We start from the raw sequence: 115,343 nt of genomic DNA, 5'->3' as shown, positions 1-115,343 counted from the left end.
CTTTGGCGCTTTTGTGTAAGTTGGGGATGTAAACTTTAACTAAACTCCTGTTGCCGTTAAACGTTTTTTAACAAGTCTAATACATTATTAAAATGAATTTCACTCAAATGTTCGATGACCTCTTCAACTACCAAATGCTCTGATTCTGAAATCCACATACAAATCACGCCTACTAACCCTGAAATAATGTACTCTAATCCAACTTTCATTTTCTGATTTTGATTATAATCACCAATACCGGAAAGAATAAAATCTTTTAATGCTTCTTTTAAATGGGTTGAGAAGTTAGGTTGACCATTCTGACTAAGCATCGTTCTCATGAAAACAATGTTGTCTTCTATGGCTTTTAACATTTCCTTTAAGCTTGAGACAAACATTTCCTTATCTATAGCATGGATTTCTCGATCTTTTATATCCAAGTTAAAGCAAACATTTATTCTTTCCATGCTTTCCTGACATAAATACTCCATCAAATCAGGCTTGTCCATATAGTGTAAATAAAAAGTATTCCGATTTATCATGGCTTCGTCGGCAATGTCCTGTACGGTTATCCGTTCGTAGCCTTTCGTTTGAATAAGCTTCAAGAAGGCCTCTTTAATGGCTTTCCTTGTTTTTAGAATACGTAGGTCTACCTTGTCTTTACCCATTTGCAAACGCTCCATCCAATAAAGATAATGGTCACAATAAGAAAATGTGACTATTAATTATCATTTAGTTAAATATCGACCATTGAATGGTTTAATTCTACGTTCTACAATTAAAAACGTCAAACGCTTTCAAATTGCATTATTGGACTATCCGCCATTCCAATCTTCATGCTGAATTGCCACCAAAAGAAATTTCGTTGGTCATTAAAGGAGGAAAAAATGATGTCGTTAGAGGTTTTACAAGCAAAAATAGAATTAAGAGAATTAGTTGATGCTTATGCAAATTTGACAGATGAAAAAAACATTACAGATCAGATGCTTTTATTTACGCCAGATACTAGGTTTAAGGTTTATATGGGCAGCCAATTGGTGTCTGATGTTATAGGAACAAAACAATTAGAAGAGGAATTTACAGGTCACGCTTCTATTGTGAAACGTTATTTTTCCATTAACGGACAACACGTTGTGAAAGTGGATGGCGATACTGCAAGAGGTGTTGTACATTCTCAAATAAAAATGGTGAGAGAAGAAGATGGTAAAGAAGTTATCACTGATTATAGCGTTAAATATGATGACACATATGTGTGTCAAAACGGAACTTGGTTAATAAAGGAACGTGCTTCTCATTATATAATTATAGAGGCAAGAAAATTACATGGCTAATACTTGGAATCGCGCCTGTAATAAAAATCGTATTGCCTGTACGCTTCATTTTGTAAAACCACTACCTTCGGGCCGATCTTTATGTTCTAATTCGTTTATGGAGCATTTGAAGTCCATAGACGAAAGTAGCGCTCCATTCCTAGCAGCAAAAATGTTTCGAAGTAACCGGGACCAATCATCCACATAATGCTGAGTGAAGGCTACCGAAACAGTCGGTAGCCTTTGTCATAAACTAAACTATATATTGAAACTAACTAGCCCCGACTAATTTCTTATCGTCCCTATAAGCGTGCTTACGCCTTGTGATTGACTCGGCGCGCAAGCCAAATGTACTGGCCGAGGGGAGTCGCGGGGATTCCAACCAACGCCAGCTTAACTACATCGCTTGGCCTTGATTCACAGGAGGCATCTCCGAATAGGTCTTTTGGCAAACCATGTTCGAAATGCGAGGCACATATACCATTTCCCCCGCTTTTAATTGGCTCGGGTTGGAAAGATGCGAATTGGCCTCCTCCAGAATCTGATGGGGAATGTTATATTTGTGACCTATTGCGGCTAGCGTGTCTCCCGGTTGCACTTGGTGCTGCGCGAATAACATGTCATCCGACTTTCCGTCTCTAAAGAAAGGAAAGAAAAACGGGGAAAAGAAGAAGAACGGAAACAAGAAACGGTTTGGGAAAAAGGGATGTGGGAAAGGTCGAAAAAAGGGCCGCCCGAAACCTCCACCAAATCCACCGCCAGGGAAAAAACCACGATCCATAAAATAACCTCCATGTAAATAGTCATTTGACTAATAGGATATTGCTTAAGGCATGGACGCGTTACAATTCGATTCAAAATGAAAACAAATTCCTTTGCTCGCGGCGGTGACGACGATATTGTACAAAATAAGAACTTGATCCCATAACGCCAAAGAGCCGCGATTTTCGCGGCTTTTAATGAAATGATGATCTTGTCTCAATTATATGAGAATGCTGAACGACATCGCCTTCTTCGCGTGGTCGACTCCTTCATGGGACGTCAACTGCCCGCCAGCGCTTGAGGTCGTTACAACATTGCAGTTATGGAAAGAGCTGTTTATTCGGCTTCCTCGCGAAGCGATGTCAACGGCTTTTTGGCAGGGCCTTCGACAACTTCGCCCGTGTACGAGAACCGAGACCCGTGACATGGGCAATCCCACGTGCGGTCGCCGTCGTTCCAGTACGTTTCACAGCCCATATGCGTGCAGGTCGTATCCACGAGGTGCAGCGTTCCGTCCGCCTCTCTGTAAGCCCCTGCGCGTTTACCCCGTACGCGGACGACAGCCCCCTCCCCTGCGGCGACGTCCCCAGGATGACGATGCACTAATTCCAGCTTGCCGGCGATCAGGTGCTTCGCGACATCGGCGTTTTCCTTAACAAACGTCTTGATGTCCGGGTCGGCATGCAGCCGCGACGGATCAAATAGCTCCTGGTAAGGGTCCTTCTCGCCCAGGATCCTGTTCGTCAGCAAGATCGCCGCCGCTGTTCCGTTCGTCATCCCCCATTTCCGGTACCCGGTCGCAACCCAGATCCGGTCCGACGCACCGTTGATACGGCCGATATACGGCAGCTTGTCCAAGGTGACCAAGTCTTGGGTCGACCACCGGTAGGCGATTTCCTTCACCGGGTACAACGATTCGGCAAAGTCGCGCAAAGCCTCGTAGTGCTCGAATGTGCAGGCGCTCTGCCCCGCCTTGTGGCCATCGCCGCCGATCAGGACGAGCGGTTCCTGCTCGTCGTGAACAACCCGGATAGACCGCGATGGCTGGTCGACCCCCAAGTACATGCCGCCCTCGTATTTCCGTCCGATGCGTACGCCTAGCACGTACGAGCGTTCGGCATGCAAGCGGGCGAAATAAAAACCTTTCCAATCCGCGAACGGAAAATGGGACGCCGACACAACGTGCCGGCAACGGACGCGGTGGCCGCGGTCGGTCAACACGACGGGCTCGTCCCCGTCTTCGACCTTCATGACGGTCGTTTCCTCGAACAACTGGGAACCCGAGGCGACGATCCGATCGATTAACGCCATTAAATAAGGCAAGGGATGAAACCGGGCTTGACGCTCCATCGCCAGCGCAGCCTTCACCTCAAGCGGCAATGCTATGCGGTCGGACAGTGCTCCCGGGATGTCGAGCTTCCGGTACGCTTCCAGCTCCCGCTCCAGCTTGGTTGCACCCGCATCAGACTGCGCATACAAATAAGCTGTCTCGTCTGCCAAGTCACACGACACGTTCAATTCCGATACGGTCTTCCGCACGAACGCCAGCGCGTCCCGGTTCGCTTCGTAGTACTGCCTAGCCTTGTCTTCGCCGAAATGCTGAATCAATTCATCGTAAATCAAATCGTGTTGCGCGGTGATCTTGGCCGTTGTGTGGCCGGTCGTCCCGTTCAGTACGCGTCCCGCTTCCAGGACGATGACCCGCTTGCCAGCCTTGGACAGCAGATAGGCCACGGTAATGCCCGTGATGCCTCCGCCTACGACGACGACATCGGCTTCATCGTCTGCGCCAAGCTTCGGAAAATCCGTTTCCGGGACGGAAGCGATCCAATAGGACGCCGGAAACTCAGGAAGTTGTTTCATTCGTAATCACTCCTTCTTCGTTGCAAGAACTTCTGCGTCTAGCATCCCTCGGGATGCGCGATTCCATTCCTTTCCTTTCCACGTCTTGCACGATTGCTGACAATGACCCGTGATCGGCGCTCATTCTACCGTCAAGCGAATCAGCCGGCTCGCGCCCCATCTCACCAACAAGAAAAGCGCGTTTCCCTGTGCCTCGGAAACACGCCTATCTTTAAAAATGATATTCGATTGTTCGCACAGCCCGTTACAGCATATAAGCTGTCGTCGAACCGTGTAAACGACTCGCCTTACTGGCAGGCTACTGTGAGGTCCTACCCGTCAAGCTATTCTCAAAGACGTCTATAATAAAGAGAAAATGTTCAGCCTCACGGAATACATGATCAGCTAATAGCGGATGGATGATACTTTTTATTCGGCAAGCAGCGATTAAATCCCGAGCGGTTTTTTTAAAGTCACGTAACGATTTGACTGAAACCCTATTTTGATCAAGAAATTGGTCAAGAAGCGGTACCGTTTGCGATTGGGGTCGCATCGATTCCAAATCTCTGGCTTGAAACAATAATTGGTCGAACTCTTCGCTAAAATTATTCGCCTGATCGATTAATTTTCTTTCTGATGGATCCAACAAATGGCTGATAAATTTGGCATGGTCGGCCATGATCCTCAAAAAGAATACATTTTCGTCAATGATCGCATCGGGAAGAGGTTCCAATCTCCCTGTATTCAATTCGGTTAACCGATTTCTAAAGTAATTAGCCTCCCTGCTCACGTGGTCGACCAACAAAGGAAAATTGTTCGCCCCAGGCAGTTTGCATGTAAGGATGAGACCAAGTACTTTTCGTTTGAATAACCAGATATGAGAAACAGCGTTGTGGACTTCGGCATTGAACCGTTTTATGGTATTCGGATCTGTTCCCAGTGTAAAATGGTTTGCGCGAGACTCAATGTTTTCAAAAATCGTATAAAATTGATTGGCCTCATTGATAAGCAAGGTATCTTCACATCGAAATCCGAGTCTCAAGAATAAGGAATGTTCCTTCATAATGCGCGACCAGAACCTTACCTCTTCAAGTGAACGTGCCACAAACGCATCCGACAATCCAATCCCTCCCTGACCTGTGGGGCTTCAGAACAATAATATGTCGCAATGCGCACGATATGCTGAAAATCAATAGATCTGTGGCTTTGTTGCTGCTGGTCTCTTTTTGTTTTTAACATTTACTCTATATTTATATTAGAATTTTTAGACTATTTCGATTTTGGAAAAGGATTTTAAGGAATGTTAGCGAAATATTTAAAGAAATTGCCATGTCCATTTTTTTCAAGGAATGGTCACTTCTACTAATAGAAAGAAGGTATCCGATTGCAGAAATTTCTTAACAAAGCCATTCTCTCTGCAACAATGTCCACGGTTCTTCTGTTCCAGCCTTTCGCTGCGTATGCAGCTGGAAGCCAGCATTCAACGATTTCACCCCAACTGATCAGTAAGCTGCTCCAAAGTAAGCCGTCTGCAGCAGAGCTTCAATCCAATACGGGCCCGCTCATCTCTCCTCGTTTAAACACGACATCCGCCGATAAGGTGAAGGTCATCGTTCAAATGAAAGGAGCCACCATCTCCGAAGGGAATTATGCCACCAGGATGGGAGTCAATTCTTTTCATGCAGAAGCGACAGTAAGTGCCATTCAGAGTCAGCATACTAGTTTCATAGCCAGCGCTATGAATAGCGGTATTCCGATTCAAGTCACCTATCAGTACGACACGGTGCTTAACGGGATGGAAGTCGAATTGCCGGCCAATCAGATTCCGAAGCTGGCTAAGCTGCCTGGGGTAAAATCCATCTATGAGAACCGTACCTATTACTCGATCCCAGATGCGAAAGTGACACCGTCTGCCATCTCCCCCGACTGCAAATGCGATATCGACCCGCTCAATCAAATCGGCGTCCCAGCGGCTTGGGGCAAGGGACTTACCGGTAAGGGCATTAAAATTGGCGTCATTGATACTGGCGTGGATTACGTTCACCCGGATCTGAAGGATGCATACAAGGGTGGTCATGATTCGTTCTTCAATACGGACGATCCTTACGAAGAGATTCCTAATAAAGTTACAAAAAATGAAGGTACTCAGCATGGTACTCACGTATCCGGAACCATCGCCGGCCGAGGCGTGAACCCCTCATCCGACATCGTACAAAAAGGCGTGGCATACGAATCCGAGCTGCATGTGTATAAAGTACTTGGCTTTAACGCTGAAACCGGCAGATCCTCTGGTTCCACTGCACAGGTCATCGACGGGATTGAACATGCTGTTAAAGACCACATGGATGTGATCAACCTGTCGCTAGGCTCCGATGATGCCAAGGATAACTTCTCTCCGGATGCAATTGCGATAAATAATGCTGTGCTAGCTGGAGTCACTGCAGTTGTAGCTAGCGGTAACGCAGCCGATAGTGCCGAGTCTTATTATTATTCGATGGGTTCTCCGGCATCGAGCCAACTGGCGATTACGGTCGGCGCGGTGGACAGCGCGAGCACGGAATATACAGCTACCGTAACTGGTGCAGTGTACCAAGATGATGGGACGGCTATCGGCACTGTCTATCAAGATCAAGGCCTGAATGTAATGGGCTGGCGGACAGGCGAGGAGGATTTCCCTTCCATTTTAGGAACCGAAAAACAGGAAGCCGTATATGTCGGACTTGGCGCCGATAAAGATTATGCGAGCAAAGACGTCACAGGCAAAATCGCTTTCATCTCGCGCGGCTTACTTGCTTTCGTGGATAAGATTGCGATAGCAAAAGAGCACGGTGCCAAAGCCGTTGTTATCTTCAATGGCAATGCAACTACTACTGACCCAAAAACCGCAGAAGCCATTTTAAGCGAATCGATTGACGGTCGTGATTCATGGATTAACACCCCCTCCTTGGGAGACAGCTTAGGTTTCCTCCCTACCTTCGATATGGAAGGCAAGACAGGCCGAGCGATTGCCAAATTGGCGCAGTCAAACCCGGGCTCGACGATCAAACTTGCTTTTGGCACCGACTATCCTTCTGAATCCTTCACGGGTGATCACATGGCGACGTTCAGCTCGCGTGGACCAAACACGGATGGCAAACTTGGCATTAAGCCGGATTTGGCTGCACCAGGCGTTAATATTATGTCCACGTGGCCGGCTTATGGTAAGAACGATCCTACGATCTCTTATGCTGAAGCGTATGAGCGCATAAGCGGTACAAGTATGGCTACGCCTCATGTAGCTGGTCTGGCTCTTCTGCTGAAGCAAGAGCATCCGGAGTGGACGCCGTTCGAGATCCGTGCTGCTCTCGCGAATACAGCCGATGAAATCAGCGATGAGGACGGCATTCAATATGATGTCTACTCACAGGGTGCAGGACGCGTAAATATTGCAAAAGCGATCAATACACCTGCTGTTCTGGAGACAGTCGAAAGTTTGAAAATGCTCGATATCAACATGAACCCGCATGATGTTACGAACTATGGCGACAATGCCAGCTTCGGAATCATGAAGGCGGGTGATCCTGCCAAATCGATTACCCTGCAGGTTAACAATACATCTGCAGAAGAGGTAACGTATACGGCTGAGGTCGTGTTGCACGACGAAGTAACCTCAGATCCGTATCATCCAATCGGAACTCCTGAAGTAAGTAAAATCAGCGCGAGCTTGACTGGTCTGACGGACGGAACAGTAACCGCCGCTGCCTCAGAGAAAAAGACTTTCGCACTGGAAGTCGCACCCGCTGCAGATGCAGTTGATGGCGTGTATGAAGGGGATGTCGTCCTCAAGGCCGAAGGCAAGCCAACCCTCCACATTCCATTTGTCGTCCACGTCGGAACAGAGGTTCCGGACACCGGATTCACTGTTCAAGATATTCAGCTGTCAAGCCGGATTGTCTCTCCTGACGGTGACGGATTGAACGATACGATCGACGTGTCATTCAAGTTGGCTGCAGATGACATCAACCTTTATCTAATTGAAATCGACGATATGAATGATCAAGCCGTAGGATTCCTGCAGGCTGAGGGACCGTATGGCAAACCGCTCAAGCCTGGACGCTATTCGTATAAAGGCTTCGACGGCACCTACTCGTTAGATGCCGATCTTAATGAAAATCCAGGTACACTTAAAGATGGCACGTACTCCTTGGCTGTAGTAGCCTATAATTATGATCTTTCTAAAGATGCCGTCGTTCGCGGGGCTGTAGCCATCGAAACCTTCTCGGTTCAGCACAAGACAATATCTACCCCGCCGACATCTACGCCGCCAATCGTAACGCCGCCGCCAGCGCCGACTCCTACTTACGCGCTGACTGCTATTACGGGTCAAGGGCTTCAGTCCGTCACAGCGAAGTCAACAACGACAGCCGATGTGGCGACTGTCACAGATGAAGACCTGAAATCTGCTATTGGCAGCGGTACTGCACCGCTTGCGATCGTCGTTAACGTGGATGCTAAGGAAGGCAAGGCTTCCAAGCTGAGTCTGACAGCTGCACAACTTGCCCTATTGGCTGCAGCACCGCAAGGCAGCACGTTGTACCTGAACACGGGTGCTTCTGCTGTTGAGCTTCCACTCTCCCTACTGAAATCAGTACCAGCCGGCAGCGGCATTGAGCTTGTCATTAGCTCCGCTGCTGACCAAGCAGGCAAATTCGAAGCTGAAGGAAAAGGAACCTCCATCGTTGGCGTTCCGGTCTCATTCGAAGTCAATGTGGTGAACGGTACGTCCGTGAAACCTCTTGCCGTACCTGCAAACGTGTTCGTTAAGCGCTCGTTCACGCTCGACAAAGGGTTCCAGACTGATAAATCAGGTGTCTTGTTCATCGAGAATGGGAAGGTTGCTCCCGCTCCAGCTGTATTCACTTCGAATGCAGACGGCACGACCACGGTTGTTGTGAACCGTCCTGGATTCTCGGTATATGCCGCTGTTAAGCACGAGGCTGCATATAGCGACATTTCAACTTCTTGGGCACAATCTCGAATTCAAGCTCTCGCTGAGAAATTCCTGATTAATGGCACAACCAGCACGACCTTCTCACCGAAGAAATCCGTAACGCGTGCTGAATTCGCAGCCATGCTTACCCGCGGTTTGGGTCTAAGCGCAGCTGCACCATTGCCGTTCACGGACGTAGAATCCTCCGCTTGGTACTATAATTCGATCGGCTCTGCTTATGCCGCAGGACTGATCACCGGCTACGCGGACGATACATTCCGCCCGGATGGCATTATTAGCCGCCAAGAGCTCGCCGTTATGCTGACGAAGGCAAGTAAGCTACTGAGCCTTAAAGCCGACAATGGCGGTTCGCGTAATGCTTACAACGATGAAAGCAGTTTTGGTTCTTTCGCCAAAGACAGTATCGAATTCGTTACATCAGCTGGTCTGATGGAAGGTACTGAAATTGGCGGTTCCAAGCTGTTCAATCCATCCGCTCCAACAACGCGGGAAGCTGCTGCTACCGTTCTCTACAAGCTGCTGCAAGCCGGCAAGCTGATCTAACATAATCGGACGTTCTTTTTAAACAGCCCAAGAATGAAACGTTGACCCACAAGCTGGACACTTTTTCAAAAGTGTCCTTGCTTGTGGGTCTTTGATTTATCAGCTATTTAGTTCCGACTTACAGCCAATTGCTCCGAATTCCGAAATCGCTTCAGAAATCAGCTTGTTATCGAATTCACTGCGAGCGTACAAAACTAGTGCCGCTATACGTTCCGTAGTTGTTTCGATTGGCCTTGAAAAACAAATATCGTCATGCTCCCACGTTACTTTACCTAGCGCAGGATGAATAAGGAAAAATAATGGCTCCTTCGCTGCAGACATACACATGCAGACAACGAAGGAGCCTCCCCTATAATAGCGCTGTGATTTAATTGACCGTCACAAGTGCTTCCGCCTGCTGACCCAGCTTACGGTCGCCGATCGTGATATCGGCCGCGATCCGAGCTCGCTTCACGAGGCTGCCTTCGGGAGCCGTAAACGCAAACCGTACTGTTTCCACACTGCGAGGATTGATATACAGTTGGAGCTCCTTCGTGTCCGCGTTCCAGCCTGACGGTATAATTAGCCGAACGGTCACCTTCTCCTTGCTTGGAAACGGGTTTAGAACCTCCACCGTTACTTCGGTCGTCTTCCCGCCGCTTGTTTCAATCTGATAGGGTTTTATCCAGGCGCAGAAGCCTTCCGCTTGCAGATCAATCGTCTCGAGGGGCAATAACTCCTCGTGCAGCTGCTTTAAGCGTTCCCCGTCCCGCATCAGCTTATCGAAGTAACCTTCCTCCACCCATAGCGGATCCCAATGGCCGGAAATTATCGCATCCGGCTTCAGCTTTCCATACAACTCCGCGCTCCGTACATAATCATGCGTGCGGAACCGGTTTTGATAAACGTAATTGTTCAACTGCCCCTCGTTATTCTGCTGATCTCCGATTGCCAACACGCGTTTACCGTCGACTTCGAACGAGATGGCGACCGCATAGAGCGTATGCCCGGGTTGTTCGTAGACGCGAATGTCGTATTCCTCCCACGCAATCGACGTATCGAGCGGCAATCTGCGGTCTACCGGAATCGGATCATACCATAGGCAAGGTACGTTATAATGGGATGGATTTTCGAATAAAACAGCAAAATTATCGGCCACCCACGTCTCCGTCCCTTCCACATCGCGGAGAAGGTTACAACCGGCCACATGATCGTCATGATAATGCGTCGGTATGACCACATCGATCTTGGTGACGCCATATTGTTGTTTCAACCGTTCGATCGGCATAAGGGATGGCCGGCGCGATGCGCGATCCGCTCCTGCCGTGAAAATCTGATAGATGTTGGAATACCCATAATCAATGAGGAGCGCTTTGCCGCTCTTGGACAGGAGTACATAGGAATTGGCAAAGCTGCGGGCATTCCACAATAGATGAGGCGTGATTTCCCGGTATTCCGGTTCCTTGAAGTTCTCGTAATCCGAATATTGGCCGCGCAGCCGGAGCAGCTGCTCAAGCTTCTCTGTCAACGGGTCGATGGCGGAAGAGGGATGCACCATCCTTTCGCCGTGCGACGGAAGCAGCATGTCCAAGTCCATATTGCGCAGAATTGCCAAAGAACAGAGTGTGTGGATGACCCCTTCACAGCCGTTATACGACCATTGCGTCGCGGACATGGACCAGACCTTGCCCGGGCCGGCGATCAAATCCCCCGTAAATGCCATCAGCTTACCGTCGATCACGGCCGTTAGCGTAATCGATCCGGACGTATGCCCAGGCGTAGGAACAACGTTAAACGAATAACCGCCGAAATGGTGGTTAGCGTAATCCTTCAGCGTCCCGGCAATCGGAATGGGTTCGAGCACGGAGAATTTGTCCTGGCGTACATTGTAATTGACATAGATTTCACGGCCGTGCCAGTGAAGGTCGATATTCGCGAACAAATCCTGCTCGTGGTGAGGAACCCAGACGCGCGAGCCGGCCGCGACCGCTTTGTCGAGACCCTGGCCTTGATCCCGATGATGGTGCGTCATCAGCACATCCGATACCTTCTTGATGCCGATCGACGCCAGTAACTCGAGCACGGCTCCCGATCCGAAATCGATCAAGACCGCCTCGCTGCCGTTCTTAATGACATAGACGTGGCAAGTATCTTCGTAGCGGTATAGATGCTGAGAAATCTGCTCGAGCATGAGTTCTCCTCCTAGTCTATTCGTTTTTTTTGATTGGGGGCTGATGCTTCACCGTTCACGTCATGCCACTTCTGTGCCCATTCCATAAAATGTTAGCAGTATTTATTAAATACAGCAATGCGAATAAAGGCTTAAACGGTGAATTGCGCCAAAAAGCAATCCGAAGCTAAATGACAGTCAGTGTGCGATAGCTAGAAGGAGCGGTCTTCCGGATTCCTCCCCTGTATGTAACTGTAAATTCCGGGAATAGTGAAATGTAGATTTAAAGCAGTCCACGGTGTTATGTCTTCTGACCCGTTTCTCTGGAAAAGGCAAGAGCCGCTGCAACGGGGGGTTTCATCCATTTGCCCTCAAAAGCAGCCAACCGATGCTCCCCGTAGCTTTGAAGGTACGACCGCATCCCGGGTATATACCTTGTGAGATCGGTCGTTTTGTTTCCAACGGTTTACAGGATGCTGTCGTAACTACATCGCTTGGCCTTGATTCACTGGAGCCATCTCCGAATAGGTCTTTTGGCAAACCATGTTCGAAATGCGAGGCACATATACCATCTCCCCGGCTTTTAATTGGCTCGGGTTGGAAAGATGCGAATTAGCCTCCTCCAGAATCTGATGGGGAATGTTATATTTGTGACCTATTGCGGCTAGCGTGTCTCCCGGTTGCACTTGGTGCTGCGCGAATAACATGTCATCCGACTTTCCGTCTCTAAAGAAGGGAAAGAAAAACGGGGATAGTCATTTGGCTATATAGGATATCGCTTAAGGCATGGACGCGTTACAATTCGATTCAAAATGAAAACAAAAAACGGCGGGTTCTATACGGTTAGCCCAAAGGAGGCAGTGCGCAAACATGTCCTCACCAATACATGGTCATGTATTCCCTAAGCTTTTACTGGTCGGTTTCATTGCCGTTACGATTTGGTCGGTGATTCGGCCGGCTGATTACCCCATTTGGTTCGCCGAGGTTACTCCCGCAATCGTTATCGTCCTTGTTTTGACCGCAACTTTTCATAAATTCAGGTTCACCGGGTTATTTTACGGGTTGTTGCTTGTAAGCTTAGTCTGCATGTTGATTGGGGGCCACTACACCTATGAAAATGTACCTCTATTCAACTGGATTCGGACGTGGCTTCACTTAAAACGAAATGATTTCGACCGGATTGGCCATGTATTTCAAGGGATTATTTCGGCAATCGCTGCCAGAGAACTATTGCTTCGACTGTACATAATAAAGAGAGGTAAATGTCTGGCAGCAGTTTCCATTTCCTGCACACTTGCGGCAAGCAGCTTGTACGAAATTGCCGAATTCACGGCATATAAAACAATTGGCGGTGACGCCGACAAGTTTCTGGGCATGCAAGGCGACATATGGGATGCGCAATGGGATATGCTGTCCGCCCTATGCGGCGCCGTTTCCGGCCTTCTGCTTCTCAGTAAGCTTCATGACAAGAAGATAGGTGAGATCGATGAAGGCGGCATTTCGGAAGCAACGATCCGATAAGCAAAAGCAGCTATTCACACAAAAAACAGCCTACAAAAGCAGCAATCTGCTCTGCAGGCTGTTATGATTTATGCCTTTACCGCTCTTGCCTGTTCCCGATAATCGATCGGGGCAAGACCCGTAACGCTTTTGAATACGCGGTTGAAATGGCGGATATTTCCGAAGCCGGTGTTCTCGGCAATAATCGTCACCTTCTCATTAGATGCGACAAGACGCTTCTTCGCCTCAGAGACTCTAAGCTCTGTCCAGTATTCGACAAGCGAACGACCAGTCCGTTGCTTGAACAACGTCGACAGATAAGCAGGATTTAGATAGACCTGCTCCGCTACTTGCGTCAGTGACAGCGGCTCCTGATAGTGCTGGTTCACATAACGAATGACCTTCTCGATGGGATCATGATCGGATTTCCGCTGTCTGTTCGCAATACATTCGGCCAGCTTCTCCAGATGAGAGCTGCAGCAGTCGATTAGCTCCGTTCGGGAGTTCAACGAGCAAATCTCGAGCAGTACCGATTGGATCGTACGCTCGCCAAGCCAGCTTTGCGTAAGCTCCAGCTTCTCTGCTTCCTCATACCCATGAATAAGCACCTTGCAGATCTGCTGATGAATGACTTCTGGGCTTTTGGCTTGAGAGCAGAGAGCCGTAATGAAGGATGCCGTGTATTCTCTTGTCAGCTTCAGCTTCCCTTCCTGAATGGAGGACTCAAGCATTCCCAGCGGGAGCTCCAGCAGAGAACTCCAAGCTATCTCTTCCCCGCCTTCCTTAATCCTTGCATAGCTGATAATCCGGTCTCCTCCAACAATTAAGCGGTGGAGCTGGGCAATCTTCGCCTCCTGGAAGGACTGCGGAATTTCCTTCATCCCGTTAACGATTCTCCCAAGCCCAATCGTTACCGTTAATCTCGATAAGGAGATCATCCGCCTGCGGATCGTCTCCGACAGCTCGAGCAACGGGTCTCCTGCCTCTGGCTGGCCGGACAGATTAACAAGAGCGACAACCTCCGTCTCGGATAAAATAAACGAAAAGCCCTTTGCCCTCTGATCCAGAAGCTCCTGGATGATCTGTTGAATATACAGCTGGAATAAGCTTGGATCAGCTTTCTCGTACCGCTCCTTATCAAGCAGATCCTTATCCAGCTTAATGATCATGCAGGCAAAATACGGCTCTTGGAAGGTCACTCCTATTCTCGCAAGAAGTGCGAGATCGCCTTCGTTGACGTAGCCCTTAAGCAGTCCTGCCACCAGATGCTCGCTTACATGCTGGCGGATGACCCTCGCATCGGTCGGCTCCGATGTGTACAGCTCTGGGACCTGTTGGGACTTGGCAAGCTCCGTCTCCAGCTTGTTAAGCGTCTTGAACAGCTCCTCCCGCTCCACAGGCTTCATTAGATAATCCCGGACTCCGTGCCGAAGCGATTGCTGCAAATACGTAAATTCATCAAAGCCGCTAAGCACGATAACAAGCAGCTTCGGAAAACGCTCCTTCGCAATATGAATCAGCTGCAGTCCATCCATCCGAGGCATCCGGATATCCGTCAGAAGCAAATCGGGCTTTAGACTTTCCACCATTTCCAGCGCTTCATACCCGTCCTTTGCTTCGCCTGCAACCTGCCAGCTGCCGGAAGAGGACTCGATGATTTTGCGCAGCCCCTTGCGGAATATCGCTTCATCATCAACAATCAGAATGTTTGGCATTCGCCAGTCTCCTCACTATCCAGTCATAGAATAAGCGATAGGCATCGTCAAGATAACCTTCAATCCCTGAAACGGCATGCTCTCCAGCTGCAGACCGTATTGCTCGCCATAATGCAGCCGGATTCGTCGGTGCACGTTCATGAGGCCGTTACCGGAAGTACCTCCAAGATCATGAATTTTATCCAAGCGCTGACGCATAGCGTTAAGCTGATCACTCGTCATCCCGACTCCGTCATCCTCTATAACAACAAGCAGCATCCCATGCTCCTGATAGCAGGATAGTTGAATCCGGCCTCCGCCGATTCCTTTATCAAGCCCATGATTAATCGCATTCTCTACAATCGGCTGGATCATAAGCGGAATAACGGGACAGCTGTACAGCGATTCATCCACCTGGAGACGAAAATCTATCCGGTCGTCGTAACGCATTTTCTGGATGGTCATGTATCCCTTTACATGATCCAGCTCATCACGGAGCGTAACAATTTCCTTACGACCGCTTAATGAGTAACGGAGCAGGCGGCTTAAATTATTCGTTATCGTCACAATTTCCCGGTTCCCCTCCACTTCGGCATACATAGAGATGGAACCAAGCGTATTGTATAGAAAGTGCGGATTAATCTTGCTTTGCAGAGCAGCGATTTCGGCATTTTTTTCTCTAATTTCCGTTTCGTAAAGACGGTAGCCCAGCTCACTCAGATGGGACACCATCATGTTAAAGGCATTGCCCAGTTGGCCAACCTCATCCCATTGCTTGACAGGAAATGATACCTTTAGATCGCCGCGCTCCACCTTGCGCATGAGAGAACGCAGCATCCGGAGAGGACTTGTTATTCGAAACGCTATAAAGACCGACAGCAACACAGCCAGTCCAATACAAATGCCGCCGATCAGAGTAATGGAATTGCGGACGACCAGACTATCCTGCATTAATATCGAGACCGGCACCACACCAACCGTTGTCCAGCCCGTTACCTCGGAGTTCACATGAGCAACAAGCAGGCTTTTCCCGTCTACCTTGTGATGTGAGACGCCTTCCTGCGACAAGCCTTCAATGGCAGGATAAATGGCTGTCTTCTCCTTCCTCAGTACCAGATCTCCGGCACTGTCTGTCATATATAACGATTCCTTGCTGCCAAGACTGACCTGGGAGAGCAGCTTGCGCACAGCGGCAGGATCGATATCGATGACGATATACCCCAGCGTCTCCCCGCTGTCGAAGCTGCGCAGCTCCCGTGCGATCGAGAATACCTGATAGACCGTCCCGCTAGTTGACTTTACGTCATGGGTTGTAATAAAAGTCGGCTGCCCGAAACGTCCCTTTGCCTTCTCCAGCCATTCTGTATTGCCCCCAAGCTGATAAGTCGTCATATATTGGCTTTCCGGCAGCACGACATAAGAAGCGCCATGCTCGCCTAACAACGAAATGCCCATAATATCCACGCGACCGTTCAGAAACACCTTGGAGACGAAGCTGTTCAAATCATCGATCTCCTGGAGCGACAAAGCCTCCCCGGGCTGTCTCGTCGTTGCGAGAAAATCCAATATCTCCTGGTACTGATAAGGCATAAGCGATAGCCGGTTAAGCTCATTCATGTAGGTATCGATATTCAGCGTTACCTGCTTCAGCATCTGAAGCTGATACTTGCCGACCTGCTCCTCCATCTTGGAGGCAAAAATCGAAAACGACCATGCCCCGATCACACCGAGCGGGACAACAATCAGAAGCACGTTAACGAGAATAAGCTTGCGGGCGAGCGCCAGGTTTTTGAACCATTGCTGCAAGCGTCTTAATGTAGTCATCATCGCTCACCCCGCCTATTTCGATAGCTCAAGATTGATCTGCTTATCCGCTGCCTCAAGCACCTGCTCCGGTGTCTGCTGACCGTAAATCATCCGCTCAAACTGCCGGATAATGATTTCAATAAAGCTATGCTGTTTCGTCTGCTTTGGCCAGAACGCCACTGAATTGGCAGCTGCTGCATACTCGCTGCGATAATTAAGCGACTTGAACGCTTCCGTATCCATTACCGCGAGTACGCTTGGAACATGACCTGCTTCCGCCCATTTGGCGCCATGCTCGGCTAACCATTTCATAAAGACGATCGCCGCTTCCCGTTTCTTCTTCGGCATATCATGCTGCGACGGAATGGCCAGCGTATGGGAATCCGCCCATGCGGCAGGCTTGTCATAGATCGTGGGCAGCGGGACTACGCCGAAATGAAGCGAAGCATTCTTCTCCAGTGCGCCGGTTGCCCATACCCCCGAAATGAGAACAGCTGCTTTTCCTTCATTAAAAAGCTTAAAGGCATCCGGTATATTCGGCGGAATCAACTTGCTCTTGTACAGTCCTTCTATATAATTCAAAGCCTTGCGCGCAGCCGGATTGTTAAGAACGGCCTTCGTACCGTCTGCGTTATAGAACTTTCCACCGCCTTGAAGCTGGTTGTACAGACTCCACCACAGCCAGACCGCGTCAATACGGGTGCTTGGCTGGGCAAGCGGAGCGATACCACTTGGAACAGCCTGCCGGATTTGCTGCAGAAAATGGGTAAAGCCCGCTTCTCCGCCCTGAAGCACCGGCTTGCCCTCCGCGTCAAGAACTCCCGCCTGCTGCAGAAACGTCTTGTTGTAATACATGACAAGCATATGGGTATCAAGCGGCACTGCATACGGCTTGCCCTGGAAGGACACCGCCTTCACCCCTGCTTGGTTATATACCTTCCAATCCAGGCCCGCAATCTTCGCCGGACCGGATAAATCTTCAATGTAACCGTTCTGTACGAATTGGGGCAAAGAGCTTGCATGAATGATAGCAACATCAGGCGCATTACCGGACAGAATTGCCGTCCTTAACCTGGAATAATAGTCGTCCAGCCTCGAATTCATCTGGACGACCTGAATATCCTCGTGCTCTTGATTAAACTGATCAACCATTTCGGTCATAAATAAATTGTCTCCTCCGCTGAAGGGGGTCCAATAATTAAGCTGAATCGCGGATGCTTTGGGCTCAGCGGACACCGCTGTATCGGTATTGTTGCGGCTGCAGCCAGTCAAGGCAAGACTTGCCCCAATCATAGAAATTAAGCTTGATGTAATGAAGAAACGAAAGGACAAGCCTCTCATGACCAGCGCCCCCTATTGTGTAGAACTTCGCAAGATATCCATATAGTCGACATGCACCTCTGAAGTCGCATTCTCCAGTATAATGGCGTTCTTGCCCGCCTTCAATTGCAAGGTAACCGAATGAGTTTGGTAATTGTTGCGTTTTCCGTTTGGAAAAACAATACTACTCCCTTTGCTTCCAATTCCGTCTGCGCGAATTTGCAGCTCTGCATCGCTGCCCGAAAAATTTGCCGCAGCCAATCTGATCTCGTAGGCCCCGCTTACCGGCACCTGAATATTGGCAAACCGCAGGGCTTCGCCTTCTCCCGTCGCAATGACAACCTTACCTCCAGCTGACGAGAACAGATTCTCCTCGGCTTCGCCTTGCGTCCCTGCCGCAGCATACTCCGCTTCGTATCTAGGAAGCTCAATCGCTTCGATGCGGCCTTGCCCGCCATCCATAGTGATATGAATCTCGTTCATTCCTGCTGCAAGCGCGATGTCGGTATAAGCGTATCCGGCTCCTAGCACCTTAGGGAGCTCAGCATCTGCAGTTTGTTCACCGTTAACACTCACTTTGGCTCGAACCTTATCTTCCGTACCATTCTGATAATGAATAAGCAGAGGTGCCGTTGTTTGAATTGTAGAAGGAATCAGATCAAAGCTTACATCCGCTGATGCAGCGTCCGCCTTGAATACGCCTGTACCCGCAGGAACCTCAATTGCTGTATCCAGGCTTAACGGCTTGCCGATTTGCAGATTGCCGGCTTTGTCCCATACCAGCTTCTGCGCGCGTGCCTTGCGATTGCCCCAGCCATCCGTTGGAGCTGTTGTAGCATGATAGACGATCCACTGCTCTGTGCCGTCAGGTGAAGTAACGAAGGAATTATGGCCCGGACCATAAACGCCAGCGACTTCGTCCATCTTCAGAATCGGCTCTTGTGCCTTCGTCCAGTTCAAAGCGACGAGAGGATCTGCGCATTCCTTGAGCGTCAGCATGCCAAGCGCATAAAACGGCGTCCAACTGCCCGCTCCCGAATATACGATATGAACCTGGCCATTATGATGGAGAATCGAGTGTCCTTCATTAATAAATGGAGGACCTCCGGCTCTCTCCCATTCCAGATCAGGCTCGGAAAGCAGAACACGTGGACCGCTGATTGTCAGCGGATCGCTCATCGGTGCGATATACGTATTTTGCTGTATGTTGATATCGCTTTCCCAGCCGGACCATACAAAATAAAGCTTGTCGTTCAGTTCCATGGCAAGGCCGTCAATCGCCCATTTATTCGTGTCGTCGGTGATCTGACCTTTAAACGTATAGCTGCCCATCGGATCATCGGTATCCGCTTCTAGGACAAACATCCGGTGATTCTCGTTAAGACCGTCGTCAGCGGCGAAATAGATGTACCATTTGCCTTGCAGGAACTGCATTTCCGGCGCCCACAGCTCAGCCGAATAACGGGTTCCGATATCGGGATACCAGACCACCTTTCTTTCTGCCTGCTTGAAGTCCATGGTACGGGATTTCATCACCATGATATCCGCGCCGTTATGCGTAAAGGTCATATAATAGTAGCCGTCTTTGTAGATCACGCTTGGATCCGGCGTATCGATCTCGGCTAGCGTATTTTTGAACGTACCGCCATGCCCGTTGTAATGGGCTGTAATTTCCTTTTCGTCCTTCGCGGAATCTTTCAATACCCACACTCCTATAACAGCCGCCCCAACAAGCAGCACTGCTGCTGCCAGAACAGCCCAATGTTTCGGATTCAACTTCCGATGACCTCCTAAAAAAGAATGGCCGCACATAGGGCTAGTCTTCTGCCATACGCTGCCATTCTTAAATCTCTATTTCACGCCAGCTTGCGTAATGGCTTTCACGAAGGAACGCTGGCCTACGATAAAGATGATAAATACCGGAAGCGTCGCGATAACCGTCATCGACATCAGCTTGCCGTATGCCTGCGTGTAGCTGCCCTGCGCCATCATCGCAATGCCGGCTGTAATCGTACGCATCTCCGGCGAAGTTGTTGAATAAAGCGGCCAGACGAAATCATTGTATATGCCCATAAACGTAAAGATTGCAAGCGTCACCATAATGGATACCGAAGCGGGCAGCAGAATACGGGAATAAATCTGCCATTTGTTTGCGCCGTCGATCCGCGCAGCCTCTTCGATCTCTTTCGGAAATGCGGAGAAAAATTGAAACAGCAGAAATACGCCAAACGCGCCGGACGAGTAAGGAAGAATGAGGGCCGCATACGTATTGATCCAGCCAAGCGTATTAAATTCCATGTACATCGGCAGGAAGGTCAGAATGCCCGGGATCATCATCGAACCGATAAACATCGGGAACATCAGCTTCTTCAGCGGCAAGTCCTGCAACCTGGCCAGCGCAAATGCAGCCATGGAAGAGAACAACAGGACGATCGCCGTGCCTGCAGCACCTACGAACAAGGAGTTCGAGATCCAGCGTGTAATCGGAACGTTCATGAGGTTGCCTTTTAACCCGTTCAGGTAGTTCTCGAACGTTGGCTTTTTCGGAATCAGATTCATTTGCCCGGCAAGTGCCTCAAAATCATTCTTGAAGGAAGTGGACAACATCCAAATCAGCGGGAGCAGGAAAACAGCTGCAAGGATGACAGCAACGAGAATAAGTAATGTTTTTTTCATGCTTCCTACTCCTTCCTTCCATAAGCAAACCGGTATTGGACGACCGAGATAATAATGATAATAACCGCCATCAGAATCGCCATCGCCGAAGCCGAGCCGACCTGCTTGCCTTTAAACGCTTCATCCAGGACGTTCATCAGAAGCACGCGTGTGCTGTTGCCGGGTCCCCCGCGTGTCAGCAAGAAAGGCTGTGCATACACGTTAAAGGAAGCGATGGTAGAAGTAATAATGATGAACAGCATAACGGGACGGATCGACGGCAGCGTGATGCTGACGAATCTTCTCCACGCATTCGCTCCGTCAATGGAAGCGGCCTCATAATAATCCTCAGGCACTTCATTCAGCGCATTTGTGAATATAATCATATTAAAGCCAATCGTCCACCACAGCGTTGTAAGAACAAGCGATACCCATACCCATGGCAGATCGGTCAGCCAAGCTACCGGATCGATATGCATTTTGGCCAGCAGGCCGTTCAGGAAGCCCGCATTGGTGTCAAACATCATAAGCCATATTACCGCCATGACGGAGCCGGAGATTGCGTACGGCATGAAGTAAAACGTACGGAACAGCCCGCGGATCCGCTTCGGCAGCTGATTCAGCAGCAGCGCAAGGGCTAGACCAAGGACAACAAGCAGCGGAACCGAGTACAGCACGAACTGCATGGTATTCCAAAGACCGGTCGTGAACTGCTCAAACAAATAAGAGCCCGGCGTGAAGATTTTCATATAATTATCGAAACCTACGAACGCATGCTTTTCCGACAGAAGCTCGAAATTATGGAATGAAATATAGACGCCGTACAAAATCGGAATCAGCAGAAACGCGCAAAAGCAAAGCAAATAAGGAAGTACAAACAAGGTTGACGTTAAGCGGGATTGCAAGGTGCTCTTAACCAATCGCAGCTCCTCCATTTCGTATGTCTCTAAAAGGTGAAAACAGAGAAGAAAGAGGCGAGCTCATACGCCTCCTCCTTCTCCGCGAGGGAAGTAATCCGGATTATTTTTTCATCGCTTGTCTGGACTTCGCTACAGCATCGTCCATCGCTTTCTGCGGGTCCTTCTTGCCCAGCAGCGCATTGCTCAGTTCGCCCCAGATCGGATCGGAGATCGTTGCCCAGTTCAGTACGTTTGGCGCGAATTGGACATGGTCGAACGATTTCGCTACGTTGCTTTGCATGTCGAGCGCCTTGAATTCCGCGCTTTCCAGCATGGGCTTGGAAGCCAGCGCCTGGCCGGAAGCCGCCCAATCCATCGAGTTGGTCGATACATATTTCAGGAAGTCGCCGATGCCTTTAATCACGTTTGCATCCGTTACACCTTTAGGAAGTACGAAGTTATGGGAACCCGCGAATACCGCTTGTTTCGCTTTGCCGATTTGCGGCACCGGCGCTACGCCGTAGTTAATGCCTGCTTCATCGAATTGGCCTTTCATCCAAGGACCGTTAAATTGGATTGCGTTCTTGCCTTGCAGGAACAGGGTATTCTCGCCATCCTGCTGTACGTTGCCCGGGGATACGCCTTTATCTACGAGGCCGCGCATCCATTTCACCATTTCAACGGCTTCAGGCGAGTTGTAAGCTACGTCCGTACCGTTCCATAGGTCGCCGCCATTTTGCCATACCAGCGTCGGGAAAATAAATTGCTGCGGCCAGAGCGTTGGAAGAACATAGCCGTATACGCCTTTCGACTTGTCTGTCAGCTTCTCGACATCCGCCTCGAATTCGGCACGGTTTGTTGGCGGAGCCGCGATGCCGGCTTTCTCGAAGAGGTCTTTGTTGTAGTACATAACGAGCGGGTGAATGTCGAGCGGAATGCCGTACCATTTACCGTCGATTGTCTCGTAGTTCACCGGCGCTTCTACATAATCAGCTTTATTGATTGCTGCTGCTGACGCCAGATCGTCCATCGGCTGAAGCTGGCCTTTGTTCACGTAAGTCGGGATTTGGTCCACGTGCATGATCGCCAGATCTGGACGGTCTTTGCCCGCGCTCATCGCTACGTCAAGCAGCTTGTAGTATTCGCCGTTCGGCTGAATAACGAGCTTCACTTTGTAGGTGTCTTGCGAAGAGTTGTATTTCTCAACAATCTTCTTCATAAACTCGCCGTCAGCGCCGGAGAACGGTGTCCAGAACAGGATGTCTGCTTTCTCTGCTTTGGCATCTCCGCTATTTCCTGCTGCAGCATTCGTGCCGCTGTTTGTCTGGTTGCTGCTTCCAGCGTCCTTGCCGCCGCTATTGCCGTCGTTATTGCTGTTGCTGCCACAGCCTGCTGCCGCAACAAGGCTAAGTGCGACTAATGAGGTACCTAAAAGCTTCATCGATTTCTTCATGTTCGCTTCCCCCTAGAATGTGAGTGTCGTTCTTTCTGATACTCATTCTAGCTTGCCGAGGATGGCGCGCCCATGTCACTTTTTTAGAAGGAATGGACATATTTTTGGCGAAGTTTTTCGGTAATAATCTTCAATTGCATCATCTATTTGGGTGTGTAAACACGTCCACGACCAAGTAGGCCAGAGAAAGTCATCTTCTGACGGCTGCAAAAACACCTCCAAAGATTATCCTCATATCTTACGACATGACGCATTCTCTTGAAGGTGTTTTAAAAGTTTCTATAGGATAGAATCCGCCGATCGCAGCGCAAAGGTCGAGGAGTCGTTCCCCATCCGGCATTCCCCCATTATATAGGCGGTATCCGGAACAAGGAATGGGTCACCCGTCTTCACCCGGCAACCAATCTATTACTCTGTACGGTTGTAAACGATATCTCCATTAACCATTGTCCATAAGACCTCGAATTGCTCATTTATCAGCACCAGATCCGCATCCATTCCCGGCGCGATTCGCCCTTTCCGGGATAAGCCCAGCACGGCTGCCGGCGTCTCCGTTGCCATACGGACGGCGTCCTCCAACGGGATACCGGCTTTAACGGCTTTCGCTAATGCCGCATTCATCGTTACCGTGCTTGAAGCGAGCGTACCGTCCTCCAGCGTGGCGACACCTTGCGACACCGTCACCTTGTGACCGCCGAATAGATAGCTGCCATCCCCCATCCCCATCGCTTGGAGCGCATCTGTAATGAGAACCATCTTATCGGCTCCCTTCTCTCGATAAAGCAAACGAACGATGGCGGGATGAAGATGGACATCGTCGACGATGGCTTGCACGCTCACATCGGTTTCTTCGAAGGCGGCGACGACGACCCCCGGCTCCCGATGATGGATCGGGCGCATGCCGTTGAAACAATGGGTAACATGGCTTGCGCCGCATCGAAACGCTTGTTTGGCTTCCTCGTACGTCGCATCGGAATGCGCCACGGACACCACGATGCCGCGCTCTTTCAGAAACGCAACCATCTCCAAGCCCCCGGGAAGTTCAGGCGCCAGGGTCACCATTCGGATCAACGAACCCGCCCTCTCCAGAATCGCCTTCATTTCATCCCGATCCGGATGGCGCAAGTACCGTTCATTCTGCATGCCTTTACGCTTCGTATTCAGATACGGCCCTTCAATATGCACGCCGGCAATTCGCGCTCCTTGTTCCTTCCCTTCGTATTGAGAGACACTAGCCAGCATGCCGAACAGGTCTTCCAACGACGAGGATACGGAAGTCGCCAGGAATGTCGTGCAGCCTGTTCTAGCGCATGCAACGGATACCGCCTCCAGGCTGCGGAGCGTACCGTCCATCATATCAAAGCCATCGGCACCGTGTATATGGACATCGATCATGCCCGGGATGAGCAGATGGCCGCTGCCGTCGATTTCCATGTCCGTCTCGTATTCCGCAGGGGCAATTGCTTTGTCTCGATGAACTTCCGTTATTTGGCCATCCCGAACACGGACATCGCATTGAACCGGCTCAGCTCCGCCCAGTAAACGCACATTCCGGATCAAACAAACCGTCATTCCACTAACACCCCAATTCCGTACTCGCGTTGATCAGCTATCTTATCCAATTGTCCCGCCCACGGGAACGACGATCACCTTCACGCCCTGCGCCTCGATCGCTTGTAGGATGGCCGGTTCTACCAGATCGCTGGTAATGAGCATATCCACCTTGTCGAAGCTGCTGAACGAGAGAAGGGCTTGACGGTTAAACTTGCTATGATCGGCAACGATAACCACTTGCTGCGCGGTTTCGATCATGACCCGTTTGATTTCGGCCTCGTAAGGGTCGGAACTGGTGCAGCCCTTTTTGAGGGAAATGCCTGAAGTCCCGAGAAATACGTAATCCGCATTGTATTTGTGCATGTCCGCTTCCGCTTGAGGGCCGACGATGCTCATGGATTTCTTAATCAGCTTCCCGCCGAGCAAGAAGATCTCCGTGCCTTCCGAATTTGCGCATTCATCCGCGATATTGACGCCGTTGGTAACGATCGTCAATTCCTTCAACGTATTTAAATGCCGGGCAACACACCATGTCGTCGAACCGGAATCCAGTATGACGATCTGCTTGTCTTCGACAAGCGACGCGGCGGCCGCGCCAATGGCGTCCTTCTCCTCGAACAACTCGAATTTCCGCTGCTGTACCGGCGGAATTTGATTGAAGGCGACCTGCAAATCGTCCGAGAGGACGGCGCCTCCGTAATTTTTGACGATCAGGCCCTCTTTCTCCAATTGATTTAGATCTCGCCGGACCGTTTCTTCGGATACGTTGAACTCGCGGACCAGGTCGGCCACTTTTACGCTTCTTTCTTTCAAGAGTAACTCTTTGATCCGGTGACGTCTCTCAATGACGATCATGCTAACTCCTCCTAGCCGATAAATCGCATGACGGAACGGCAATTCCGAATACCGAATCTCTTGGCAATTAAGCCAATTATACCCGATTCTTGCCGCGCTTCCTATATGAAAGGCCGAAATGTCCTAGGATTCAAGCTCCCATTCGATCAGATTCGTCTCCGTAACCGGCAAGCTTGCATCCTTCGGAATCCGGAAGGTCTTAATTTCGCAAGGGCCGAAATCCGCCTCGATCCTCCGATTCCATTTCGGCAGCGCAATGACAGCCCGCGTGCTCGTTTTCGCCGTTTCATAGGCACGAAGTATGAGATCGTCATTGTCCTCGGACTTCTTCAAGACACTGACCAGCACGTTGTCGACGTCGACCGACAGGTACGAATCCCGCTGCGGGAGCTCGCCCTTATGATAGGTTTCGATCACGGTAATCGGACGCTGGTTCAGTTCCGCCGCCCGCTTCACGGTTCCGGCCGTTTCCCAAGTTCCTTCATGCGGCAGGATTGCGTAGTGCAAGGTCTGAATGCCCTGGTCGATAAAGGAATAATGCCCGGTATCCGAAGGGACGAGCGGATCATGATGCGCATAAATCGGACTGCGAAGCAGCGTAATCGCCATCTCTTTGTTATGGATGCTGTAGCTGTATTTGGAGTCGTTGATCAAGCTCACGCCATAAACCTTGCTCGTGTCTCTCGTGATGCCCGAGTAATCGATCCACGATTGACCCGGCTCCTCCTCGCCGTTATGCGCCCGTTCGATGTAGCCGTAAGGCTGTTCATAAGACTGGCGGGTGAAGATCAAATTAACCGGGAAGACAAGCTTGAGCATCTTGAACTGCTCGCGCCAATCGATCGTTGCCTTCACGTCGATATGGTCAAGCTCGGCATACATTGTAAAATCCTGCACGAGCGAAGAACGCCCGTAATCGCTAGTGACGCGGATCACGGATTTAACGGGACCATGCTCGACGAGCTGCACGCGACTGGCGGTAAACGCACCGATCACATTATTGAAATGAAACACGTTATGGCTCCATGTATCCGACTTGTCCTCGATGACGACCGGCCTTGCCGCCGCATTCCGGAACACTTCGACATCATGGTGCTTATCGCGAAGCGAAACGATATATCCGGTGTTCGGGTCGAATTCGATTCGGAAACGCCCGTTCTCCATCGAATAATCGTTCGCTTTGACGGGCGACGCCATTGCTTTGAGCGCTGAAGGATTCGAGGTCAATCTATAGACGCGGTAGCCAAGTGACGGCAGACCCGCAATAAAGCTCAGCCGGTACCGTCCATTGCTGGTAGCGGACGGCTGGATCCGTTGGAAGGCGACAGGACGACCCTCGTCATCGATTAGCACATGTTCGTCCTTGAGGCTGCCGACTTCGACTTCGACGTTCACGCGGCTCTCCCAAGCATGAGGATTGAACACCACGATCGGTTTCATGTTCTCCTCTTCCTCGATATGAATATTCCATGACAAGGATTGCACGGCAAAGTTCAATCCGCGCGAAGCAATGGCAAGCGCCTCGCCGTATTCGTTCCTTGCATCGTCATACGCCGTTTCGATGCTCGTACCCGCCAGAATGTCGTGGAACTGATTGAACAAGATATTTTTCCATGCGCGGTCATAATCCTTCGGGTAAGGCTGTCCGGTCGTCCATGCGGCAATCGAAGATATCTTCTCCGCCGTCGCCATCAGATTCTCCGCTCTACGGTTCCACTGCTTCACGCCCGAATGCGCCGCGTAGCAGCCGCTTGCATGATGCTGCAGATCATCATGGACGACTGGCAATGGAAGATTCTGTCTTTCCATATCTTCGAAGAATGCGTTCGGCGAGCTGAAGACCAATTCGACATCGTCCTGCTCCTTCTGAAGCCGCTTTATGCTGTCGATGTTCTCCCGAGTCGGCCCGCCTCCGTGGTTGCCTACGCCGTAGAAGCTCATCAACTGGTCGAACGGTGCTCTGAGCTCCGTCTCGCAGCGGCGGATATGGTTCTCCAGATCTTTGCCCCACGAGCAATATTCGAACAGAATGCGGAAAGCGAGCACCTGGGAACCGTCATCCGACTCCCACTTGAACAGCCGGCCCGGGAGACCTTTCTCATTGGGCATCGGACGCATCATGACGTAATAATCCATGCCGCTCTTCTTCAAAATTTGCGGCATCATGCCGAAATGACCAAAACTGTCCACGTTGTAGCCGACTTTGGCGGTAACGCCGAACTTCTTCTTGAAATACCGCTGGCCGTACAACCCCTGCCGCACGAACGATTCGCCGCTCGGGATATTGCAGTCCGGCTGAATCCACCAGCCGCCGACAATCACCCATCGGCCTTCGGCGACGCGGACTTGAATCTCGCGGAACATCGCAGGGTCGTTTTGTTCCACCCACTCGTAATTTTGCGCGGAGCTGGACGTGAAGATGAAATCGTCATATTCCTTCATCCGGTCCAGTGCCGAACGAAACGTCGCTTTCGTCTCTTGAAAGCCTTCCTGCCAAGGCCAGAGCCAGACGGGGTCCAAATGGGCGTTGCCGATCATGTACAGCTTCTTCTTCTCGTTCTGATGCATAGCATTCATCACGCTCCTGGAAGGAAAATAGTAGGCCGTTGATTGAAAAAGGCTTATACCGCTGAATATTCGAATTGGCCCGCTTTGCCCGCGCAGCCAAGAAAATGCGTCATTTTATCCGCGACGGCCGCTTCGACGGCTGCCCTTCCTCGTTCAAGGTCAGCAGGCGATAGATTTCGGCATTCTTCATTCGTCATCCGCTCTTCCCGGCCGAGCGCGCCAAGGAACGCCAGCTCCAGATCGGTGGCGATATTCACCTTGCTTACGCCGCCGCCCGGAAGCAGGATGGCTTGCTTCATCATCTCCGCCGGTACGCCCGAACCGCCGTGAAGCACGAGATGAACCGGCGTCAACGCGCGAATTGCCTGCAACCGCTTGTAGTCGATACTCGGAAGCTTCACCATGTAGACGCCGTGCGCGGTGCCGCATGAGACGGCGAGCGCATCCACGTTCGATTCCGTGACGAATCGCAGCGCTTCCTGAGGGTCCGTAAACAGCTCTTCGTCCTTATCCGTCTCGACGAAATCCGTAGTTCCGATCATTCCGAGCTCCGCTTCGACAGAAACGCCATGCCGATGCGCGTATTCGGCCGCTTCCTTGGAGTCCGCGATATTGTCCTCGAGCGGCTTCTCGGAGGCATCCATCATGACGGACGTGAAGCCAGCGGCGATCGCTTCGCGGATAACGGCCATATCCTTCGTATGATCCAGATGAAGCACGACCGGAACGGTAATGCGTTCCGACTCGATGCAAGCGTAAAATTCATCCGCGAACGCCTTCGGCGTAATGCCGTAGCGAACGAGCTCCTTGCTGGAGATTTGCACGATCAGCGGCGACTGCGTCTTTTGGCCTGCTCGAAGAACGGCTGCAATCATCGGGGTATAGCGCGGCGAGAATGAGCCCAGCGCGTAACTGCCCTTCTCTGCTTGTTCCATTCCCTTTTTCAGCACAACGACGTTAGATGGTTTCACTCTTGTCATCTTGATCCAGCTCCTTCTGCGATTCGAATGTCGTATAGGTTGAGGCGGGTTACCCTTTGGTCCCCGACGAAATATTCATGCCTTCAATGAAATACCGTTGGAAAAAGAAGAATAGCGCGATCACCGGCAGCATCGCCATAAGCGAGCCCGCCATCAGATAATGCCACTGCGTGGTTTCCTGGCCTTTGAACGATTGCAGTCCGATCTGCAGGTTGAACATCGATTCCTTGTTAATGTAGATGAGCGGCCCGAGGAAATCGTTCCACGCGCCCTGAAAGGTCATGATCGCAATGACGACAACCGCGGGTTTGGCGAGCGGTATCATAATTTTCCACCAAATATAATAGTGGCTTGCTCCGTCGATCTTCCCGGCTTCAATCAATTCGTTCGGTATCGACATGAAGAACTGGCGGATCAGAAAGATCTGATAAGCCGCCCCGAAAAATCCGGGAACCGTCAAAGGCAAATAAGAGCCCACCCAATGAAACTTGGAAAACATGATATACTGCGGAATCAATGTCACGAAGCTCGGGATCATCATCGTTCCGAGCATGATCGAGAACAAATAGTTTCTTCCCGGAAACTTGATCTTAGCAAAACCATAGGCAATGAACGTGTTGGACAGTACGTGCGAAATAACGCCGACGGCTGCAAGCAGCAGCGTATTGAGCGTATAACGAGCAAAATGACCTTTGCTCCAAGCCAGCTCGTAGTTCTCCCAATGAATTGCCTTGGGAAACCAGGTCGGCGGGAAAGACATGATCTCCGTCAGCGATTTCAGCGAAGTCGCGATCATCCACCACAACGGCAGAAGAAGGATAATCGAAATCCCGATTAACGCGAGCAGCAGAATCGTCTTTCCTAAGCGCTGCTTCGTCTTGCGGTTTTGAAAGTACCGTCCCGAGGCGGTTCTGGTGCTCATCGGTTATCCCCTCCTTCGTAATGAACCCAAAATTTCGAGAGCAGCATATTCGCAATCGTCAATACGATGACGACCACAAACAAGAACCAGGCCAGAGCCATTGCATAGCCCATGTCGTATACCTTGAATGCCTTCAGGAACATATGGAGATTAAAGAACAACAGCGAATCCATAGGAGAACCCGGTGCGTTCATGTCGTTTGACATCACGTAACCTTCCTGGAATATTTGAAAGGCGCCGATCAGATGCGTGATCAATTCAAATAAGAGAACGGGCGTGATCATCGGAACCGTGATATGCCAGAAACGCCGGATCGGGCCTGCCCCGTCGATTTCCGAAGCCTCGTACAGCTGCTCCGGGACATTCTGAAGACTGGCTAAATACAGCAGCATTCCCCCGCCGACGCTCCACAGCTTCATGAGTACAATCGCCGGCTTCGTCCATACGGGATCCACCAGCCAGGCGGGACCGTCGACGCCGAACCAGCCAATCATGACGTTGATCAGCCCGCTCCCTGGCGTTAAGAGCATTTGCCATAAAATATACAGCGCGACTCCTGAGAGAATCGAAGGCAGATAGAATACCGTCCGGAACACCTTCATGCCTGGTATCTTCTGATTCAGCATGACGGCCAGCAGCAAGGAACCGAGCGTTGTCAGCGGCACGCTGAGAACGACGTAATACAAGGTATTATGGAGCGACTTCCAGAACAGAGGGTCATGGAAGAACATCGTGGCGTAATTCTGCGTTCCGATCCATTCCTGCCTGGACGTAATATCGTAATTCGTGAAGCTCGCATAGAGCGAGAACAGCAGCGGACCTGCGGTAAACACCAGAAAGCCGATGATCCACGGCGAGACAAATACGAAGCCTTGCCTTGCTTCCTTCCGCTGCTGCAACCCCATCCTTCTTTTCTTGGCGGCTGAGTCCATGATCATACCCCTTTCGGTCTTGGCGAACGGCAATGAAAGAGAGGAGCGACGGTAAGATCCACTCCCCTCCAAGGGCGCTACTATTTATTTGGTATTTTGCTTCAGCAAATTCTCGACGTCCTGCTGCGCCTTGTCGAGCGCTTCCTGCGGAGATGCTTTGCCCAGAATCGCCGCGTCCCGATTGGGATTGATTAAATTCAAGAAATCCGGCGCATTGACTGGCGTAGGGAATATTTTGGTTACCGCCATGTTGTCGACAGCAGCTTTATATACAGGATTCTTCAGGAGCTCCGGGTCGTTGGCCGCTTCTTTGTTCGCGACGCTGTCGAAGTTCTTCTCCGCCCAATAGGTTTGCGCCGATTTATCCGTCAGATACTTCATGAACTCCCACGCTTCGTCCGGGTGCTTAGCGCCCTTCGGAATCTCGACGACAAAGCCTCCGCCGACGCTGTAGTGGCCGGAACCGTTTTCGATCTCCGGTATCGGCGCAATGCCGAAGTTCACGTTTTGACCGTAGTCGCGAAGCTGCGTATAGAACGTCGTAGCATCTGGCCAGATCGAAACTTGGCCCGCGATGAATGGATTCGCCTGCTTGCTGCCGAAAGACGCTTTGAAATTATCCAGGTTTTTTTGCCCGATCCGTTCCGCGTTGGCAAGCACGTAATTCATGGCATCTAGATGGGCTTTGTCGTTGATGACGGGCTTGCCGTCCTGGCCGAACCAGTTCGTGCCTTTGTCGAAGTTCATTGCGATGCTGCCCCAATCGAAGCCGGCGTACTGCGGGGAATAACCGATCCGCGTGTACTTGTCTCCGTCCTTCTTATCCAGCTTCTTGGCCGCTTCTTCGAGCTCTGCCCAGGTGTTCGGAAAATTCTCGGGGTCAAGTCCCGCTTCTTTGAAATGGTCTTTGTTATAGAACATCATTCTCGTATCCGTCGTGAACGGCAGCGCATAAGCTTCGTCTTTGTAGATCACGGTATCCCACAACTGCGGGAAGAAACGGTCTTTGATGTCTTCCTTCTCCAAGTACTTCGATAGATTCGTATTCTGATTCTTGTCCGCGCGCTGGGCGGTGGCATTGATATCGTTCACGATCACATCAGGCGGATTGCCTGCCGCGACCGCCGCAAGCTCCTTCGTCCAGATATCGCCGAAAGGATAATACGTATGTTTGACCGTGATGCGATCCTGCGACTTGTTGAAATCGTCAATGATTTTCTCGATGATCGGCCGGCGCGTTTCCGACCCCCAGAACGTCCAGAAATCGATGGTGACCTTCTCCTTCGAGGTTTCGGTTGGTTCGGTCGAATTGTTTGCCGCAGTGTTGTTGGCCGCAGCGTTGTTTGCTGCGTTGTTTGCTTTGTCATCGCTGCCGCTGCCGCATGCAGACAATAACACGCTGGCGCCAAGCAAGGTCGTAAGAGAAACGGATAGTGCTTTATTCCTTTTCATAGACAACTTCCTCCCCGTTTTACAAGCCTCCGGTATGCAGATGACGGATTATGACTGTTTTTATTAAATGATAACGCTTACCGTGGCTTTGACCCAATATTAAACACATTCAGTCATATTGTCAACGCTTTCATTGCAGAAAGATTCATATTCTTTGACTATTGTTGACGGGTTAGTCCTTCGGTACTCCAACTTCCAATAGTCCTCGCAGCAAATCATTCATAGCTTTCTAATAACGACTTTGGTCATTTCCTGTCCTTCCTCGCCCACAATTTTATTCAGCGCAAGGATCCTCTGTATCTGGAGAACCTACGTAGATTTTTATTACTACAAAAAAACCAGCGGCATTCTTGGACTGATAAAAAAGTCCTAGACTGTCGCTGGTTCGCTGGTTCATTCAACAATCGTACCCGTTCCTCGGTATTAAGGGATTTTCTTTCGTATGCTCACTCATTCGCAGGATTTCATCTCCCCAAAAGACTATGAACGGAAGGAGAATAAAGGTCGGACCCTGAGGTCGCTGTTTTGGGCATGCAGGAATAGAAGAAACAGCTATAATTATTTCTTCAGGTGTCCTTCTACCGCATCCGAAAAGTGATCGGGATGACACGATCTGAAACAAAGAGAACTCTCAAGATTCCAATGGTAGCAAGAGAAGTTTTCTGCAATCTGTAATCCCAATACGAGAGATTTAAGTTACTAATCTAATTTTTTGATTAGGATAGAAGCATTAACGTTTGTTTGTGTGCCTCCGGCTAATGTTTGCAGGGTAACTGCGGCAGCAGAAGTATGATTTCGAAGAGTAAGAACATCGCCGGCAGCTATGGCGATAATAACCTGACCGTTATTTTGCTGAGTGCCTGCGCCTGAACCATAGACTGTACCCGCAACCGGTGCGCCATTAAGAAATAACGAGAATTGGTTGGGTTCCACACCGGACACGGAGAAAGTAACTTCGTAGTCTCCCGGAGTGGTAATTAGAATTTGAGAGGTTCCGGGAGCGTGCGTAATTCCAGTTGTCATTATTCCATTTGAATCAAAAATGACATCGGCCTCAATCGGTACAACTTGAGCACCCAGGTTGTAAATATACCCGTATTCGGCTAATCCGGCACCTGTTGCTCCCGTTGCACCTGTTGCTCCTGTTGCTCCTGTTGCACCTGTTGCTCCCGTGTCACCCGTTGCTCCTGTTGCACCTGTTGCTCCCGTTGCTCCCGTGTCACCCGTTGCTCCTGTTGCACCTGTTGCTCCCGTTGCTCCCGTTGCGCCCGTGTCACCCGTTGCACCTGTTGCTCCTGTTGCACCTGTTGCTCCCGTTGCTCCCGTTGCTCCCGTGTCACCCGTTGCTCCCGTTGCTCCTGTTGCACCTGTTGCTCCCGTTGCGCCCGTGTCACCCGTTGCACCTGTTGCACCTGTTGCTCCCGTTGCTCCCGTGTCACCCGTTGCACCTGTTGCTCCTGTTGCACCTGTTGCACCTGGTGCTCCCGGAGTCCCCGGTGCTCCCGTTGCACCTGTTGCTCCTGTTGCACCTGTTGCGCCCGTTGCGCCCGTGTCGCCCGTTGCGCCCGTTGCTCCTGTTGCACCTGGTGCTCCCGGAGTCCCCGGTGCTCCTGTAGCACCTGTTGCACCTGTTGCTCCCGGAGTCCCCGGTGCACCCGTTGCTCCTGTGTCACCCGTTGCGCCGGTTGCACCTGTTGCTCCTGGAGTCCCCGGTGCACCCGTTGCTCCCGTTGTACCTGTTGCACCTGGTGCTCCCGGAGTCCCCGGTGCTCCTGTTGCACCGGTTGCACCTGTTGCTCCCGGAGTCCCCGGTGCACCCGTTGCTCCCGTTGTACCTGTTGCACCTGTTGCTCCTGTTGCTCCTCGTTCTCCTGGTGCTCCCGGAGTCCCCGTTGCCCCCGTTGCCCCTGTTGCACCTCGTTCTCCTGGTGATCCCGGAGTCCCCGTTGCTCCTGTAGCACCTGGTGCACCTGGTGCTCCTCGTGCTCCTGTTGCTCCCGGAATCCCCGTTGCTCCCGTTGCTCCTGTCTCTCCTCGGCGCCCTCGAGGCCCTTCTGGTCCTGGGGGACCTGGAGGACAATTATATTTTCCCATAGATTCAACTCCTTTCACAGATGTGATTCATCTTATTCAAATTTTTAATAAAAAAAATGGAAAAATACCTATTTAACAAAATAATAGGTTGATAGAGCAGTATATTCGCTGAATTTGCGCTCTGCCGTGATATTGTCCCATACCATATGTCTACGTCTGCATTAGATAATACAAAGAGATTGAGCCGGGGGGAGTGATCTTATTGGGGAGTTGTCCATTACTAGGTATTCTCGTTACCAGAAGGAACAGCAAAAAAACAATATTAAAGCTATATCAACGGTATCACAATGTAAACCTAAAGCTTTACACTTTTACTCCCGCTGATATCCTTTGGGAGGAACAACGTATCATTGGGCTCAGCCTTATGAAGGGCATCTGGAAGCAAAGTTCGTTCCCTTTTCCTCATGTCGTATATAACCGGTGCTTCAACAAAAGATCAATAATCATTCAACGCCTTGAGAAGGCGATCGGCAGGAATAGATGCTTTAATATAATTAATTTTTTTAATAAATGGGATATCTACAATATATTGAAGCAGTCAAAGCTTAAGCCTTATCTGCCAGACACATTTATATATAACGAAGTCAACGTATTAGAGCTACTGGAGAAATATAGAGTAGTATACATTAAGCCTTCTTACGGGGCTAAAGGGGAGTCCGTGTACCGAGTTGAGCTAAAGGATAATCGAGATATTCACATCTCTTTGCACAGCTTGGCCCCAAGATATATTTGGAGACAAAGTGAAGGCATTCAGAGAAAATTAGATGAACTATTCGGACTGAAAAAATACTTGGTTCAGCAAGGAATTCATATAAGTCAACTTGTTCATCAGTATTTTGACATCCGGGTCCTGGTTCAAAAAGATATTCTTGGAGAATGGACTGTTTCCGCCATAACGTGTAGAGCAGCCTATGAACATTACTATAATACGAGTATATGTGAAACCATTTATGATGCTGAAGAAATTCTTCCGCGATTATTTTCGCAGGATAAAGTGAATGAAATACACCGTTCTCTGTATGAGGTAAGTGTAACGGCCGCACAAGAAGCAGAGACTTACTTGGGTTTATTGGGAGAATTGAGTGTCGACTTTGTGTTAGACGAACAGAGAAAACTATGGATTATCGAACTTAACGGACAACCCCAAAAAAATATATACAAAGATCTGACGTGTTATAAACGAAAAATTTATAGTAGACCCTTAGAGTATGCCTATTATCTTTCCAATCTTGAGGATTAGTAAGATCTGAAGAGAAACTCACGTAGGCATTTTTTTGAATAAAGCTATTGTGAGGTGAGTGTTATGATTTCTATTAGCCTATGTATGATTGTAAAGAACGAAGAGGATGTCATCGAAAGGTGCCTGAGTTCCGTTTGTGATCTTGTTGATGAGATTATTATTGTAGATACAGGATCGACCGATCAAACGAAAGCAATTGCTCGCAAATACACGGAGCGAATTTATGATTTTGTTTGGATTGATGATTTTGCAAAAGCCCGGAATTTTGCATTTAATCAAGCAAGTAAGGACTACATTTTCTGGTTGGATGCTGATGACATTTTGAAGGAAAAGGGTCGCGCTAAACTCGCTGCTTTAAAAGAGACGCTTGACCCAAACATTGATTCTGTCACAATGAATTATCATCTTGCATTCGATGAATTTGGCGAAGTTACATCCAGTTTAAGACGCAATCGACTAGTGAAAAGAAGCAATCAGTTTCAATGGGTTGGCGCTGTGCATGAGTATCTGGCAGTGTGTGGATCCATCTTAAATAGTGATATAGCTGTCACGCACAGTAGCCTTCATCATGAAAATGAACGAAATCTCCGTATTTATGAAAAACGATTAGCCTTGGGTGAGGAATTTTCGCCGCGGGATTTGTATTATTATGCTAATGAATTATTGGATCATCGGAGGTTTGAAGAGGCAATTCACTATTATGAAAAATTTCTAGCGACAGGCAAAGGTTGGGTGGAAGACAATATCTCAGCTTGTGGAAAACTAGCGGATGCCTTTCATCATCTCGGAGATCAGCAAAACGAACTTCGCTCTTCATTAAGATCGTTACAATTTGGTCCCCCTCGCGCTGAATATTGTTGTCGTTTAGGTTATCACTTTTTACAACAAAATGACATTCAAGCATCCATATTTTGGTACACAGTAGCTACACAATTAGAACATCCTAAAGATACCTGGGGATTGGCAAACCCAATGTGCTCCACTTGGTTACCTCACTTGCAGTTGTGCGTATGCTATGATCGCCTTGGGAAATATGAGTTGGCTTATAAGCATAATGAAGCCGCCAGACTTTATCGGCCAAATGATGAGCGTATCCTGCAGAACAAGCGTTATTTTCTCACCCGAGGAGTAATGGATCATGGGTGCCAAGACGAGGCGGTTATTTAGCTGAATTCCGCTTTTGCACACACCGGACTCCACATCTGTTCCGCACGCTGATATTCCAATAACAGAAGACCGTTAGAGATTGAACTGTGATCCTGTTTAAGGACACTGTTTGAAAAAGGTCCGGTATGGCTACGCCGTCAATAGATGACTTCTGAATTCATCAGGAGTCATCATTTTTAATGTCCATTGGTAACGTTCCGAATTGTAGTAGGTGATGTATTCATTCACGCGTACGCGTAATTCCTGTAACGTCTGGCAGTCTCTGTATCGTTTTCGCCCTCAAGAAGCTGATACAGGCTTCAGCTCGCTGTAGTTTCACTTCAACGGACAGATCTCTAGAAGTCCTACTGCCCGTACTGTCTTTATCTCGCATCTCCTCAAGCAGCCCTGCTCCACCACGGGCCGTTATTTCTCCCAAAGCTCGACCAATCGACCATCTGGATCTTCAATCCAAATAAACTTTCCATATTCACTACTCTCTTGTTTCTTTGCAAGAGGTACACCAATATGTTCAAGATGTTTAATAGTCTCGTCTAAATTATCGACTTGGAAATTTAACATCACTTGTTGTTCTGTTGGAAAATAATTGTCATTCTCTGTAAAGAAAGAAAAGATGGTCTCATTTCCCAATTGGGGTTTTATCACAGTCCCGTTCCAATTGTCTATTTCAATCTTCAACACTTCACTGTACCATTTTTTTATTAGCTCAAGGTCCTTCGTTCTCCAAAATACTCCTCCGAAACCTTTTATCATCGTATCTAACTCCTGTCTGTCATTAATTTTTCATGAAGCTATTGTACCATCGTATTATGAGCTCAGACAATTTTTACTGGACGACAACAAAGAAGCGTGAACGCCCCATGGAATGGTGCAATCTCTTTCATGCGTCTATGAAAAGCTAAGCAGCCTTAGTCCGGTTCAATACCGAACTAAGGCTGCTTAGGGTTGCTTCACGAATGCCCATTCTCATGAATCGCTTCCACCTCTGAATTGACGGTCTTCATGATATTGACCATATCCGTATAGGGCTGATCCTGCTGGTTTACCAAGCCTGTATTATAATTCTCGCCGTCTCTACGCCCGGTAACCGCCTGATCAAAATACCCAAACCAACCCGAGCCGACGAACAGCGGATGTGCCGTTTGACCTTCGATGAAAGCTTTGAAGGCCGCTCCTCTGTCCGCTATACTAGCCGTACTAGTGGCTGCATTGGCGGGCGATAGACCGCGCTCGCTAGTGCTAAAGGTATATTCCAGATTCAACAGCGGTTTACCGAAAGCCTCATACCTGGAAAGCCAACCCGCATCTTTCGAATAATTATCTACAGAGAAAGCATCCACAAATCCCATGGCTGCCGAATCCCAATCCAGACTGGTCCGCCAGGTGGCGACGATAGAGGAACCTAAGAACAAATGGTTCGAATCATATTTTTCAATAATCGTACGGATCGTCGAGAAGTACGTTTTGGATGCTAATTTGATATAGTCCGATACATCAACAGCCGGAACGTGAGCGATAGCGATCGACGTATTCTTTAAGGTGTCAAATGATTCGGCGTTCGTGCCAAGAAGCTGATTAACAGCATCAATGTCATTGTTATATCTTGGCGCAAGAAAATCCACAAAAGCTCTTTTCGCCGCAGATGTCGAGTCATACGTCAAAATTTCTTTGACAATGTCGGTCGTCCATCCGGCCTCATTATCGTAAGTGTAGCCGATCAGCCACCGGTCATTCCTCGCCTTATGAAGCTGTGCGCACAAAGCGTTGTCGATAATGGATTCAGCTTGCGAATCGAACACATCGTACGTCCATTGAATCCTTTTCAAATTCATCGGATCTTGCAGAACCTGTATATAGGGAAACGTGACATTATTAGGTCTGGTCCACTTGCTAAAGGCATTAAAGCCCCAATTGATCAACCTCTTCTTGGTGATTTCCTCCCACTTCGACTCATAATCGCTGCCGTATTTCTTCATGACGTTGGCGATGACGAAGCTGACTCTTTCGCCATTTAAGTCATTTGTGTAAGCGGGCGTATAAACGCTCGGATCAGGAAGCTCCTCGAACACCTTCCGGGGCGTGCCGTCCGCCCTCTTATACGGCGTTCCGTACCCCCACTCCCATATGCTTGTCGCATCCACGCCCTTTAAAATGAATTTATGGCCGTCCGGTGTAATAAACCACCATTTTTTATCGATTTGTTCAAGTCGGAAAAATCCGGTTCCTGTGTACTGCCCTCCGCTTTTGATCCCGCCGTACTGATCGTATTTTCTTCGGTCCAGCGAAACCTTCGCCAGCGCTTCCGCCTCATTCGCATATTCCTCCTGCAATTGTGTGTCAGTTACAACCTTTCCCGTCCACGTTTCATAAATCCATTGTCCGAATTTATCCACCATCAAAGCGTCTTTCTTAAGTTCAGCCTGCATCTGCTCTACAGTAAAAGCAGGAGCCGGATTCTGTCCTTCATCGCCCACGCCCTTATAAATTTGCACTTCAGTAAGCGGGATATGCTGATAGGCGTTTGACCGCTTAATATCGATGACAATAAACCTGGCTGTCTTGTTGTTCACCTTGATGTTAACCGAATCGTTCAAGGCGGTTCCCGATTTAACATGCTTGCCGGCAATATAGTAATAATCCGTTGCAGCCTCGGGGCGGTATTTGACCGTAAATTGTTTATACCCCCAATAGCTGTTAGGCGAATTCAATACGATGTTTATGCTATCAAGCGGGTAGTCCTTCAGCAGGTCAAACACCACCTGCACCGTTCCTTTGGATGTGGCGCTTCCCATCCAACCGGCATAGGTCGTCGTTAAGTTGTCTAGAAGCTTGCCACCCTCTGACGATACCAAGCCAATCGCCCCATTGTCGGGAGAATTTCCTGCATCCGGGGCAGGGCTGTAATAATAGTTTCCGGTTTTAAGCTGCATCCCTTCCGCGAGCGTTCCTCCTCCGGAAGGGATGCACGAGAATACGAGCAGGAATGAGAGAATTAGTCTTAGAGCATCACCTCGATACCATCTATACCATTTGCTCATAATTTACCTCCGCCTTCATAGTCATCGACATGGTTGTGACGGTAAATTAATGCTGTAAAGCGTAACTACTAAATGAAGCGCTCTTCCTTCTTATTTACCGTAACCGAGCTCCTCCAGCTGCTTGGTTGATGCATCCATGTACGTTTTGAAGTTCATGCTCGATTCAAGCGTTTTAAGGAAGCTGTCGTATTTGGTAAGCGGGCTTTTTCCATAGATAAATTTCACGAATTCTTCTTCTATGAAACGAATGGTATCCGCCGGATTATACCCTTCAGGATTGGTCAGGAATCCGTTCAGGATTTGAATTCTCGGCTGGCTGTTGGCAAATTGGATATATTTGGATTGCGGCGCGAATTTCGTCTGTAGGTAGGTCATTTCCGGCCGGCCGGTAAACTGGTACAGCCAAGTAAAGCCCGCTTCTTTGCCCATCAGCTCGGTCGGCGTGACCTTGTCGCCTTCCAGATTGTAGTGTGTTCCGTTAATACCGAACTGCACCAGCATCGATCCTTCCTTGCCGGAGACGTAGTTCAGCAGATCGAATACTTTCTGAAGTTTATCCTTGTTGTTTTCCAGTGCTTTCGGGATCGCATAGATTCCCGTGGTTCCGCCCAAATCGTACGGACCGTCATGTTGTCCGCCTGGCCCTAACGGAGGTGCGAGTTGAATCCAATTGGCGTTCGGGTTTACTTTCTTGATTTGCTCGGTGAATTGATCCTTGCTCAGGTTCGGCCAATCGACCCAGATTATGCCCGCTTGCCCCTTAATCGCCTTCTCCTGATGCTGAAGACCGGTATTGGCCATAATCTCCGGGTCGACCGCACCGGTATCGACCAGCTTCTTGATAAAACCGAGTGCGTCTTTCATTGCCGGGTCATACAGAGAATTGGTCAGCTTCCCGTCCTTGATGTAGAACGTGTTCGGGTCCCCTACACCGAATGCGCCGAAGATCGGAGCGAACGTGGAAAGCTTGCTGCCGGTAAGTCCGAGCGTATCTTTCTTCCCGTTTCCGTCCGGATCCTGCTCGGCGAACGCCTTAACCACCTTCAGAAACTCGTCGATTGTAGAAGGCGGCTGAAGACCGAGCTTTTCGAGCCAATCCTTGCGGATCCAATAGGTGTTGTAAGGGATACTGGGCGCTTTCGGAACGGCGTACACTTTACCGTCAATCGTCGTCTTCTTCAAGCTCTCGTCGCCGATGAAATCCTTAACCGGCTGCAGCTTATCCGTATACGGGGTCAAATCGAGCACAAGCCCCTGCTCCACTAATTGTTTCAGCGCTGCGCGGTCCGATACTTGGAATAAATCGGGAAAATTGCCGGATGCCAGCCGCACGTTCAACTGGTTTTTATAATCATCACCCGACGCGTATACGGTTAAATTCAAATCCGACTGAATCGCTTTATCAATGGCCTGCTTAATAAAGTCCTTGTCCGGAGTCGGCAAATTGTTACCGGTCTCAATGATATCGAGTTTGACTGGGCCGCTCGATTCACCGGAACCCGCGATGCTTTCACCAAGTGCGCCTGCAGTCTTCTTGTTCATGGAATTCGATGAATTGCCGGACGAGCAGCCTGCAACCACGCTGCAAATAAGCACAATGCTGCTTAACATGACGGCAACAGCTTTCATTCTCTTCATTTTTTGGATCCCCTTTCTTTTAAAAACCTTTTATTGTTAAACCGGCCCTTCCCGTTCCTGCAGTAACGGGGTGCCGAGCTTCAACCTTTGACGGAGCCGAGCAGCATGCCTTTAGTAAAGTGCTTCTGCAAAAACGGATATACCATAATTATGGGCAGACTGGCCAGAATAACGGAAGCCATTTGCAGTGTTTCGCTCGGTGTCATATTGTCGGCATTTTCGAGCGGCTGCTGCGTTTGGATCAAAATTTCCCGCACGACCACCTGAAGAGGGAACAGTGTCCGATCGGTCACATACATAATCGCTTGAAAAAATTCGTTCCAGTGGCCCACCATATAGAACAATCCGATGGTCAGCGTTACCGGTACGGAAAGCGGTGCGACGATCTGGAGCAAGATGCGGAATTCTTTGGCCCCGTCGATTCTTGCGGATTCGAACAGTTCCTCAGGGAGCGACTCGTAGAAGCTTTTCATGATGAGCACGTTGAAGCTCCACACGAGGTTCGGTAAAATCATGGCCCAAATGGAATCCAGAAGCCCGATCGACTTGACGACCAGATAAGTCGGTATGATCCCGCCGCTGAACAGTAGGGTAAAGACCACCATCATAAGAAAAAGGTTGCGTCCCGGGAGCTGTTTGCGGCTGAGCGGATACGCCATTAACGCCGTAATCACCATATTGAGAATCGTGCCGATGACGGTTACCAGTACAGTAACCCCGAAGGCGCGGGGAATATTCGATTCCATGAGCAGCTTATGGTAAGCGTCAAACGTGATCGATCTCGGCACGAGAATGAAGCCTCCGTTTTTGAGCACTTCGCTGAACGGAGTGAGCGAAACGGACAGGACGTACAGTAGAGGGAACACCGCGACAAGCCCGCACACAAGCAGGATGATAAAGACAACGGCGTTTGCGATGCGGTCATTCGTGCTTTTTACCATATGCCCTCCCCCCACCGCCTGGCGAGTTTGTTCGACCCCAGCACCAGAACCAATCCGATTGCAGCTTTGAATAATCCTACCGCCGAAGCCAGACTGAAGTTAAGCTGCTGCAGACCGGTTCGGAACACCCAGGTATCGAGAATGTCGGCGACGGCATAGACTTGAATGTTGTACATGATATAAATTTGCTCGAAGCCCGCATCAAGGATATGGCCCAGGTTCAAAATCAACAGCATGATGACAACGGTCCGGATGCCGGGAAGCGTAATGTGCCAGATCATTCGCAGTCTTCCCGCGCCGTCCACCCGTGCCGCCTCGTAAAGCGTAGGATCGATGCCGGCAATAGCCGCCAAATAAATGATTGCTCCCCAGCCGAGATTTTGCCATATTTCCGATCCGACCAGAATGGACCGGAAATAAGACGTCGAGGTCAAGAAGGGAACAGCTGTTCCGCCTGCATCCTTCAGCCATTGGTTCAACAATCCGGAGCTTTGGGACAGCAGCGCAAGCAGAATGCCGTATATGATCACCCACGACAGGAAATGCGGCATGTACGTTAAGGTTTGGATCAGCGATCGAAACCATCTGATCCGACATTCGTTAAGCAGCAGCGCCATGGCAATGGGAGGTATCATGCCGAAGAGCAGCTTGTATACGCTGATCAGAAAGGTGTTTGTAAGCAGCTGTGAGAAATATGGTGAATGAAAAAAGGTTAAAAAATGTTTGTTCCATGGGCTTGCCCATGGGCTCGACCAGATCCCATCCATCATGTTGAAGTCTTTGAAAGCGATAATGACGCCGTACATCGGGATATATTTGAAGACGATATAATAAATGAGTCCCGGCAAGAGCATCAAATAGAAAGCTTTGAAGCGCCAAATGTTTCTGCCGAATACGGAGATAACGCCCGGTTTCGGCGCCGATCTTTGTACGGAATGGGCTGCATTCCGCTGGTTCATAGGTTTCACCTCGCATCTTTGTAAGCGCATACAATTGCGCAAACCAAGTATAGCAAGGCGAACAAGGTTTCAACTATACAGTGAACTTGCGAAATGAAGAACAAAACCGACAATTTTTCATCGTGGATGAATGCTGATCGACCAAAGGTCTCCTCAAACCAATCATCCGTGGATGAATGCTGAGTCGACCAAAGGTCTCCTCAAACCAATCATCCGTGCACGACGGGAATCGTAATGCAGACGACCGTCCCCGCATTCGGCAGGCTTCCGATCCTTAGTCCGTAAGGAGCGCCATAGTGAAGCCGCAGACGGTGGTGGACATTCGCCATTCCGATGCCGGAGGAGCGCTCTCTAGGTTCCGCCGTCTGCTCGTCAAGTGCCTCCCGGAGCTTCGACTTATCCATCCCAGCCCCGTTGTCGCGGATAAAGAACCGCAGTTTCCCTTTGCGTATGGATCCCCGGACGTGAATGTGACCGTCGCCGCAGCGGCTTGGGGCGATCCCGTGGAAGACAGCATTCTCCAATATCGGCTGCAGCGTCAGCTTCAGTATGCTGCAGGATAACGCTTCAGTATCGATTTCCTGAACGAATTTGAATTTGTCTCCATACCGTATTTTCTGGATTTGCATATACATGTTCAGCCCTTCCAGCTCTTCTTTCACCGTTAAGAATTCCGATGTTTTATCGAAGCTGAGCGATAATACGCCGACTAGGGCTCTGATCGTTTCCTTGACCTCTTGCGTCCTGTGCTGCTTGGCCAAACTTCCGATGCATGCCAGCGTGTTGTACAGGAAATGAGGGGCGATCTGGCTTTGCAGCACCTTCAGCTCCAGCTGTTTCTTCCGCTCTTCCATTTGCTTCGTTTCCTGCAGCAGATTGCGGATCCGTTCCATCATGGCATTAAAGCTTTGGGTAAGCCGCCCGATCTCGTCTTCCCTTTTCACGACAAGGCTCGGGATTACGCCCATATCATGTACCCGGTCCATCTTGACTGCGAGCATCCGGATCGATTTGGTCATATAACGGGACATGGCAAACGCCATGAACAGCAGGACCACGAACCAAATGCTGGCGGCCGCCTTATAATTATCGAACAAACGGATGACGTTCTGATAAAAGTAACGGTCTTTGATCAGCACGAGCAGCGTCCAACCAAGTCGATTCTGTCCGGATTTTACGACAACGAGCTTGCCGTTCGGCCCGTTCACTTCGCTTGCCGTTACCGGTAGCTCAGCGAGCTTGCCGATGAACGATTCGGGGAGGTCATCGTGATATGTACCCGGTTTTTGCGGGAGTATGCCGTTATCCCGATCGAACGTAACTACCCTATCCTTATCGGACATGATCACGAAGGTCTGATAGGAGCCTGAGGTCAATTCGCTTATTTTCCGGTTCAGGTTATCCAGATTGAGCTCGATGACCGCGACCCCTAAAATGTCACCATTGCCTTCGCTTACCGGACGGGATATGGCTACCGTCTCGCCGGAGAGCGGAGATACATAGGGCTGGCTCACGACCGCCGCACCATAGGTTTGCAGCGACTTGTCATAAATTGAGCTCAGTTTCGGATTGCCGATAATATCGTAATTGACCTGGGAGCTGGCATACACTTTACCATCCTTGCGGATGATATACAGCGTTTTCACGAGCGAGCTGTTGTTCTCGGCAATGAACCGGAGCGATTCGGATATTTTGTTGCCGTCTCCTTCCCGAAGCAGTTTGGCGTCCGTCGATAATAGCAGCAGTACATTCCGACTATTGTCCAGATACGTATCAAGAAACTGGTTCGTGCGCGCGATCAATGTCACTGAATCCGATACCATTTGATTTTTAAACAAATCGGCCGCTTTGTAGTAGTTGTTCCAAGCTAGAAGAATAAAAAACGCGAACGTTATGATAAATAAAAACAGAAACTGTCTGGTCGCGAGGCTCCAACTCCTGTACCAGCGATAGATCCGGTTCAATCGCCATCATCCTTTGCCATCTTGGTCAGCCATTCTTAGCTCGGTTGGAGCCGCTCCCGTCCATTCGCGAAATAGGGCGGAGAAATAACGGTAGCTCGGAATGCCTACCTGCTGCGCAATCTCATATACCCTGAGCGATGTATGCTGCAGCAGATCAGTCGCCTTCTCGATTCTTTTCCCAGTCACGAAATCGTTGAACGGAACTCCCGTTTCTTCCCGAAACAACCGGCTCAAATAATGCGGGCTCAGCCCGACCTCCCGGGAAACGATATTAAGCGTGATCGTCTTCTCGAGGTTCGCTTCGACAAATGCCTTTGCTTCCGTGATTTCTTTGCGGCACTTCTTGACCTTGCCCGTCGATTCGATTTCATGAACGAAAGCTTCCACCAATTCATTTATGGTAGCAGCATCGAGGATCTGGCACGATACTTTCCACCCTTTGCCGCCTTGAGCCGCTTGTTCTCGGTGCCAGCCGCGAAGCCAATCGGCAACGAACGTCCGCAGCTCCTCCGGCACGATGCGTCTGTTTATCGCCCATTGCACGAAATCCCCCCGAATGACCTCCGCCAGCTGTTCCCGGTTCCATTGCGCTTTGTGCAGCTTGACCGACATTTCAGTCGCCGTTTGTTCGTCAAGTGATGCCGGTCCGGTGGGCGAAGTCGCAAACACCCTGCCTGCACCATCATAGAAAACCGCATCCGGCCTCTCGCAAACGCTGCGGTACATATCCGCAAAATCCGCACTTCTCCAAATAGGATCGCTTAGGACGCCATAAAGCCTGTATGCATCGCAAAGGAAGGGCAGTCTGCCGTCGAGTGATTGATACAGCTCCTCCATTATCTCCTCCAGTTCGCGGCGTATTTCTGGCGAATTGCCGTTCTCCGCGCGGAATACCAGCACATAAATGCCGCTGTCGCTGTCGGCCGGAACCCAGGTGAACGGCTTCAGCTGCTCCAGCAAAGTTAGCGATTCTTCGCATGCATGATGAACGAATAGACGACCTGCCTTTCTCGTCTCCACATGAAACGCAGCAAGCTGTAACGGAAGCTTGGCCTGGAAAGAATCTTGCAGCCAGGCTGGAAACTCCCCGTCATCGGCAGTCTGCCGAGTCATTTCCATCAGTTGTTCGAACGCCTTCCATCGTTGACGTTCCGCCTCGCTGCGCTGAAGCGATTTCTCGTGATAAACGCCCCCCTTCGCCCGATGCATCGCCTGCGCGAGATCACTGTCATCCATCGTCACTTTCACAAGGTACTCTACCGCACCGAGCTTGATCGCTTCCTTTGCATAGGCGAAATCCGAATGACAGGTAAGCAGGATCACTTGGATATGGGGAAACTCCGACTTCAAGCTTCGAAGCAGCTCGAGTCCGTTCATGACTGGCATCGTAATGTCCGTTATGACGATATCCGGCGTGCGGCAACGGCAAAACCTTAGCGCCTCCTCGCCGTTCTCCGCTTCTCCAATCCACTCGGCATGATGCTTCTCCCAGGAAAACAAACGAAGCTCCTGACGAATTGGCAGTTCGTCATCGACAACCAATACAGTTAATAGATCGTCATTCATTCGGCACCCCTCCCGAAAGAAAGTTTCAAACCTATTCGAACAACAAAAAGATGGCTTGCACAAAAGCTGCATAACCATCTTATTTTTCGCGCCTATAAACTATTCGTACACCCTGACCTCGACAATTTCGGCGCACAGGCTGCCGTTAGTCGAGAAAACTGCGATCCGGATCCTGTCAGCGGCGACCGCCGCATCCAGCGTATGGATGCGTTTGCGTTTATGATTGTTTTGTCCTTCCGCTACAGCGGTCCATTCGCCGTTCGCATATACCTCGACAGCATAATTTTGAATCAGTTCTGGCATGATTGCAAACGGTGTGCGGTGGTGATGAAGGTTGATCAAGTCCTCGTTAACGTCGTCATTGAACGTAATGTGGACCGACCGGACGTTCACCTGGTTCGCCCAGCTAAGCTCCAACCACTCGGGCGAGTCTTCCCGCATGGCGACGGACGACCACAGATGCGGACCTGCAAACGGACGAACAAATCCGTCGACGGCTCTCTCCGGGGAGAACGCATTTGTCCATGAAAGCAGACGGAAGCAGAGCGGTTTGCGCACGAACGGCCGCATGCTCCATTGGATGACAGGCTGCGATGTCTGATGGTCCTCGAGATCTGCGGACACGATCGGCGCCGGTCCTTTGACGAATGTAAGGACTCCCGATTGCGGCTGACCTGACAATTGCAGCGAAATTCGCTCGGCGGCTTTAATAATGAGGAAGGCGTTCTGCGGGGCAGCCGGTTTCCAGCGCAAATCCAGCTTTACCCATTGCCTGTCGCCTTTGGCGACTTGCGCCGATGCAGTCGTCTGCAGCGTATGCGGGACGTAATTCTCGCCACGGCCCGTATTCCACAGCTCGACCGCAAGCGTCGCGGCTTCTGCAGCATCCACCAACAGCTCGATGCCGTCAATGCCCGGGTCCGCTGGCAGCAGCAAGCCCACGTCGGAATTAAGGGGATAGGCTTCCACCGGCGTTTCCACCGCAAGTCGCGTCAACGTACTGGATGCCTTGACGTTCGCCTTCAGCGCCAGATCGGCCGGATCCTCGTTGCGCAAGCCGATAATCGAGGCATCCTGCCTCATCATCGTTTGCTGCAATTCGCGTAGATGGCCGTTATGCAGCTCGCGTGGCGTAATGCCCTTCTCCACGCTTAAAGCAGCCCCGGTACCCGCGGCTTCCCCGATGACGGCACAGGTTGCCATTACCCGCGTCGTTCCGAACGCGACGTGCGAAGCGCTTATATTGCGGCCGGCCATGAGTAAATTGTCTACGTTCACGGAATAAAGCGAGCGAAACGGAATATGATAGACGCCGTCGATATGCAGGTGCTTGGATCCGCTTTCCGCCGAGTACATGCCTTGCGGCGGATGTAGGTCGATGGACCATCCTCCGAACCCGATGCGGTCTTCGAATTCGCGTTGCGCCAAAAGGTCGTTCTGATTGAGCACATAATCGCCGATGAATCGGCGGTACTCCCTTTTTCCGGGGATCGAGCCGATCCATTCGAGTGTCATATTATCGGCATCGAACTTGCCCGAGTTCTTGATATAGTCCCAAATGCCGTAGATGGCGGCCCACAGCTCATCGCGTATCAGCTCGTTATCATGAACGGTATCGAATTCGCCTCCCCATTCGATCCACCAATAGGCACAACCATTATCGCCGCTGCGAATGACTCGCTTCATCGGAATCGTCGTCTGGGTGATGTCTTTAGCAAAAGAAGGCGGGATATATTGTACCGGATGGCCCGCATCCTTTGTATAGAACAAAAGCGTGCTGCCGAGCGTAATATCGTCCGCCACGTCAGGCGCCCAATCCTCGTTGTATTCGTCCTTCGACTCGCGGCCGACCCGATGCTTGGCGCCGGCGAGAAACCCAACCAGCCCATCGCCCGAACAATCGAGAAACACGGCGCTTTCAAAACGGATCCGCCGTTCCGATCCCATCATCCAGCCGGTAACGGAACGAATCGTCCGGTTATTCTCGTCGCCGCTGGCCTCCACTTCATGGACATCCGTATTGAGGAATAAGCGGATATTCGGCTCCGCCCGCACCTTCTCCATGATGACCAAGTCCCAAAAATAAGGGTTTCCATCCCTATTGCGGAACTGGTTCTCAATGAACATTTCGCCCATAATGCCGGTTTCCCTTGCATAGCGGTGCGTTCCGTGCGCCGTAGCGCCACAAACCCACACCCTCACCTCGCTGCTGGAATTTCCGCCGAGCACGGGCCGGTTCTGAACCAGCGAAACCGTTCTGCCCAGCCGAGCCGCAGCGATAGCCGCACAAACCCCCGCCAGCCCGCCGCCGACAACCGTTATATCCGCCGCCACGACCTCATGCCTCATATCCCATACACTCCTTCGAATCAGATGATTATCTTTAATTTCATCTTATAAGATCCTCTTAGTAACTAATATGCATTGTTTTACGATGATAGATATACTTTATTTCATGAGGTCAACAGAGGTGGAAGCGTGGATGAATCCGATGATTACATGTCTTGCCGCATTCAAACGGATTGTTGCTGATATAGGTTTAACCCGGCCTACGCACATGTAAAAGGCTGCTGGATCGTCCAGCAGCCTTCAACTTGTTTGGGTCTGTATTAAATTTTTGCCATCTCATTGATAAGCAAGATATTCTTGTTCGTTCGGCTAGTACCTGCGAGATTCTCAACCGCATCGTTGCTATAAGCCTGTCGTAATGCGCAAAACTTACGTTCGCGCTGCTGCTCGGCCGTCACGCACAAAACGGGTTGCGGCAGCCAGTTGCTCCACTTGAACGTCTTCAAGCGTGACGAAGCCATATGGCTTATGCCCCTCTAGCAATTCCCAGAATAATGGATAGTTTAGATCGCCCAGTCCAGCTGCCGTAAAAGTGATCTCTCCGTTTTCCCCGCGCTTTAGATCCTTGGCATGCGCGCTAACGATACGCGGCCCAAGCAAGCGAAATGCGTTCCTTATCACCTCGTCTTGATCATCCAGCGCAGCCGCATTCATTAAGTTACACGGATCGAGTACGACGCCGAGGCAAGAGGAAGGAAACCGTTCTAACGATGATGCCAGCGTTTCCGCCGAAGCAATCAAGTGCCCTTGCGCCGCTTCCAAGCCAATCGTGACACCCCAACGTTCGGCTTCTTCGACCAATTCTTCCAACGCCCGGTTAAGTCGTTCTTCGTTTTCCGCAAATCGAGCGGGGTCCTTGGGTACGCCAACCTCGGTCGCTACGATCGAAGCTCCAAAATGCCGCGCATGGCGCAGATGCTCCTTAAATCGATCGACATTATGCCGATACAGGTCGTCATCCGGCTCAATCAAGCTGGCATAGCAACCAAGTACCGCGATGCCGACGCGTTGGTCCGCGAACGCGCCGCCTACTTCGTTAGCTAATCCCGGACTCATGCGCCCCAATGAAAAATCCACGTCCGAGATCGCCTTGGACAGCGCAAGCTGTACATAATCAACCCCTCGTTCAGCAACCCTCTCCGCCAAGTGTTTGTATGGGAGTTTCCCCAGCAAGTGCGCCAATAAGCCAACCGACATGTCCGTTCCTCCTAGATGTAAGATGCAACTCGGAACGAGCCCATGAACAGGTTCAGTTCGTTCCCTTCGTATAACGGTGATTTAATGATAAGCGTCTTGTCCATATAGCGGTTTTATTTTAAACCTCCGCCAGTTAAGCACAGTTCGTTCTTATAGTCGTCATTATACACTTGAACGATGTAGGCATAAAGGGTCCCCGCTTTACCCAAATAGAAGAATTAGTTACTAATTCCGAATAGAGAAAAAAGAACCCCCGAAACCACTGGAACCGTGGATTGGAGATTCTGCCGACCGAACAATGAATGAGCTAAACGCCAATATTAAAACTTTCCAGAATCCCCCTATTACTTTGCCATATACACCGTTGTCCACCCTTGTAAGGCATCCAAAAATCGAATCGGTTTACCAATCTTCATCAGGCTCATTCCCCCATGGGCTTCAATCTATATACTTGTCCGCCATGTCTACCTTATGCCGTTATGACTTTGACAGAACGAAAGGCTGCCGTTTGTATCGGCAGCCTCGACTTGCTGATTATTCAACTAACCAAAATATCACTTACAGAGCGCGTTATGTGAACAGAATCACCGGTACTCTGTTTTATAGTGCTCAGAAAAGGGTAGGAAACGGAGGACACGATACGGCATTGATGAATCGCGGATCGATACCATAGAAATACCAGTATGACCCGCTCCATCTATACCCTGCAACGCCGTCCATATCGACATGTGTCGGGTAAAACCAGAAGTTCTCGCCAGATCTAAGCCAAACATAGGTGTACTGGTAAACGCAGTCGACGATATAAGAAACTGCGGGTTGCGGTGGGATGAATGCGGGAGGAGGAGACTCCGGCGGTTGTCTCGTAGGTCCTTGATTTTTCATTTGAGCCATAACATCTCTCCTAACGGAAGATATTCATGATTTTACATGCAAGTGTATCTTATACTACGTAGGTTAATAACCACTTGACTGTACGCATGCCTACTCTAGCCTCTGCGAAAGGCACGTATACTTGACCTCCATGCGCGAATGCTTGGTCGTAAGTTGGAATTCAGCCTGAGCATGGGCAAAATCGGTCAATACATTACATTCCAGCTCAGATCTAATAAATCGAATATATTAGCCAATGCGAGTGTATAACCACGGCTGATACGTATTGACTACCTGGCAATTGGAAATGATATCCTGTGAAGTCACGAATTCGCAGGAGGCTTGAAGATGCAGCAAATATTGCCCGGTAAGCAAATGGCCGACGAGGTTACGAAGCGACTGGGACATTCAACGGACTTGACCTGTCAGAAGCTTCAGCTTGCTGAAGGACTCGATGGCTTTATTATCTTCCTGGGCACGCTCGTCGCCGACAGCCAAATCGAAGAGTGGATCGTCGGGCCGCTGATTCGGGCGCGCGATTTAGGTCACGCTGCTTCTTCTTCCCCCGCCGAAAACATGGTCGATCATATTTTCTCGGTGCGCAGGCAGACGCTGAACAATGTCGACGAATGCATCGCCGCTGTGCTTGAAGGGCAGTGCCTGTTAATTCCCGAGGACGGGAAATCCGTTGTCAGCTATGATGTCTCCAAGATACAATATCGTTCCGTGACGGAGCCGATTACGGAGTCGGTCATCCGCGGTCCGCGCGAAGGCTTTATCGAAGACGTCGACTGCAACGTGTCCTTGATTCGCAAACGGCTGAAGTCCGAACAACTCGTCTTCGAGAAGATTATCGTCGGCAGCGTCACCAAAACAAAATTGTTCTTGTCCTATATGCATGATACAGCTCCCGCTGCCGTCGTCGATGAATTCCGGCAGCGGCTTCTTTCCATCCAAACCGACAGCATTCTCGAAAGCGCCTATATCGAGGAATGGATCCAGAATAAAGGCCTGTCTCCATTCCCGCAACTGATCAGCACGGAAAGGCCGGATGTCGTCACCGCCAAATTGATCGAGGGTCAGGTTGCCGTCATGACGGATGGCACGCCTTTCGTTCTTGTGGGCCCCATCACGTTTTTCCAGTTGTTCGTCTCGCCTGAGGATTACTACCAGAGGGCCGACATCGCCATCCTGCTTCGATGGCTGCGGATGTTCGCGTTCCTGCTGGCCGTATTCGTGCCGCCGCTGTTCATCGCGGTCGTCAGCTACCATCAGGAAATGCTGCCTACGACGCTGCTGATCAATCTGGCCGCTCAGCGGGAAGCAGTACCATTCCCTGCATTCATCGAAGCGCTCATTATGATGATCACCTTCGAACTGCTTCGCGAAGCAGGACTTCGAATGCCGCGAATCGCCGGACAGACCATCTCCATCGTCGGCGCGCTGGTGCTTGGACAGGCCGCCGTCGAAGCCGGGCTCGTATCCGCGGCTATGGTTATCGTCGTCTCGTTAACTGCGATATCTAATTTTATCTCGCCTAGTTATTCATTCGGCATCTCGCAGCGGATACTACAGTTCATCTTCATGGCGCTAGCCGGCGTAATGGGCTTATTCGGCATCATGTGCGGCGGATTTTTCCTATTGATCCATCTGTCTTCCCTGCGCTCGTTCGGCGTCAATTACATGACGCCCGTTGCCCCCCTCATCCTCTCCGATTGGAAGGATACGCTCGTTCGGGTGCCGCGCAAATATATGGCTCATCTCTCGGAGAAAAAGCCGTTTCAAACGAACAAGTCCGAAAGGTGATTGCGATGCGAATGGTTTGGTTCGCGCTACTGCTTCTGTTGTTTTGTTCCGGTTGTTGGGACATGAAAGAAATCAATCAATTGGCGATCGTGAATATCGGCTCGGTGGACAAGGATCCGAAGACAGGCCGCGTCACGGCGATTTTTCAAATCGTCAATCCGTCCGGCGTCTCGGCCAAAGGCGGCGGCTCTACGAAAGCTTCCGTGTATTCGTACAAATTTGAAGAGTCCAGCCTCGGCAGGATAACCGAGATTACGGGAACGGCGATGCCGCGCTTGCTGTTCGCCGCTCATATGCAGTGCTACATTGTAACCGAACGTTACGCGAGGCTTGGCCTAACGGACATGATTAATTTCCTCGAACGGAATCCGGAGCGTCGTACGAACGTGCTCGTGCTGGTGACGGATTCCCCGCTCTCGGAAGTGCTGAACACGTTCACGCCGCTCGAGATCGTGCCCGGCCGGTTTTTCCGTTCGTTATTGGATTTGAACGCAGATTTCCTCGGTTCGTCGGCCTCGATGACGCGCATGAAGGATTTGGCGGAGGGCATCTCCACGTATCAGCCGGCGATCGTGCCCATCGTTCACTTTAACGGCACGCGGAGAGCCGCTTCGGCAAGTCGGCTCGACGACATTGATGCCCGCAAGAATGGCCTCAATCTGACGGACAGCGCCGTTATCGTCAAGGGCAGAATGGTCGGCCGAATCGACAGAGAAATGCAGAAAATAGACTACATTCTGAATCATAGGGCGACCAAATCTGTTTTCAGCCTGAATGTGAAAGGTTCACGCGTCGATGTACAAGCGTATCATATCCAGGTAGGGCGCAAACAGGATCATGCGAACAAGCGGTTAACGTTCCGCATCCGCGCCGATTTGACGATTTTGAACAACCAACAAACCAGCATGATGACGCTCGGCAATCTTCACGATGTCGAGCAAGCCTTTAACTCGCACCTCATTGAACGCGCCAACGATTTGATCAAGCTGGCGAAGAAGAACCGCTGGGATTTATTAGGACTGCAAAACCATCGCGTATCCGAAGAAGCATGGCTCGGGATGGACTTCAAGTTTCAGACGGAATCGAAGGTTACGATGCTAGGCAACACGATAAAGCCATACAATTCGCGTGAAAACGGAGATTAACCTATGAAGCAAGCAAAGCTCGACAGATGGCAGCTCTTCACCTTGACGCTCTCATTTTGCATCGGGACGACATTTATCCTGCTGCCGAGCGATACGATAGCAAGCGGGAAGCAGGACGCCTGGCTGCTTGAGCTCTGGTCGTGCTTGTACGGCGTAATTCTCGCGTGCCTTTGGCTGTATTTGTACAAGTTTCACCCTGGGCTCAGCTTGATCGAAATTGCCCTGAAGCTCCTTGGCAAATGGGTCGGCGGGTTCGTATCGGTGTTGTATATCGTCTTTTTCCTTCAAATCTCATCCTGGGTCACCCGAAACATGAGCGACTATATGAGCTCGAACATCATGCCCAAGACGCCCATCTCCATCTTTAATATTATGGTGCTGTTCGTGTGTGCATACGCGGTCGTCAAAGGCATCGAATCGATCTCCTCGGTCAGCGGGATGCTGACGCCTTCGATGATGCTGATCTTCTGGATTCCGTTCACGCTTATGCTGAAAGAATGGAGATGGAGCCGTTTCGACCTCCCGCAGGTCGATTTGGGGCATGTCTTCCTGCATACGACATATTTGCTTGGATTCCCGTACATGGAGACGATATCGCTGCTCATGCTGTTCCCTTATGCGCAGCGGGACAAGCTGCGGAAGCCTTTTCTGCTTGGAATCAGCTCCTCCGGCGTACTCATGTCGATTGCCCTCCTCTTTACCGTAGGCATTCTGGGCGTCTATCGGAGCGAGCATCTGTCGAATCCCATCTATATTATTTTCCGCGAAATGCAGTTTTCCAATTTCATCGAGCATCTTGAAGCAATTATATCGGTCAACGTACTGGTCATGGTCTTCATTAAGCTGAGCGTCATTTTCTACTGCGCCGTTCTCGGCATTTGCCAGCTTCTCGGCCTGCAGAACCGAGCCATCGTCGCTTACCCGCTGATCTGGGTGATCTCCGCGTATGCGATGTACTTCGACAACGTGATCGATAATTTCGAATGGGTGCGGAAGTACTTGTTCGATTATTATTCGCTGTTTGCGATCATTATCCCAGTGCTGCTTATTGCCGTCACCTGGCTGAAGCAGAGCCACTTATCCTATAAGGGGGAAGAAATGTCATGATTCCGCTCATTGTCTGCTATGCCCTGTTCATCTGCGGCGGCTTCGTCCTCCACCGCAGAAAATGGCAAAACACGAAGGAGAAAGTCATCTTTGTCGCGACCACGTCGCTCGGCTTGGTGATGTGGATCTGCATCTTCGTCCGTTATCCGCTCGATCTGAACAAGGCGATCGCGGTGATCTTGGATGGGCTGCGTTAAGCCCGTTTCGCTGGCCAAACCATTCTTGAAACGACAACGACCGCCGAGCGGCTAGCGCCCTGGCGGTCGTTCGTTCCCCGAAATCCCTCTGCCGGATCGTGGGCGAATGCCCCACGATGCATGATACGCTGTTAGGCGATGCTGTCATGAACTACTTTCAAGATTGCTTCTTTTTTATTGGGCAATATATTGTAATTTCATTCTTATCATCGTCGATTTCTCTAATTGTCTTCTCATCATACTTCTCAAAATAATAAGAGACATCATCATATTCATATCCATTTTCTTGTAACCATCTAGATGTAAAATCATATGCCATATAAGTCTTCCGTGATGCGCCTATAAAATATGTGACTGAATAAAGCCTTGGAAGGATTTGGATATGTACCATGCCGTGAGGTAAATTAGTTATTTGCTTTACTTCAAAACAACAATAAAAATCCAAAAGCCCATTATTTCCTTTATAATTCGGGGGTGTAATCCCATACGTCACTTGATGATTTTTTATATTTCGTATTTCAGATTTTCTTTCAGTTAACTCTTTAAATGTATGGTTGACTGCAATTCCTAAGTCAGTCATCACACTATTGGTTCTAATCCCCACAAATGTAGAAATTTCGTTTGTTTGAAGGATTTCAATTTTCATAAATGACACCTCACTTTGGATTGTACCCTCGGCATTTCTCCTTTGGCTTGGACCAAGGACCGAATGGTCCGATGCGTGAATACGGTGTTTAATATGCTGTTGGGGCCTTCATCGAAATGCTCACTCTCACCTTCTTGATAACCAGCCCTTACCTGTTGGTAAATTCTATATAATCTACTATTTTTTTGGTTTTTTAGATCGTTACCTCTGGTATCTTTATTTTTTCTGTTTAGCTCATCTAAAAATCCCCTTAACAAGTTTTTCCAAGGTTTTAGGGATACTGCCAGTTTATACAGGAGTAATAAAAATCAATCCTTAAGATCTTTTAGGGAACTAGGGAGTTTTGTCTAACGTTCTTGTATTGATATGATGCGCTGTCTTGCACGATGCAGATCTTCTTTTGCATCTTCCCTAGCTCGTACTAAATCCCGCAATGCCTCCGTATCCCGATCCGGCACATAGACACTTGTAAGTTCACCAGCTCTAAACAATTGAGTCAGTCGCAATGCATCTCTGCGGTCTGTTTTCACACGGTCTCCTGCCCGTTTAGGTATGAGCGACGGTGCCACCACTTTCTCACAGCCTCTGGCTTGTGCGGAATAATTCCCCAGAACCGCGGTTCTTCTCTTCCCGATTCAGCGATTGCAACAGCGATGGTTTCCTTCGAGACATCCATCCCGATATATTTTGTGGCATTATTCATATTAACCAGCTCCTTTTTGTTGTGGCTCTGTAGAGTAGTTTGTCCATAACTACCTCTATAACCTACGTTGTACAATTAGGAGCTGGCCTCGTCATCATAACTCACGAACCCGAGAGTCTTAAGTGACCGTTAGGGAACGGGTCGTCAGACTTAGGCTCGCAGTGGTTGTCCGGCTGATTCACCCGCGGCACTTCTACATCGATCGGACCAAGGGCGTCAGCCCGCAGCGTGAATATGGTGTTATGCGACGTTCTACTTCAATGAGGAACTTAAACAATTGGCATTTGATCAATATTTATTTTCATTGGTGTTTCGTAAGATTTAATATGAAAATTAGCTAGTTCCGAGTTTCTTGGCTTTAGATTAATAAATCCATTTGATTCGGTAATAGATGATACTAGATAAAAGATATCTTCATAACTCTTAAGTTGAATTAAATTTGATTTCCTCGTAATTCCAGTCTTTTTATCAAAACATTCTATAAATGCTCGAGATATTTTGTTTTCTGGTCTTATTTGATAACTAATAGTTATTGTGTATTTCTTAGTATCCTTAGTCAGATGGATGATTTCTAAATTACTTCTTAGTTTCACTAATTTCTTGAAAACTTTATCAACAATACAAATTTGATCTTCTGAGATAGCGATTGACTTTAATACATTAGTAATAATTTCAATAATATTGTTCTCTTTATCTTCTTTAGATTGTAAATTAAATAGCTCAAGTGATACTCCAATATAGTAAAATTTCATCCATTTTTCAGGTCTATTGGCCGATTCTTCAATCGCTCCTTCTGCCAAATATGGTGTTAGTACAATATATAAATGATGAAAGTCTTTAGTAACAAAATCTAGTTCTCTTAATTTTCTTGAATATCTATCACTTAGAAAATGAATTGATTTATCAATAGAATAAATCTCTCCAATATAGCTTGGAAAAGAACTTCGCGTTTTTTCTTCAAATAATCTAATATCACGGATTATTGTGTACTTCATTGTACTTCACCTCATAAAAGAATGTCGTATAACGTCATATTTACGAACTTCGCAATCAATTCAATTTAATACGTATTCGTGAATTGATAATACTATCCTGCTGCCCGTTGAACAAAGGAAGCTGACTCTTCTTTCCAGATGCCTACATGTCTTTTTTGAGATGAGAATAGGATAAAGTACTTGTCACCTGATAAGTGCCATGTTGGCCGCCGCTCCGTTCGCAGCCGCCATCCTTCCTTCAGCATGAGTAGCGTAGCTATTCAATAACCGTGAGATACCCTCCTCGTGCGAAGCCGCGCCGTTTGCGTTTTCTTAAAACCCGCCGTTTACCCAGTGCCATTCCCCCACTTTGATGCTCCTCGCTTTGGATGCGATAATCGGAATTGGAGTCCTTACGGACCTCAACACAGCAAATGCGGTGCCGTAGAAAGCTTGGACCATCGCCAAAAAGACCGTATCCACGGGGATACGGTCTGAATTGACGTACTGGTTTACAAGCTGAGTCGGAAAAATTCCGGGCGATTTTGGTACGAACCGATTACCGGTTCGTCTTCACCCACATCGCCTCGTACGGCATCAGTGTCATGCCGCCGTTCACTGCGCGTCCGCTGATTAAATCCGTACCTTGCGCTTCCAGTGCGAGAGGCACTTCATCGGCAGAAACGTTGACGAGCACGATCACCTGCTCGCCCGTGGATGCATTCGTCCGCGCGACGGCGAACACCCGGTCGTCCAGGAACAGCACCTCCTGCTTCGCCTGCGGATGGAAGGCGCTTTGCGCTCTTCTCCGTTTGATCAGCGCGCTGTAGCGTTCGAAGATCCCTTTCCGAACCGGACTGGAGGCGAGCTCCGCTTCCAAGGCCGCAATGTCTAATTTTTCGCGGTTGATGCGGCGGTTAATGCCGGATTGCTCGACGCCCTCGTAATGGTTTTGCGATCCGAGCAAGCTGTGAATATAGATGCCCGGTACGCCGGCAACCGACAGCAGGATCGTCTGGGCCGCCAGGAAACGATTGATGCGAACCTCGTCCGGCTCGTCCGGATGCGTCAGCGCATCCACATACGTGATGTTTAACTCATACGGGCTGGTCGAGCCATCCGGATTGTTCTTGAACGATACGCGTCCGCCGTGCTGAAGCGTGCGGTCGACCATCAATTGCCGTTCCGCTTCGGTCAGGATGCCTTCCGTCGGCCGAACGCCTACACCGTCGTGGGAGGCCAGGAAATTGAAAAACGTCGTTCCCTCGGTCGTCGGCTCCAGGCTGTCCGCCCATTGCAGGAGCTTCCCGGCGCTGCCGGTCAGAAACGAAAACATCGTCAGCGGAGGCAGCGGGAACTGGTAGACCATTTGCGCTTCGTCATAGCCGTTGCCGAAATAACTGATATTAAAGTCATGCGGCACGTTCGTCTCGGTGATCATGATCGTGCCGGGTACAAGCTCGTCCAAAATATCGCGCATAACCTTGATAAGCGCATGGGTCTCTTCTAGATGCATGCACGTCGTGCCGTGCTTCTTCCAAGCAAAACCGATCGCATCAAGGCGAATGAAGCGCGCGCCTTTGATCGCGTACATGACAAGAATGTCGAGAATGTCCAGCAGCACGTCCGGATTTTGAAAATTAAGGTCGATCTGATCCTCGCTGAATGTCGTCCAAATATGCTTCTCGCCCCGGCTCGTCTCGAACGGCGTCAATAGCGGCAGTGCACGCGGACGGGTTACCGCGCTGTAATCCAGCGAAGGATCCGCCTCGATAAAATAATCCGCGTATTGCGGATCGCCGTTCAAATACCCCTGGAACCACTCGCTTGATTTCGAGATATGATTGATAACCGCGTCGTACATCATATCGTAATCGGCCGCAATCGCTTGAATATCCGCCCAATTGCCCAGGGCTGGATCGATGGCGCGGTAATCCGTGACGGAGAATCCGTCGTCGGACGTAAACGGATAGAACGGCAAAATGTGAACGGCGGACAAGGTCTCTTTCAGATGGTCATTCAGAAAACGATGCAGCGTCTCAAGCGGCCGCTGCGACGAGCTTTGCACGGAATCGCCGTACGTGATCAGCATGACGTCGTTCTCGCTCACCCAAGGCTTCGCCGCCGTTTTGAGCGGTTCGTATTTGGCGGCGATCTTCTCGATGCCGGACATGATTTCGGCGCTCCGATCCCCGTACAGAAATTGCAGCTTGTCCTGAACGCTTGTTCTATGCGTGTTTCTAGTTGCTTGGTGCAGCATGTGTTTCTCCTCCTGAACTACTTGTTTCTATCTAGGATTGCACGGAACGAATCAAACGGATGGCATTGGATACGGTATGGAACAAATTGGTCTCGCCCTGTTCGAGCGCATCTGCAAGCGTCGTGGGCGTAGGCGTAATGCTGAAAGCCGCCTGCAAGCCTTCGTCGTACAGCTGCTCGTAACCCGGCTGAAGACTGCCGGCGAAAGCGACGACCGGTACGCCAGCGGCCCGGGCGCGCTTCACGATGCCCGCAATGACTTTGCCGTCCGGCGTCTGACGATCGATTCGGCCTTCGCCCGTCAACACGTAATCTGTGCCAGGCAGCTGGCGGTCGAAGCCCATCATGTCGAGTACGAGCTCGATGCCGGGCTCCAGCGTGCCTCCGCACAGCATCAGCGCCGCGCCGACGCCGCCTGCGGCTCCTGCGCCCGGAATATCATGCAGGCGATGACCGGTATTCGAGGCAATGACATCGGCAAAATGCGTCAGCGCCGCGTCCAGCTCGTTCGCCGTCGCCTCCGTCGCCCCTTTCTGCGGGCCGAATACGCGTGAAGCCCCGCGCGGACCAACAAGCGGGTTCGTCACGTCGCAGGCCACGCGGATCGACACCGACCTCAGCCGTGCATCAAGGCCTGACAGATCAACAGCTGCCGCACGTCCAAGCTCTCGGCCCCCAGGCCCAACAGGCTGACCGCCCGCATCCAGCACGTAGGCGCCCAGCGCCTGGAGCATGCCCGCGCCGCAGTCATTCGTCGCGCTGCCGCCGATCGTAATGAGCAGCTGCGAGACGCCATGGCCAAGCGCTTGCAGAATCACTTCGCCTGTACCGTAACTCGTCGTCACGAGCGGATTCCGCGATTCGGGTGCGACGAGCTGCAGACCACTCGCCTGCGCCATTTCCACGATGGCGACCTTTCCGTCGCCCGATATGCCGTATTTGGCGGTAACCGGCTCGCCGAGCGGACCGCTGACCTTTGCCTCGTGGAGCCGACCGTCCATCGCGTACGCCAGCACGTCCAGCGTTCCTTCTCCTCCGTCGCCGACGGGCAGCTCGATGATCTCCGCGCCTTCCATGATAGATTCGATCGCACTGCGCATGACGCGGGTCACGAGCTGAGCCGACATGCTTTCTTTGAACGAGTCCGGCGCTAAAATAAATTTCATAGGATCGTCAACTCCCTTGCGCACTCGAGTAGGATACGGTCAGCCGATCCTCCAGCCTGTAGACTTGGTGCCCGATCCTCACATCGATCGGAACCGGCGAAGGCGATTCCGCCTCGATCGCGATTTGCTCGTGCGTAAGCTCAATTTGGAGCCGAGTCCCTTTCCACACGAATGGGAACCGCAGCGATTTCCATTTCGATGGCAATCGCGGCGTCATGCTCAGTTCGCCGTTCTCCGCTTGAATCCCTGCGAAGCCGAAGACGATGCATTTCCAGATGCCGCCAAGCGATGCGGAATGGATGCCGGCGTCCGACGATTTCATGTTCGCACCCAGATCGATTTCCGATGCCTGTCGGAAGAACTCGTATGCCGTCTCCCGTTCGCCGATGCCGCTAGCAACGATGCTGTGCACGGCCATGCTGAGCGAAGAGTCGTGGATCGTTTTTGATTCATAGTACGATAAATTCGCGGCCTTCACTTCGTTCGAGAATCGATTCTGCAGCAGGTAAAGCAGCATCACGACGTCGGCCTGCTTGGATACCTGCATGCCGATGACCTGATCCCGGCTGTAGTCCCGCAGAATGCCCTGCACCGAAGCGCTGTTTTTGTAAGGCGCAATATCGATCGAAGGCTTGGTCAAATACGTATCGTCCTGCGGAATCAGGTTGTCGCCTGCTCTCGGAGACGGAAGATAGAGGCGTGCAGCGACTTTGCGCCACTGGTCCAGTCTGTCTTCGATGCCGAACGTCTCGTTCAAGCGCCGGTAGATGTCCGGTTTTGTTTCCTGATAGGACAGGCACAGCTCGATAGTCGCTTGAATGGCCCATTGCGCCATGTAATTCGAGAATGCGTTGTTGTCGATATGCTCCTTGTATTCGTCAGGGCCGATGATGTTCAGGATGACGTATGCCTGTCTCGACTCGTCCCACACAACACGGCTCGCCCAGAATGAAGCGATTTCGATCAACATCTCAGCTCCCATAGCATCCATAAACGCTTCATCGCCGGTGGCCTGTGCGTACTTAACAACCGCAAACGCGATGTCCGCCGAAATGTGCTGCTCCAGAAAGCCCGACCAAATCTTCGTTGCTTTGCCCGTGAGCACGTTCACCGCGCCCCATACCGGCGTCTCTTCCTTGCCCGTAAAGGCCGTCTCCCACGGATACATCGCGCCTTCATAGCCATTGTCAGCGGCTTTAAGACGGGCACCGTCCAAGCCAAGATAACGGTATTCCAGCAGCCCCTTCGCGATGCTGGGCATCGTATGCAGGAAATATGGAAGGATGAATATTTCGGAATCCCAGAAGGAATGACCCTTGTACCCTTCGCCGGTCAAGCCCTTCGCCCCGATCCCATAACGGGAGTCGTGATGCGGGGTCATGATCAGCAGATGATACTGCGCAAACCGGACCGCTAACTGATCAAATCCGTCCTCTTCGCTCTCGATGGTGATGTCTGCGTTGTCCCAGTAGGCCTTCCAACGGGCAGCGCTGTCCGACAGGAGTGCGGCATAGCCCTTGCCGAAGTTTGAGCGGAACGCTTGCAGGGACTTTTCCCGCAGCATATCCAGGCTGTACGCCTCTCCCTGCATGGCTTCGGCATCGCGGCTCGTGTTGACGCTCGCGATTTTCTCGACAGCGATGACCGACGCGGCCGGCACCGTGCATGAATATGACATGCCGACCTTGCGGCGGCCTATATTCATCTCCGGCTTCAGCGCGAGCGGCTCTCCGTCCAATTCCCAGCGATTGGCGGCATGGAGTACGAAGTCGATGTTCGACTGCGTTGTCGTCTGTACCAGCTGCGCGATTTCCTTGTCGTAAATCCGCTTGATGCCCTCGTGGAAATGCTGCGCGCCGGAATTGGTCATCTGGCCGTTGATGCCGCTTGTCCAGCGCAGCTCGCACTCGCCGCTCAGCGGGGTGATTTCCATGCGCATGCCGAGCATGTGCAAATTATCGAGCGACACGAAACGCAAGAAGCGGCAGCTGTACTTGCGCCCTTTAGGGCTCTCCCATAGAAATTCGCGCGTTAGTTCCCCTGTCCGCAAATTCAAGCTTTTCTGGTATACATGGACGCGGCCGCTTTCAAGCGACAGCCTCTCGCCGCCCAGCACGATTTCCATCTCCGTCAGATCGGCGGCATTCGGCAGCTCCGTCGCTTCGCCGTCATCGAATTTGTTGAAGGTGCCCGCAACGAATAAATTGCGGGTTTGCTTCAAGTACGATTCCTCCGGCGAGGAACGAAGACCCATATAGCCGTTGCCAAGCGCCATGATCGTCTCCGTCTTGCCCAGCAGTTCGCCTTGAAAGCCGTTTTCCGAGAAAAGCCAGTTTTGGTCTTCCCCGATTCCCAATCCATACTGCAGCATTTGGTTTCCTCTTCCCCAAGCTTTCTTTCTTTATAGATATACGGCTTCGCCGGTTTCCGCCGACTGATAAAAGGCATCGATCAGCCGCATGATTTGGACGCCTTGTTCCGCCGTGCAGCGAGGCGTCTTGCCCTCCAGGCAGCACGTAATAAAATCGTCCACGGCCCGCTGACGCTTGTCGTGCTCCACAATAAATGGAAGCGACAAATCGACGAGCGAGCCGTGCTTCTCTTGAAAAAAGGCCGGCGGAAATACTGTCGCGCCGCCTTGATTGCCGAACAAATGCACATTCATCGTCTGTTTCTCCCGCATGTTGATCGCAAACGACGTTTCGAGCAGAAGCGATGCGCCGTTCTTGAAGCGAATCATCCCCATGGCGGCGTCCTCAACCGTGAATGCCTCCGGATCCCAACTGCCCATCAGACCAACGCCCGGACGGTTGCCGATTTGTTGATGCGTGGCCGCGAGCACGGATGCCGGCTCGGGAAAATCCATGAGGTACAGCGCTGTGTCCAGCATATGAATTCCGATGTCGATAAGCGGCCCGCCGCCTTGCAGCTCTTTATTCGTGAAGGAACCCCATCCGGGAATTCCTCTGCGGCGCATCGCTTCCACGCGGGCAGCGTAAATATGCCCAAGCTCGCCGGCGTCGGCGTACCGCTTGAGCGCTTCTACCTCGCTTGAGTAGCGGAAGCTGAAATTATATGCCAGCATACGGCCGCTTCGGGCCGCGGCGGCTGCCATAGCTTCAGCGTCGCTCGCATGGAGCGCCGGCGGTTTCTCGCACAACACATGGCAGCCCGCATGCAGCGCGTCGATGACCATTGCCGCATGCGAGCGATTCGGCGTACAGACGCTAACGGCATCCAATTCGCATGCTTCGAACATTTCCTTATGGCTCGTAAATACGTTCGAAATACCGTACTGCGCTGCGATCTCCTCTGCCTTCTCTCTGCTTCGGTTGACCAGCGCCACGATCTCCACCTCTTCCGAACGCTTCCTATACGCCGGAATATGAGCAACCTGCGCGATTTCGCCGGTACCGATCAGGCCGACCTTCAGCTTACCCATGTATTCACTTCCCTATCGTTCAACGCCGCCTGCGTACGGAACGCATCGCGGAGCGATATGCGTTCCGCGCGTAGGCGGCTGTTTAATTAGATTGCTCCGCCTGTCTCAGACAGGCACGGATATAGTTGACGGACGCTCGGTAGATCGACGCTTCGTCTTCACCCTGCACGCGGCATTCGAAAGCTAGATAATCGTCGTATCCGATTTCCTTCAGCGCCCGGAAGCCCGAGACGAAATCCATGTGGCCGTCTCCGGGCTGAAACCGGTGACTATCCGCCAGATGGACATGGCCGAGATGCTTGCGCGCCGCTTTCAGGCTGGCAGCGATATTGCGCTCTTCGATATTCATATGGAAAAAATCCGCAATGACCTGTACGCGGGAGAACCCGCCTTCTTCAATAAGGCTGACGGCATCCGAGAGCGAGTTGATCATATAATCTTCGTAGCGGTTCAGCGGTTCGAGGTAGAGATAGGTACCAGTTTGTTCCGCAACGCGGTTGATCCTGCCCAGCGAATCGAGAAGCACGGCTCTTGTTTCTTCGTCGGAGCGCGGCGGCGTGTGCGGTGGAAGCCTGCGGGAGAACATGCCCCATGCCGCAGGCACGACAATCCCTTTTCCCGAGATCTCGGCCAAATGCTTCAATATTTCGCCGATGTCCGTTATGGAATGCTCGCGCCGTTCGGCATTGAAATCGCCGATCCAGCCGCGGTATCCGCCGCAGGCAGTCGGGACTTCAATACCGAGCGTACGGATCGCGCGCTTCACGGCTTCAAATTCGTCAATCAGCAGCTTGCCGTCGATTTCATAGGCATCAAACCCCATCGCTTGCACGGCTGCGAGTTTCGCTTCTACCTGCTCCGGGAAGAAAGGCTTGTCCTGTGTAGCTATTTTCATTCGAAAGACCTCGCTTTAGTTAATCACTCTCAGCAGACTTAGAACGTAATACCCAGCTTGATGCTTAGCTCCGGACGCCGGTCCACGACTTCGCAGTACGCCTCGGCGGATTCTTCGAAGCTGACAACCGGCGAAACGATGTGCTCGCAGTTAATGTAGCCGCTGCTCAGCATCTCCCAGCACACTTCCTCAATGCGTTTGCGGTTCCAGCGCGGATAGTCGGGATTCGGCTCACTGCCCGCGCGCGAGAAGACGATCTTGGCATTGTTGAAATGCGCTTCCCGTCCGAGGTTCAGCCCGCCTTTGAATTCCTTCGCCCACCCGGCGTATGCGATTGTGCCGCCGTATGCCAGCCCGCGGAGCGAATCCTGCAGCGCATGCACGTTCGCGCTCGTCTCGATGATAACGTCGACGCCTTGCTTGTTCGTCGCTTTCTTCAGCTCAAGGCCGACGTCGCAGTTCATGGAGTCAAATGCCGCATCCGCGCCGTCGCGAAGCGCCACATCGCGGCGAGCTTCAATCGGATCGATGACGGCTACATAGCTTGCGCCGAGTTTCTTGGCCAGTTGCGCTGCGATCTGGCCGATTGCACCGAGGCCAATTACCGCGACGCGGTCGCCCGGACGGACATGGCCGTCGCGGATCGCACCGAGTGCGAATTGAGCAGGATCATAGCATACGGCGTTTTTCCAGGACATGCCCGGTTTCATTTTATATAGCCGGTAATTGTCGACCGCCTTGATAATATGCGTCTCGCGAATGCCGCCGTAGCTGCAAACCATGTCGCCGACCGCGTAATCCGTCACTTCACTGCCGGCTTCGGTAACCGTGCCGACCCATTGGTTGCCGAGGTTCCATTCGCCGAACTTAACGCCCAGCTCCTCGCCCGGATCGCGCGGCAGGAACAGCTGCCATTCGGGATCGTATTGGTCGTTCAGGAATGGCGTTTCGCCGCGAAAATCCGCCAGCTCCGAGCCGTGCTTCGGCGAAGCGTAATTGACTTTGACTTTGATTTCGTTCGCAGCGATCGGACGATCTTCGTAATGTAAGAGCTCTGCTTGTCTAGGCGCGACGGCCACTAATTGTTTACTCATGATGATGCCTCCCGTGAATGGTATTCGATTAACCTTTGACGCCGCCTTCGGTCAAGCCGCCGGAGAAATATTTCTCTACGAGGCTGAACAGGATGACGATCGGAACCGCCGTCAGCAGCGAAGCCGCCATCATGCGTCCCCAGACGAAGTTTTTCGTTTGGAACAAATGGCTGAGCCCGATCGGCAGCGTCATTTTGTCCTCGGACGTGATGAAGATCGAAGCGAACAAATAGTCGTTCCATGCAATCATGAACACGTAAATGAAGACAGACGCAATCGCCGGCAGCGACAACGGCACAATGATTTTATAGATAACCTGAAACCGGTTCAGACCATCAATGAGAGCGGCTTCCTCCAAGGATTCCGGTATCGTGCGGAAATAGTTTCCCAGCATGTAGAGCGTAACCGGCATGGTAAGCACGATGTAGACGATGACTAGCGATACTTTCGTATCGTACAGGCCGGCGGCCGTAACCATTTTGTACAACGGTACGATGAGCAGCACGCCGGAGAACATGTAGATGAACAAGACGCCTTTCTGGAAAACGCCGCGTCCCTTGTAATCTAGGCGGGCAAAGCTATAAGCGCCCATGGTGCCGACAACGACGGAGATCAGCGCTGTCGCGAAGGAGATTTGGAAGCTGTTCAGGAAATAACGCCAGAACGGGAACACGTCCGGATTCAAGACATCGCGGAAATTCTCCCATGTGATGTGGCGCGGGAAAAACGTCGGATTTAGACTGATGGTTTCGGCGCTAGGCTTCAGCGCCGTACTCAGCATCATCAGAAACGGAAAAATAGCGGTGAACAGCGTCAGCGCGACAAGAACGTATAAAATCAGCCTTTTTGCAAAACCGTTCGTGGTTACCATTTGATCACCTTCCTAACGATGACAAGCACAAGTGCCATGACGAGAACGAACAACGATACCGTAATGGCCGAAGCCAAGCCGTAATTGTAGGTCGAGAAGGCGGTCATGTAGGTATACACGCCGACAACGGGCACTTGCTTGGACAGCAGATAGATCTCGTCGAATTTATAGAAGTTCCAGATGAACCGCAGTACGACAAGCGAAGCAACGACGAATTTGATTTCCGGCAGCGTGATGTGCCACAGCTTGCGCCAAGGCGTTGCGCCGTCGATGCTCGCGGCTTCGTACATCGATTCATCAATGGACTGCATCTTGGCGAGAATCATCATGAACGTGAACGGGAACAGATGCCAAATATCAAATATAATGACGAGCCAGAGCGAACCTGACGCGGAATCCAGCCAATCGATGCGGTGGCTGAGCAGATGCAGCTGATCAACAAGCACATCGTTCACGATGCCGTAGGCCGGGTTGAACATGTACTTCCAGATGAATACCAGCGAGATGACCGGCGCGACATAAGGAAGCAGAATAACGGAACGATAGAGACGGCGGCCCTTCATCTTCTGATTCAGCAGCAGTGCCGCGTATAGACCAATTACCGTCGCACCGACAACGGTGATGATCGCATAAATCAGCGTTACCGCGATCGAATGCCAGAAGCTGCCGTCTAAGATCAAGCTCTTATAATTGCCGAAACCGATAAATTTGCTCGGTTTGCGCGGATTAAGTGATACGTGATTGAAGCTCAGCCAGATATTATAAAAAAGTGGATACACGATAACTGCCGCAATCAATGCCAATGAGGGCGCGATCAATAAATAACCAAGCCTGGCTTCTGCTGCTTTGGAAGTTTTTTTCATAGCTTCATTGCAGCGAAACCCCCATGCAAGGGGGATTCGCCGCAGATGTTCACTCCTTTGTCCTTGCTGCTTTTTATTTCGATTGCGCTACCGTTTCTTTCATGGAAGCCTCGGCTTTGTCTGCGGCTTCGTTGACGTCGCCGTCGTGCTCCGTGATGCTGTTGACCGCTTCCGGAATGATGAAGCGCGACGAAATGTCACCCATGACAGTGTACGTCTTGTTATCTTGGAAGCCGAAACGCTGCAGGTTCTCAAGGCCGGCTGGGATTAGAGCCGCCGTCTCTCCGAACGCTTTCAGAATTGGATTTTCCAAGTAAGTCGGATCGGAGGCCACCGATTTGCGGGTTGGGTTCGCTCCGCCCGGGGCGATATGCAGATAGTTGATATTGTTCTCTTTCTGCATCAAGAATGATACGAATTTTTTTGCAGCTTCCGTCTCGCTCTTGTCAATCGTATTCGTAATCGCAAGTCCCGTGATTTGGCCAAAGGTCGCTTTATTCTTGTGCTCCGGAATCGCAAAGCCCGTATTCTTGGCAAGCTCGGCGTTCTTGGACAGATCCGGCATGATGTACGTGGAGTACATCATCATCGGTACGCTGCCCGACAGGTACAGGTCATGCGCATCCCGCCAAGTCGTCGCACCCGGAGGAGTGAATTTCGACAAATCCTTATAATACGTCAGCGCTTCCTTCATTTGATCCGATGTAAAGGCAGGGTCGCCGTTCTGGTCGAAGATCTTCGCGTCGTTGGACAGCGCGAACTGGCTGAAGGTTTGTTCCGTGAAATCGTCCTTCGCTTTGCCGATGACGATCCCGTATTGCTTCTTGTCCGCCGCGTTAAGCGTTTGCGCCGCTTTCAGAATGTTTTCCCATGTCGTCGGGGGCTGCAAGCCCTTCTCGGCGAAGATTTTCTTGTTGTACCAGATCCCTTGCACCCAGCCTGAAATCGGAACGCCAAGGTAGCCTTCGCCATCCGGGTTTTTGAGCGATGCAAGCGCGCCGGTGTAGAAATCGTCTTTGCCCAGCTCATTGATGACCGCTTCGCTCGTTGCCGTGTCGCTCACCTCTTGGGAGCCCAGTAATTGCATGGCGTCGATACCGCCTTCGATGATGGCCGGGAGCTTGTTCGCTGCCAGTGCAGCCGAGATCTTCGTCGGGAAATCCTCTTCCGCGATCGGGATTTGTTCAACGTGCACGCCTTTGTTTTCGCTTTCAAATTTGCTGATGAGCGCCTTGAGCTGCTTTACGCGGTCTTCTTCGGTTTGCGTATGCCAATATTGAATCGTCACTTCTTGGTTATTGTCCGCGTTCCCGCCCGCATCGGCTCCGGTTTGATTGCTGCCGGCATTCGAGTTATCGTTGCCGCAGGCCGAGAGCAAAGAAGCGCCAATCAGAAGAGCTGCCATTGCCGGTACATGTTTTTTCATCGTCTAATCCCCCATATTTTTCGAAATTGGTTAATCCAAAAACGTTTTTGAAAAACAATCAAAAAAACTTATATGTGTCTAGGTTTGGCGACGGACTCGCGGATAACGAGCTCGCAAGGCAGTGTTACGGGTTCTGGCCGGGTGGCTTCATCATCGATAGTTTGCAATAGAATACGAGCGGCCTGTGTGCCCATCTCGTACTTGTTCTGTCTTATTGTGGTTAATCTAGGCCTAAAATATACAGCTTCCTTGATATCATCGAATCCCATAACTGAAATGTCCTCCGGCACGTTCATGCCGCGGCTATTCAAGAATTCAATGACGACGTTCGCCATCTGATCGCTTACGCAAAAAAAGGCCGTAATGTTAGGTTTGTGGGCAAGCAGATAACCGGCTTCTTCTACGGCTCTTGTCTTCGAGAAATAACCGAGCCGCATCAGCATAGGATCCATGCCAAGCTTGTTCTCCATCAATGCGTCTTGGTATCCCCGCATCCGATCGAAGCTTTGCTTACTGATTTCGTCACCGCCGATGAAAGCGATTGTGCGATGGCCTTGCGAAATCAAGTAGTTTACGGCTTCTTTCGCCCCCGTGTAATTATCGGATTCTACGTAAGTACAGCGATCACCAACTAGCGGAATATCGATCGCAACGCATGGAATGTTGCTGTCCTGCAGCTCGTCCAATTGCTCGGTTCGCTTCTTGCCTTCGCCGGATAACAGCAGTACGACGCCGTCTACGCTGCGTTCCCGGCAAAGTGTCGTAAGCGTGGAATGCTCTTTGGTTTTGTTCGTGAATAATAAAATATCATAGCCCTGGTTGCCCATTTCTTCGCGGACGGCCGAAACGATGTCCAAAAAGAAGGGATGATCAAGCGCGGAATTCTCTTTATTGCCAAAAAACATGCCGATTGTATGTGTTTTCTTCTGCACCAAGCTTCTTGCAACCGCGTTGGGATAATAATTCATCTCCTTGGCGATTTGCATAATTTTCTCGCGGGTCTTGGCATTAACATCCGTATAGTTGTTCAGGGTTCGGGAAACTGTTGAAATTGAAAATCCTGAGCGTTCAGCAATTTCCTTAATCGAAGCCATTTCATCACCCCATTTCTCGAAAACGTTTTTGGTTACGGTTTCATAGTATCAATATTTATGTTCATGGTCAATATGAAATATTTATCTGGCAGCGTGTCCGCGGTTTGCATAATTTTTGCAGAGGTCTGCATAGTTAAGCATTCCCGTATTTTCAACGACCCAGTCCGCTTGCGCGAGAATATCTGGTTTTCCTACGCCTACCGCGAACATACCGGCTGCTTTAATGGCCTCGACACCCACTTCGGCGTCTTCAACGCCAAGGCAATCGCTGTATGGCGTATTGAGCGCATCCGCCGCTCGCAAGAAAATTTCCGGATCCGGCTTGCCATTCGCAACCAGACCGACGTCAACGATATGATCGAAATAATGACCGACGCCCAGCTTTCGGATGACATCCGGCGCATTTTTGCTTGCCGAAGCAAGACCGATCCGGATTCCTTCTTCTTTCAGGCGCATCAGCAGCGATTCGATGCCGGGAAGCAGATTGCTCGGCGTAATTGTGTCTATGAGCTGCTTGTAATAGTCATTCTTTTCCGTGGCGAGTCTGATCTTCTCCTCGATGGACCAATCCTCCTTCCTGCCGCCTCGCACCAGTACGCGTTCCAGTGATTCCATGCGGCTGACTCCCTTCAACTGCTCGTTGAATTCCCGGTCGATGGATATCTCGAGCTCGTCCGCCAGCCTCTTCCACGCCAAATAATGGAACTCCGCCGTGTCCGTAATGACGCCGTCCAAATCAAATATAGCCGCTTTGAAAGTCATGATTGTAATTCACTCCTTGGTTTGATGAAATCATAGGCCTGCTTATTAGCCTGTCCCTTAATCTACACCATTCCAAAAACGTTTTCAATCCCACGATTCAAATTGGTTGTTTGCTGCCCTTATTATTTCCAAAACTATTTTCGTACACCCCGTAATCGACGAAGAAAGGAAGAGAGCACATGATTTCGAATTTACTCGAACGTCATGTGCTCTCTTACTCCATTCACCTTTAATTCATAAAATTCTTCCCAATTACCCGTTGTTAAGATCGATTCCCGGTGTCGGTGCGCTCACGGCAGCTACGATTCTCTCGGAGATTGGCGATGGGTTTTATAAACGGGTCGTCAGGTCGTCATACTTAGGCTCGCGGTGGTTGTCCGGTTGAATAAACTCACGGCACTTCTTCTTCTGTCCAGATCAAAGGGCGTTTTACTAGTACGTATCTTTAAGGTATTTAATATCTTTATATCTTCCAAATATTTATATCTTTTTAATTCTACTAACGGTATCTGAAAAATCAGTTTATACCTCGCTTCCCCATCAAAACCTTTTTCTCTTTCTTTACAAACATAACTTGGTTCAGAACTATTTACTTCCCCATGATCTGATAGAAAGGCACAATCATCATACTTTATTCGATCTACTTTAAATTTCCCAATATTTTCAATCTCTATTGAATCTTTTTTTGTTATTACCTTATAGTTCTTGCCCGATTCAATTAGATTAACTGTAATTGTGTCAAAATTTAATGACTTCTCCCAATAGTACTCGCTATAATTTATTGCATTATAAAATCTAAACACGATATTTGCCGACTCTGCATAACTTTCAAAATAAGTTAACATCAAATTATTATTATCAAGCTTATATTGAAATTCTGTGTCAATTTTATCAAGCCAATCATTTACTTCTTTGGTTGCCCATTTTGGTGTTGTACTTTCTAAATTGGCGATAGTTCTATTGAATTCTATGCGCTCGTTAATATTGGAATACAACATATAAATTATTATGGGTGATAAAATAATAAGCATACTTAATATGTACTTTTGTTTCGATGCATTAGTCTTAACTAATTTATTCAGGATAATTATGGCATATACAGTACATGTAGCTCCAGTCAAACATAAGATCATTACTAAGTATATTACTAGATTAAGAGATTCCTGATTATAGAAATAATGTTTAATTATAAACATAATAAATAGAATGATAAAAGACATACCAAAATAGACTAAAAAATGTAAATTAAGATTATTTTTCATACTTCACCTGTTCTTCTATTAATTCACAAAAAATATCATTTAAGATTCTTTTGATGCAAGGGTTGCATCTAACGTTCTTGTAGCGTTAAGTGACCATAGGGAACGGGTCGTCAGACTTAGGCTCGCAGAAGTTGTCCGGTTGAATTACCCTCGGCTCTGCTTAACTGTATTGTAGTTTTTTGATATATAGTTACCAATGTCCATGTAACTCGTGGCCCAAACCAAACTAAAAAAGACTATTAACCCTATTCCTGTAATTATTAAAATGATTCTCGTGTAAATTCTTTTCCCCTTTTTCTCTATCCTTTCAAGCTTAGAAAATATGCTTCCATAAATAGATAACGCCCCAATTATTAATATATAAAGTCCAAAAAGAAGCCATAATGGGAAATAGTTTACATAGTACATACTGATAAAGAAAGGGAATAAAATAATCCCCCATAATACATGGTTTAAGATTTTCTTCATGTGCAAACTCCGCAGTTTTAGATTTAATAAATATTTGTTTTACACTGATTTCTGATAACGTTCCTGTATTCACGAACCCTCACTGGCTTAAGTGAGCGATAGCGAACGGGTCCGACGGACTTAGCCTGTGCAGGGTTCATCGAAAATCCTCGGACCGGACCGAGGGGCGGATGCCCCGAAGCGTGAATACGTTGTTATCTGCTGTTGCCCTCTTCCCTGAGATGCCTTGACAATATCCCTGCTTTTCTAATGATTTCTATTCGTTCTCCTCTGCCTTCAATTTTCTTAATCATATCTATAGCGGTTTCAAAATTCATGATTACATATCCAGTTTTTTCATATCCTTTTGGAATTTCTGAAAATCTCTTTACGTTTGTTAAAATATAAATCGTGTAACTTTGTGTTTCCTCCCAGAACCAGCTTGCAAATGTTGTCCGTTTATCCGTTATTTCAATTCCTGCTTCCTCCATTACTTCTCTTTCCAATCCTTCATTTATAGATTCATTTAATTCTAATCGTCCTCCTATTGTTGTGAGGACTTTCTCTTCTCTATCCCAAACCATCATTAAGTTCCCGTCATCTAAAATGGGTATACAATGCACGCCACCAATTGGAAAATCAGTTGGAATTTCATTGATAAAGCGCAACATATAAATTCCTCCAAATAAAAAGGTTTACTAGGCTCTAAGGGCAATTGCATATAACGTTCTTGTATTGATATGACGAGGCTTGTCTAGCCCCCCTTTATTTTCACTGAATTCCTCGGCGCGAAGGCAACAGTCAACTCGACAGTTGGCACACTGATATCCGTGGGTTGGGTACCACACTTTATATCCGACCGTCTGAGAATCTGTTCGCTAACTCACGACGCATGTTCACCCTTTAGGACTAATGCAAATACAAGACGCGAATCCATTCCCTCTCTCGCGTTGCCTTCGGGCCCAGGAATTCAGCCTTTTCCTTTTCTTCCTTGGTTTACATCACGTTTGCTTTTAACCAGCTGCTCGAGTCTGTTCCACTTCCCGCGCAATTGCCCAGATAAACCCTAACAGTTCTCTCGCTATTGCTGTTGCTGCTACACATTTTTGCTTGCCTCGTTGTACAATAAGTCGAAAATACCGCCCATGCAACCGATGCTGCGCTTTCCATGCAATCGCTTGTACTGCTGCCTCTTGCTTTTGGTTCTTTACCTGCATTCTCTCCGTCATTGCCGGCCGGTGCCGGTATTGCCATGCCGCTTCCGTTACTACCCTCCGTATATGCGCATTTCCAGACTTCGTTATTCGTCCTCGCCAGCTTGACTCCCCACTCGATCGTTCTTGTGGCACGATACCCGCATACGCCATTAGCTGCTGTGGATTTCGAAACCTTGCGAAACTCCCGATTTCTGCTACTAGGGTTACTGCAGTTACGAGTCCCACACCCCGAAGTGCCTGCACAGCTTGAATCACCTCCGCTTGCGGCGCCGTTGTACTCTCCCGTTTAATTTCGTTTTCCAACCGCTCTAATCGGTGTTCACTCTCTAAGACCACATGGAGGTAGTCCTGGAATACATAATGCTCCGCAGTGCGCTCAAATTTCAATGCGCCTAGCCACTTCTTGTAACTCTTCGTCCATCGTTTTTTCAAATGCACGGGTTGATGGATTTGATGACGCAACAAGTTTCACCATGCGTTGTCTTGCACGATGCAGATCTTCTTTTGCATCTTCTCTGGCTCGTACTAAATCCCGCAATGCCTCCGTATCCCGATCCGGTACATAGACACTTGTAAGTTCACCGGCTCTAAACAATTGAGCCAGTCGCATCGCATCTCTGCGGTCTGTTTTCACACGGTCTCCTGCCCGTTTAGGTATGAGCGACGGTGCCACCACGATACAGCTGACCCCCATGCTCGTTAGCCATCGATACAATTCATAACCCGTTGGTCCAGCTTCATAGCAGACCTCCAATTGTTCTTTCTCCCCGAGCTGCTTCAACAACTTCCTCACAGCCTCTGGCTTGTGCGGAATGGTTCCCCAGAACCGCGGTTCTTCTCTTCCGGATTCAGCGATTGCAACAGCGATGGTTTCCTTCGAGACATCCATCCCGATATATTTTGTGGTACTATTCATGTTAACCAGCTCCTTTTTGTTGTAGCTCTGTAGAGTAGTTTGTCCATAAACACCTCTATAACCTACGTTGTACAATTAGGAGCTGGCCTCGTCATCATAACTCACGAGCCCGAGAGGCTTAAGTGACTGAAGGGAACGGGTCGTCAGACTTAGCCTCGCTGGGTTGTCCGACTGAGTTCCCCACGGCACTTCTACTTCGGTCGGACCAAGGGCGTAAGCCCGCAGCGTGAATACGGTGTTATCGGATGTAAACGACTACTTTGAGCTCCTTACAAAGTAACTTACTCTTTGCTGTTTAATTAATAAATAAGTACTAATAGCCTTATCTATAAATCTAATGAATGCTACTAATAATTGAACTAATTCCAATAGTATTTCCTTAAATTCTTGTTCTTCAATATTTCCAAAGCTAATTTTTAAAGATACATCATCTGCAAATACTAAATCCACTTCACTCCGACTGTTGCCTGAGACTATTACTCTTGTAAAGAAATCATCCAAATTCTCTAAATTTAATTGAAAGTCATCATTATAATAATGAAATAGGTTATTTCTTACTGGCAGTATTTTTTCTTTAACAAAAGAGCCATCCCAAGGAGAACATGACTCAATTAATTTCCGGTAATCATCTTTGGTTTTTTTGTCTAAAATACTAATAAACTCAATAATTTTCTTTTTCTCTTTATGCTTGTCAATATATTTTATTGCTTCCCTATAATGCGATAGTGCTATTCTAAAATAATAAAAATTCTCTCCGGCTTTATCTTTCTTGTCACTTAATTCAAAGAGTCTATTGTGTACATATAGAAAATCATTTCGTGCCATAGATAATTTTATAATCCACTGAGATAATACTTCTTGCGGATTGAATACTTCTTTAAATTTAAATACCGCTTCTTGTTTATACATGCTCTCTTGTCCTTTCGTTTATTTCCGATAACGTTGGTGTATTCACGAACCCGAGAGCCTTAAGTGACCGTAGGGAACGAGTCGTCAGACTTAGGCTCGCAGTGGTTGTCCGACTGATTCAGCTTCCCCTGAAAACCCTCGGCCGGACCGAGGGCCGAATGGCCCGAAGCGTGAATATAGTGTTATATGCTGTCGGGGCCTTCCTGAAATACTCTCAATGCTCCAATCTCTCATAACTTGAATTTTTGCTTCTATTCTTGATGCTCTTTAAAATTCCAGGATCCATTTATAGATTGCTTTAATCAATCACAGTATTCACTGGATCAACTCAACATAAGGATTTCTATGTAAACCCTCAATAAAATGATGCTTATCCAATGAATATAGTAATTGCTCCATTATTAAATGCCTCTATTAACTTAACTTTGAGGGAATCTATTCTTCTTTTTAAATAATCTAATTCATCTTTATGTAATTTTGCTTCAGCCCAGCTTTTTATTTTTTCTAATTCTTGAATTAGTGGAGAGAGATCCTTTTTAGTAAGATCTAACCCCGGGTTTAACAACAAAAGTAACTCCAGATTTAACTCCTTTATGGCAGGAACCCATGCTCTCTGAAAAAAACTCTCTGTTGCAACGGGTACATAGAAATCTGTATCTTTAGGTTCTAGAATTATTGCAGCAACTGACAAAACAATCACCGTCTTTAAGTTTTTTTATCAATTTGTCCGGTTGCTAGGACAGAAGTGACTGGCTTCGCCTTCAAATAACTCTTCGTTAGTATTTAAAATCTCGCACTGCCCCGATTGCATATAACGTTACTGTATTCACGAACCCGAGAGGCTTAAGTGACTGGAGGGAACGGGTCGTCAGACTTAGCCTCGCAGTGGTTGTCCAGCTGAATCCACTACCTGGCTTCTCTACTTCGGTCCGGACCAAGGGCGTAAGCCCGCAGCGTGAATACGGTGTTAGGCGACGTCATCTGAATCAATCCACATCTCCCTTAATTCTTCGTCTTTGCAATTATATAGTTCTAACAATTTCAAATATGGGTCTCCCTTTAGGTTTAATAGTTTTGTAAATGCCGGTTCCGTTTTTAGGCCTGTCTGCTTTAATTTAATTATCTGTTTTTTGAAATTATGTCCATACAGTTCTAACATTCTGTATTCAATGATCATATGTTTAAAACCGTTTTGTTCAGTTGTATCCATACCTTGCCCGAAAACCTCAATGGGCCAATCCTTAATTGTGAAATTGATTGTGATTCTTTCCATCTCTTTCGTTACGGAAAATCCAAGATAGGTACTAAACTTCTCTCTAGCTATTAATTCAAATTTAATAAAGTCTTGTACTTCGCAAATAATATCAAGATCGCTACCAATGACATTTATCTCGATTGGAACTGTACCAACCAGAATCGGGTTATATTCTCCAAGTAAATCTAGTATTTTATGCTCCTGCAAAAGCTGATAAACCTCAGCTTGAGTTGCATTTCCTTTCAATAAATAGTTTAAATCCGTCCATTGATTTAAATTCATATATCCTCCTGACATCTGATGTCGCCTAACGTCATATTTACGAACTTCGCAAACACTTCAATTTTATACATATTCGTGAAAATTATTTAACTATCCTGCTGCAAGTTAGTTGAATGAATGGTCTTGGTTTGAACCCGCGTTTGCAAAAACCAACAAATTAAGTGACTTTTTGCACTATCCAGCCCGTTTCGTTTTATGAGGTCAGTCTGTTTTTACTGGTTGACCTCTTTTATCTTGAAGAGGTTTATTTTTTCCGTTCTTTTACCCATAAAAAAAGATGACTTTTTCTAAGTCATCTCGTCAACTTTAATTTTCGATTCTGAGATCTTCAAGCCTGTACGGGTTCGAACACGAGCGGAGACAACGCCTTCGTCTGGCCGATATAGATAAATGCATCATAACGCTTAGACAGACAAGTCGGAACGTAATTCCCCCTCTCTCTTTCGGGGTGATACACGACGCCGATCGCTCGGTGTCCGAGAATGGCTTCGTCCAATACAGAATCGTTCGCGGGGAAAAGTAGAAGCTTGTCTTTCGGACCGAGCCGGTGAAGCAGCTCCTCCCAGCTTCCGTGCATCGCGGGCGGAACGGTCATCTCTTGGGCAGGTGCTCCCCACGATCTTCCTGCGATAACGCTTCCTTCATACGTGCCGAATCCAACGGCGTATACATCTTCCCCGTACTTCTCCCTAAGCAATTGGCCGACGTTGACCATGCCTTCGTCTTTCATGTCCGTCGCTCTTGCATCCCCGATATGCGTGTTGTGCTCCCACACAATTGCTCGTGCGCTCTCCCCATGGAATGCCATCAGCTTCTCAAGAACTTCCACCATATGACGATCCCGAACGTTCCAAGATTGGGCATCGTAACGAATCATTGTTCGGTAATAGTTCTCCGCATCATGGACGGCTAGGGCGTTCAACTCTGCACTTAGCTCTTGCTCTCGGTCTTGTATGAGCACGGAATCCTTCCACTTGTCTTGCAGCCGGCGCAGCAAACGGACGACCTCGTCTTCACAGCCCTCGCCATACAACGACGAAGCCACGCCATAGCTTTGCTCGTCACCACCGTGCGGCTCGAAACACTCGAATACGCGCTTGGCAGCCTCTAACGCCTCGCCGCCCTTCGATTCCAAGTAACCTAGCAGCTCGTTCAATGACTCCCACAGGCTGTACACGTCGATTCCGTAGAAGCCAACCTTCTCTTCCTCGGGTTTTCCCGAATTATAGCTTCGAAGCCATTCCGCGAATTCGGCAATCTCTTGGTTAGCCCACATCCAAGTCGGCCAACGGGCAAAATCCTTCAGGGCTTCCCGCACATTGGATCCGGCATGTCCCTTAATATATCGATTCAGCGCAAAGCACGAAGGCCAATCCCCTTCGACGGCGATAAAGGTATACCCTTTTTCCTCGATGAGACGTTTAGATAAAGCCGCTCGGTGCGTATAAAATTCGGAGGTTCCATGGGAAGCCTCACCAAGCAGCGTGAATTTGGCACTGCCAGCTCGTTCGATTAGGTCACTAGCGCCGAGTGGGCCTGAATAGTTTTTTGCGATTTTGTGAATTACCTTCATGTAATCGTTCTCGCTCATCTGTTTCACCTCAATAGGATAGATGTTTGTCGGTACACTTTGCTGGGGGATGCGGACAATTTCCCAACGGAAAAATAAGCATATGTTATCTTATCCAAAAATATGGAGGGTATCCTATTGTACGCAGAACAACGGAACCAACAGCATCTCCCATCAAGATTATGAATTACGCAAAAAATTCCGGCGTCTAAGGGTGTCAATTATCGAAAATTGGCTTATCAGCTTTTCGAGTGTATCCGTTACCATTGCTAATTCACTTGGAGTAATTAGCTGCTCTAAGTCTTGATACATTTTGGACTCGAAGTCTTTAATGTGCTCGGCTTTTTCTATCCCTTTCTCCGTCAGCTGCAATAACAGATACCTCGCATCGGAAGGGTTCACGACTTTCTCCAATAATGCTTCTTCTGCCATCCGATCGATTAAACGAGATGGACTTCCGGACTCACATACTAACAATCCTCCCAATTCCTTTAACGAAAGCGGCTGTCGTTGTTCAAGTACGCGGATGACCTCTGCTTGAGACGCGGTTAAATGGATTGTCTTCATAAATTCGTTCAATTGCCTGTTTCCTAGTCGTTGAGCAGCGAGAATAAAATACCGGAAACGTTCAGTTTCGAAATGAGGCATAGTCGTCTGGTTCTCCAATTCATTAAGCAATAATATGTGGAATGACTTCCGGGTCATGATTAGCCAACACGATGCGACAGTCGTCCCTTTTGGAAAAATCACTTACCCATTGGAGCGAACTGCTCGCCTCCCTTTTGTTCGTCGTTAATCCGGGGAGTATTAATTCCTTCCAAGATCGTTGTGCATAGCCCACATCCGCTACGATCAGTACCCAACCCTGTGATGTAGCGACCATGACCGAAAATTGTCCCTTACTGTGCCCTGGCGTATGTACGAGATACACTGAACCATCCTGAAACAAGTCGATTCCTTTATTGTAAGGACCGAACGGAATGGTTTCCAATGAAAAGGTATCAATCGGTACGTCGCGCCACATCGAACGGATATAGCCGAAATCCTTTTCAGCTGCTTTCCATTCCACTTCACTAGTTAGGATTCTTCTCGCACTGCGAACATGGCTGACTCCGCTAACATGATCTGAATGTAGATGCGTGAGAAGCACATAATCGAGGTCCGCGGCCTTAAGTCCCAAAGTCTCCAATTGCTCTCTAATCGACTGTCCGGCCGGCAGTTTCCCCTGAAACATCGCGTGAGAAAACCATCCCAAGTGACGCTTCGGATTTGTACGCATGTCTTCATGCCACCCCGTATCGATTAGAACTCGTCCTTTTGGATGATCAATAAGATACGTGGAAACGGGAACCCAAGTTTTGCAGGATTCTGAACGCATAAAACCTGTATAAGGGGCAGGGTGCATCGTTTTCTCCCGAAAAGCTAGAGAACGGTCAATGCGAACGGATCCAGTTTGCCATACATGAATTTTGGTCATAAAACTCCCCTCCTTTAGATGTTCTGTCATCTAATACTATAAATGACGTGTCATCTATTATGCAAATTCGGGGAGAAGGTGAGTGCGATAACTTATATTTTCTGTCTCCGATGATGGAATAAGTAATAAACGACAAGTGTTATTATCATAAGAAGTCCACCGATCAGATACATCGTGTGATAGCTTGTCACTGCCGCAAGAATGCCGAGCAGATAAGAACCTATCCCATACCCTGAGTCAAAAAACACTAAAAACGTACTGATTGCGACGCCTCTACGATGACCGGAAGAGGATTTAATCGCTATGGTCATAAAGCTAGGAAAGATAGCGCCATATCCGAGTCCAATAATTCCTGCCGAAATAAGAAATACAGGTGTCGAATAAGCTTGGCTCAACATAATCATCCCGATAATGAATAAGATGATTCCTGGATAAGCGAGGATATGTTCTCCTTTTCGATCGAACAATCGGCCGGTAAAGGGACGACTTATAAGGATCATCAATGCGAGTATGACAAAGAAGTAGCTTGCACTACGCTCCAGACCAAGGGTTTTGGCATATACGGAGATAAATGTAGATAAGGCACCATAAGAAAAAGCAAGAAAAAAACCTGCTATGGAAATAGGTATTGCCGGCGTCTCAATGTAACGTCTAAACCCCTTTACAACAGCTACTGATGTTGAACGGTCCGCATGTTTAGGAAAACTTGTGAACATCCCGAACAATAAAGACAGCAGCGAAAATACAGCGACTGTTAGGAACAAGACACCGTAACTAGCTTGCGCTGTTATCCATAAGCCTACAAAAGGCCCGATTACCATCGCAAGACTCATAAACAAACTAAAATACCCGACTCCCTCTCCTTTCCGATCTTCAGGGATCGTATCCAGAGCAATGGCTGGAGTGGATGTGGTCACAATTCCAAAAGCAAAGCCATGAATAATCCGCAGCCCGAGGAGCATGGAATTGTTGTCAATCCATGTATACAAAAAGCTGCACACCGTGGAAATAATCAATGAAATAACTAAAAGCTTGCGTCTGTTAATCTCTTCTAGCCACTTCCCAGTTAAAGGTCTTGAAATGACCGCAGTAATAACAAAAAGCGTGATTACAAGTCCGATTCCTTGCTTATTCTCATGCAGCTCCTCGAGTACGAACTGCGGCAAGGTCACGGCTAAAATATAAAAGGTCATGAAGATAAAAAAATGACATAAACTGATCGTTACGAAATCCTGACGCCATAATCTGTCTTTCACCATGTTGTCCCTTCGCCTCCACTTTCATATCCATCTTCAGGATAACCCGAACCAGACAGTTTAAAACTGTTCTTCTTTAGACTTCGGTCCCTATTTTCTCAAACAAAACAAAAAACTGACCCCTGGATCCGATCTGACTGGGAGCATGGGGATGTGTGGAATTCGAACCCTGATGGAAGCAATGCGAAAGTGTTTCTTAAAAATATTAATGCAGGTTCAGCGTATTATGAACGACGGAGCTTGGATTTCGTTGTTGCATGGTATGATCCTCATCGTTAATGAAATACTAATGCTATCTATATGATCTTCTATGGAAATTACATAGAATGCTTATCCAAGGCTTTCCAGCGATCATTAGAATTTATGTTTAGACATCACAAGCCCGGGCTACGAAGTAGGAGGTTCAGTATGAAGATTGTGGTTATTGGCGGCAGTGGGCTCATCGGAAAAAAACTTGTTCACAAGCTCACGAAGCTTGGCCATCAGGTCGTTGAGGCATCACCTAGCACAGGCGAGTTCTTCGAGACATCAGGTCGCAATCTCCTGGCCGCAGAAGCGGCCGCTGGTGAGGGACATCACGTTGAACTGTCGGTCGTCGGCACCGACTGTCTTCCCCAGAATGGGTACTACCGAGCGAAGGTGGCCCAAGAAAATCTGATCAAGGCTTCGAACGTTCCCTATACCATCCTTCGTGCAACGCAGTTCTTCGAGTTCGTCGGCGGCATCGCCCAAGAGGCCAGCGATGGACAAACTGTTCGCTTGTCGCCTGCATTTCTCCAGCCAATCTTGTCGGATGACGTTGCGGCTGCACTGGCCGACGTCACACTCGGGGTGCCTATGAATGGCATGGTTGAAGTGGCTGGCCCCGAAAAGATATGCCTCGATCTCGTGCGCCGATTTTTGAGCGCGAACAAAGACGCACGTCAGGTGACCACAGACGTCCACGCACGCTACTTCGGCACAGATAGGAAGGTGGGAGATCATGGACGTCTATGAGGCGGTGACGAGCCGACGGGCAGTGCGCGGATTCACCGACCGGCCTATACCGAAGGAGGTGCTGGAGCGCGTGCTGTCCGCCGCGGCTTGGTCGCCGTCCGGATCGAACCTCCAGCCGTGGCACGCCTACGTGCTGACCGGCGCGCCGCTGACCGAGCTCAAGAAGCGCGCCGGCGATCGCGTAGCCGCAGGCGACCCCTGGGACGAGCCGGAGTACGATCAGTACCCGCCCGCACTGAAGTCCCCGTACCACGAGCGCCGATCCGCCTTCGGCAAGCAGCGCTACGGCGCACTCGGTATCTTGCGCGAGGACAGGGAGGCGAGCCAGAGGGCCGCTTCCGCGAACTGGGACTGTTTCGGCGCGCCCGCCGCCCTGTTCTGCTACATCGACCGCGACATGTGCCCGCCCCAATGGGCCGATGTGGGCATGTATCTGCAGACCGTCATGCTGTTGCTCCGCGCCGAAGGGCTGCACAGTTGTACGCAGATGGCGTGGGCGAAGTATCACAAGACCGTCGCGGAGATCCTATCACCCCCGGAAGATCTCATCCTCTTCTGCGGCATGTCGATCGGGTTCGAGGACGTCACGGTGAGTCACGCCCGTACGGGCCGGGCGCCGCTCGACGAGACGGTCAGGTTCGTCGAGGGTTAGAAGCCGTTGCTCTACCAATCAGGTGAGCGTGGGTTCGAGTGCGGTTTCCCGGTCGGGTGATCTTTCAGGCGGGTGTGCATGACAGCAGGGCCTCCTGTACAGCTCGGGGTTGTCGAGACCAACGAGCGCCCAGGAGGCCCTGTTGTCGTAGTTGTACGCCCTCGCGTCATGCATTTATGATACAAGCCCTAGCCCTTTTCAGTTGTTTTGTAATTCAATAAATTATGAACTAAAGAGTAAAAAAAAGGATTTCTTTCTACAACGTATCAAGAAATCCGGGCAAGTAAGTCTGAAAGGTCTCCAAATTAATGCTCATATACCTCGTTTGCGCTTCTTTACGTACCGTGATCAATTTCGCCTCCCTTAATGTACGCAAATGATACGAATTATTCGATTTTGAAGTACCATGAATGTCGTTTACTTCTCCGCAATTCATCTCCTTCATGTTAGCGTATAGACCTCGTATGATTTCTAATCTTGTTTCATCAGCTAATGCCTTAAATATTCTGGCCCTGTGCTCATCATTCAATATCTTCTCAGTAGTCATAAAACTATTGTACTAAGATGTCGGAATAAATCAAGTCCCTAGGAAAGACTTATCTTGCATCATTGGAAACCTCCAATTGTCCGTGCATGAAGTTTCTTGGATAAATTGCAGCGATGCTTAGTATCAGGAACAAGATTCCCCCAAGTACGACGTATTGCGTACTTAAACCTGATATGAATAGTCCGCATACACTTGCACCAAGTGTTGTTCCCAGGTTGGCGGATGTCAGAAAGATGCCATTCGCGAATTCGGGAGCCTCAGGTGATGCAGACACAATCCAATATTGAGTTATGTTGCCTCCTATGCCGCCCAATACTCCCCAAATCAAAATAATGATGGCCATTGGCACACTGAACTGTCCCATGATGAAAAGCAGGGTGTAAACTGCTCCCAACGCAAACGGATAAGTCATTACCGTTCTTAATGCATGATTGGTAAGCAGCTTCCCTGCAATCATGTTTCCAACAATATTGGCCGCACCATATAGGAATAACATCAAACTAATTGTATTCCCGGCATAATTAGTCACGGTTTTCAGATACTCGGCAAGGTAACTGTACACCCCGAATACGGCTCCGTTCATGAAGATCACAGCGGCAACGGAGAGCCATATTATGGATCTTCTTAATACGCGTAACTGAGTACCATAAGTGAGACTTTTCACAACAGGCATCGATGGTACGCACAGAAGTGTTGCCATGAATGCGACTGTCGTTACAGCAGCAAAGAACAACATCGCATAAGCCAGCGAAGTGGCGGTAGCAATCAAACTTGAGACAGGTACGCCAAGCACCATCCCTGCAGACACACCAACGAATACTTTGGCCACTGCCTTCGAAGCGTCATCCTTGCTTACGGACGCAGCTGCGACGGTAAATGCCATTGAACAATAAACAGGATGGAAAAATGCCGGAACGACACGTGCAATCAATAATACGGTAAAGTCTGTTGTGATAGCGGAAACAAGATTACTCACAATAAAAATGCCAAGCACAAACAGCATGACTTTCTTGCGGTTCATCCGCGAAAACAATGAAGGTAATATGGGGCCAGAGACGGCAACCGTCAGCGCAAAGAGACTCACGATTAACCCAGCAGTGGAAATGCTGACACCGAAGTGGTCCGCAATGAAAGGCAAGATTCCGATTACGCCCATCTCGGTATTTAAGATACTGAATACACCCAGTGTTAATATATAGACAAGCAACTGATTGCGTTTAATCGTCATAGGCCATGGACGTCGAGAGATCACGGTAGGGATTGATCTGCGCCTGGAGATCGACAATCTTCTGCTTTGCAATACCAATTGCGTCAGCGCCTGCGATTAAGCGCTTCGGCGGTTGCTCTTGGCTAGCAATCATGAGGAGCGCGCTCGCAAGCTTGTTCGGATCGCCGGACTGTTGCCCGTTCTGTCCATTAAAAAATGCCAAGTAATTAGCTCTGCGTTCCGCATAGTCCTCAAACGATGGTTTGGCGTAAGTTGATGACGCCTCCGTTAGAAGTTCCGTACGGAAAAAGCCCGGGTTGACAATGGTCGTATGAATGCCGAATGGGGTTACCTCTGGCGCCAGCGACTCCATCCACCCCTCAAGCGCAAATTTCGATGCGCAATAGGCGGAATTGAACTCGAATCCAGAAAGGCCAGCGCCCGATGAAATCGAGATGATATGACCGGAACGTTGCTTGCGCATGACCGGCAACACTGTCCGGGTAACATGCATGGGGCCAAATAAGGCCACTTGCAGCTGACGTTCGATTTGTTCCGAGGTCAGTTCCTCGAAGAACCCCCCATAATAGTGTGCAGCATTATTGACCAGCACATCGATGGTACCGAACTGGTCGATTGCCGCATTGACTGCGGATTGTGCATCTTCAGGCCGGGTGACGTCCAATTGGACGACCCTTACATTTTCGTTTTCACCGATTGCCTTGCCCACTACATTCGTGTTACGGCCGGTAGCGACTACCCTGTGTCCCGCGTTCAAAGCAGCCTTCGCGATTGTTGTGCCCATTCCCCGACCGGCTCCCGTGATAAACCAAACCTTTGACGCATCCATGTTATTCATTGCCTCCAGCCTTTCCAAGTGTGATGTGAATCATATTGCTCTTTGTATTTATTTTAGCTTACAATTTGTATATAACAAATACTCATATCTTATAATAAGATATGCTTATTGGGCATTTCATGAACGTGTATGATAAAGCAACAAGGAGGCGTTTAGATGGAAGTTAGAGTTTTGCGTTATTTTCTTACTGTTGCAAGAGAAGGCAGCATTACGGCGGCGGCTGATTTTTTGCATCTTACACAACCAACCCTGTCTAGACAATTAAAAGATCTTGAGCAAGCGCTAGGAAAAAAACTATTTATTCGCAGCAGTCACAGTATCGTTCTTACTGATGAAGGCATGCTCTTAAGAAAGAGAGCCGAAGAAATCGTTGATATGGTCGATAAATTAGAGGCGGAGTTTAGCTCCATGGAAGAAACAATTAGCGGTGATATTTACATAGGCGGCGGGGAAACAGAAGCCATGAAACTGATTGCACGGGTAATTAAAGAATTACAGTTTAGTTATCCAAATATACGGTATCACCTCTATAGCGGAAACGAGGATGATGTAACTGAACGGCTTGACAAGGGATTGCTTGACTTTGGCATATTAATTCAACCAGCCGAAGTATCAAAATACAATTATATCAATATCCCCGCCAAAGATGTCTGGGGCGTTATTATGAGGGAAGACAGTCCCCTTGCTTGGAAAGCTGCCATCCAACCAGCGGATTTAAGAAATGTTCCACTAATCTGTTCAAGACAGGCTATGAAGCAGACGTTTTCTAAAAATGAATTTTCGGATTGGTTTGGCGAGGATTTTGGTAAATTAAATGTCGTGGCTACATACAATCTTGCTTATAATGCTGCGATTATGGTTAAAGAAGGTATTGGTTATGCAATAACGCTTGATAAAATTGTGGATACGTCTCGTGATAGTAACCTTTGTTTTAAATTTCTTCAGCCAAAACTTGAATCTGGTTTAAGTATGGTTTGGAAAAAGCATCAGGTCTTTTCGGCTGCTGCCGATTTATTTTTAAAAGAAATTCAGGCGAAATTAACAAACGTGTAGGCCGCCAACCGGTGTTCTGACTAACCACATAAAAAAAGCCGCCGTCTCCGGCAGGCTTCATGCCCATCTTATTTCTTCTCTTTCTTCTCCTTCATCTTAAACATCGTCTGTGTATGGTCGACAACATAATAGTGCCGCTTCAGCTGATGCTCGGTGAGCTCACCAAGCATCTCATCGTCCTCAGCCAGCAAAATACGCATAATCCCCTTACCTCCTGTTGTGACGAGTCCATAGAACTCAAATATACCAAGGAATTCTGAAATAAACATGAAAAGAAAAAACCCATAACACAGAAAAGGCCGCGATTTACGCGGCCTGTAATGAGATCATATTCTTGTCATCCGACAATGTTTAAGCGCCTCTCGTTATAGCTATCATTGCTGTTTGCGTCCAATGTACATCAAATGTTCAGCTATACTCAGCAAATCTTCGCGCTCGCACACTTGCTCTGCTAAATCGAGCCATGCCGTTACCACTTCTGGTGATTGTCTTAGGAGCTCTGTTTCGCGCATATATAAGAAGCTCTCGCAATTAAGGAGATGAAGCTTTTCCAGGCAAAAAGGCTTGAAAAAAGAAAGCACATCTCTTGGGCGTATGAAGAAATTTTCCGAAAACCCGTATCCCGTAAAATTCTTATCTTCGACTATTGCATGAAGCTGAGAACGATTCTCCTTGTTCAATATCAAGCTTGGGTCCCGAAGTAGATAATCCCATACGAATGAATACGAAGATACAAATGCCACAAACAGTGTCCCGTTTGGCTTTAATTTTCGCAAGCATTCATTAATCGTGACAATCCTGTCGTCCTCTTCCATTAGATGATACATCGGTCCCATGCAGAGAATGTGGTCATATTGGTCATCTTCAATTCCTGATAAGTCTCTGCAATCTACTTGTAATCCTTTCAGAGGCAGTTCAAGTTCTTGTGCCTTCCGCAATGCAAAGTCTACGTTGTTCTGGGAAAGGTCCGCTAAGGTTACCTGGCAGCCGAGCTCCGAAAGGTAAAGGGAATACTTACCAGGACCCCCACCGAGGTCCAACACCTTGTCATTTGGTTGAACATAGCGGGTTATATACCGTTTAGTAAGCTCATATTCGACTTGGTGGCGTTCAAGCCGGTTCCATTCATATTCAACAGTTTCATCATAAAATTTTCGAACAACTTCAAGACTGTCCATGCAATCACTCCTCATTAAAACGTTGTAATAACTGCATTTGCCCACTCCATAGTCGGATGTCCTTCATACGATATAACGTACCATATGCTGGGTCAAGTGTAATTATATGCGCGCACAAGGTTCCCATCCGTCCGAGAAGCGGAAGGCATTCTCTGGAAGTCATTCTTTCACAGGTCAACGAGGCCTTGTCATCGATGTCAGTAAAATGAAGCAAATTCATCTAAATAAAAAGAAAAGCACTGCCATTGTCGGATCGGGCAACACCGTAGGAAGAATAGCTAAAACGCTTGCGCCGCTCGGATATATCGCTCCGTTTGGCGACAGTCCTACCGTAGGGATCGGCGGCATCACGCTAGGCGGAGGAATCGGACCGCTTCAACGGAGGCCTCGTCAGCGACAATTTGATTGCGCTCGAAATGGTAGACGCGAAAGGTAGAGTCATTCGCGCCAACAAGAAACGCAACGCGGATCTCCTGTGGGCTTCCAAAGGGGGCGGCGGCGGTAACTTCGGCGTATACACCAAGTACAAATTCAAACTGCATTCCGCTCCGGAGAAAGCTACGGTATACCGCATCACCTGGCCATGGGATCAATTCCCGGAGGTACTCAAAGCTTGGCAAAAATGGGCGCCCTGCGTGGATAACAGACTGGGCAGCGAGCTGTCGATCGGTCCGAAAAAGGGCGGTAACGTCACCATGAACGGGCTTTTCCTCGGATCCAAGACGGAGGCGCTCCGTCTATTAAAGCCCATGACAAGCATCGGAACGACAACGAGCAAGATCATTCGCTTATTACCTTACCCGAAAGTTGTGGACTTCCTGTTACCTCCTGATCCTATCCTTACGCAAAGGGAAAGCAACCAGTTCTCCAGCGGTTTCGGCCGACATCCGTTCCCGGATAAGGCCATCAAGTCCATGCGTAAGTTCTTAGAGCAGGTAGAAGACGAATTCGCGGGCTTCTTCTTTCTCAACTGGGGCGGAGCCGTAAGCCGCGTAGCGCCTAAAGCGACGGCATTCTACTGGCGGAAAGCGAAATTTTACGTCGAGTGGAACAGCTCATGGACCAAGAAATCCGATGCCGCCAAGAATATTGCCGTCGCTCGCGAAACGCGCCGGAAGCTGCAGCCATATATCGTGGGGTCCTACATCAATGTTCCGGACCAAGGAATCAAAAATTCCGGACCGGTCTACTACGGCGCGAACTATCCTCGTTTGCGGAGAGTAAAAGCGAAATATGATCCGGGAAATGTGTTTAATAATCCGCAAAGTATTCCGCCGGCAGGCCGAAGCAAGGCTAATAATTCGTTAATCCGTTTTTCCTATTTTCCCGGAACGGTGAAATGTGATATAATGAGCCAAATCACATACGGGAACACAAGGTGGAGTCTGTTCAATGAACAGGCTCTTTCTGTGTTTTTTTAGGGAAAGGGTGGACTCATGGCGTTATTCTTACCGTTAATGCTCATCATCTTAAGCACCAAAATCGCAGGAGATATTTCCGTAAGACTAGGGCAGCCATCGGTGTTAGGCAAGCTCGTTATCGGCGTTGTTATCGGGCCCGCCGTGCTCGGCTGGGTTCAAAACTCCGATGTCATTCAAGCATTCAGTCATATTGGAGTATTGCTGCTGATGTTTATGGCTGGTCTTGAAACGGACATCAAGGAGCTTAATAATAATCGCAATTCTTCTATTGCCGTTGCCGTAGGTGGTATTATCCTGCCGTTACTAGGCGGCTATATGACAGGAATTGTACTCGGACTCGGCAATAGCCACGCAATATTTCTAGGCTTGCTGCTCTCTGCTACGTCCGTCAGCATTTCCGTTCAGACATTCCGCGAGCTTGGGCAGCTCAAAAGCCGCGAGAGTACAACTGTTTTAGGTGCAGCGCTTGTCGATGATATTCTAGTCGTCATTACGCTTGCCGTAATGATGAGCTTTTTAACCAACGAGCAAATTAGCATCTCCCTCGTGATCGGAAAGAAAATGATCTTTTTCGCCTTGGTTATTTTGGTTGGCTGGAAAGTCGTTCCGTATATCATGAAAAAGTTCTCCCATCTTAAAATTACCGAGCCGGTTATTAGTACCGCCTTTATGATTTGCCTGTTCTTCTCTTATGGCGCTGAATACTTGGGCATCGCTGGAATTATTGGTGCATTTGCTGCCGGTATTGCCGTTTCCAGAACGGAATTTAAGCATGAAGTAGAGAAAAAAATGGAGCCTATCGCCTACGCTGTGTTTGTGCCAGTCTTTTACGTAAGCATCGGGCTTTCCGTTTCCTTTGAAGGATTTTCCAACCAATTGGGTCTTATTGTTGGGTTGACCCTTGTTGCCGTACTCGCCAAAATAATCGGTGCAGGACTTGGTGCCAGGTTAACCGGCTTCAATATGCATTCTTCACTGATAATCGGCTCTGGCATGGTTTCACGCGGCGAAGTTGCCCTCATTTTAGCCACAACCGGACTTGCTTCAAATCTCGTTAACCGAACCTATTTTACTACCTTGGTAATTGCCGTTATCCTGACCACGATTGCAACGCCACCGCTTCTCAAAGCCTTATATGGCAAGCAATCGGCTTCTTAGCCGCCAGATTTTTGCGCACTAACGTTTAGATAGCTGAATGCAGTTATAATATCAGTATGCAGTTATATAATTGTTTACTTATATAATCAGTCGTGTATAATACAAACGTAGAGGCAAGGAATGGAAAGGAGTGTGGATGAACATGCAATCCATCGAAGAAGTGTCTGAATCCCTAAAGCTTCTCTCCGATAAAACCAGATTGACGATCATGGCGCTGCTCCGGCATAAAGAAATGTGCGTCTGCGATATCGTCGATTTATTGGAGGCTTCACAACCTAACGTCAGCCAGCATTTGAAAAAACTCAAAACGGGCGGTCTAATCAATGAAGAGCGGCGAAGCCAGTGGGTTTATTATTCTTTAAATGTAGAAGATAAGCCTTATTTGAAGCAGGTTATCGAACATCTTCCTTCGCTGGAGGAACAAATCAATGCTATGAAATCACAAGGCTGTACCTAATTTCAGGAGGCACTATGCTGGCTATTGCGTCGATCATTTTTCTCATTACGTTAGTATTTGTTATCTGGCAGCCTAAAGGCCTTAACATCGGCTGGTCTGCTTGCGGCGGCGCTGTTATCGCCTTAATCTGCGGTGTCGTCCATTTTCACGATGTATGGGACGTAACCCAGATTGTTTGGAACGCCACACTTGCGTTCGTGGCCGTTATTCTGATTTCGCTCATACTCGATGAGATTGGTTTCTTCGAGTGGGCAGCGCTTCACATGGCTCGGTTCGCCAAGGGGAACGGGAATCTCATGTTCGTCTATGTGATCTTGCTTGGCGCCGCGGTTGCTGCATTCTTCGCAAATGACGGTGCAGCGCTCATCTTGACGCCAATCGTCCTGGCAATGGTTAGAGCGCTGAAGTTTGATGAACGCATGATTCTTCCCTTCATCATGGCGAGTGGATTCATCTCCGATACAGCTTCGCTGCCGCTGGTCGTCAGCAACCTCGTGAACATTGTGTCGTCAGACTTCTTCGGCGTAGGATTTGCGGAGTATGCCAGCCGGATGATCGTTCCGACGCTCTTCTCGGTCGCTGCCAGCTTGCTGGTGCTCTTCCTTTTCTATCGGAGCAGCATACCGAAGCATTATGACCTGACTCAGCTGAAGAAACCGGTCGATGCGATTAAGGACATCAGATTATTCAAGATCTCTTGGATCATCCTTGCCGTTCTTCTCATCGCATATTTAACGAGTGAATTTATTGAGGTTCCGGTATCCATTTTTGCAGGCGCAGCAGCACTCGTCTTCTTGTTCCTTGCTAGGCGGAGCCGGGTAATCCATACCTGGAAGCTTGTAAAAGGAGCACCATGGGCCGTGGTTGTCTTCTCTATCGGTATGTACGTCGTCGTTTATGGTCTTCGAAACGTTGGCTTGACAGATGAGCTCGGCAAGCTCTTCAAATGGACGGGTGAGCAAGGCTTGTTCGTCGCAACGGTAGGTTCCGGCTTCATTGCGGCCATTCTCTCCTCCATCATGAACAATATGCCGACCGTCATGATCGATGCGCTGGCCATTCACGGTATGAACAAGGCGGGCATATTTCGTGAAGCGTTCATCTATGCGAATGTGATCGGTTCCGATTTGGGCCCCAAGATTACACCGATCGGATCGCTCGCCACCCTGCTTTGGCTGCATGTACTGTCGAGCAAAGGCGTGAAGATCTCCTGGGGCGCTTACTTCAAGACCGGCATTATTCTAACGGTCCCGGTGTTGTTCATTACGCTATCCGGGCTTTATCTATGGCTTAAAGTCTTAGGCTGATTTCTCGCTAACTCACCATTCAATCCTAAAGGGGTAATTCAAAATGAGTAACAAACCACTTGTCTATTTCTTATGCACCGGTAACTCTTGCCGCAGTCAAATCGCCGATGGCTTCCTGAGCGCCCTCGGAGGCGACAAATACGAAGTGAAAAGCGCAGGGCTTGAAGCACACGGATTAAATCCTCGCGCCGTTCAAGTCATGGAGGAAGCCGGCATCGATATCAGCGGCAATAGCTCCAATGTTATCGATACGGAGACGTTAAACCGAGCAACTTACGTCGTTACGCTTTGTGGACATGCCGACGAACATTGCCCTGTGATCATGAACAAGAATGTTATCAAATGGCACTGGGGCTTCGAAGACCCTGCGAAAGCAATTGGAACTGAAGAAGAAATCATGGTTCAGTTCAGAAACACTCGAGACGCCATTAAAGCCCGTATCGAGCAATTCCTAGTAGACGGTAAATAAGCATATAGGCGAATCGCTAGATAGAACTAATAATTGAACGGACACAACAAAACAAGGAGCAAGCTGCCCTAACTAGCAGCTGCTCCTTGTTTGCATAATAGCTGCTATACCATTGATCCTGCCGCCAGCTCGGCGAAAGGAAAGACGGCTGGGGCGCCCTCGACAATTTCGGCAGGCGCACATATGATAACCCAGCAGCTTGCAGAAGTATAGCGTTTACCGAAGGTGTGCTATGAAGAGGAAGCGGAAAATCCGTTCGGCATCCGTCAAACAGAGCCGGCCATCACCTACAAGTAAAGCGGCAAAGAAGGCCAAGCGAAGCGCCGTCCATCCGGCGCGTCCGAGGCGCAAATTGCGAACCTCGAAGAAAACGGGGCGTCTAAGGCATCGCTCCGGAGGAAAACGGTCTGCACGCCGGAGACTGAAGTTCGCTGCAGCGCAGTCCGCGGTTCTGCATGCGCCTGCGCTGCAGCTGCCCGAAGCCCGGCCTTTCGAGGCTCAGCCCCCCAATGAACGCCAGCAGTCTGGCGAACGGCTTTCCATCCTTTATGTCGTCCATACCTTTTATCCGGAGTCTTACACCGGAACCGAGAAATTCGTGCTGAACGTGGCCAGAAGCATGCAGGAGCGAGGCCATCGCGTAAAAGTCGTGACTTACAGCGGTCAGCTTTCGGAGCAGGCCACTTCCCCGGACGAAATCGCGAGCGAAGAATACGTCTATGACGGCGTACCGGTACTGGCCTATCGGATCCAGGCGGCAGATCCGGCCCAATCGGCTACGAACGTCGAAGAACCCCGGCTGTCGGCGTGGGCGGAAGCCGTCCTGATCCGGGAGCAGCCGAACTTGATTCACATCGCGCATGCCATGCGCGGCATCGAGTTCGTGCAGGCCGCCCGCAGGCTGGGAATCCCGTATGTCATGACGTTAACGGACTATTGGTCCATATGCCCGCGTTCGATTTTGGTGCGGGTCGACAAACAGCTCTGCGCCGGGCCGGAAGGCGGGCTGGCCTGTATGGCCCATTGCCAGATTCCGCAAGCAAGCGAACGCCTCCTCACGCTCGCGCCCCTGCTTCATGGCGCGCAGCGCATCTTCTCGCCGTCCGCTTTTCTGGCTTCCTACACCCAGCATGTGCTGCCTTCGCTCCGGATTGAAGTGCTTCCCCACGGGATGCGGCGGGAGACGCTTGTCCCGAACGCCAAAACATATCGGACTGGCGCCCCGATTACGCTCGTCTACGGCGGATCGTTAAACGAACATAAAGGCGTTCACGTTCTACTTCAAGCGATGTCCTTGGTGCCGTACCGCCGGCTCAGGCTGCATCTCTACGGTTCCGGCAAGCCGGAATATGCGGAGGTGCTGAAGCGGATGGCGTCCGGAGATCGGCGCATTTCGTTTCGCGGCACGTACACCGAATCGGAACTCCCTCGCATTTACCAAGAAGCCGATATCGCCGTCGTGCCTTCAATCTGGTACGAGAATTATCCGCTCGCCCTTCACGAAGCGCTGGCATCGCATTTGCCGGTAATCGCCTCCAACGTAGGCGGAATGTCCGAGAAAATCGTCGACGGACTTAACGGTTATACGTTCCGCGTGGGCGATGCCCGTCATTTGGCGGAGCGTCTTCGCATGCTGCTCCGCAAGCCGAAGCTGATCAATGCCTTAAGGGCTGGGGCGATCTCCGGGTCTCTCCAATCCCAATCTTGCCGGATGTTCAGTAGTAAATTTCTCTAATACATGTTATGATCCATAATCCAAATGGAACCGTAAACGACAACGGCTACAATGAACAGACCGAGAATGAGCGTTATGAGGTTATAACGCGGGCGCTCCTCTTCCCGCAAGTGCATGAAGAACAGCAGCTGCACGAGAAATTGCAAAGCCGCCGTAATCAGAAGCACAAGGAACGTTGCCGTTTTCCCGAACCAGTCATCCACAACAGCAAGGATCGGGATAATCGTCAGGATGATGGAGAGGGCAAATCCGATTACATATTCCTTCAGTGATCCGTGATGCTTGACATGACTACCATGGTCTCCATGTCCGATTGTGTTGTGCTGCGCCAAGTCAACTCACCCCCAATAAGTAAACGAACGTGAATACGAATATCCATACGGCATCCAAGAAGTGCCAATATAAACTCGTAATATGTACTTTTCGCTGCGTGACGGGTGTTATGCCGTGCCGGCTCAGCTGTATGATCAATGCGGTGATCCAGCAGATTCCGAGTGAGACATGCATCCCGTGCGTACCGACAAGCGTGAAGAAACCGGATAGAAACGCGTTGGAATGAATCGTATGCCCCTCGTCCACGAGCTTCAAGAATTCCGTTACTTCCATCCCGATAAAGCAGGCACCGAGCAGGATCGTCACAAGCAGCCAGCCGATCAGTCCTTTCCGGCTTCCCGCGTTCAAAGCCAGCACGGCCAAACCGCTGGTAAAGCTGCTCGTCAGCAGAATGAACGTTTCGACGATGACGCCGGGCAGTTCGAAGATTTCTTTCGCCCCGGGTCCGCCTGCCGTATTTTCGTGAAGCACGAAATAGGTAGCAAACAGCGTAGCGAACAAAATGCAGTCGGTGATAAGAAAGATCCAGAAGCCGAACTTTCGAAGCTCCTCCAAATCGTGATGGCCTTCATGGCCGCCCTCATGCGCAAAAGGTTGATGGTGAGCGTGCGCCATTAGACAATCCTCCCTGCTTTTGCTTCCGTACGTTTAATTTCGTCTACAGGAATATAGTAATCGGTATCGTAGTTGAACGAATGTGCCAGCATGGTTAAGGCAATGCCGATAAAGCCGGGAATTGCAATCCAGAGCCAGTGAAACACAAGACCAAAGCCGACCGTAAACCAGCAGATGGCTTGAATAAAAGGGATCGGCGAGTTTTTCGGCATATGGATAGGCTCGAGCTTCGGCCTCGCCTTTGGCGCTTTCCCTGCGGCGATTCGCTCCTTCTCCTCCCACCAGTCATCTCGGTCGGTAACGACTGGTATTGTCGCGAAGTTATAGAGAGGCGCCGGTGATGGGATGGACCATTCCAGCGTGCGGGCACCCCACGGATCGCCAGTGGTGTCCTTTTCCATAAACTTAATGCTGTGCGCGATCTGCCATACTTGGAACAGGAAGCCGAGTCCCATGAGGAAGCCGCCAATGGTTGACGTGAAATTCATCGCCCACCAGCCTTTGTCCCAGCCGTAAGAACTAAGCCGGCGGGTCATGCCGTCGAGACCGACAAAATACTGAGGCATGAAGCATACATAGAAACCGATGTTCCATATCCAGAACGCCCACTTGCCAATGGGTTCATTGAGCTTGAAGCCGAATATTTTCGGCCACCAGTAATACAAGCCCGCAAAGTAGCCGAAAACGGCCCCGCCGATGAGTACCTGATGGAAGTGGGCAATGAGGAAATAGCTGTTATGGAACTGGAAATCCGCTGGCGCTGCCGAGAGCATTACGCCGGTCATGCCTCCGACGACGAAGCACGGAATGAATCCGAGCGTCCAAAGCATCGGCGTTTGGAACGTTATCCGCCCGCGGTACATCGTAAACAGCCAGTTGAAAATTTTCACACCTGTCGGAATCGCAATGATCATCGTTGTAATCGCAAAGAAGAGATTGACGTCGGCTCCTGAGCCCATCGTAAAAAAGTGGTGGAGCCATGTAAAATACGCCAAGAGACTAATGCTGAGCATCGCGAACACCATGGATCCGTAACCGAACAAGCGCTTCCTCGAGAAGGCCGCCACGACTTCCGAGAACACACCGAAGGCTGGCAGAACGATGATGTACACTTCCGGGTGGCCCCACATCCATATCAGGTTGACGTACATCATGGCGTTGCCGCCGCCGTCCGTCGTAAAGAAGTGCGCGCCAAGAAAGCGGTCCAGGAACACCAGTGCAAGCGTGACCGTCAGGACTGGGAACGCGACAATAATCGCAATGCAGCTTGAGAGCACGGACCACGTAAATATCGGCACCCTCGACCAGGTCATCCCGGGGGCGCGCATCTTCACAATGGTGACAATGAAGTTAATTCCCGTCATTAGAGACCCGATCCCGGAAATTTGAACGCCCCAGATATAGAAGTCTTCACCCACGCCCGGGCTTCCCGTCAGCTCCGAAAGCGGCGGATACGACAGCCAGCCGGCATTCGCCGAACCGCCGATAACGAAGGACATGTTAAACAGCATCGCGCCCATGAAAAACAGCCAGAAGCTCAGCGAGTTGAGGAACGGGAACGCGACGTCGCGCGCGCCCAGCTGCAGCGGCACGGCAATGTTGAATAAGCCGAACATCAGCGGCATCGCCATGAAAAATATCATTTCGACGCCATGGGTCGTGAAGACCTCGTTATAGTGCTCCGGCGATAAAAACTTCAGATCGGGAAAGGCAAGCTGCGTCCGCATCAGCAGCGCATCGACGCCGCCGCGGAACAGCATAAGCAGCGATGCGATGATATACATAATCCCGACGCGTTTATGATCGACTGTCGTCAGCCACTCACGCCAGAGCCAGTCCCATTTTCTGAAATAGGTGAGCACGAAGATAATCGCCACCGTCGTCAGCACGATCGCCACATCCGCCCCGTAAATCAACGGGTCGCCCGTGACAAAGAACCATGAGACGAAATCCTTTATTGAATCAATCACGGAAGCCCCTCCTCTCATTTGCCATGATTCATGTGCATGTTGTGCGAGTTATAATCGGATTGCCCGAAGCTTCTGACGTCAGGGGCATCCTTCTGCGCGTTATTTCCGGGCGGCAGCTGACCGTTTTTCGAATGTTCCGTATGTTCGGCTTTCTTTTCTTCACTAAGCGTTCTGGCCCTAATCGTATATCCCGGAGGCGCTCCGCGGCTCGTCGAGTATTCATGGACGATTCGCTCGAACAAACCTGACGGAATAGATGCAAAGGTGAGCCGGTCCGAAGTCCCTTGCGCCGCAAGCTGCTGATACCCCTCTTCGGATAATGCTTTCCCTTTAGCCTTCGACTCTGCCACCCATTGATCGAAATCCGCCTTCGAAGTGGCTTTGGCGGTAAAACCCATTTTCGCGAAATCGCGGCCCGTAAAATTGGCTCCTGTCCCCATATAATTACCGGGTTCATCGGCTTGAAGATACAATGTTGTTGCCATGCCGGACATCGTGTAAATCATTCCTCCAAGCTGCGGCACCCAGAACGAGTTCATCGGGCCGTCCGCGGTAAGCTCGAACTTAATCGGCGTTCGCTCCGGAATGACCAGATAGTTGACGGTTGCGATCCCTTGCTCCGGATACTGGAACAGCCATTTCCAGTCCAGCGACGTTACCTGGACCGTGATCGCCTTTTTGTCAGACGCAATCGGTTTAGCTGGATCCAGCGCGTACGTGTATCGTGCAGTCACAATGCCCACGACCAAGATGACGGCGATCGAGATGCCCCACCAGAGGATTTCCAGTTTGGTGCTGTGGGACCATATCGGCTGGTACGGCGCATTGTTGTCCTTCTTGTTACGGAAACGCCAGATAATCCAAGCCGTAATCACTAACACCGGAACCACGATAATGAGGCAAAGCAGTGTTGTGATATAGATCAAGTCACGTTCCTGGCTGCCGATCGGACCCTTCGGATCGAAGACAATCATCGACTTGCAACCTGATGTAAGTAAAACGGTGCTTACCAAGACGCCGATTGTGGCGGGCAGCCGCAAGAGCTTTGAAGTATTCATAAGTTCTTCCTCATCTCCTAAACATCACCTTGGATTCACTTATTTATCCCCCGAATACCGAACCAATATTACAGCGGCTTTAGCTGCAGGTCATTTCAATAAAATAAGGACTGCTCCAATGTGAAGGAATCAGCCCTTAAACGATTCATATGCAGTTATTTATTCGGATTCAGTCTTGCGTTTATGCACGAGATTTATCGCTGTACCAATCATGTAGATGAACACGCTGCCCACCAAAAAGCCGATTCCAGCCATTAATAGCCTGTTATTGTCACTGAAATCACTATAATTGGAGACACACAAAATGCCGCCTACTATAAGCGCTACCCATGCAGCGATTTTCATGGTTCGAAACAGTGAGTTCCCCTCACGTTCTGTTTTTTGTTCAGCTGCAGATTTCGTCGTCATGAACGTTTCACTTCCTCATAGATAGTAGCTGTTGTACGCTTTCCTACATATTATTAACACAGTGCGAACGAATGATTCGTCTCCCCGCTCCGTTGACGGCGTATGCAATATCATTAATACGCCGTGCCTTGCGAGACAGATCGCTCATATCCTACAAAGAATGCCTATGGCAGCAAGCCTGAACTTACGCTAAATGGAGATGAAGACCCATGATTACCGTTATTACTTGCACGATCAGATCCTCGTGCATCGACAACGTGTTCAAAAACTATGACCGGCAGCTGTGGAAGGACAAGAAAATGATTATCGTTCTGAACAATAACAAACTGGACATCGAGCGCTACCAAAAACGGGCCAGCCACTACCGGGATAACGAGATTCGGGTTTTTCAACTCCCGCAGAAATACAAGCTCGGAAAATGCTTGAACTACGCCATCAAGCGGGCAGACAAAGGTCTCGTCGCCAAGTTCGACGATGACGATTATTACGGCCCCAAGTTCCTGAGGGAAGCCGCCCGCGCCATCAAAGGGGGCAAAGCGGGCATCGTCGGCAAGCACACGTCATTTATCTATTTCAAAGCGAAGCGGGCGTTGATGCTGTATCGTCCCGGCGGAGAACGGACCTACACGCGAAGCGTCAAAGGCGGCACACTTGTCTTCCGGAGATCGGTTTGGAAGCGAGTCCCGTTTCCAGAATTCAAGAAAAACGGTACAGATGCCGGCTGGCTAGGACGATGCTTCCGCAGAGGTATTCGGACCTATTCCTTGTCCAAGAAGCATTACGTATGTATCCGCGGCAAAAAGTCCAGCAACCATACGCAGAAGAAGAGCATGCGCCGTTACATGTCACAATGCAAACTCGTGCGCAAGACAAAACATTATCGCCGTTACGTGAATTAACGGGACTGGGCTACCTACCGAAATGGGGGGAGCCCAAATCCGTAGAACGAGATCTGGTGTTTCTCCGGGAACAACAGCGATCGGAAGAACATGCGACCCGCGCAATTAGGTACGGTAACTAAGATAGGGTAAGAAATACGGGGGCACCCATCGTCATCTTTTGATGACTTTTGGGACACCCCCTTCATAAAATTCCACAAGCTTACCACTTGCCGGCGTTCTGACCACCATCGACGTGAAGAATTTCTCCAGTCACGAAACTTGCAGATTCCAAATACAGGACAGCTTCAACGATATCGGACACTTCGCCCATTCGACCTAGCGGATGAAAATTAGCCAAGAAATCGTGCGTTTCAGGCGCATGCATCGGTGTTTTGGTAACTCCAGGTGCGACTGCATTCACGCGAATGCCCTTGTCCGCATATTCAATCGCCAGCGATTTCGTTGCCGCATTCAGGCCGCCTTTGGTTAACGCAGCCAGTATAGCTTGCATTTCTTTCATAGGCTGTTCTGCGCCCCCGCTTGCTGTGATGTTGACGATATGGCCGGCGCCTCTCTTCAGCATCGCGGTTAGAACGTGCTGGGTAACGTAGAAGAATCCTGCCATATTAGTTGACATTACAGATTCGAATTGGTCCTGAGTGATATCCGTGGTCGCTCCCCCGATGAAAATACCAGCGTTGTTTACTAGCGTATCAATATGCCCGTAGCGTGCGAGTCCTTCGTTAACTACCCGCTCAGCTGTTTTAGGATCACCAATATCTCCAGCAACGACAACTATGTGCGCGCCGGTTGGATCGATTTCTTTTGCAGTCTCTGCTAGCGCTTGCTCGCGTCGACCATTGATAACTACATTTCCTCCACGTTTCACCCATTCAATTGCGATTGCCTTTCCCATACCACTGCTTGCACCTGTAACGACAGCAACTTTACCTTGAAAACTCAATTGTTCACTCTCCTTTCTTCTTTTACAGAGTGCCCTGAAAATGTAAATTAATGTATTGCTGTGAAATGACTAAATGACGTCGATTGGTGCATTAGCGCACAAAAAAAGCCCGCGTTTACTGCGGACTTCATTCGGACATTGTCTCCTGCTTCACACTCTCTTCTTATACACCCTCATCGCAATGAAATAGGCTGCGAACAATATCCCGACACACCACGCAAGAGCGATCCATATGTCATTGCCTACCGGCTGATTTAACAATAGTGCACGGATGGCTTCCACAATCGAGGTCACCGGCTGATTTTCGGCAAAGGCTCGAACGACCTTCGGCATCGATTCGGTCGGCACAAACGCTGAGCTGATAAATGGCAGGAAGATGATCGGGTAGGAAAATGCGCTTGCGCCATCCACCGATTTGGCTGAAAGTCCGGCAATCGCCGCGACCCAAGTTAATGCCAGTGTGAACACGGCAAGTATGCCCCCTACTGCAAGCCATGACAATATCCCCGCCGGCGAACGAAAGCCCATAATCAATGCTACGATGATGATGACGACAACCGAGATGGCGTTAGACACTAGCGAGGTCAGCACGTGCCCCCACAATAAGGTGGAGCGTGAAATCGGCATGGAATGAAACCGCTCGAATATGCCCCGTTGTACATCGGTAAACAAGCGGAAAGCCGTGTAGGATATCCCGCTGGCAATAGCAATCAGCAATATGCCAGGCAACAGGTAATTCACATAGTTATCCGCTCCGGTTTGAATGGCACCGCCGAACACATAGACAAACAGCAGCATCATCGCGATCGGCATGATGGTGACCGAAATAATCGTGTCCATACTGCGGGAAATATGGCGCATGGAACGTCCAAGCATAACGCTTAGATCGCTGAAGAAATGTTTCTTTACCGCCTCCATTTATTTCGCCTCCTTTTTGCCGACTATGGAAAGGAATATTTCTTCTAAAGACGGCTGTTTCTCCACGTACTCCACCTTTGCGGATGGGAACAACTTCTTTAGATCCGACAGCGTGCCGCTGGCGATAATCTTGCCCTCATGCAGGATGGCAATTCGGTCGGCAAGCTGCTCGGCTTCCTCCAAATACTGCGTGGTCAAGAATACCGTCGTGCCGCCGCCCGCAAGCTCCTTGACAATCTTCCAAACCTCGATACGTGCCTCGGGGTCAAGCCCAGTGGTTGGCTCGTCGAGGAAAATAATCTGCGGTTGACCCACAAGGCTCAGGGCGATGTCAAGCCTCCGACGCATCCCGCCTGAATAAGTTGACGCTCTGCGGTCGGCGGCGTCTGTCAGGCCGAAGCGGTTGAGCAAATCGTCCGCAACCTGACGCGGATTTTTGAGGTATCGCAGCTTGGCAATCATGATCAGATTTTCCCGTCCGGTCAAAATTTCGTCCACGGCGGCAAATTGACCAGTCAGACTGATCGCCTGACGCACATGGTCGGGTTTTGCCGCAACATCGAATCCGTTTACGGTAGCGGTTCCATTGTCTTGTTTCAGCAGCGTGGTGAGGATTTTGACAACTGTTGTTTTGCCTGCTCCGTTAGAGCCAAGCAGGGCGAAAATACTGCCCTTTTCCACCTCGAAATCTACGCCCTTAAGGACTTGCAGCTGCTTGTAGGACTTTTGCAAACCTATCACTTGAATCGACTTGTTTGGCATACTTCCCCTCCTAAGCGTTTTGTAAAAAACGCAACTTCGTAAGCATATCCTAAGCGTTTTGTAAAAAACGCAACTTCGTAAGCATCCTTATCGAATCGTAACTTTGGACAAATCGGCCCCCATGCCTTTGAGCGCAGCATAGGTCAGTTTATCCATGACTGCATCGTCAAAACAGATGGTTTTGATGGAACGGTAATACTTATTGGTCAACGAGAAGTACGCCTGGAAAGACACATTCTTGAGCGTAGCGCCCCTAAACGAAACTTCGTTTAATGCCGACTTGTCAAACTTAACGCCGATAAAGGTTTGCCCGTCAAAACGAAGCCCGCTCAGATCGGCATATTTGAAGACCACGCCGTCAAAGATACAACCTTCAAAGATTGTTTTTCTAAGGTCCGTCTTTGTTAGTGTGACGTCAGTCAGTTTTGCGCCAGTGAATTTTGCGCCGTCCAGCCCCGATACGCTGAAGTTGGTGCGTACTAGGATCGATTCCTTGAAGCTCGCATTTGAAAGGTCATTGGCGGATATCGTGCAGTCGGTCAGATTCGCGCCGTCGAAATTGGCTTCGCGCATGTCGCTGCTCTTAAACGAACTTCCGGTCAAGTCTGCTCTCGCAAAATCGGAACCGCGTAATGCGCTGGCATTAAATTGTCCCTTATGCGCGATAACGCCCGCAAAGTCGCTCTTCGCCAGGTTGCTCGCGCTAAAGTTCGTCACCACCTGCCGCTCAAGAGAGCGGGAAAGGTTAGCAACCTCCAGTACCGTTTGCTCAATGTCGCCAATGCTGTCAATGGTCATCTCAAAAGCAGTTTCATCGTCCTTGCCTTCGGCTTTGAGTTCACGGAACCGCTCCTGCAAATCGAAGAGCAGGTCGGTCTTTAATTCGGCTGCGCTTTTCACACCATCATACGGTGCGAAAACACCGTTCAAGTAGTTCGTCAATTTCTCATTCATAACATCCATCTCCTTATAATAAATTTTCAAGTACGCGTTTTGCATACTCCCAGTTGCTTTTGTTGCGGGCGTGAGACTCCCTGCCCTTGTCGGTTATTCTAAAATACTTGCGACGACCGCCTTGTGATTCGTCACCCCAATACCATTCGATATCACCTTCGACCTCAAGACGCCGAACGCTGGAGTACATGGTTGCTTCCTTTAGTTCGTATTCACCGTCCGAGCGCTCCGCAATCAACTTGACAATCTCGTAGCCGTACCTGTCAGCTTCGGATAAGAGCCGTAAAATCATCGTATCGGTATGTCCGCGCAGCAGATCGGATGTAATTTTGTTCTCGCTCATTAAATCACCTCCGCAATTAAATAATACGTCATACTACTATGACTGTCAAGGTAGTGTTATAAATAAAATACTTTGTCTGAAAATGATGCCAAAAAAAAGCCCGCGATTTCCGCGGACTTCAATCAGAATATTCCTGGGCCTAGGTTAGGTCACTGCCATTTGCCTGGAACGAATCTGTTCTCTTGCTTCATCGTTCATTCGTGCAGGTGTCCATTTCGGTTCAAACACGAGCTTTACCTCGACTTGTACAACCCCTTCGACCGATTCGGCTGCCCTTTTAACATCCGCTACGATTTGGTCCACCAAAGGACATTCGGGAATAGTGAGCGTCATTTCGATGACGACTTTCCCATTTTCCATTGCCTCGATGCCGTATACAAGTCCGAGGTCAACGATATTTACACCGATTTCAGGATCAATCACTTCTTCAAGTGCAGTCATAATCCGCTCTTCATTCATGGGCAGCACAGCACATCCTTGCGTGGTTTAGTTTGGAACGTTTAGTTATGGGCCGGGCCCAAAGAGCCGACTAGCCGATGCTATTTCATTTTATTTTTTTTGCCGCTTGAATCATGGCCTTCTTTTTCGACCTTGATTTGTCTATCTTGTAGAATGATTACGCCATCGCTCGTGCCGGCCATATAAACATCTGAAACCATTTCATGCGTTAGTGCACTGCCTTCCAACTGGCCATTGGTTAACTTTTTTTTCGACATTGCTTTGAGCCCCTTTATTGAACACTTTAATGGGTTGATTTCATTGCTTCCAATTTCATGGACTTTCGACTGTATGCACGACAAGCGAATTTAACCCTCAACGAAGTTTAGTATCACCTTTCGTGTTTAGATTATGATAAAACCGGAATTCAATACGGAGCATGAATTGCTTGCGTTATATGCTTCGGGATGAAATCCTGTATTTGTACCAATGAAAACAAAAAAGCACGATAAGCAACAATTCAATGACATCACCGCCGTAATACATGAGTATCGCTGCCGCCTCCGCTTGCTCAACGGGTACTCCGATGGGAGGCGAACCATATAACCATTTAGATAAGATACTATGACCGGCTATCGCCAGAATGAGTACAATTGCCCTGTATTTAAAGCTAAACCGGCGAGAAACCGGATCCAAATAAATGATCGATGACGTAAATAGATATCCGGCAAGGAATAGATGAATATGAACGACGTCATAAACCATATCGCTGTTATGCATGGCTTCATATAAACCGGTTGTGTATAATGCCCAGAGCCCTCCGATATTAAGAAGCGCAGCTACCACCGGATGCATGACCAAATGAAAGTACCTCATATGCCTCACTCTTACAAAACGCCGAGCCAACGAAATCGGCAGAGACCGTAACATCAATGTTACGGGAGAAGCCATCACGATAAACAAAGGCGCGAGCATCCCTAACAATAAGTGACCTGCCATATGGATCGTAAAACTCTCATGCGCATACGCTACCAACGGCCCGTCAACAGTCAATGCGGCGCTCCAGATACCCGCAGCCCAGCAAAAGGTCCGATATACCGGCCATTTGCGGAAACGGCGATGGGTGATAGCAGCAGCAGCGATGTACAAAATCGTAAGAACGGTAAACAACATCATCAGCATAGGATCAAACGACATATCACCGCTAGGACCAGAGCTCATATGGTGCATATTAGGCTCTTTTTTCAGTTGTTTGGGGTTCTAGGTTGTTGGTTTTGTTGCGGGCTGTAAGAACAAAGCCGATGACAATCAAAAGTACGGCTATGGTGTTCCAAACGACATCATATCTTGTTATATCCACGTTATAACGGATTTGGTGCAGCCTCATGAGTTTGTGCTGAACGATCCCATCGTATAGTTGAAATATACCAGCACCTAGAAATATGCCGCCCCACCAGCGTTTGATCCAGAATGATCGGGTGCGCTTCAGAGCTGCCAACATGAATAATGAGGCGATCGTGGCGAACCAGCTGAACGCGTGAAAAAGTCCATCCGAGACAAGCCCTACTGTTGTTGTCGATTTATCATAGAAGTGATGCCAATGGAGTAACTGATGAAATACGGCCTCATCGATAAAAGAGACCAAGCCAAAACCGAATAATATACCCGACCAAAGATTATTAGAGGCATAGCTTGGTTTTAATTCTTTATTGGCAGAGGTTCTGGCCATCTCGTAATGCTCCTTAGCTCTTATTTATCTTTTAACTTTATTCCCCGCAGAACATCGGTACAAACCTAATCATTCGAAGCGCAAAAAACCAGCCTTGGATCAGATCCAAGGCCGGTTTCGTTGTACGAGACTTCATTCTACTCCTTAATCTCTCATTGAATATTATGCGTCATTGCGTCATGGCAGGATTCATTGGCTGGGATTGGCCCATCCCGCCAGACATGCCCATTGCATTCATATTGGAGGGCTGAAAGGCGGCGAGAGTTGTCTCCGTCGTGATATCCTTCATTGTAGGCACTTGGTAGTGCCCTGCCTGGTTCATATATTGCCAGATCTCATAAGCTTGCTCGGAACAGTTTACGGCTCCTTGCTGCAGGTTAGCCCGAAGCTGCGGATTCGCACATTCGAGTGCACCAATTATTTTCATGGAAGCGGAGGATTTATGAAGGTTCAGTAAAGCAAACGCTGCATCCCGATCGTCAATTCTATTGTCTGGGCTGATTGGCGCTGGATGATTGAGACCGTATACTGGCGACACGTTCTGAGTCCTACCGTAAGAGGATGCTGGAGTGCCGGTCATGCCCTGTGGTTGGCCGGAAAATTGATGCACCATCTGAGCACAGTGATTGTACTCCTGAATAGCAAATTGAAGCTGCTTATCGACAATCTGCGCCAGTAAATGATCCTGGATATGCGGTCGATATAGCCTCATCGTGTTGATATTTGATACGGATGCAGACAGAAGTTCGTGAATTTCCATGGTTTCATGTGCACCTAAGTTGGCAGCCATTGTATATTTCCTCCTCATTTCTATTCGTAACCTGTGTTAGATTACCAAATAACAATTAAAGTTATTCATACAACGAAGGGCAACTTATGCCAAAACCCAGATCTCATCCGCGAAGCTGGCATCGTAACTCCATCGAGCTTGAGAACAGCCGAAGCGCACCTTCGATCGAGCTTGCGTGTGCATTGGCTATTCTTCTTCAAACAACCTTTCCCCTTTATGCAGCCTCCAGGCAATTTTAGCCGTATGCGGGAGCTCGCGCGCGGTTGGCGCGTGTGCTGCCAAATATCGGGTGCATGCAAGCAGCATCGTTTCTTTGGCCTTCTCCGCAAAAGAGCCTGCCGCCGCTTGCCAATGGTTGTATTCGGTCACTGCAGCCTCATACATTTGGAAAGAATGGAATTCCGCATCCTCCCGCAAGAGCGCATGGCCAAGCGTGTTAAGCAGCGCTCCCGGATCACCACCGCCATGAATGTAGTCCATCACCCATTGCGCGGCCGGTCCGACCTGCTGGCGCAGATCGAGCAAATCAAGCAGCTCCTGATGATTAGACGGCGCGGCGGAGCTGGACGGCTTCGGACGCGCCGCTGTCGGCACGTTTAAGAAACGGTCAAGATATACGCTGACGGCTCCGTGAAAAATCGCCCGCTGCAGGAGCGGCTCATCCGATTGCAGCAGCCTTTCGTGTACGGCGTGAGCATAAGTGAACGTATGGAGCACTGCAATCCAATCGCCGAAATCGTTCTGCGTATGAAAACGAACGATTCGTTCCGCGGCGGCTAGAGCAACGATCTGCGCCAATTGCGCTGGTGCCGTTCCCGCGATGAGCAGATCGCGCAGCAGGGAGATGGTCTGCTCCGGCGTATCGCTCAGCAGTTGCTGCAGTAGTTGCTCTTCCCTATCAGCAGACAGCCGCGTATCTGTTGACCCACCTTCGAGCTTCGTCTGCGCCGCATTCTGCTCCAGTTCGTTGACCGCTTGTTTGATCGGCTCTACGAGGTTCAGCGGCGCCTGCCACTGGTGCAGCTCCTCGCTCCGCGTCGGACGAGCCATCATCGGTACGAGTGAAGTTAAAATCTGCTCCTTCTGCGATACCTCCGCCCACTCCAGCGCCTCAAAGGCTTTGCTGTGAAAATCAAACACATGTCCTCCGTCCAAGAAAAAGTGATCTGTTGCGGCGACAAGCATCATTTCCGATAGCCGCTTCGTCTCAATGCCGTTCAAAATGGCGGTGATCAGCACTTTCTCAGCGCCCTGCGTATCCCGCACCTCTATGCAATTGCGATACCACTCGGTCAAACGTTCGAACGGCAAGTCCGCTGTAGGCAGCGCCGACAGCAAGTGGCGGGTTCCTCTGCCCGAGCTGCCTCGAGCGACATGGACAAGACCTTGGTACAACGCAAGTATCTTGCCGTCCTTGTCCAGCTTGTCGACGCTTTGCGCCATCGCGGTAAGAATCGTAAGTCCGGCGTTCCAGCCCGTTCCATATGTCGTGCCAAATTCGATGCCAATCCGGGCGATGTCCTGCTCCGGCACTCCCGCTTCGATTAGTCCGACGACCGCTTTCGCGATGACAATGCCGATATTTTGCTCAAGGCCTTCTTTTAGTTTATGCTTATATTTTGCCGCGCCTTTCGCACTTCTGGAAACCGGATTCACCCACACTTCGCCGCCGTCGACCCGCACTTCATAAGACGGAACATCGTCCGCCCAGGGATCAAGCGTACCGCCGCTGCAGATGTCAAACCGGGCATGATGCCAATGGCACGTCAAAATCCCGTCGCACAGGCTCCCCATATGGAGCGGAAAGCCTAAGTGCGGGCAACGGTTGTCCACCGCGTACACCTGGTCTTCATGATAAAAAACAGCGATACCGCCTCGGATAACCTTTGCGCCTTCTTCTTTAAGCGCTTCCAAATTTCCTGCTGAGAGCCAGTTTAAACGATTCATTAACACAGCCTCCTTCATTTTTTAAGCTGCATTCCAAATAACAACAATCGTATTCCATTCAGAATGGAATGATTATATGCCTGAAAAACCGAAGTATCCTGTTGAAATTGAAAAAATCGAACAATTTTTGTTCCAGTGCTTAATGAAGCGTATATGATTCCGTCCATATTCGATTATCTATTTAAATTGTCTGTTTGGATATCTCCTCAAAATATTCCAAAACGACCTCGCGAAATTCCTGAGCAACCCGCGAAATATAACGGCTCTTGTGCCAAAGTAAAGCGATCTCCCGTACCACTTCGTGAGTCTCTATTTCGAGATATTTGATATCGACCCGATAATTCCTTGCCGTACTTGGTATGAAGGCAATGCCGATTCCAGCTTCCACAAGATAGATAAGCCGTGCAGGTTCATCTCCCTCATACACGTAATTAGGTGTAATGCCAACCGATCTGCATACCGCATCCATCAAATCGCGCGTACCGAAACCGACCTTAACGCCGACAAACCATTCGTCCTTCAGCTCTGCCAAGGATACGCTGGTTCGGTTCGCCAGCCGATGCTCCTTAGGAACCGCTACGAGGATGGGATCGATATACACGACTTGACATCCGATATCATCCTTGTCAATCGGAGGCGAGGACAAACAAAAATCAACCTCTCCTCTTTCAAGAAGCGTAACCATCTCCTGAGTAGACAGCATTTGTACATGAAAATGAATATTGGGCCGCTTATTTCGAAATTTCCGAAGAATGACTGGTAATAGGCTTGCGCTAGTCACCCCTAATTCAAGTGTGCCATGATCGGGGCTGGATAGATCGCTAAGTTCCAGCTTCCCTTGTTCCAATTCGAACAAAGCCCTTTCGGCACGCCGAAGAAATCTTGTTCCGAACTCATTCAATCGCAGCTTCCTGCCTGTTCGATCGAATAGCGGGACCCCAAGATCATCCTCCAAGCGTTGAATCGTTTTGCTTAATGACGATTGCGTAACATGCAGACTTCTTGCAGCTTCGGTCATATGCTCCAAACGAGCTACCGCTATAAAATAGTGCAGTTGAAGAAGTTCCAATTCGCCCACTCCATTCATTCCTTCTAGTGAATGAGATTATAGCATACAATGCGTTGGAATAAATCATTGATTTCAAGTAAGATGACAATAACATTTCATAGAAAGGATTATACATGATGAATCGTAAATTCCTTGTTTACATTGTCGCTTTTGCTGCATTTCTTGGGCCGTTCACGCAAACCATTTACACCCCGGTATTACCAGAGGTTGCCAGTCAACTTCATTCTACATCATTCGTTGTCAACTTGACGATTTCGGTGTTTACCTTATTTCTTGCCATCATGCAGATGATCTATGGCCCGCTCACGGACTCGAAGGGGCGCCGCAAAGTCCTACTTTTCGGGATATCGCTGTATGTTATCGCTTCGGTTGGGTGTTTTTTCTCCGAAACCATAGCGCTTCTGCTGGTCTTCCGAGCGCTGCAAGCGATCGGAATCGCTGCGGGATCCGTCGTTGCCGTTACAGTCATCAGCGATTTGTTTGATGGAAAAGAACGCGGCCAAGCGATGGGAACCTTTCAAATGTTGGTTTCGTTAGGCCCTGTGCTCGGGCCGGTCATCGGCGGCTTCCTTAGCGGGTTGTTCAATTTTCACTCCGTGTTTCTCGCTCTTGCAGCAACGGGTATGGTTGTGCTGGTTTTTAACTACCTCTATTTGAAGGAAACGAAGCCTGACAGCGTCCCAGCAGGTCGCTTTCAACTGCGGGATTTTGCAGCGATTCTTCAGAATCGGATCGGATCGTCCATTATTTATCTTGGATTTATTCAGTATTACGTGTTTTACAATTTTCTTGTCTTTCTGCCGAACATCTTAACCGATCGTTACGGCTTGTCAGCCGAGCAAAAGGGACTGGTATTTCTGCCGATGTCGCTTGGCATCGTGGTCGGCAGTTACTTTGGCGGGAAAATCCAAGCACGTATAGATGGAGAAAAGCTGCTCGTTCTGATGACTTATCTAAATGCAATTTCGGTGTTGTTTTTCCTCATCTTCTACTCAGTTTCATTACCTTGGCTGCTGGCTGGAATTATCTTCTTCGGGTTATTCCTCGGGCTCTCGCTCCCGGTGCAGACGACGATATTGACCGGCGCTTTCACGCATAACCGTGCGACCGCCGTCGGAGCGTATAACTTTTTCCGTTATATGGGAATGGCCGTCAGCCCGATCGTTGGCAGCCTATTCTACCATATCGGCGGCTATGTCCTGGTGTATGGTTTTATTATGTTCGTATTTCTGGCTTTTGCCTTGCTGCTGTCGCGGCGTCTCCTTGGTACACAAGCAAAAAAATTCGCCCCTTAAAAATAGTCGACAAGAACGTTATCACAAAACACAAAAAGCCGCGATTTACGCGGACTTTGTGTTAACGTTCTTGTCACCCTCAGTTGGATCGCTATCACCCACGCTTAAAATTTTTCAGGGAACTGTTTAATAATGCCTTCAGTCAGTATGTCCGCTACATGAATCATGTGCATCTCGTTATTGTCGGTAGCTGCAATATCCGCTTTCCAATCCCCCTTCAAATAATCCAGAACGATTTCTGTCATCAACTGAAGGTGTGTGTACAGCATATCCTGCAGTTCTTTAAACGGCCAGTTCGGATTCGCTGTGCTTAAAAATGTGGCTATGTCGTCTGCGTTGCTGCGCCAATCCGCTTCTAATTTTTCCACATCATTTTGTCTGTTCGCTTTGGCAGCCATGACAATTTTGCCTGCGATCATAATATGTTCCCTAAGAAGTTCAGCCAATTTATAGCCTGCGGCTTCTCCATAATAAGGTTTGATTAGATTGCCTATGTCCTGTTGGTTCCTCAAAAGCCGGTCCAATACGTCCTGCTGATCTTTAAGATTAGACAGTGCACTGACAATATGCTTCTCGTCCATATGGTATGGTCAATCCATGCCTTTTGCATATCAACTTTCAATTGCACCATTTTGGGGCTTAGATTATTCGACCCTAACTCCTTAACCATTTTCGCTTGTGCGGATGCACCTTCTGGCGTGGTGTTAATTACGAGCGCATAGGTTAACAATAATGTCAGCAACCATTTGATTTTCACATTATCTGCTCCTCTTTACATTTGGATTAATGCTAGCTGTATTATTATTGAATAAATTTCCTGCTTTATACGAAGCAGACTTTCATGACCCAGTCACTTCCACATGCACCCCAAGGCGAAATATGTTTTAATATACCAAAGGAGTGTGATTCAGTGGACATCAAATCGTTTTTATATCCCAAGAACGAGGTCTCTTACCTTCAGACATCCTCCAACATGAAAGAAGCCTTAGACAAATTGGAGGCGAGCCACTATTCAGCCATCCCGATACTGGACGACAATGGCTTATATTTCGGAACGCTATCCGAGGGAGATTTGTTGTGGAAGCTGAAAGCCACGCCAGCCCTCAGCTTCGATAATATGCATGAGGTTTCCGTCGTCTCCATTAAAAAAAGGATGAAAATCGAATGTGTCGCGATCGGAGCCGATTTGGACGATATGTTGGCGCTGGCTGCAGATCAGAACTTCGTTCCAGTCGTAGACGACGATCGCGTCTTCCTCGGTATTATTCGGCGCAAAGACATCATTGCGTACTATACGCGAAATATAGTGGATTAGTTGAAAAGGGGCTGTCCCAAAAGGGGAGCGCTTCGCTGAAGAGATAGCTCGCTTTGATGCGAAAAGATGATCAAAACAAAAAATGGCGGGCAGGAGAACTTACTCCTGCACCGCCATTTTTCTATTTTGGTCTATTGTCGATTTCTTAAGCAAATTGTGGGCAAGCGAAAGCCACCCGACCTCTAGGCTTACCTTCGGCAAGCCGCGAAGCAGAAAACGCCGGAATCCCCGGTTGTTCTTCACTTGTCCAAACACACTTTCAGGTTCAGTCATTCGTCGAACCGAGAGAGCATATCCTTCTTCGCTTCTGAGCTTCTCACGTACCTGCCCTTTATACTTCAGGTATGACAGACTCACCCGGATTTCTCGATCCCCTTGTGCTTTCGTGCACGATTGCTTCAGTGGACAGCCTTCGCAACTTGTACTCCGATAGTGGCGATACTTGATCTCATATCCACTCTCGGTTGTTTCTTTACTTTCGCGCCGGAAGAATAATTTCTGTCCTGCCGCACAGATCCAGGTGTCTTCTTTTTCGTCATATTGCCAGTTGTCGATTTTACTGATGTCTTGCTGCCATCGTTTGGATTTCTCGATGTGATAAGTGCCGTATTTGACGATTGCCTCGACCTGCTCTCCTTCCAGATAGGCGTAGTTTTCTTCTCCGCCATACCCCGCATCTGCGATTACGGTTCCGGGTAGCTTACCTAGTTGTGCCTTGACCTTCTCCAAGTGGGGCTTGAGACAGCGGGTATCGGTAGGGCGTTGATGGAGACTGTATCCGATAATGAACTGATTTTCCGTCCCGATCTGCACGTTATAGCCGGGTTTAAGCTGCCCATTGCGCATGTGATCTTCTTTCATTCTCATAAATGTCGCATCATTGTCGGTTTTACTGAAGCTGTTTCGTTCCCCGAGAATTTCTTGCTGAATTTCATACTTTTGCAGGCGGGGGAGCAGATCTTTGCGGAGTGCGGATACTGCCTTCTTCAAAGGTTTATTCTTGGGCTCTTCCTGGAGCTGCATCTCCAGTTGCTTTACGGCCTGTTCTAATTTTTCGCTGGTAACGGTGGCTGTTTCGCCAAGTTCAAGCAGATCCTGCCCGCCGTGTTCCCGGTCTTCTTGCTTTTCGGCTGCTTCAATGGTGGCGAATAATTGCTGTACTTTTTCCTGTAGCTTCATCTTTTGCTTCACAACCGCCTTGCCCCAGACGAAGGTATACCGGTTGGCATTGGCTTCGATCTTGGTGCCGTCGACGAAGTAATGCTCCAGTTTCACGTAGTTCTCCTCTGTAAGAAACTGAAGAATAGTTGTAAATACACTTTCTAAAACCGTCTTCATCCGCTCGGAGCGAAACCGATTGAGGGTGCGGAAATCCGGTCGTTGTCTGCCCGCGATCCACATGAACATGACATTTTCGCGTATTGCTTTAGCGATTTGGCGGGATGAGTAAATTCGTTGCGTGTAGGCATAAATGATAACTTTGGTGAGCATTTTGGGGTGGTAGCTATCTCGGCCGCCACCCGGATAAGCGTCTGCAAAGATGCTGTCCGGAAGTCGATTAACAGCCGCATTGACGACTCGAACGAGGTGATTTTCGGGGATGTCTTCCTCCAAGTTCATTGGCAGACAAAGTTGGTCCATGGTATATTGAATGTACAAAGAAACCTCTCCTTTCGGTATGTGGTTGGGTGGTACCTCCATTTTACCAAAGAGTGGTTTCTTTTTGTTTTCCAAAAGCAAAAAACGAGGCTGTCCCTAGGTCATAAAGTGACCTTTTAGGACAGCCCCTTTTCCCAGTGTTAAACTTCATTGGTCCCCTTCTCCGCCTTTTGGTAAATGGCTCGAACATCCTTTAAAGGCGAAAGTCCGAATAGACGTTTATATTCCCTTATAAATTGTGTGGAACTTTCATAACCTACCTGTGATGCCGTTCTCGTAACATCAATCGCACCTCCCATAAGCATTCTTCGTGCTTCTTGAAGTCTAATCCGTTTTTGGTATTGAAGTGGTGTCATCGTCGTTACCGCTTTAAATTTGTGATGCAAGCTGGAAATACTCATGTTTCCTAAATCAGCTAATTGACTGATCATAAACGAACTATCGAAATTATCTTTAATCCAATTAATGACATTGGTTATTCCAGAAGCCTCTTGATGCAAAAGCATTTTACTATAAAAAACATCGCCATCTTCTCCAGTTAAAAGGCGAAAAATAAGTTCACGCTTCACTGTGGGAGCAAGAAAATCGATCGCTTGAGAGTCAAAGGAAAGCTGAAGAAGCCTTTCA

Annotated in this window: 103 protein-coding genes and 2 pseudogenes (1 of these 105 only partly in view); 23 read left to right on the top strand and 82 right to left on the bottom strand. The window is 49.3% G+C overall.

The window, feature by feature from the left end:
• Positions 1-56: 56 nt before the first annotated feature.
• Positions 57-647: a TetR/AcrR family transcriptional regulator gene (locus KXU80_RS04030; RefSeq protein WP_219837002.1), complete on the bottom strand. Its 591-nt coding sequence runs from the start codon at positions 645-647 to the stop codon at positions 57-59.
• A gap of 219 nt (positions 648-866) precedes the next feature.
• Between KXU80_RS04030 and KXU80_RS04025 the strand changes: the two genes are divergently transcribed.
• Entirely contained in the window at positions 867-1,310 is a 444-nt protein-coding gene (locus KXU80_RS04025; protein ID WP_258171238.1) for a nuclear transport factor 2 family protein, read from the top strand.
• Between the two features lie 376 nt (positions 1,311-1,686).
• Here KXU80_RS04025 and KXU80_RS04020 read toward each other — a convergent pair whose 3' ends face one another.
• The 3 genes from KXU80_RS04020 to KXU80_RS04010 all read right to left on the bottom strand — a co-directional run bounded on the left by KXU80_RS04020 (position 1,687) and on the right by KXU80_RS04010 (position 5,013).
• Positions 1,687-2,070, bottom strand: coding sequence for a LysM peptidoglycan-binding domain-containing protein (locus KXU80_RS04020; protein WP_219837001.1), 384 nt, complete (start codon positions 2,068-2,070; stop codon positions 1,687-1,689).
• A 317-nt stretch (positions 2,071-2,387) separates the two neighbouring features.
• Positions 2,388-3,914 (bottom strand): FAD-dependent oxidoreductase, encoded by a 1,527-nt coding sequence (locus KXU80_RS04015; RefSeq protein WP_219837000.1) that lies wholly within the window; start codon positions 3,912-3,914, stop codon positions 2,388-2,390.
• Between the two features lie 298 nt (positions 3,915-4,212).
• On the bottom strand, positions 4,213-5,013 hold the full coding sequence (locus KXU80_RS04010; RefSeq protein WP_219836999.1) for a DUF2935 domain-containing protein: 801 nt from the start codon (positions 5,011-5,013) through the stop codon (positions 4,213-4,215).
• 264 nt (positions 5,014-5,277) lie between these two features.
• Between KXU80_RS04010 and KXU80_RS28270 the strand changes: the two genes are divergently transcribed.
• Positions 5,278-9,426 carry a S8 family serine peptidase gene (locus tag KXU80_RS28270; protein WP_219836998.1) on the top strand — a complete coding sequence of 1,383 codons (4,149 nt, stop codon included), beginning with the start codon at positions 5,278-5,280 and terminating at the stop codon, positions 9,424-9,426.
• A gap of 367 nt (positions 9,427-9,793) precedes the next feature.
• On the opposite strand, the gene KXU80_RS04000 is transcribed toward KXU80_RS28270, so the two are convergent.
• Positions 9,794-11,596 carry an MBL fold metallo-hydrolase gene (locus KXU80_RS04000; RefSeq protein ID WP_219836997.1) on the bottom strand — a complete coding sequence of 601 codons (1,803 nt, stop codon included), beginning with the start codon at positions 11,594-11,596 and terminating at the stop codon, positions 9,794-9,796.
• Between the two features lie 464 nt (positions 11,597-12,060).
• The gene (locus KXU80_RS03995; protein WP_219836996.1) at positions 12,061-12,282 is read right to left on the bottom strand and encodes a LysM peptidoglycan-binding domain-containing protein; all 222 of its coding nucleotides are present in this window, start codon (positions 12,280-12,282) and stop codon (positions 12,061-12,063) included.
• Positions 12,283-12,445: 163 nt separating this feature from the next.
• On the opposite strand from KXU80_RS03995, the gene KXU80_RS03990 reads away from it, so the two are divergent.
• Positions 12,446-13,096 (top strand): DUF2238 domain-containing protein, encoded by a 651-nt coding sequence (locus KXU80_RS03990; RefSeq protein ID WP_219836995.1) that lies wholly within the window; start codon positions 12,446-12,448, stop codon positions 13,094-13,096.
• Between the two features lie 68 nt (positions 13,097-13,164).
• Here the strand turns inward: KXU80_RS03990 and KXU80_RS03985 are convergent, their stop codons facing one another.
• The 15 genes from KXU80_RS03985 to KXU80_RS03915 all read right to left on the bottom strand — a co-directional run bounded on the left by KXU80_RS03985 (position 13,165) and on the right by KXU80_RS03915 (position 34,259).
• A complete protein-coding gene (locus KXU80_RS03985; RefSeq protein WP_219836994.1) occupies positions 13,165-14,790 on the bottom strand; it encodes a response regulator in 1,626 nt (541 codons plus the stop codon).
• A 15-nt stretch (positions 14,791-14,805) separates the two neighbouring features.
• Positions 14,806-16,596 (bottom strand): cache domain-containing sensor histidine kinase, encoded by a 1,791-nt coding sequence (locus tag KXU80_RS03980; RefSeq protein ID WP_258171237.1) that lies wholly within the window; start codon positions 16,594-16,596, stop codon positions 14,806-14,808.
• A gap of 12 nt (positions 16,597-16,608) precedes the next feature.
• Positions 16,609-17,736, bottom strand: coding sequence for an ABC transporter substrate-binding protein (locus KXU80_RS03975; protein ID WP_258171236.1), 1,128 nt, complete (start codon positions 17,734-17,736; stop codon positions 16,609-16,611).
• 192 nt (positions 17,737-17,928) lie between these two features.
• Positions 17,929-19,671, bottom strand: a complete 1,743-nt coding sequence (locus KXU80_RS03970; RefSeq protein ID WP_219836992.1) for a family 43 glycosylhydrolase — start codon at positions 19,669-19,671, stop codon at positions 17,929-17,931.
• Positions 19,672-19,746: 75 nt separating this feature from the next.
• Positions 19,747-20,571: a carbohydrate ABC transporter permease gene (locus KXU80_RS03965; RefSeq protein WP_219836991.1), complete on the bottom strand. Its 825-nt coding sequence runs from the start codon at positions 20,569-20,571 to the stop codon at positions 19,747-19,749.
• 5 nt (positions 20,572-20,576) lie between these two features.
• Entirely contained in the window at positions 20,577-21,470 is an 894-nt protein-coding gene (locus KXU80_RS03960) for a carbohydrate ABC transporter permease (protein WP_219836990.1), read from the bottom strand.
• Positions 21,471-21,570: 100 nt separating this feature from the next.
• Positions 21,571-22,902, bottom strand: a complete 1,332-nt coding sequence (locus KXU80_RS03955) for an ABC transporter substrate-binding protein (protein ID WP_219836989.1) — start codon at positions 22,900-22,902, stop codon at positions 21,571-21,573.
• Positions 22,903-23,310: 408 nt separating this feature from the next.
• A complete protein-coding gene (gene nagA, locus KXU80_RS03950; RefSeq protein WP_219836988.1) occupies positions 23,311-24,474 on the bottom strand; it encodes an N-acetylglucosamine-6-phosphate deacetylase in 1,164 nt (387 codons plus the stop codon).
• Between the two features lie 42 nt (positions 24,475-24,516).
• On the bottom strand, positions 24,517-25,311 hold the full coding sequence (locus KXU80_RS03945) for a DeoR/GlpR family DNA-binding transcription regulator (protein ID WP_219836987.1): 795 nt from the start codon (positions 25,309-25,311) through the stop codon (positions 24,517-24,519).
• Positions 25,312-25,434: 123 nt separating this feature from the next.
• Positions 25,435-27,879, bottom strand: a complete 2,445-nt coding sequence (locus tag KXU80_RS03940) for an alpha-mannosidase (protein WP_219836986.1) — start codon at positions 27,877-27,879, stop codon at positions 25,435-25,437.
• Between the two features lie 53 nt (positions 27,880-27,932).
• Positions 27,933-28,859: a class II fructose-bisphosphate aldolase gene (locus KXU80_RS03935; protein ID WP_219836985.1), complete on the bottom strand. Its 927-nt coding sequence runs from the start codon at positions 28,857-28,859 to the stop codon at positions 27,933-27,935.
• Positions 28,860-28,908: 49 nt separating this feature from the next.
• Positions 28,909-29,781, bottom strand: coding sequence for a carbohydrate ABC transporter permease (locus KXU80_RS03930; RefSeq protein ID WP_219836984.1), 873 nt, complete (start codon positions 29,779-29,781; stop codon positions 28,909-28,911).
• Positions 29,778-30,713: a carbohydrate ABC transporter permease gene (locus KXU80_RS03925; RefSeq protein ID WP_219836983.1), complete on the bottom strand. Its 936-nt coding sequence runs from the start codon at positions 30,711-30,713 to the stop codon at positions 29,778-29,780. The genes KXU80_RS03930 and KXU80_RS03925 overlap by 4 nt, the downstream gene beginning before the upstream one ends.
• Before the next feature lie 84 nt (positions 30,714-30,797).
• Positions 30,798-32,165 carry an ABC transporter substrate-binding protein gene (locus KXU80_RS03920; protein WP_219836982.1) on the bottom strand — a complete coding sequence of 456 codons (1,368 nt, stop codon included), beginning with the start codon at positions 32,163-32,165 and terminating at the stop codon, positions 30,798-30,800.
• 699 nt (positions 32,166-32,864) lie between these two features.
• Complete coding sequence (locus KXU80_RS03915; RefSeq protein WP_219836981.1) at positions 32,865-34,259, bottom strand: collagen-like protein; 1,395 nt, start codon at positions 34,257-34,259, stop codon at positions 32,865-32,867.
• A gap of 529 nt (positions 34,260-34,788) precedes the next feature.
• Between KXU80_RS03915 and KXU80_RS03910 the strand changes: the two genes are divergently transcribed.
• Together KXU80_RS03910 and KXU80_RS03905 are read left to right on the top strand one after the other, a co-directional pair.
• Positions 34,789-35,499, top strand: coding sequence for a YheC/YheD family protein (locus tag KXU80_RS03910; protein ID WP_258171235.1), 711 nt, complete (start codon positions 34,789-34,791; stop codon positions 35,497-35,499).
• Between the two features lie 63 nt (positions 35,500-35,562).
• The gene (locus KXU80_RS03905) at positions 35,563-36,666 is read left to right on the top strand and encodes a tetratricopeptide repeat-containing glycosyltransferase family 2 protein (RefSeq protein ID WP_219836979.1); all 1,104 of its coding nucleotides are present in this window, start codon (positions 35,563-35,565) and stop codon (positions 36,664-36,666) included.
• A 129-nt stretch (positions 36,667-36,795) separates the two neighbouring features.
• On the opposite strand, the gene KXU80_RS03900 is transcribed toward KXU80_RS03905, so the two are convergent.
• From KXU80_RS03900 to KXU80_RS03855, 10 genes are all read right to left on the bottom strand, one after another.
• Complete coding sequence (locus KXU80_RS03900; protein WP_258171234.1) at positions 36,796-36,894, bottom strand: IS3 family transposase; 99 nt, start codon at positions 36,892-36,894, stop codon at positions 36,796-36,798.
• Positions 36,895-37,071: 177 nt separating this feature from the next.
• Positions 37,072-37,419, bottom strand: coding sequence for a VOC family protein (locus tag KXU80_RS03895; RefSeq protein WP_219836978.1), 348 nt, complete (start codon positions 37,417-37,419; stop codon positions 37,072-37,074).
• 197 nt (positions 37,420-37,616) lie between these two features.
• Positions 37,617-39,704, bottom strand: a complete 2,088-nt coding sequence (locus KXU80_RS03890) for a hypothetical protein (protein WP_219836977.1) — start codon at positions 39,702-39,704, stop codon at positions 37,617-37,619.
• 90 nt (positions 39,705-39,794) lie between these two features.
• Positions 39,795-41,342 (bottom strand): extracellular solute-binding protein, encoded by a 1,548-nt coding sequence (locus KXU80_RS03885; protein WP_219836976.1) that lies wholly within the window; start codon positions 41,340-41,342, stop codon positions 39,795-39,797.
• An 80-nt stretch (positions 41,343-41,422) separates the two neighbouring features.
• On the bottom strand, positions 41,423-42,283 hold the full coding sequence (locus KXU80_RS03880) for a carbohydrate ABC transporter permease (protein ID WP_219836975.1): 861 nt from the start codon (positions 42,281-42,283) through the stop codon (positions 41,423-41,425).
• Positions 42,277-43,137, bottom strand: a complete 861-nt coding sequence (locus tag KXU80_RS03875; protein WP_258171404.1) for an ABC transporter permease — start codon at positions 43,135-43,137, stop codon at positions 42,277-42,279. Before KXU80_RS03875 ends, KXU80_RS03880 begins: the two co-directional genes overlap by 7 nt.
• Before the next feature lie 314 nt (positions 43,138-43,451).
• Positions 43,452-45,206, bottom strand: a complete 1,755-nt coding sequence (locus KXU80_RS03870) for a cache domain-containing sensor histidine kinase (protein WP_219836973.1) — start codon at positions 45,204-45,206, stop codon at positions 43,452-43,454.
• Positions 45,207-45,212: 6 nt separating this feature from the next.
• Complete coding sequence (locus tag KXU80_RS03865; protein ID WP_219836972.1) at positions 45,213-46,772, bottom strand: response regulator transcription factor; 1,560 nt, start codon at positions 46,770-46,772, stop codon at positions 45,213-45,215.
• A gap of 99 nt (positions 46,773-46,871) precedes the next feature.
• A complete protein-coding gene (locus tag KXU80_RS03860; protein WP_219836971.1) occupies positions 46,872-49,121 on the bottom strand; it encodes an FAD-dependent oxidoreductase in 2,250 nt (749 codons plus the stop codon).
• A 369-nt stretch (positions 49,122-49,490) separates the two neighbouring features.
• Positions 49,491-50,318, bottom strand: a complete 828-nt coding sequence (locus KXU80_RS03855; protein WP_219836970.1) for a sugar phosphate isomerase/epimerase family protein — start codon at positions 50,316-50,318, stop codon at positions 49,491-49,493.
• Positions 50,319-51,536: 1,218 nt separating this feature from the next.
• Here KXU80_RS03855 and KXU80_RS03850 point away from each other — a divergent pair.
• The 4 genes from KXU80_RS03850 to KXU80_RS03835 all read left to right on the top strand — a co-directional run bounded on the left by KXU80_RS03850 (position 51,537) and on the right by KXU80_RS03835 (position 55,443).
• Positions 51,537-52,994, top strand: coding sequence for a spore germination protein (locus KXU80_RS03850; protein WP_219836969.1), 1,458 nt, complete (start codon positions 51,537-51,539; stop codon positions 52,992-52,994).
• Between the two features lie 62 nt (positions 52,995-53,056).
• The gene (locus KXU80_RS03845; RefSeq protein WP_219836968.1) at positions 53,057-54,139 is read left to right on the top strand and encodes a Ger(x)C family spore germination protein; all 1,083 of its coding nucleotides are present in this window, start codon (positions 53,057-53,059) and stop codon (positions 54,137-54,139) included.
• A gap of 3 nt (positions 54,140-54,142) precedes the next feature.
• Entirely contained in the window at positions 54,143-55,246 is a 1,104-nt protein-coding gene (locus KXU80_RS03840) for a GerAB/ArcD/ProY family transporter (RefSeq protein ID WP_219836967.1), read from the top strand.
• On the top strand, positions 55,243-55,443 hold the full coding sequence (locus KXU80_RS03835) for a hypothetical protein (protein WP_219836966.1): 201 nt from the start codon (positions 55,243-55,245) through the stop codon (positions 55,441-55,443). The genes KXU80_RS03840 and KXU80_RS03835 overlap by 4 nt, the downstream gene beginning before the upstream one ends.
• A gap of 157 nt (positions 55,444-55,600) precedes the next feature.
• Here the strand turns inward: KXU80_RS03835 and KXU80_RS03830 are convergent, their stop codons facing one another.
• The 15 genes and pseudogenes from KXU80_RS03830 to pgmB form a co-directional block, all read right to left on the bottom strand.
• A complete protein-coding gene (locus KXU80_RS03830) occupies positions 55,601-56,089 on the bottom strand; it encodes a GyrI-like domain-containing protein (protein WP_219836965.1) in 489 nt (162 codons plus the stop codon).
• A gap of 368 nt (positions 56,090-56,457) precedes the next feature.
• Positions 56,458-56,661: pseudogene (locus KXU80_RS27820) on the bottom strand (transposase); the annotation flags it as partial.
• Entirely contained in the window at positions 56,616-56,792 is a 177-nt protein-coding gene (locus tag KXU80_RS27815) for a hypothetical protein (protein WP_258171233.1), read from the bottom strand. The pseudogene KXU80_RS27820 and the gene KXU80_RS27815, both read right to left, overlap by 46 nt.
• A gap of 269 nt (positions 56,793-57,061) precedes the next feature.
• Positions 57,062-57,787, bottom strand: coding sequence for a hypothetical protein (locus tag KXU80_RS03820; protein ID WP_219836964.1), 726 nt, complete (start codon positions 57,785-57,787; stop codon positions 57,062-57,064).
• 538 nt (positions 57,788-58,325) lie between these two features.
• On the bottom strand, positions 58,326-60,026 hold the full coding sequence (locus tag KXU80_RS03815) for an alpha-amylase family glycosyl hydrolase (protein ID WP_219836963.1): 1,701 nt from the start codon (positions 60,024-60,026) through the stop codon (positions 58,326-58,328).
• Positions 60,027-60,057: 31 nt separating this feature from the next.
• Positions 60,058-61,191 carry a glycerate kinase gene (locus tag KXU80_RS03810; RefSeq protein WP_219836962.1) on the bottom strand — a complete coding sequence of 378 codons (1,134 nt, stop codon included), beginning with the start codon at positions 61,189-61,191 and terminating at the stop codon, positions 60,058-60,060.
• 7 nt (positions 61,192-61,198) lie between these two features.
• The gene (locus tag KXU80_RS03805) at positions 61,199-63,562 is read right to left on the bottom strand and encodes a glycoside hydrolase family 65 protein (RefSeq protein WP_219836961.1); all 2,364 of its coding nucleotides are present in this window, start codon (positions 63,560-63,562) and stop codon (positions 61,199-61,201) included.
• Between the two features lie 30 nt (positions 63,563-63,592).
• Entirely contained in the window at positions 63,593-64,633 is a 1,041-nt protein-coding gene (locus KXU80_RS03800; RefSeq protein ID WP_219836960.1) for a Gfo/Idh/MocA family protein, read from the bottom strand.
• An 82-nt stretch (positions 64,634-64,715) separates the two neighbouring features.
• Positions 64,716-65,528, bottom strand: coding sequence for a sugar phosphate isomerase/epimerase family protein (locus KXU80_RS03795; protein WP_219836959.1), 813 nt, complete (start codon positions 65,526-65,528; stop codon positions 64,716-64,718).
• Between the two features lie 38 nt (positions 65,529-65,566).
• Positions 65,567-66,622, bottom strand: a complete 1,056-nt coding sequence (locus KXU80_RS03790) for a zinc-dependent alcohol dehydrogenase (RefSeq protein WP_219836958.1) — start codon at positions 66,620-66,622, stop codon at positions 65,567-65,569.
• 28 nt (positions 66,623-66,650) lie between these two features.
• Positions 66,651-67,493, bottom strand: coding sequence for a carbohydrate ABC transporter permease (locus KXU80_RS03785; protein WP_219836957.1), 843 nt, complete (start codon positions 67,491-67,493; stop codon positions 66,651-66,653).
• Positions 67,487-68,356, bottom strand: a complete 870-nt coding sequence (locus tag KXU80_RS03780; RefSeq protein ID WP_219836956.1) for a carbohydrate ABC transporter permease — start codon at positions 68,354-68,356, stop codon at positions 67,487-67,489. The genes KXU80_RS03785 and KXU80_RS03780 overlap by 7 nt, the downstream gene beginning before the upstream one ends.
• 73 nt (positions 68,357-68,429) lie before the next feature.
• Entirely contained in the window at positions 68,430-69,782 is a 1,353-nt protein-coding gene (locus KXU80_RS03775; RefSeq protein ID WP_219836955.1) for an ABC transporter substrate-binding protein, read from the bottom strand.
• A gap of 68 nt (positions 69,783-69,850) precedes the next feature.
• On the bottom strand, positions 69,851-70,876 hold the full coding sequence (locus tag KXU80_RS03770; RefSeq protein ID WP_219836954.1) for a LacI family DNA-binding transcriptional regulator: 1,026 nt from the start codon (positions 70,874-70,876) through the stop codon (positions 69,851-69,853).
• An 81-nt stretch (positions 70,877-70,957) separates the two neighbouring features.
• Positions 70,958-71,638, bottom strand: coding sequence for a beta-phosphoglucomutase (gene pgmB, locus KXU80_RS03765; RefSeq protein WP_219836953.1), 681 nt, complete (start codon positions 71,636-71,638; stop codon positions 70,958-70,960).
• Positions 71,639-71,744: 106 nt separating this feature from the next.
• Between pgmB and KXU80_RS28340 the strand changes: the two genes are divergently transcribed.
• Entirely contained in the window at positions 71,745-72,023 is a 279-nt protein-coding gene (locus KXU80_RS28340) for a transposase (protein ID WP_374987747.1), read from the top strand.
• Here KXU80_RS28340 and KXU80_RS03755 read toward each other — a convergent pair.
• The 11 genes from KXU80_RS03755 to KXU80_RS03710 all read right to left on the bottom strand — a co-directional run bounded on the left by KXU80_RS03755 (position 71,983) and on the right by KXU80_RS03710 (position 82,232).
• On the bottom strand, positions 71,983-72,669 hold the full coding sequence (locus KXU80_RS03755) for a hypothetical protein (RefSeq protein WP_219836951.1): 687 nt from the start codon (positions 72,667-72,669) through the stop codon (positions 71,983-71,985). The genes KXU80_RS28340 and KXU80_RS03755 overlap by 41 nt on opposite strands.
• A gap of 893 nt (positions 72,670-73,562) precedes the next feature.
• Complete coding sequence (locus KXU80_RS03750) at positions 73,563-74,018, bottom strand: NUDIX domain-containing protein (protein ID WP_219836950.1); 456 nt, start codon at positions 74,016-74,018, stop codon at positions 73,563-73,565.
• 342 nt (positions 74,019-74,360) lie between these two features.
• Complete coding sequence (locus KXU80_RS27810; protein WP_258171403.1) at positions 74,361-74,789, bottom strand: transposase; 429 nt, start codon at positions 74,787-74,789, stop codon at positions 74,361-74,363.
• 151 nt (positions 74,790-74,940) lie between these two features.
• Positions 74,941-75,480: an IS110 family transposase gene (locus KXU80_RS27805; protein ID WP_258171232.1), complete on the bottom strand. Its 540-nt coding sequence runs from the start codon at positions 75,478-75,480 to the stop codon at positions 74,941-74,943.
• A gap of 255 nt (positions 75,481-75,735) precedes the next feature.
• The gene (locus KXU80_RS03740) at positions 75,736-76,389 is read right to left on the bottom strand and encodes a hypothetical protein (protein WP_219836949.1); all 654 of its coding nucleotides are present in this window, start codon (positions 76,387-76,389) and stop codon (positions 75,736-75,738) included.
• A 370-nt stretch (positions 76,390-76,759) separates the two neighbouring features.
• A complete protein-coding gene (locus KXU80_RS03735; RefSeq protein ID WP_219836948.1) occupies positions 76,760-77,080 on the bottom strand; it encodes a hypothetical protein in 321 nt (106 codons plus the stop codon).
• A gap of 276 nt (positions 77,081-77,356) precedes the next feature.
• The gene (locus KXU80_RS03730) at positions 77,357-77,926 is read right to left on the bottom strand and encodes a DUF4269 domain-containing protein (protein ID WP_219836947.1); all 570 of its coding nucleotides are present in this window, start codon (positions 77,924-77,926) and stop codon (positions 77,357-77,359) included.
• Between the two features lie 328 nt (positions 77,927-78,254).
• On the bottom strand, positions 78,255-79,517 hold the full coding sequence (locus KXU80_RS03725; RefSeq protein ID WP_258171231.1) for an erythromycin esterase family protein: 1,263 nt from the start codon (positions 79,515-79,517) through the stop codon (positions 78,255-78,257).
• Between the two features lie 159 nt (positions 79,518-79,676).
• Positions 79,677-80,075 carry a MarR family winged helix-turn-helix transcriptional regulator gene (locus tag KXU80_RS03720; RefSeq protein WP_219836946.1) on the bottom strand — a complete coding sequence of 133 codons (399 nt, stop codon included), beginning with the start codon at positions 80,073-80,075 and terminating at the stop codon, positions 79,677-79,679.
• A gap of 91 nt (positions 80,076-80,166) precedes the next feature.
• Positions 80,167-80,973 carry an N-acyl homoserine lactonase family protein gene (locus tag KXU80_RS03715; RefSeq protein WP_219836945.1) on the bottom strand — a complete coding sequence of 269 codons (807 nt, stop codon included), beginning with the start codon at positions 80,971-80,973 and terminating at the stop codon, positions 80,167-80,169.
• 92 nt (positions 80,974-81,065) lie between these two features.
• Complete coding sequence (locus KXU80_RS03710; protein WP_219836944.1) at positions 81,066-82,232, bottom strand: MFS transporter; 1,167 nt, start codon at positions 82,230-82,232, stop codon at positions 81,066-81,068.
• Between the two features lie 405 nt (positions 82,233-82,637).
• Between KXU80_RS03710 and KXU80_RS03705 the strand changes: the two genes are divergently transcribed.
• Together KXU80_RS03705 and KXU80_RS03700 are read left to right on the top strand one after the other, a co-directional pair.
• Entirely contained in the window at positions 82,638-83,225 is a 588-nt protein-coding gene (locus KXU80_RS03705) for an SDR family oxidoreductase (RefSeq protein ID WP_219836943.1), read from the top strand.
• On the top strand, positions 83,212-83,877 hold the full coding sequence (locus tag KXU80_RS03700) for a nitroreductase (protein ID WP_219836942.1): 666 nt from the start codon (positions 83,212-83,214) through the stop codon (positions 83,875-83,877). The genes KXU80_RS03705 and KXU80_RS03700 overlap by 14 nt, the downstream gene beginning before the upstream one ends.
• A gap of 256 nt (positions 83,878-84,133) precedes the next feature.
• Here KXU80_RS03700 and KXU80_RS03695 read toward each other — a convergent pair whose 3' ends face one another.
• From KXU80_RS03695 to KXU80_RS03685, 3 genes are read right to left on the bottom strand one after another with little or no spacing between them, the layout of a single operon-like run.
• Positions 84,134-84,424 (bottom strand): ArsR/SmtB family transcription factor, encoded by a 291-nt coding sequence (locus KXU80_RS03695; protein ID WP_219836941.1) that lies wholly within the window; start codon positions 84,422-84,424, stop codon positions 84,134-84,136.
• Positions 84,425-84,473: 49 nt separating this feature from the next.
• A complete protein-coding gene (locus tag KXU80_RS03690; RefSeq protein ID WP_219836940.1) occupies positions 84,474-85,652 on the bottom strand; it encodes an MFS transporter in 1,179 nt (392 codons plus the stop codon).
• Positions 85,642-86,481, bottom strand: coding sequence for an SDR family NAD(P)-dependent oxidoreductase (locus KXU80_RS03685; RefSeq protein WP_219836939.1), 840 nt, complete (start codon positions 86,479-86,481; stop codon positions 85,642-85,644). The genes KXU80_RS03690 and KXU80_RS03685 overlap by 11 nt, the downstream gene beginning before the upstream one ends.
• A 165-nt stretch (positions 86,482-86,646) precedes the next feature.
• On the opposite strand from KXU80_RS03685, the gene KXU80_RS03680 reads away from it, so the two are divergent.
• A complete protein-coding gene (locus KXU80_RS03680; RefSeq protein ID WP_219836938.1) occupies positions 86,647-87,543 on the top strand; it encodes a LysR family transcriptional regulator in 897 nt (298 codons plus the stop codon).
• Positions 87,544-87,611: 68 nt separating this feature from the next.
• Here the strand turns inward: KXU80_RS03680 and KXU80_RS27800 are convergent, their stop codons facing one another.
• Together KXU80_RS27800 and KXU80_RS03675 are read right to left on the bottom strand one after the other, a co-directional pair.
• Positions 87,612-87,743, bottom strand: coding sequence for a response regulator (locus tag KXU80_RS27800; protein ID WP_258171230.1), 132 nt, complete (start codon positions 87,741-87,743; stop codon positions 87,612-87,614).
• A 174-nt stretch (positions 87,744-87,917) separates the two neighbouring features.
• Positions 87,918-88,721, bottom strand: coding sequence for a class I SAM-dependent methyltransferase (locus tag KXU80_RS03675; protein WP_219836937.1), 804 nt, complete (start codon positions 88,719-88,721; stop codon positions 87,918-87,920).
• Between the two features lie 106 nt (positions 88,722-88,827).
• Between KXU80_RS03675 and KXU80_RS28265 the strand changes: the two genes are divergently transcribed.
• From KXU80_RS28265 to KXU80_RS03645, 7 genes are all read left to right on the top strand, one after another.
• On the top strand, positions 88,828-89,157 hold the full coding sequence (locus KXU80_RS28265) for an FAD-binding protein (RefSeq protein ID WP_308858181.1): 330 nt from the start codon (positions 88,828-88,830) through the stop codon (positions 89,155-89,157).
• On the top strand, positions 89,138-90,142 hold the full coding sequence (locus tag KXU80_RS03670) for an FAD-binding oxidoreductase (RefSeq protein ID WP_308858180.1): 1,005 nt from the start codon (positions 89,138-89,140) through the stop codon (positions 90,140-90,142). Before KXU80_RS28265 ends, KXU80_RS03670 begins: the two co-directional genes overlap by 20 nt.
• A gap of 15 nt (positions 90,143-90,157) precedes the next feature.
• A complete protein-coding gene (locus tag KXU80_RS03665; RefSeq protein WP_219836936.1) occupies positions 90,158-91,300 on the top strand; it encodes a cation:proton antiporter in 1,143 nt (380 codons plus the stop codon).
• A 142-nt stretch (positions 91,301-91,442) separates the two neighbouring features.
• A complete protein-coding gene (locus KXU80_RS03660) occupies positions 91,443-91,757 on the top strand; it encodes an ArsR/SmtB family transcription factor (protein WP_219836935.1) in 315 nt (104 codons plus the stop codon).
• A 14-nt stretch (positions 91,758-91,771) separates the two neighbouring features.
• Positions 91,772-93,064: an arsenic transporter gene (locus KXU80_RS03655; RefSeq protein WP_308858179.1), complete on the top strand. Its 1,293-nt coding sequence runs from the start codon at positions 91,772-91,774 to the stop codon at positions 93,062-93,064.
• 43 nt (positions 93,065-93,107) lie between these two features.
• Positions 93,108-93,533, top strand: coding sequence for an arsenate reductase (thioredoxin) (arsC, locus tag KXU80_RS03650; protein WP_219836934.1), 426 nt, complete (start codon positions 93,108-93,110; stop codon positions 93,531-93,533).
• Positions 93,534-93,765: 232 nt separating this feature from the next.
• Positions 93,766-95,268 carry a glycosyltransferase family 4 protein gene (locus KXU80_RS03645; protein WP_219836933.1) on the top strand — a complete coding sequence of 501 codons (1,503 nt, stop codon included), beginning with the start codon at positions 93,766-93,768 and terminating at the stop codon, positions 95,266-95,268.
• On the opposite strand, the gene cyoD is transcribed toward KXU80_RS03645, so the two are convergent.
• From cyoD to KXU80_RS03620, 5 genes are all read right to left on the bottom strand, one after another.
• Positions 95,265-95,600, bottom strand: a complete 336-nt coding sequence (gene cyoD, locus KXU80_RS03640; protein ID WP_219836932.1) for a cytochrome o ubiquinol oxidase subunit IV — start codon at positions 95,598-95,600, stop codon at positions 95,265-95,267. The two genes, KXU80_RS03645 and cyoD, sit on opposite strands and share 4 nt — an antisense overlap.
• 1 nt (position 95,601) lies before the next feature.
• The gene (cyoC, locus tag KXU80_RS03635; RefSeq protein WP_219836931.1) at positions 95,602-96,216 is read right to left on the bottom strand and encodes a cytochrome o ubiquinol oxidase subunit III; all 615 of its coding nucleotides are present in this window, start codon (positions 96,214-96,216) and stop codon (positions 95,602-95,604) included.
• Positions 96,216-98,204: a cbb3-type cytochrome c oxidase subunit I gene (locus KXU80_RS03630; protein WP_374987746.1), complete on the bottom strand. Its 1,989-nt coding sequence runs from the start codon at positions 98,202-98,204 to the stop codon at positions 96,216-96,218. Before KXU80_RS03630 ends, cyoC begins: the two co-directional genes overlap by 1 nt.
• On the bottom strand, positions 98,201-99,244 hold the full coding sequence (cyoA, locus tag KXU80_RS03625; RefSeq protein WP_219836929.1) for a ubiquinol oxidase subunit II: 1,044 nt from the start codon (positions 99,242-99,244) through the stop codon (positions 98,201-98,203). The genes KXU80_RS03630 and cyoA overlap by 4 nt, the downstream gene beginning before the upstream one ends.
• Positions 99,245-99,403: 159 nt before the next feature.
• A complete protein-coding gene (locus KXU80_RS03620) occupies positions 99,404-99,652 on the bottom strand; it encodes a hypothetical protein (RefSeq protein WP_219836928.1) in 249 nt (82 codons plus the stop codon).
• Positions 99,653-99,861: 209 nt separating this feature from the next.
• Here KXU80_RS03620 and KXU80_RS03615 point away from each other — a divergent pair, with 209 nt between their 5' ends.
• Complete coding sequence (locus tag KXU80_RS03615) at positions 99,862-100,551, top strand: glycosyltransferase family 2 protein (RefSeq protein WP_219836927.1); 690 nt, start codon at positions 99,862-99,864, stop codon at positions 100,549-100,551.
• Positions 100,552-100,753: 202 nt separating this feature from the next.
• On the opposite strand, the gene KXU80_RS03610 is transcribed toward KXU80_RS03615, so the two are convergent.
• From KXU80_RS03610 to KXU80_RS03555, 12 genes are all read right to left on the bottom strand, one after another.
• A complete protein-coding gene (locus tag KXU80_RS03610) occupies positions 100,754-101,497 on the bottom strand; it encodes an SDR family NAD(P)-dependent oxidoreductase (RefSeq protein WP_219836926.1) in 744 nt (247 codons plus the stop codon).
• A gap of 150 nt (positions 101,498-101,647) precedes the next feature.
• Positions 101,648-102,415, bottom strand: a complete 768-nt coding sequence (locus KXU80_RS03605; protein WP_219836925.1) for an ABC transporter permease — start codon at positions 102,413-102,415, stop codon at positions 101,648-101,650.
• Positions 102,416-103,177 carry an ABC transporter ATP-binding protein gene (locus KXU80_RS03600; protein ID WP_219836924.1) on the bottom strand — a complete coding sequence of 254 codons (762 nt, stop codon included), beginning with the start codon at positions 103,175-103,177 and terminating at the stop codon, positions 102,416-102,418.
• 87 nt (positions 103,178-103,264) lie between these two features.
• Positions 103,265-104,131 (bottom strand): pentapeptide repeat-containing protein, encoded by an 867-nt coding sequence (locus KXU80_RS03595; RefSeq protein WP_219836923.1) that lies wholly within the window; start codon positions 104,129-104,131, stop codon positions 103,265-103,267.
• A gap of 13 nt (positions 104,132-104,144) precedes the next feature.
• A complete protein-coding gene (locus KXU80_RS03590; protein ID WP_219836922.1) occupies positions 104,145-104,474 on the bottom strand; it encodes a PadR family transcriptional regulator in 330 nt (109 codons plus the stop codon).
• Between the two features lie 144 nt (positions 104,475-104,618).
• Complete coding sequence (locus tag KXU80_RS03585; RefSeq protein WP_219836921.1) at positions 104,619-104,933, bottom strand: metal-sulfur cluster assembly factor; 315 nt, start codon at positions 104,931-104,933, stop codon at positions 104,619-104,621.
• An 80-nt stretch (positions 104,934-105,013) separates the two neighbouring features.
• The gene (locus KXU80_RS03580; RefSeq protein WP_219836920.1) at positions 105,014-105,190 is read right to left on the bottom strand and encodes a YozQ family protein; all 177 of its coding nucleotides are present in this window, start codon (positions 105,188-105,190) and stop codon (positions 105,014-105,016) included.
• Positions 105,191-105,365: 175 nt separating this feature from the next.
• A complete protein-coding gene (locus KXU80_RS03575; RefSeq protein ID WP_258171229.1) occupies positions 105,366-106,142 on the bottom strand; it encodes a cytochrome c oxidase assembly protein in 777 nt (258 codons plus the stop codon).
• A 1-nt stretch (position 106,143) separates the two neighbouring features.
• Entirely contained in the window at positions 106,144-106,641 is a 498-nt protein-coding gene (locus tag KXU80_RS03570) for a DUF2243 domain-containing protein (protein ID WP_219836919.1), read from the bottom strand.
• Positions 106,642-106,810: 169 nt separating this feature from the next.
• Positions 106,811-107,431 (bottom strand): spore coat protein, encoded by a 621-nt coding sequence (locus KXU80_RS03565; protein WP_219836918.1) that lies wholly within the window; start codon positions 107,429-107,431, stop codon positions 106,811-106,813.
• A 186-nt stretch (positions 107,432-107,617) separates the two neighbouring features.
• On the bottom strand, positions 107,618-109,378 hold the full coding sequence (locus KXU80_RS03560) for a Rieske (2Fe-2S) protein (protein ID WP_219836917.1): 1,761 nt from the start codon (positions 109,376-109,378) through the stop codon (positions 107,618-107,620).
• 181 nt (positions 109,379-109,559) lie between these two features.
• Complete coding sequence (locus KXU80_RS03555) at positions 109,560-110,447, bottom strand: LysR family transcriptional regulator (RefSeq protein ID WP_219836916.1); 888 nt, start codon at positions 110,445-110,447, stop codon at positions 109,560-109,562.
• A gap of 113 nt (positions 110,448-110,560) precedes the next feature.
• Here KXU80_RS03555 and KXU80_RS03550 point away from each other — a divergent pair, with 113 nt between their 5' ends.
• Positions 110,561-111,742 carry an MFS transporter gene (locus KXU80_RS03550; protein WP_258171228.1) on the top strand — a complete coding sequence of 394 codons (1,182 nt, stop codon included), beginning with the start codon at positions 110,561-110,563 and terminating at the stop codon, positions 111,740-111,742.
• A 104-nt stretch (positions 111,743-111,846) separates the two neighbouring features.
• Here the strand turns inward: KXU80_RS03550 and KXU80_RS03545 are convergent.
• A pseudogene (locus KXU80_RS03545) lies at positions 111,847-112,499 on the bottom strand (glycosyltransferase).
• A 153-nt stretch (positions 112,500-112,652) separates the two neighbouring features.
• On the opposite strand from KXU80_RS03545, the gene KXU80_RS03540 reads away from it, so the two are divergent.
• On the top strand, positions 112,653-113,057 hold the full coding sequence (locus KXU80_RS03540; protein ID WP_219836915.1) for a CBS domain-containing protein: 405 nt from the start codon (positions 112,653-112,655) through the stop codon (positions 113,055-113,057).
• A gap of 99 nt (positions 113,058-113,156) precedes the next feature.
• Here the strand turns inward: KXU80_RS03540 and KXU80_RS03535 are convergent, their stop codons facing one another.
• Positions 113,157-114,716: an IS1182 family transposase gene (locus tag KXU80_RS03535; protein WP_219836914.1), complete on the bottom strand. Its 1,560-nt coding sequence runs from the start codon at positions 114,714-114,716 to the stop codon at positions 113,157-113,159.
• 140 nt (positions 114,717-114,856) lie between these two features.
• A protein-coding gene (locus KXU80_RS03530) for an AraC family transcriptional regulator (protein ID WP_219836913.1) crosses the window boundary here: on the bottom strand, positions 114,857-115,343 show its 3' portion. Its footprint extends 443 nt past the window's final position; only the last 487 of its 930 coding nucleotides appear in the window; its start codon lies off the right edge, out of view; it ends in the stop codon at positions 114,857-114,859.

Origin of the sequence: Paenibacillus sp. R14(2021) (assembly GCF_019431355.1) — a bacterium.
GTDB lineage: Bacteria > Bacillota > Bacilli > Paenibacillales > Paenibacillaceae > Paenibacillus_Z.
Note: the sequence above shows the minus strand (reverse complement) of the source record. Positions and strands in the feature narration are given on the sequence as shown.

What these genes read in the sequence shown, in the direction of transcription:
- KXU80_RS04030 (WP_219837002.1), bottom strand. Translation starts at nt 647, where the DNA reads ATGGGTAAAGACAAGGTAGACCTACGTATTCTAAAAACAAGGAAAGCC.
- KXU80_RS04025 (WP_258171238.1), top strand. Translation starts at nt 867, where the DNA reads ATGATGTCGTTAGAGGTTTTACAAGCAAAAATAGAATTAAGAGAATTA.
- KXU80_RS04020 (WP_219837001.1), bottom strand. Translation starts at nt 2,070, where the DNA reads ATGGATCGTGGTTTTTTCCCTGGCGGTGGATTTGGTGGAGGTTTCGGG.
- KXU80_RS04015 (WP_219837000.1), bottom strand. Translation starts at nt 3,914, where the DNA reads ATGAAACAACTTCCTGAGTTTCCGGCGTCCTATTGGATCGCTTCCGTC.
- KXU80_RS04000 (WP_219836997.1), bottom strand. Translation starts at nt 11,596, where the DNA reads ATGCTCGAGCAGATTTCTCAGCATCTATACCGCTACGAAGATACTTGC.
- KXU80_RS03995 (WP_219836996.1), bottom strand. Translation starts at nt 12,282, where the DNA reads ATGTTATTCGCGCAGCACCAAGTGCAACCGGGAGACACGCTAGCCGCA.
- KXU80_RS03990 (WP_219836995.1), top strand. Translation starts at nt 12,446, where the DNA reads ATGTCCTCACCAATACATGGTCATGTATTCCCTAAGCTTTTACTGGTC.
- KXU80_RS03985 (WP_219836994.1), bottom strand. Translation starts at nt 14,790, where the DNA reads ATGCCAAACATTCTGATTGTTGATGATGAAGCGATATTCCGCAAGGGG.
- KXU80_RS03980 (WP_258171237.1), bottom strand. Translation starts at nt 16,596, where the DNA reads ATGATGACTACATTAAGACGCTTGCAGCAATGGTTCAAAAACCTGGCG.
- KXU80_RS03975 (WP_258171236.1), bottom strand. Translation starts at nt 17,736, where the DNA reads ATGACCGAAATGGTTGATCAGTTTAATCAAGAGCACGAGGATATTCAG.
- KXU80_RS03965 (WP_219836991.1), bottom strand. Translation starts at nt 20,571, where the DNA reads ATGAAAAAAACATTACTTATTCTCGTTGCTGTCATCCTTGCAGCTGTT.
- KXU80_RS03955 (WP_219836989.1), bottom strand. Translation starts at nt 22,902, where the DNA reads ATGAAGAAATCGATGAAGCTTTTAGGTACCTCATTAGTCGCACTTAGC.
- nagA (WP_219836988.1), bottom strand. Translation starts at nt 24,474, where the DNA reads ATGACGGTTTGTTTGATCCGGAATGTGCGTTTACTGGGCGGAGCTGAG.
- KXU80_RS03945 (WP_219836987.1), bottom strand. Translation starts at nt 25,311, where the DNA reads ATGATCGTCATTGAGAGACGTCACCGGATCAAAGAGTTACTCTTGAAA.
- KXU80_RS03940 (WP_219836986.1), bottom strand. Translation starts at nt 27,879, where the DNA reads ATGCATCAGAACGAGAAGAAGAAGCTGTACATGATCGGCAACGCCCAT.
- KXU80_RS03935 (WP_219836985.1), bottom strand. Translation starts at nt 28,859, where the DNA reads ATGACAAGAGTGAAACCATCTAACGTCGTTGTGCTGAAAAAGGGAATG.
- KXU80_RS03930 (WP_219836984.1), bottom strand. Translation starts at nt 29,781, where the DNA reads ATGAGCACCAGAACCGCCTCGGGACGGTACTTTCAAAACCGCAAGACG.
- KXU80_RS03925 (WP_219836983.1), bottom strand. Translation starts at nt 30,713, where the DNA reads ATGGACTCAGCCGCCAAGAAAAGAAGGATGGGGTTGCAGCAGCGGAAG.
- KXU80_RS03920 (WP_219836982.1), bottom strand. Translation starts at nt 32,165, where the DNA reads ATGAAAAGGAATAAAGCACTATCCGTTTCTCTTACGACCTTGCTTGGC.
- KXU80_RS03915 (WP_219836981.1), bottom strand. Translation starts at nt 34,259, where the DNA reads ATGGGAAAATATAATTGTCCTCCAGGTCCCCCAGGACCAGAAGGGCCT.
- KXU80_RS03905 (WP_219836979.1), top strand. Translation starts at nt 35,563, where the DNA reads ATGATTTCTATTAGCCTATGTATGATTGTAAAGAACGAAGAGGATGTC.
- KXU80_RS03895 (WP_219836978.1), bottom strand. Translation starts at nt 37,419, where the DNA reads ATGATAAAAGGTTTCGGAGGAGTATTTTGGAGAACGAAGGACCTTGAG.
- KXU80_RS03890 (WP_219836977.1), bottom strand. Translation starts at nt 39,704, where the DNA reads ATGAGCAAATGGTATAGATGGTATCGAGGTGATGCTCTAAGACTAATT.
- KXU80_RS03885 (WP_219836976.1), bottom strand. Translation starts at nt 41,342, where the DNA reads ATGAAGAGAATGAAAGCTGTTGCCGTCATGTTAAGCAGCATTGTGCTT.
- KXU80_RS03880 (WP_219836975.1), bottom strand. Translation starts at nt 42,283, where the DNA reads ATGGTAAAAAGCACGAATGACCGCATCGCAAACGCCGTTGTCTTTATC.
- KXU80_RS03875 (WP_258171404.1), bottom strand. Translation starts at nt 43,137, where the DNA reads ATGCTCTTGCCGGGACTCATTTATTATATCGTCTTCAAATATATCCCG.
- KXU80_RS03865 (WP_219836972.1), bottom strand. Translation starts at nt 46,772, where the DNA reads ATGAATGACGATCTATTAACTGTATTGGTTGTCGATGACGAACTGCCA.
- KXU80_RS03860 (WP_219836971.1), bottom strand. Translation starts at nt 49,121, where the DNA reads ATGAGGCATGAGGTCGTGGCGGCGGATATAACGGTTGTCGGCGGCGGG.
- KXU80_RS03855 (WP_219836970.1), bottom strand. Translation starts at nt 50,318, where the DNA reads ATGTCGGTTGGCTTATTGGCGCACTTGCTGGGGAAACTCCCATACAAA.
- KXU80_RS03850 (WP_219836969.1), top strand. Translation starts at nt 51,537, where the DNA reads ATGCAGCAAATATTGCCCGGTAAGCAAATGGCCGACGAGGTTACGAAG.
- KXU80_RS03845 (WP_219836968.1), top strand. Translation starts at nt 53,057, where the DNA reads ATGAAAGAAATCAATCAATTGGCGATCGTGAATATCGGCTCGGTGGAC.
- KXU80_RS03840 (WP_219836967.1), top strand. Translation starts at nt 54,143, where the DNA reads ATGAAGCAAGCAAAGCTCGACAGATGGCAGCTCTTCACCTTGACGCTC.
- KXU80_RS03835 (WP_219836966.1), top strand. Translation starts at nt 55,243, where the DNA reads ATGATTCCGCTCATTGTCTGCTATGCCCTGTTCATCTGCGGCGGCTTC.
- KXU80_RS03830 (WP_219836965.1), bottom strand. Translation starts at nt 56,089, where the DNA reads ATGAAAATTGAAATCCTTCAAACAAACGAAATTTCTACATTTGTGGGG.
- KXU80_RS27815 (WP_258171233.1), bottom strand. Translation starts at nt 56,792, where the DNA reads ATGAATAATGCCACAAAATATATCGGGATGGATGTCTCGAAGGAAACC.
- KXU80_RS03820 (WP_219836964.1), bottom strand. Translation starts at nt 57,787, where the DNA reads ATGAAGTACACAATAATCCGTGATATTAGATTATTTGAAGAAAAAACG.
- KXU80_RS03815 (WP_219836963.1), bottom strand. Translation starts at nt 60,026, where the DNA reads ATGCTGCACCAAGCAACTAGAAACACGCATAGAACAAGCGTTCAGGAC.
- KXU80_RS03810 (WP_219836962.1), bottom strand. Translation starts at nt 61,191, where the DNA reads ATGAAATTTATTTTAGCGCCGGACTCGTTCAAAGAAAGCATGTCGGCT.
- KXU80_RS03805 (WP_219836961.1), bottom strand. Translation starts at nt 63,562, where the DNA reads ATGCTGCAGTATGGATTGGGAATCGGGGAAGACCAAAACTGGCTTTTC.
- KXU80_RS03800 (WP_219836960.1), bottom strand. Translation starts at nt 64,633, where the DNA reads ATGGGTAAGCTGAAGGTCGGCCTGATCGGTACCGGCGAAATCGCGCAG.
- KXU80_RS03795 (WP_219836959.1), bottom strand. Translation starts at nt 65,528, where the DNA reads ATGAAAATAGCTACACAGGACAAGCCTTTCTTCCCGGAGCAGGTAGAA.
- KXU80_RS03790 (WP_219836958.1), bottom strand. Translation starts at nt 66,622, where the DNA reads ATGAGTAAACAATTAGTGGCCGTCGCGCCTAGACAAGCAGAGCTCTTA.
- KXU80_RS03785 (WP_219836957.1), bottom strand. Translation starts at nt 67,493, where the DNA reads ATGGTAACCACGAACGGTTTTGCAAAAAGGCTGATTTTATACGTTCTT.
- KXU80_RS03780 (WP_219836956.1), bottom strand. Translation starts at nt 68,356, where the DNA reads ATGAAAAAAACTTCCAAAGCAGCAGAAGCCAGGCTTGGTTATTTATTG.
- KXU80_RS03775 (WP_219836955.1), bottom strand. Translation starts at nt 69,782, where the DNA reads ATGAAAAAACATGTACCGGCAATGGCAGCTCTTCTGATTGGCGCTTCT.
- KXU80_RS03770 (WP_219836954.1), bottom strand. Translation starts at nt 70,876, where the DNA reads ATGGCTTCGATTAAGGAAATTGCTGAACGCTCAGGATTTTCAATTTCA.
- pgmB (WP_219836953.1), bottom strand. Translation starts at nt 71,638, where the DNA reads ATGACTTTCAAAGCGGCTATATTTGATTTGGACGGCGTCATTACGGAC.
- KXU80_RS03755 (WP_219836951.1), bottom strand. Translation starts at nt 72,669, where the DNA reads ATGCTTATTATTTTATCACCCATAATAATTTATATGTTGTATTCCAAT.
- KXU80_RS03750 (WP_219836950.1), bottom strand. Translation starts at nt 74,018, where the DNA reads ATGTTGCGCTTTATCAATGAAATTCCAACTGATTTTCCAATTGGTGGC.
- KXU80_RS27805 (WP_258171232.1), bottom strand. Translation starts at nt 75,480, where the DNA reads ATGAATAGTACCACAAAATATATCGGGATGGATGTCTCGAAGGAAACC.
- KXU80_RS03740 (WP_219836949.1), bottom strand. Translation starts at nt 76,389, where the DNA reads ATGTATAAACAAGAAGCGGTATTTAAATTTAAAGAAGTATTCAATCCG.
- KXU80_RS03730 (WP_219836947.1), bottom strand. Translation starts at nt 77,926, where the DNA reads ATGAATTTAAATCAATGGACGGATTTAAACTATTTATTGAAAGGAAAT.
- KXU80_RS03725 (WP_258171231.1), bottom strand. Translation starts at nt 79,517, where the DNA reads ATGAGCGAGAACGATTACATGAAGGTAATTCACAAAATCGCAAAAAAC.
- KXU80_RS03715 (WP_219836945.1), bottom strand. Translation starts at nt 80,973, where the DNA reads ATGACCAAAATTCATGTATGGCAAACTGGATCCGTTCGCATTGACCGT.
- KXU80_RS03710 (WP_219836944.1), bottom strand. Translation starts at nt 82,232, where the DNA reads ATGGTGAAAGACAGATTATGGCGTCAGGATTTCGTAACGATCAGTTTA.
- KXU80_RS03705 (WP_219836943.1), top strand. Translation starts at nt 82,638, where the DNA reads ATGAAGATTGTGGTTATTGGCGGCAGTGGGCTCATCGGAAAAAAACTT.
- KXU80_RS03700 (WP_219836942.1), top strand. Translation starts at nt 83,212, where the DNA reads ATGGACGTCTATGAGGCGGTGACGAGCCGACGGGCAGTGCGCGGATTC.
- KXU80_RS03695 (WP_219836941.1), bottom strand. Translation starts at nt 84,424, where the DNA reads ATGACTACTGAGAAGATATTGAATGATGAGCACAGGGCCAGAATATTT.
- KXU80_RS03690 (WP_219836940.1), bottom strand. Translation starts at nt 85,652, where the DNA reads ATGACGATTAAACGCAATCAGTTGCTTGTCTATATATTAACACTGGGT.
- KXU80_RS03685 (WP_219836939.1), bottom strand. Translation starts at nt 86,481, where the DNA reads ATGGATGCGTCAAAGGTTTGGTTTATCACGGGAGCCGGTCGGGGAATG.
- KXU80_RS03680 (WP_219836938.1), top strand. Translation starts at nt 86,647, where the DNA reads ATGGAAGTTAGAGTTTTGCGTTATTTTCTTACTGTTGCAAGAGAAGGC.
- KXU80_RS27800 (WP_258171230.1), bottom strand. Translation starts at nt 87,743, where the DNA reads ATGCGTATTTTGCTGGCTGAGGACGATGAGATGCTTGGTGAGCTCACC.
- KXU80_RS03675 (WP_219836937.1), bottom strand. Translation starts at nt 88,721, where the DNA reads ATGGACAGTCTTGAAGTTGTTCGAAAATTTTATGATGAAACTGTTGAA.
- KXU80_RS28265 (WP_308858181.1), top strand. Translation starts at nt 88,828, where the DNA reads ATGCGCGCACAAGGTTCCCATCCGTCCGAGAAGCGGAAGGCATTCTCT.
- KXU80_RS03670 (WP_308858180.1), top strand. Translation starts at nt 89,138, where the DNA reads ATGGTAGACGCGAAAGGTAGAGTCATTCGCGCCAACAAGAAACGCAAC.
- KXU80_RS03665 (WP_219836936.1), top strand. Translation starts at nt 90,158, where the DNA reads ATGGCGTTATTCTTACCGTTAATGCTCATCATCTTAAGCACCAAAATC.
- KXU80_RS03660 (WP_219836935.1), top strand. Translation starts at nt 91,443, where the DNA reads ATGCAATCCATCGAAGAAGTGTCTGAATCCCTAAAGCTTCTCTCCGAT.
- KXU80_RS03655 (WP_308858179.1), top strand. Translation starts at nt 91,772, where the DNA reads ATGCTGGCTATTGCGTCGATCATTTTTCTCATTACGTTAGTATTTGTT.
- arsC (WP_219836934.1), top strand. Translation starts at nt 93,108, where the DNA reads ATGAGTAACAAACCACTTGTCTATTTCTTATGCACCGGTAACTCTTGC.
- KXU80_RS03645 (WP_219836933.1), top strand. Translation starts at nt 93,766, where the DNA reads ATGAAGAGGAAGCGGAAAATCCGTTCGGCATCCGTCAAACAGAGCCGG.
- cyoC (WP_219836931.1), bottom strand. Translation starts at nt 96,216, where the DNA reads ATGGCGCACGCTCACCATCAACCTTTTGCGCATGAGGGCGGCCATGAA.
- KXU80_RS03630 (WP_374987746.1), bottom strand. Translation starts at nt 98,204, where the DNA reads ATGAGAGGAGGGGCTTCCGTGATTGATTCAATAAAGGATTTCGTCTCA.
- cyoA (WP_219836929.1), bottom strand. Translation starts at nt 99,244, where the DNA reads ATGAATACTTCAAAGCTCTTGCGGCTGCCCGCCACAATCGGCGTCTTG.
- KXU80_RS03620 (WP_219836928.1), bottom strand. Translation starts at nt 99,652, where the DNA reads ATGACGACGAAATCTGCAGCTGAACAAAAAACAGAACGTGAGGGGAAC.
- KXU80_RS03615 (WP_219836927.1), top strand. Translation starts at nt 99,862, where the DNA reads ATGATTACCGTTATTACTTGCACGATCAGATCCTCGTGCATCGACAAC.
- KXU80_RS03605 (WP_219836925.1), bottom strand. Translation starts at nt 102,415, where the DNA reads ATGGAGGCGGTAAAGAAACATTTCTTCAGCGATCTAAGCGTTATGCTT.
- KXU80_RS03600 (WP_219836924.1), bottom strand. Translation starts at nt 103,177, where the DNA reads ATGCCAAACAAGTCGATTCAAGTGATAGGTTTGCAAAAGTCCTACAAG.
- KXU80_RS03595 (WP_219836923.1), bottom strand. Translation starts at nt 104,131, where the DNA reads ATGAATGAGAAATTGACGAACTACTTGAACGGTGTTTTCGCACCGTAT.
- KXU80_RS03590 (WP_219836922.1), bottom strand. Translation starts at nt 104,474, where the DNA reads ATGAGCGAGAACAAAATTACATCCGATCTGCTGCGCGGACATACCGAT.
- KXU80_RS03585 (WP_219836921.1), bottom strand. Translation starts at nt 104,933, where the DNA reads ATGAATGAAGAGCGGATTATGACTGCACTTGAAGAAGTGATTGATCCT.
- KXU80_RS03580 (WP_219836920.1), bottom strand. Translation starts at nt 105,190, where the DNA reads ATGTCGAAAAAAAAGTTAACCAATGGCCAGTTGGAAGGCAGTGCACTA.
- KXU80_RS03575 (WP_258171229.1), bottom strand. Translation starts at nt 106,142, where the DNA reads ATGCACCATATGAGCTCTGGTCCTAGCGGTGATATGTCGTTTGATCCT.
- KXU80_RS03570 (WP_219836919.1), bottom strand. Translation starts at nt 106,641, where the DNA reads ATGGCCAGAACCTCTGCCAATAAAGAATTAAAACCAAGCTATGCCTCT.
- KXU80_RS03565 (WP_219836918.1), bottom strand. Translation starts at nt 107,431, where the DNA reads ATGGCTGCCAACTTAGGTGCACATGAAACCATGGAAATTCACGAACTT.
- KXU80_RS03560 (WP_219836917.1), bottom strand. Translation starts at nt 109,378, where the DNA reads ATGAATCGTTTAAACTGGCTCTCAGCAGGAAATTTGGAAGCGCTTAAA.
- KXU80_RS03550 (WP_258171228.1), top strand. Translation starts at nt 110,561, where the DNA reads ATGATGAATCGTAAATTCCTTGTTTACATTGTCGCTTTTGCTGCATTT.